Here is a 115343-nt window from a genome sequence, read left to right on the forward strand (position 1 = left end):
ATACACATCCTTGGAAGTAATGTTTTCTGCCGGAATGTCGCGCAACAAACTCGGTTCGGTACTCTTGGTCAAGAACTCACGTGCAGAACGCGCCACACCCGTAGCCGAACAATAAGTTTCCAGACAGCCGTGACGTCCGCATCCGCAGAGACGTCCGTTTTCACGACGGATAATAGTATGTCCCAACTCTCCGGCAAAACCGTCATGGCCATATACCATCTGACCGTTAATAACGATACCGCTACCTACACCGGTGCCAAGAGTTATCATGATAAAGTCTTTCATACCACGAGCCGCACCGTAAGTCATTTCACCGATACCGGCAGCATTGGCGTCGTTTGTCAAAGCGGTAGGGATACCCAAGCGCTCTTCAAACATGGCAGCCAAAGGAATTACACCCTTCCAGGGAAGGTTCGGGGCAAACTCAATAGTACCGCTGTAATAGTTTCCGTTAGGAGCACCGATACCGATACCTTTTATCTTGTCTACTCCACCGTTGGCAATAATGAGCGGCAACAGATTCTTGCAAACTTCGTCTACGTAATCATTGACGTCCTCATAAGCTCCGGTTTTGATGGAACTGCTTGCAATAATAGTTCCGCGTGCGTCTACAATACCAAAGACGGTGTTTGTTCCGCCTATGTCAATGCCCACTACATAGGGCTTTTCCATGTTTGAATTCATGATATTACTTTTGTTTAAAGGGTTAGTTAATCACATTCATGGTTACAAAAATCACAAAGAAAAACGACACTGCAAAATCTTTTTTTAAAAAAGTTTGCAACTTTTGCAACTTTTCGTAGCATTGCTGCGTCTAATAGTGAAAATTAATAAGAGTAAAGCAATAAACAGGGAAAACAGTGATACAACTAAAAGACATTAACAAGACCTACAACAACGGAGCACCGCTGCATGTGCTCAAAGGTATCAACCTCGACATTCAGAAAGGCGAATTTGTTTCCATCATGGGCTCATCGGGTTCGGGAAAGTCCACTTTACTCAATATACTGGGTATTCTGGATAGTTACGACACGGGGGAATATTATCTGAACGGTACCCTCATCAAGAACCTCAGCGAAACGAAGGCAGCCGAGTACCGCAACCGTATGATTGGTTTCATCTTCCAGTCCTTCAATCTCATTTCCTTCAAGAATGCAGTGGAGAATGTGGCGCTTCCTCTCTTTTATCAAGGAGTGAGCCGCCGCAAACGTAATGCGCTGGCACTGGAATATCTGGACCGCCTGGGGCTGAAAGAGTGGGCACACCACATGCCAAATGAGATGTCCGGTGGACAGAAACAACGTGTAGCCATCGCCCGTGCCCTCATTACCCAACCGCAGATTATCCTTGCCGATGAACCTACCGGCGCGCTCGACAGCAAGACTTCCGTAGAGGTGATGCAGATTCTAAAGGAACTGCACGATACGGGCATGACCATCGTAGTCGTGACCCACGAAAGCGGTGTTGCCAACCAGACGGACAAGATTATCCATATCAAAGACGGTATCATAGGTAGCATCGAGACGAATCTGAACCACGATGCAAGCCCGTTCGGAAAAGACGGATTCATGAAATAATAAAGGAAGAGCCCCCTCCCCCTTTAATTTTTAATTCTTAATTTTTAATTATCAATGATAGACCTTTGGCAAGAAATATACGGAACCATCAAACGCAACAAACTGCGTACATTCCTGACGGGCTTTGCCGTGGCATGGGGAATCTTCATGCTCATCGTGCTGCTCGGAGCCGGAAACGGTATCATACATGCCTTCGAACAAAATGCATCGGAGCGTGCCTTGAACTCTATCCGCATCTTCCCCGGCTGGACCACCAAGTCATACGACGGTCTGAAAGAAGGGCGCCGCGTCCAACTGGACAACCGGGACATGGATGACACGGAGAAGCAATTCACTGAAAATGTCATCAGTGCCGGTGCCACCGTGCGTCAAAGTAATGTAAACGTCAGCTTCGGACAAGAATATATCAATATCTCTCTGCTGGGCGTATATCCCAACTACACCGAAGTGGAAACCGTGAAAACAGCGGACGGACGTTTCATCAACTACAACGACCTGAAAGACCGACGTAAAGTCATCATCCTCCATAAGAAATCTGCAGATATCCTTTTCGGAAAAACGCATACTGAACCCATCGGACAATTTGTCAATGCCAGTGGAGTGGCCTATCAAGTAGTAGGCCTCTACAATGACCAGGGAGACCGCGAGGCAAACGAAGCGTATATCCCCTTCTCCACCTTGCAGACCATCTATAATAAAGGAGACAAGCTGAATAACATCATCTTTACAACCAAGAACCTGCACAGCATAGAAAGTAACGAAGCCTTTGAAAAAGAATACCGCAAGGCTATTGCCACCAATCACCGCTTTGACCCCACGGATGAGAGCGCCATATGGATATGGAATCGTTTCACCAACTATCTGCAGACACAGAATGCAATGGGTATCCTCCGGACTGCAATCTGGGTTATCGGTATCTTTACACTGTTGAGTGGGATTGTCGGCGTGTCGAACATAATGCTGATTACCGTGAAAGAACGTACCCGGGAATTTGGTATCCGTAAGGCATTGGGAGCAAAACCTTTCTCCATCCTTTGGCTGATTATTGTGGAAAGCGTGACTATCACTACGCTATTCGGTTATATCGGTATGGTGGCAGGCATCGGGGTGACGGAATGGATGAACTCTGCTTTCGGTAGCCAGACGATGGATGCCGGCATGTTCCAGCAGACCATGTTCTCCGATCCCACCGTAGACCTCAGTATTGCTATCCAAGCTACCCTGACCCTTATCATAGCGGGTACGTTGGCTGGGTTCTTCCCGGCTAAGAAAGCGGTAAGTATCAGTCCTATTGAAGCACTTAGAGCAGATTAAAGATTATGAGAATAGACATAGATACGTGTGAGGAAATCCTCATCACAATAACAAGGAACAAAACGAGAAGCCTGCTTACGGCGTTCGGCGTATTCTGGGGTATCTTTATGCTGGTGGCGCTTATCGGTGGCGGCCAGGGCATGCAGGAAGAACTAAAATCCCAGTTCGAAGGATTTGCAACCAACTCGGGCTTTATCGCTGCACAAAAGACAAGCGAGGCTTATAAAGGTTTTCGCAAAGGACGATGGTGGGATTTGGAGATGGAAGATGTGGACCGTGTACGCAATGTGGACGGTGTGGCGCTTGCCACGCCTTCCATTGCCTTATGGGGACAAGTGGCTGTCTACGGAGACAACAAGTACGACTGTAGTGTGAAAGGCTTGTATCCCGAATATGAACAGATAGAACATCAAGAGATGACCTATGGACGTTTCATCAATGATGTCGACATTAAAGAGTCGCGTAAAGTGTGTGTAATCGGCAAACGTGTTTATGAAAGCCTCTTCAAACCCGGTGAAGACCCCTGCGGCAAATATGTCCGGGTAAATGGTATCTATTACCGGGTTATCGGAATGTGTTCATCCGAAGGCAATGTCAATATACAAGGGCAGGCCTCTGAAGCCATTACATTGCCTTTTTCCACCATGCAACAGACCTACAACCTCGGAAAGAAACTGCATGTAGTATGTTTCATCATGAAACCGGGAGTAAAAGTGAAAGACGTGCAGCCCGAAGTGGAACGTCTTGTAAAAGCGGCGCACTACATTGCTCCCGATGACAAACAAGCCGTCATGCTTCTGAATGCGGAAGCTATGTTCTCCATGATGGACAACCTGATGATTGGAGTGCGCTTTCTAATCTGGATGGTAGGTTTGGGGACGCTGTTTGCCGGAGCTATCGGCGTATCGAATATCATGATGGTAACCGTCAAGGAGCGCACAACGGAAATAGGCATACGCCGTGCCATAGGTGCCCGTCCTAAAGACATTCTGCAACAAATTCTTTCGGAAAGCATGGTGCTGACCACTATAGCGGGTATGGCAGGTATTTCTTTTGCCGTATTTGTACTGCAAATACTTGAAAAGGCCGCCAATGACCCTGGAGTTATCAAAACCCACTACCAGGTTTCATTCGGACTGGCTATCGGAACCTGCATCCTCCTCATCGCATTAGGAGTGCTTGCCGGACTGGCACCTGCCTATCGCGCCATGGCAATCAAGCCAATTGAAGCCATCAGGGATGAATAAACTTATAGAGAGACCACTAACCGTAAGCCATGAAATAATGGCTATATCAATCGTAAATAATTAAATCGTAAATATAAGATGAAAACAAAGAAGTTTCTGAAAATCGCATTATTGGTAGTAATTGCTGCCTTATTCATTTGGACATTCGTTTTTCTGTACCAGAAGTCCCAACCTAAAGTAACAGTATACGAAACGATAGTTCCGGAAGTGACAGACCTTGAAAAGACTACCGTAGCCACCGGCAAAGTGGAACCGAGAGATGAAGTCCTTATCAAGCCGCAGATTTCCGGTATCATTGCCGAAGTATACAAGGAAGCAGGACAAAGTGTGAAGCAAGGGGAAGTGCTTGCCAAAGTAAAGGTGATACCCGAACTGGGACAATTGAACTCTGCCGAAAGCCGCGTACGATTGGCGGAAATCAACGCTGCCCAAGCCGAAACGGATTTCGCCCGTACCCAGAAACTGTACAACGACAAGCTTATCAGCGCTGAAGAGTACGAAAAAGGGGAAGTAAGCGTGAAGCAGGCACGCGAGGAACTGCAGACAGCAAAAGATAATCTGGAAATTGTAAAGGAAGGCATCACCAAGAACAGCGCCTCTTTCAGTAGTACCCTGATCCGTTCCACCATTACCGGTCTGATTCTGGATGTACCCATCAAAGTCGGTAACTCGGTTATCATGAGTAACACTTTCAATGACGGAACCACCATCGCTACCGTTGCCAACATGAACGATTTGATTTTCCGCGGCAACATTGACGAAACGGAAGTGGGCCGTGTGCACGAAGGCATGCCGGTGAAACTGACAATCGGCGCCCTGCAGAATCTTTCGTTCGATGCCACACTGGAATACATATCTCCGAAGGGTGTGGAAGAAAACGGTGCCAACCAGTTTGAAATCAAAGCTGCCATTGCCGCACCGGACAGCGTACAGATACGTTCCGGCTATTCTGCCAACGCAGAAATCGTATTGGACCGTGCCCAGAAAACGCTTGCCGTACCGGAAAGTACCGTTGAATTCAATGGTGACAGCACCTTTGTATACGTAATGACGGACAGCGTACCGGTACAGAAGTTCGAACGCCGCCCCATCCAGGTCGGCATGAGTGACGGCATAAAGATTGCCATCAAAAGCGGTATCAGTGCCCAGGATAAGATTCGCGGTGCAGAGAAAAAGGATTAACAAACGGAATAGCTTAAAAAGATATACGATATGAATAAAAAGATATTCTTATACCTCGCAATATTCGGCAGTATCTCAGTGCAGGCGCAGGAACGATGGTCTTTACGCCAATGCATAGACTATGCCATCGAGCATAACATCAGTATCCGCCAGACAGCCAACGCTGCCGAACAGAGTGCTGTCGAAGTAAATACAGCCAAATGGGCACGACTGCCGAACCTGAATGCCAGTGCCGGCCAGAGCTGGAACTGGGGACGTACGCAAACAGCCATCAAAAATGAGGATACGGGAGACTATTCCACTGTATACGTCAACACCAGCAGCCACGGCACTAATATGTCTGTCAATACCAGCATACCTATCTTTACCGGTCTGGAAATTCCCCACCAGTATGCATTGGCCAAACTAAACCTCAAAGCTGCCATTGCCGACCTGGACAAAGCCAAGGAAGACATTGCCATCAATATAGCTTCGGCCTACCTTCAGGTGCTGTTCAATGAAGAGCTCCACCAGGTGGCGTTGGGACAAGTGCAATTGAGCAAAGAGCAATATGTCCGCATCAGCCGGCTTGCCGACTTGGGAAAAGCCTCTCCGGCAGAACTGGCAGAAGCCAAAGCACGTGTGGCACAAGACGAGATGAATGTAGTGCAGACAAACAACAACTATAAGTTGGCCCTGCTCGACCTTAGCCAGCTTATCGAACTGGAAACACCGGAAGGGTTCAATCTGGAATCTCCGGCAGTCAATCTGGATTTAGTCCCTCTCACTCCTCCGGATGAGATATTCCAAACAGCCATGGTGAGTAAGGCTTCCATACAAGCTGCACAGTTCCGCTTGGAAGGCAGTAAACACAATATCCGTATTGCCCAGAGCAACTACTACCCGCAACTGAGCCTGAACGGTAGTCTCGGTACGAATTACTATTCTACCATCGACCGTACTTTCAGCCAGCAGATGAACGATAACTTCAACAAATATGTAGGATTCAACCTCAGCGTACCTATTTTCAACCGTCTCTCTACCCGTAACCGGGTACGCACGGCACGCCTGCAACGTGAAAACTATGCCTTGCAATTGGATAATGCCAAGAAGACACTTTATAAGGAAATCCAACAAGCATGGTACAACGCCGCTGCTGCCGAAAGCAAATATACCAGTAGCCATACAGCCACCGTTGCCAGCGAAGAGTCTTTCAAGCTGATGAGCGAAAAGTATGAGAACGGAAAAGCAAATGCCGTAGAATACAATGAAGCAAAACAGAACCTTATGAAATCCCAATCAGACGAATTGCAAGCCAAGTATGACTATCTGTTCCGTACCAAGATTCTGGATTTCTATAAGGGAGAACCGATTGAATAAAAAAAGAAGTATAATTTTAGTTGTTGTGTTTGATTCTCCCCTCTCCCTGCCTCCAGGCTGACAAGAGGGGAGTTTTTTGTTCTTCTATCTCCTTTCCGAAGAGCGGGAAGAGCTACTGCCGGTAGAACTGCGGGTAGTGCTTGAAGAGCTGCTGCGACGGCTTTCGGAACTCCGTACGCCGGAAGCATTTCTTCTTTCCTTGCTTGCCGTCTTTACCCTGCTACGGCTGGGGCTCTTATCATTATTTTTAGTTCTTGTGGTTTCTATTTTCTCTTTACTCGACTTTCTGCCACTATCCACACTACTACGTCGCGTACTGCTGTTACGTGTACCTGTGCTAATGCGATTATTACTACCGTTGCTACGTCGCGTGGTATATACATCATCCCTGCCTGCCGGACGCTTATGCGAATTAGGGCGGATGTTCACCGAACCGAAATCTGAACGGCGGCTGGTGTGGTACGACTTATCATTCCGAATACTCCACGAACCGGTATAGTGCGGATGATGGTAACGACCGCGATAATAGCTGTTGTGATAGTGCGTACGATAATGCCCACCGCAATATGTACGGTAATGATACGGCCGCGGGAAATAGAAATGATTATGGTTGGTGTAAGTGATGTAAACCCTAAAAGACCAACGACCACCACTTACATAAACCGGACGGTAAAAATAGGCGGCCTGCATGAAACGGCCGTACTGCCGGTTATTCAGCACCCATCGAAGGTCGTCATTGCGCACATCCAGATAATCGTAATAGCGATTTAATGCCCATTCCTCCCCCCGAAGAACGTCATCCATCAGATAGCGTATACCGGAAATGAAATCATAGTTTATTTCGTACACGTCATTATACTGTTCTGTACTCAGGTTCAATTCATAGGCCATCTTGTCCGTAAGAAAGCGGGTCTCTTTACGCACTTTGCTGTTGCTCATTGCCGCACTACAAACAGCTGTACTCATCATAGCGGCAAAAAATATAAATATAATCCGTTTCATAACCCCTCCTTTTTTTAGTTATTCTTCTCATGATATTGTTTGATGAAGGCATTTATCTCGTTCTTGTCCGACGAGAAGGTCAGCTTGTCTATCGCATAATAGAAATTCGGTTTATCGGCTATTTTAGGATAAATCTTCTTCATCAACTGTTTCTTTTCACTGTCGAAACGATAAAAATCCATCAGACGAATACACTGGTCAGTAGTGAACCAAGAGGTCAGCAAGGCATGGTCGAGCACTTCCTTACGGTCTGAATCGAAACTCTGTTTTTCCATCAGCCCCATAAACTGTTCGAAGGCAGATGGTGACATCACCGGTTCATGCTGCTCGCCTCCTAACGGTCTGTCACCGGGTCTGCCAGGCTTGTGATGATTAGAAGTACCCCAGTTTCCACCAGGTCTTTTGTCCTCTGGAATGAAAATATCTTCCACTTCATTGATGGAGCAATGCACACGTTCATCATATAGGAGTTTTCCTCTTCGGGAATTCTCCCCACGGGATGGCGCTTCATAAACCTCTACCCGACAACTACCACGCAGATTGGCTACAAAACAACTGAAAGTAGGCAGGCAAACCTGCTGTCCGTCGACCAGTACCACCACTCTACGGTATGGACTTTCTATACGGATTCCGTCTATGGGCGCCGCTTTTATTGCGGGAAACGCTACCAGAACTAGACAAACACTTAATATCAAATGACGTATCATGACTTTTCTTTTTTTATTGTACGACAAAAATAGGGAGAGGAAATTCCCCTCCCTAATGATTGTCTCTATTTACAAGTAGGGAAATTCCTAATGACTGGGACTAATTCCTAATCCTGATTCCATCTTCCTCCAATACAACCAGATGTTTTTTGTACAAATCTCCCACAGCCTTTTTGAAGGTTTTCTTGCTGACACCGAAAGTTGCATAGATTTCTTCTGCCGGACTCTTGTCATTCAAAGCTATCCGTCCGCCCTGTTCACGGATATAGTCCAGCAGCGTAGCTGAGAAATCTTCTACTTTAGCCTGCCCCGGTTTTTGAAGCAGCAGGTCTATCTTGCCGTCTTCACGTACCTGCTTCACATAGGCTTTCATCCTCATGCCCGTGTGCAGTGGCTGAAATATCTCGCTCTCATATAGCAAGCCGCTATATTCATCGTTGATGATCGCCTTGAATCCCAAATCCGTCTTCTGCCAAATCAGGATATCCACCTCCTGCCCCGACTCATAGGCGGCCTTCTCTTTGGAAAGATAACGGTCTACCTTGGCCGATGCCACGATACGATAGCTTTCATCATCCAAATGGGCATGAACCACATACTTCTTTCCCACCTGCATCTTCATTTTCTGTTCGCGGAAGGGGACGAAAAGATCCTTCATCAATCCCCAGTTAAGGAAAGCACCATACTGGTTTATCCACGCCACCTCCAAGCAGGCAAACTGCCCGACCTGCACTAACGGTGTCAGAGTAGTGGCTACCAGACGTTCTTCGTTATCAAGATATATAAAAACGTTCAGTTTGTCTCCCACCTTACAGTCTTGGGGGACATAACGCGACGGAAGCAGAATTTCACCTTCTTCGCCACCGTCCAGATACATGCCGAAGGCTACCTCCTTCACCACTTCCAGCGTATTGTACTTTCCTAACTCAATGCTCATAGTTTCTTACTTATCTTCATTTTCCCAACAAAGATAAGTAATTTAGGTACAATACAGCAGTTCGGAAAGAAGAAATAACTTTTTGCTCTAAAAGATAACTTTTTTCTATGAACAACTCTCTTCAAAAAGGGTTATCTTTGTATCGTGACAATCAGCAAGAAAAGATATTACTCACCTTTAAATAAAAAAGATTATGGAATTTCTGACAAATGACAAATTGACAATCGTCGGCGCAGCCGGCATGATCGGTTCAAACATGGCACAGACTGCAATCATGATGCATCTCACTCCCAACCTATGTCTGTACGACCCTTATGCTCCCGGACTGGAAGGTGTGGCCGAAGAGCTGTTCCACTGCGGATTCGAAGGAATGAACATCACATTTACCTCCGATATCAAAGAAGCGCTGACCGGTGCCAAGTATGTGGTATCATCAGGCGGTGCCGCCCGCAAGGCCGGCATGACCCGCGAAGACCTTTTGAAAGGCAATGCCGCTATTGCCGAAGAATTCGGCAAGAATGTAAAAGCCTACTGTCCGGATGTGAAGCACGTGGTTGTCATTTTTAACCCTGCCGACATCACCGGTCTGATTACCCTATTGTATTCCGGCCTGAAACCTTCACAAGTGACCACACTGGCTGCCCTCGACAGCACCCGCCTGCGCAGTGAACTTTCCAAGCACTTCGGCATCGCCCCCGACAAAATCGAAAATTGCCGTACCTACGGCGGTCATGGTGAACAGATGGCTGTATATGCCTCTACCGCCAAGGTGGACGGTAAACCGTTACTTGATATCATCGGTACCCCTGCCCTGACTAAAGAACAGTGGGTCGAAATCCAGACTAAGGTAACCAAAGGCGGTGCCAACATCATCGCCCTCCGTGGACGTTCTTCCTTCCAGAGTCCGGCATACGTCTCTATCGAAATGATAGCTGCAGCGATGGGTGGCAAACCGTTCCGCTGGCCTGCCGGTACATATGTACACAGCCACGGCTTCGACCACATCATGATGGCAATGGAAACTGAAATTACAAAAGACGGTGTACACTATAAGGAACTGAACGGCACGCCCGAAGAAGAAGCCAAACTGAAAGAAAGCTATGCCCATCTCTGCACACTTCGTGACGAGGTGATAGAAATGGGTGTACTGCCTGCCATCAAAGACTGGCACAGCATCAATCCGAATATCGACTGATGTCTTCGATAGCAAATGATTTTTAGAAGTAAGGTGCCTCGCTCCATAGAGCAAGAGGCACCTTTTTTAGATATTTTTCCTCAAAAAGCCTTGCGGTATAAAAAAAAACTCTTTATCTTTGCACCCGCAAACGAAAAAGGTGCCATAGCTCAGTTGGTAGAGCAAAGGACTGAAAATCCTTGTGTCCCCGGTTCGATTCCTGGTGGCACCACTTTTTAAGAAGGCAAAACGATGTAAATCCCTGAATTTCAAAGAAGTTTGGGGATTTTTCTTTTCCAAGAGTAAGCAAAATTAGTGGGATTGAAGCAAACTATACGTCCTTATTCAAGGGACTGTTTTCAAAAGCCCGAAATGTTCCACTGCGAGGTATTTACTTCATTCTTTTACAGCACGTTGCACTATTTTACATAACAGGGTTCTCGGTTCGATTTCCTAACTTTGTATCATTAAAAATCGAGCCGTATGGAAAGAAAAAGATTCAGCGTGTTGTTCTTCATCAAGCGTAGCAAACTGTTAAAAAACGGGGAAGCACCCGTGCGTGTGCGTGTCACTTATGACCGCCTATACGTGGAACTTCAACTAAAGCGGAGCGTAAAAGTCCCACTTTGGTCACAGGAAAAAGAGAAATCGACAGGCAAAGACCGCAATTCCGTGGAACTAAACCATTACATTGACGCCCTGCGTGTGAAATTCTATCAGATTTACCAAGACTTGGAACTGGAGGGAAAGATTATCTCCGCACGTGCCATAGTGAACCGCTATCAGGGAAAGGACGAGACTTTCAAGACATTGTATAATGTATTCAAGGAACACAACGACAACTGCCGGAAGCTAATCGGGACGGACTATGCCGACATCACCGTAAGACGTTACGACAATTGCCTTAAATACCTCATGGAACTGGTTAAACGGGATTACAAGGTAGATGATATGTTACTGCGTGAGGTAAACGGGGAACTGGTACGCAAATTCGATTTATACCTAAAGACGGAGAAGCATTGCGCACAGAATACCGTTATCCGGTACATGAAATGTTTTAAGAAAGTGATAAACCTTGCCATTGCCAACGAGTGGCTGACAAAGAACCCGTTTGCCGGAATCAAGTTTCACGAGGTGGAGGTAAACAAACAGTTCCTAAGCCAAGCCGAGATAAACCGGATATGGCAGAAAGAGTTCAGGATTGAACGGCTGGAACTGGTACGGGATGTCTTTATCTTCTGCGTATATACCGGGCTGGCATTCATAGACGTGTATAACTTGCGCCCCGAACACGTTTCAGAGGACAGCAACGACAACCTGTGGATAGTGAAACCCCGTGAAAAAACAAACAACCTCTGTAACATCCCGCTTTTGAGCATTCCCAAACAGATACTTGAAAAGTATAAGGATAACCCCTACTGCATGGATAAAGGAACTTTGTTGCCCGTTCCCTGCAATCAGAAGATGAACAGCTACCTGAAAGAGATTGCCGACCTGTGCTGTATTAAAAAGAACCTGACCACGCACACAGCCCGGCACAGTTTCGCTTCGGTTATCGCACTGGCTAACAACGTGTCACTGCCGAACGTGGCTAAAATGCTGGGGCATTCATCCACCCGAATGACGCAGCATTATGCGAAAGTATTAGACCAAACGATACTAAGGGATATGCAAGCCGTTGAGAAACAGCTATCCGTATAACCACGAAGAAGCCAGCAACACGGTTTTCAAGAAAACGTAATTGCTGGCTTTTAATCAAACAATATAGAAAACAAGACAGCTATATTTCAATACTTCAATATTTCAAGAAAGCAAGACATCAATAAAACAAGATTTCATGTTTTCAAGATTTCATTTTCTGTAATGTCTTTCCAGCAGGTCTAAAATCTCGCTTTCACGATAGATGATTTTTCCCGGAAGCTGCACGTAGCCCAGCAGCCCCGTGTCCCTGTAATCCTGCAACGTCCGTTTGCTGATGCAAAGCCGCCTGCACACCTCATCACCCGTCAGGTAGTGTTCACCGTTCAATACCGGGCGATAGTTCATTACCACGTACTCCACGTTTTCCAGCACCCTGTCGAGGGAGGAAAACAGTACCAGCGTGGTTTCGGAATCTTTCGTTATCAAATCCATACGCCTACTTTTTAGAATTGTCCCTTACTTGGTCGAGCAGAAAGGCTTCCACGTCCGAAGCCTTGTAGTAAATCTTATTGTTAATCTGCGAATAAGGCAGTTTTCCCGTATCACGGTAAGTCTGCATCGTCCGGGCTGAAACGTTCAGCAAACGGCAAGTCTCGCAGTTATCCAGCCACTTGTCACGCTTCCTGCGTAAAGGCACGCAGAGCGCATCCACACGACCCACAAAATTTTCAAACCTCTGTTTCCATAGTTCAAACGTTTTCTTTTCAATCGTCACTATTTCCATAACCGATATATTTATTCTTGTCAATACTCCGTTTTTCTTCACTGGTGCAAATATATAAGGCTGAATGACAGGTTGTTTCTTCCTGTCCGCAAATGACCTTACGTGTCCGAAAATGTCCACCGCCAACCCAACAACAACACGAAAGAAATGAACCGATAACAAAAAACCTGTTTTTTCTCCACTCCCTAAATAAGTAAGGTAATGAACACAAAGCCGTTTTCCATTTGCCGACATTAATTTGGCGCAGAGCGAAGCAAAGCGATTCCAAACGGCTGACGCTTTGTTTTTTACCGATTTTTCTTATTTTATTTGTGGTGCTAATTCAAAAAACAAGCACCTATGAACAATCCTTTCGAAGAAATTTTCAAGCGGCTGGAGAACATCGAAAAGATGATTGCCCCGGTCACGGGCGCACAGCCCGAAGAACGGCAGGACGGAAAAGAGCCTGTGTTAGTCAAAATATCCGTTGCCAGCGGCATAACCGGGTATTCGGTCAATTACCTGTATCATTTAGCCAGCAAGGGGATGATACCGTGTGTCAAGCGTGGGCGTACCCTGCGTTTCGACATGGAGGAACTCAAAAAGTGGATGCAGCAGCAGTATGTCCCGGCTTCTAACAGACTTCCCGATGAAAAAGAAAAGAAGTGATGAAACACGGCATATCGAGGGCTGGCAGTCCAAGAACGAGCGCATCGAAAGCCTGTTGAACGTCCTGTATGATTTCCGGTTCAACACCGTAAAGAGCCGGACGGAATACCGGGCTGCGGGTTCTTCGGACTTGTACCAGCCCGTTACAAAATTCGCCCTGAACACTTTCAGGCGCAGGCTGGACGCAACGGCTGACATTGCCACCTCGACCGACAACATACGCATGATACTGGAAAGCGACTTCGCAAGAAAGGCTCACCCCATACAGGAGTATTTCAATGCCCTGCCCTTACTGAATCCTGCCGAACACGGGCATATCGGCAGGCTTCTGAACACGGTACAGGTAGCCAACCCCGGCAAATGGGAGGAATATTTCACGAAATGGCTTATCGGTGTGGTAGCCAACGCGATGAACGACACAGGGTGTCAGAACCATACCTGTTTGGTGCTGACCGGGGATAGGCAGGGGCAGTTCAAATCGTGGTGGCTGGACAACCTTTGCCCGACACCGCTTAAGAACTACCTGTTCACCGGGAAGATAGACCCGCAGGGCAAAGACATCCTGACACTGATAGCCGAATACCTGTTCATCAACATTGACGACCAGCTAAAGGAACTCAACAAGCAGAACGAGAACGCATTGAAGAACCTTATCACCACCCCGGCGGTGAAGTACCGCAGACCGTATGATATTTACATAGAGGAATACCCCCACCTCGCCAGCTTCATGGCTTCGGTGAACGGCAACGAGTTCCTGACCGACCCGACAGGCAGCAGGCGTTTTTTGCCGTTCGAGGTGCTGCACATAGACAAGCCCACGGCAGAAAGTATTCACATGGATAACGTCTATTCCGAAATTATGTACCTGTACCGTCAGGGCGTGCGCTACTGGTTCAATGATGCGGAGATTGAAGAACTGCACCTGACAAATGCGGAATTTGAGGTACAGACAATCGAGTTTGAGATGCTGACACAATACTTTGAGAAGCCGACAGAGGAGGAAGAAGCCCTGTTCTTCATGACAACGGCACAGGTACTCGCATACCTGCGTAATATATCCCCCGTCCAGCTATCCGAAAAAAGGCTGGGCGAATCATTGCGGAAAATCGGTTTCAAGCGGGTACAGAAGCGCATCAACAACAACCATTATCCGGTATATGGGTACAGGATAAAGCCCGTTCCGGCTTCCCGTACAGGGGATGATTACGGGTAGAACCGGAATGTAGTAGCTTCTACATATTGTTTGATACATACATAACAATTTAATAAACAATAGTTTACCAATTATGTAGTATGAAGTAAGATAGAATCCCAAACTTTTGGAAAATCCGGGAAAAAGAAAAAACGGCAATATAATATATAGAATATATTTATTCCTTTTTTAAAGGATAAATAATTACTATGTTACTACATGTACTACAATCCGTTGAAAAAGAAAAAGATAGATGTAGTAGTGTCCCGTGCTTCTTCTTACTCGCTTCTTGCTTCATTATTACTATCGTTAAATAAAAAAATAAAGATTATGACCTACAAGGAAGCCAACAATATCAGTATCAAGGATTACCTGAACTCTTTGGGAATCCAGCCCGTCACGGAAAAAGGAAGTTACGGGATGTACCGCAGCCCCTTACGGGAGGACAACACGCCGAGTTTCAAGGTGGATTATAACGCCAATCTATGGTGTGACTACGGAACTGGCGAGGGCGGGACGCTCATCGACCTTGTGATGAAGCAGAACGGGTGCAACGCCTACGGTGCTATCTGCCGACTGGAGCAGGACGACACTACCTCTTTTTCCTTTCACGGGAAAGACCTGCCCGAAAGGGACACGAAAAGGCAGGCAGCCAGCCCGATAGAGATACGCAGAATACAGCCGTTACAGAATCCGGCACTCATGCGCTACTTGCAGGAAAGGGGGATTTCCCCCGGAACGGCAGCCCCATACGTGCAGGAAATGTATTACCGCATCGGTGGCAAGCCTTATTTTGCGCTGGCGTTCAGGAATGATTCAGGAGGTTACGAGCTTCGCAATCCCCGTTTCAAGGGCAGCACATCGAAAGACATCACCCATATAAGGCAGCAGGGAGAGCCGAGAGAGAAATGTTTGGTATTCGAGGGCTTTATGGACTATCTTTCTTTCCTCACACTCCGGATGAAGAACTGTCCGACCATGCCCGACCTTGACAGGCAGGATTATGTCATACTCAACTCTACCGCCAATGTGCCGAAAGCCATTGACGTACTGTTCCCGTATAAACGCATCCACTGCATGCTCGACAATGACGAAGCAGGATTTCGGGCAACACAGGCTATCGCTTTGGAATATTCCTACCGTGTGCGTGACTTCTCGGACAATTACAGGGGTTATTCGGACTTGAACGACTATCTGTGCGGCAGGAAACAGGAACAGAAAAACAGTACCAGCCAAGCGCAGGAAATAAAGCAGGAAACCGGGCAACGTGCCACCCCAAAACAGAAAAGGGGCAGAGGCATTTAGTCCGGCAGGATTACCAACGGTAAACGGTATGATTAGGGAGAGCAAGGTTATGTTTCGGTAGACCGAAACACCTTGCTTTGCTTGACAGCAAAGAAAATTTCTCCCGTTGGTCGCAATTTTTAAGATACCACCTAAAAGCAAAAACGTATGACAGGGACAAGGAACAAACCGGGAGGTCGCCCGGCAAAAAGCCGGATAGACAAGCAGAACCGGGTAGTCAGCACGAAACTGACCGAGTTACAGTTCTACGCAATCAGGAAGCGAGCCACCGAAGCCGGGCTGCACGTCAGCGAGTACGTCCGGCAGGCTGTCGTTTCGGCAGAGGTAACGCCTCGGCTGAACAGGCAGGATGCGGACACTATCCGCAGGCTGGCGGGCGAAGCCAACAACATCAACCAGTTGGCGCACCGGGCGAATGCCGGAGGGTTCGCACTGGTAGCCGTGGAACTGGTGAAACTCAAAAACAGGATTGTTGAAATCATAAACCAACTGTCGGATGATTGGAAAAATAAAAAAGGGAAGCGGATTTAAAGGCTGCGTGAACTATGTACTCGGCAAGGAACAGGCGGCTTTGCTTCATGCGGAGGGAGTGTTAGCCGAAAGCAACCGGGACATCATACGCAGTTTCATACTGCAAGCCGGGATGAACCCCGACCTGAAAAAGCCAGTCGGACATATTGCGCTAAGCTATTCCCCGGTGGACGCACCCAAGCTGACAGACGGGAAAATGGTACAGCTTGCGCAGGAGTACATGCGTGAAATGAAAATCACCGATACGCAGTACATCATCGTGCGCCACCAAGACCGGGAACATCCGCACGTGCATATCGTGTTCAACCGCATAGACAACAACGGCAAGACCATTTCGGACAGGAACGACATGTACCGCAACGAGCAGGTATGCAAGAAGCTGAAAGCCAAACACGGGCTTTATTTCGCTAAAGGCAAGGAGCATGTAAAGCAGCACCGTTTGAGAGAGCCGGACAAATCCAAATACGAGATTTACAATGCCGTAAAGGATGAAATCGGGAAATCAAGGAACTGGCAGCAGTTACAAACCCGGCTGGCAGAAAAGGGTATCGGGATTCATTTCAAGTACAGGGGACAGACTGGCGAAGTACAGGGCATATCCTTTTCCAAAGGCGAATACACGTTCAAGGGTTCGGAGATAGACCGCAGTTTCAGTTTCTCCAAGCTGGATAAATGTTTCGGGGATGCGGGGCTGAACACTACCGAAAGCAACCGACAGACGGTTTCCGCACCTGTTCAGGAGCTATCGCAGACACTGGGCAAAATCGACAGTCCGTTACTGGCAGACTTGGGCGGTCTGTTCTCCGCCCCGTCCTCTCCGGCTGATGAAACGCCCGACAATCCCGGTGAAAGAAAAAAGAAGAAAAAGAAACGACACTTAAAATTATAGGGACATGGAAAATAACTTAATTTTGGAGGGGCTTCTCTCCATGGTTACGGAACTGAAAGAACGGCAGGAGAAGCAGGTAACGCCAGCCAGCCGGGAGGAAACGATTAACCGACTGGACGTTATCGAACAGCGCATTTCGGAAATGCAAGGTAAATCCGGCATTACTGAAAACATGGCGCAGGAGATTCTAAACCAAATCGGCAGTATCGGAAAAGGGCAGTCCGAGAACCAAAAACAAGACCTTGAAGATATAAAGGGGCTTATCGTGACCTCGCACCGATATTTCAAGGAGCGGTTAAAGGTGTTGTTCCCGGCTGATGATACACCGACCGGAGAAACAACGCCCGTTTCATGGCATGACAAACTGATATACCGGGTAACTCCCTACCTGAAGCCCAAGTTCTTTCTTCTTTCAGCAGGTTTTATTATCTGTATCACTTCGCTAATCTTGAATATTCGTTTTACGGAACGGATGCATCGGTTACAGGACAACGATATAAAATACCGCTATATCCTGATGAAAGGAAAGGCAGACGGCAGCAGCCTTGATTTGCTGGAAACGAAGTTCAGCCGGGAACGGGACAACGCTTTCATCCGAAGCCTGACCGATTCGGTGAAAGGCTTTGAATACCGCAGCAGGAAACAGGCAGAAGCGTTGGAACGGGCAAGACTGTTGAACGAGCAAGCCGAGCAGTTAAGGGAGGAAGCCGACAAATTAGGCAAACCATAAACCAAAAGCAAAGCCGGAGCAGAACCGCCCCGGCTTTTTAATTCACTTCTTTTTCTTTGTGCAGTGTTCTTTCTCGAACTGGCGCAGCGTGGTAACGCTGAACCGCTCCTTGATGAACTCCCGGACATCGGAAGCCTTGTAGTACACTTTTCCGCTGATTGTGAAGTACGGCAGCGCACCGATAGCCCGGTAGCGTTGCAGGGTCTTGATACTCACCTTGAAGAGCAGGCACAAGTCCTGATTATCCAGCAGGTTGTCATCTTCGGGCAGCACCCTGTCGGCATTGCGCAGTACCCGTACATCCTTGCAGAGTTCTTCCAGTTTGGCGTACAGCTTCTGCATCCATACGCTGAAATCGTCATTCTCTATATACATGATTGCTTCATTTTTCTGATTATACATTATGGTCTGTCAATCGATTGATGAAGCAAAGTTCAGAAAACAGGCGCAAAGAAATTACGGGGGAACTAATGGAATCCCCTATAAATAAATCATAAGCCGTTGGTTATCTGTACCCTTTCTTTTCATGTTCCTTGCGGATAAGCTCTGCCAGTCCATTAAGAAACTCTGTGATTTTACCCGGCTTGCGTTTTATCACGTCCTCATGCTTTTGGTGGCAGTCGCTTATCTTGATGTTGAACAGCCATTCAAAGGCTTTGGACAAATCCACCAGGTAGGCGGGCTTGCCGTTCTGATATACGATTTCTTTGGAGAGGAACAGACCGCTGACCATTTCCATGATGTTGATAAGAGTAGTCTTGTCAGCGAGGAAAAGAGGGGAAAGGGCTTGTTTGTTGACGGGTTGCTGTAACTGTTCCGGGTACTTGATATGCCACTCGATAAGGCGTATTTCGGTGTTCAAAAGTCCTATCGCTTCATCAATTAGATACAGATAGGGCATTTTTTTCTTGCTCAAACCGTACACGATACGATTTAAGACGGTGCAAACCAAAGGAAAAATAATGCAGTGATACGCTATAATCCTGTTCGTTGATACTAAAATTGGCTACATGCGTAGCCAATTCCTCGATAGCTTCTGCCAACTCGGAAACAGAAACTGTACGCTGCGAGTATTCCGATAATAAACGGAAAAATCTCTGTTGTAATACACTTTCCATGTAGTGTTGAAATTATATTATTAATCGTCTTTGTTTTTCATTTTCACATATCCATTTGCATAATTCCCTATAATATTGTGATTATCATCATAAATATAGCCATTGGAATAATATCCTTTAAGTATTCTCTTTGAACTATAAATATATCCGTTAGTATAATTACCAATCGTTTCACCTTGCTTGTCAAATATATATCCATTTCGATAGGTAATCAATGACGTTTTGCATGAACCGAAACATAAAACACTCAGAATTAGTAACAATGTTCTCATATCATTTTTGAATTAGTATCTAAATCTTGATGTATCAATCTTTTTTACCTCTTTTTTCTTATATCCACCAAAGCGATAACTGAAATGTAGAGTAAATGCTCGTGAATAAAATCCGCTATTCATATTCAAGTTTTGCTCCTTAAAACGAACTCGTGTTGCAGGCATTCCCGTATCAAATATATCATTGCAACGGGCGGATAAGCTCAATTTGTCATTGGCGAAATTCCACCGTAATCCGGCAGTGAGATTAAAAATAGATTCTATATCAAATGTCCCTTGTATGACGGGCGTCTGTACATTTCCCATCAGTTCGAAAGACAAATTCTTATTTACCTTAAACGTATTATCCAGTGTGCCGCTAAATACCCATTTCTTACGATTGAAAGGAATGTCGAAAAAATTATCACAGCGTTGGTGCATTTGCATACCGACTAAGGTCAATCGGGAATCCAGCCAGTTTCCTGCCTTAAAAGGCAATATGATATTTGCGCCCCATACCTGCATATAGTTCCAATTTGTATTTTTATAGATTAGTGCCAGCCTGTCAGTCGATTGATAGGCGGCTTGAGTGAAATAATCTGAGGTGTACGTGAAAAACAAACCAAAGATGTATTTCTGCTTCCATATATAATTCCCATTCAGGTTATAGTTTGTCATCGGTTTCAACCCCGGCGTTCCCCATAATTCTGTATATCCATTAAGATAACTGACGGAAGATTGCATATCCCAATAGCTTGGATAAGTTTTGTCCGTAGATAATGAAAGTTGAAACATATGTTTCGGTGTTTTAAAGTAAATCAATGATGCTTGTGGGTAAACTGCCCATTTATGATAATTGCCAATCGTATAATATTCTCCCGTAGCAGAAACGGATAAAGACGTACCTGTTGTATAGTTTTTGCTCAATGATACATAAAAGCTGGTAGTTTGTTCTCTTAGATTGGAATATGTGTTTTGAGTTTGAATGTTACCTGTCACTTTATCATAAGTTTGGAAATCAATGTCTTTAGCAAATCGGTAGGAAACTCCATAACCCAGATTCCATCTTTTGGGTAAAGACTGTTTCCGGTCTGCATAGATAGAATAGCGATCTATCTTTTGTCCGCCAACCATAGAGAAACAACTCTGATTTCCATCTTGATAATTTGCGTATAGCCTTTGATTATTATTGGAAGTATAATGTGTATAATCACCACCTATTTCAATTCCGAACCCCAAATGATATTGCAATGTAATATTGTGCATTTGATTGTCAACATATTTATCCACATTGCTGGTTTGGTAGTTGCCTGATGTCCGGCTGTTATTATGCTGGTCGGGGGTATAACTGCCTGTGTATGCTACATTGATATTGTTTTTGTTGTTGAAGTTATATTCAAAAGCTACTCTAAGGTCGTGCTTCCAGTACTTACTACGTAACTGTTCGTTTTGTATGATATGATGTGGTTCATCTTTTAGCGTATGTTTGGAATCAAGGTCTATGTATTCTATCTTTTTTACGTTATTTGCTCCGTACATTACATCAAAAGCCATTTTGGGAGTTGATAAACGAAAGTTTCCATTCATTCCCCCGTCATTGAAGTACTGGTTCTTATAGTCAGCACTTATCTCCCCCTGAAAAGAGTAATCGTTTGCATGCTTTAAAACAAGATTAATGACTGCTCCCCGTACATGATATTCAGGAGGTGCGCTATACATCACTTCCGCTTTTTCTACACGATTCACCGGAGTATTGCGCAAAATTGTTTCAAGCTGTCCGGCATCCATTGTGGTAGGTTTCCCATTTAGAATAACAGTCAGTTTTCCTGCTCCAGCCAAAGTTAGTATTCCTCTGTCTTCTTGCACTCCCGGTATTTTTGTCAATGCTTCATACGCATTGTTTACGAGTTGATTTTGGGTAAGAACAGCAAGATTATATCCTAAAAGTCCATTCTCCACTTTTACAAAAGGACGTTCCGCCTTTATGATAACTTCATCCAAAGCATAGTCTTTAGGTTGAAGTTGAATAATTCCGGCATCATTTCCCTTACCTGTCATCTGTTTTGTTTCATACAAAAGGTGTTGTATTATCAATCGGTATTCTTCCTGTTGGCTTTTAAAAACGAATATGCCGTCAGCATTGGAAATGGATGCGCCTATATAAGTCGAATCCATTGTTTGCAAAATAATAGTCGCACCGTCTATAGGCAGTTGTTTGTCATCTATTATTTTTCCGTTAATCGTTTGCCCCCAAGCGACTGTTTGAGAGCAACCTAAAAATAGGTAGAAAAATGTCAATGTTATTATTTTATTTAATCGCATCATACGAATTCAGTTTATTGATTACAAGACTACTAAAAGGTAAAAAAAACTCCTGCACCAAAGAACCATTCCCATTTTTTTTGTATTATGTTATATTGGTAGTTCGTTTGGGATTTAATAATGGCATGTTTACCTATCTCATATGAAAATCCTGCTCCTACCTTATAAGGGATAGAAGTTGCCGGAAGTATCACACTACGTTTTTTGTCCAGTGTATAGCTTCCATATACACTAAAATGTAATTTCTTGTTTAAAGGAATAGTCATGTTTGTTTTTTGTTGAATCTTTATAAGAGGGAGATTTTTATCTATCCGACTATTTCTCATAAGGCTTTTGCATTTTAGATTTCCATTCAATAGATTATTGTTATGATTTAATTTGTAGTGAAACGTTGTGGCGCACTCAATATTTACTACATTCGGAAAATCTTCTTTAAAATCAATATCTAACCTAAAATCATCCCAGTACCTATTATCGTCTTTTGGCGAATGACCAATAATAGACTGTTCCAGTTCCCTTTTAAAAGCATCATCAATATGGATAGGCATTTCTCCTTTCAGCATTTTGGTCAATCGGACAGAATCGTTTGGAGTCCACCCGTTTTGTACTTGTGCATTGACTGAACGGGCGAGAAATAAAAAAAATAACAAAAATATTGCTGTCTTCCAAACGTTTGAAATTATCTGATTAGTCGCATCCACACTTCATTTAAGCCTTATCCGCTAATACATCTTCTTTAATTTTGGTATTGTACACAGTTCTTTGTGCTTACCAAGTGGTTTGTTCCAATGCCTCAGAGGTAAAGACAGGAATAGGAATATCGTTGTTACTACAACTTGTTAGACACGAGAGAGTACAGATAATAAATACGGAAAACATCATGTGAAAAGTAATTTTCTTCTTCATCTTATTGCTGTTTTAAGTAATTGAACATTGATTTCTTGAAATGGCAAAATACGGAAGAATAAAGAAAAAAGGTCTTGACAATTGTCAAGACCCCGCTATAATGGATGTTAAAGATTGGCTATTTCTCCAGTTTGCAACGGATGCATTTGTTCAGTTTGTGGCGGATGCGACTGATTGTTTCAGGTGTGACTTGTAAGAAAGAAGCCACTTCTTTCAACGTAATGTGCTCTTGAATGTCGGGGCATCTGTTCAATAAATCAAGATAAAGTTCTTCCGTAGTTTTACAGTACATATCCAATAATCTATGATACATCAACAAGTATGATTGTTCGACAAGCGTACACTTTATTTGCATGGTTTCGGCATTTGTCGTAAAGAATTCCTCTGCCGTTGAATACGGTAGATAGTAAATCTTTGAATCGCAAACAGCCTCAATAGTGACTAATGACGGTCGGTCGGGATTTATGAATGTACATAAACTCCCTGCAAATTCATTTGAAAAAGTATATCCTACTATATGTATATTTCCTCTTTCATCCACATGGATATATCTCAATAAGCCGTTTTCAATATAAGCCCCCCGGCGGTTCATTTTACCCTGAACAGAGAACTGTTCTCCCTTTTTGAGTTCGATATAAGTTCCATGCTCCAAGATGAAATGTTTTAATAATTCCAATCGGGAATGCTTACCGTATTGTGCATTGAAGTTCTTCATATGTTTGATATTGTTAGGAGATGATATTTTTACTAATCTCATGCTTATACAAAACTACAATAAAGTTGTAGTTTTACAAAGACATTATTGGCATTTAAAGGAATATAACTATTTTTGTAGCAGAGTATTGAAACAGTGGAAACATAAGGCAAATTAAAGAAATACGCTCGTTTCTATATCGTTACCCATTATTCTATATACTTCTTGTAAATACCTGTTATTCAATAGATAATATTCTTGTTTTCGTTTCCCGAAAAGATAATGTAATATTTGAAAATATACTAAATGCTAAAAAAACTTCTTGGATATATTGATAATTCCAAATAAATATCTACCTTTGCACGCAGAAATCGAACCTAAGACACAAAATTGTGTTGAACGGTGCAAAGTTGTGAAAACCTTATTCAAGGGACTAACATCGTAATGAAGATATAACTTATTGAGAAATAGTGCTATACAAACCGATTTTCGGTTGCTGGTGGCACCACTTTTCAAAAGCAATCGGAATGTAGCGCAGTTGGTAGCGCACTACGTTCGGGACGTAGGGGTCGGGCGTTCGAGTCGCCTCATTCCGACAGAAGGCGACAAACGAGCAAAATCGGTTGTCGCTTTTTCTTTTTCACCTTCACAAACCGCTGTAAATCTGCGGAAAATCTTAAAAACTTCATTCTCGTTTTCTGTTCGATAATCCATTATATAAACCTATAACAAAACAGTTGTCAAAAACAAAACTTTCCCGCTTTAAAAGTAAAAGAAGGTATTTCCATAGGTTTTATCTTTATAGCATGATACCCCTCATACTTTTGAAATATAAAATATGTATAAGTAGTGATTGGAAAATATAACACCACTTTGTTTATAAATGATTGCTGAATTGTATCATACCCTTGATAACAAAAAAAACTATTATTATTAAGCATTAAAGAAAATCTCATTCTCACCAAACCCTGATAATTAATGATATGTGGTAAACACTTACTTTGAAATAATACTCCCAAAGGAAAATGATACCCATTACTGTTAGAACCTTGGAAATACAAAATCTGAGATTGTGTATCATATAGGAATTCAAGTTCTTTCCCCGTATGTGTAAAACAATAAAACCCTGTATGAATAACCTCTATACCTTCAGATAGATTACATTTCGAATGGATAGCTGTATTTACTACTCTTAGCACTTCATGTCTATTTTGCGAATACAGTCCTACTATTGTAGTATATAAATCCATAATGATTACTTTTTTACCGTAAAAATAGCTTTTTATTTTAAAACAACTAAAATAAAATCTATTATTTTCTCAAAATCCACTATAAACTTGTTCGATAATTCGATAGTGCAGCCGACAGAAAAGGCTTAGCTTTTAGAAGTTAAGCCTTTTTTATTTCATCCCTCCTCTCCTCCGGTTTCCCGACCATAAGAGAGGGGGGGCAACGTAACAATCTGGGACCAACGTAAAAACCTGAGGGATTTTATTTCTATGCATATAATTTTTGTACAGTTTTTGATTGAAAGGGTGTCAGATTTGACAATTGCATATCTATTCTATATTATATCAACATTTACCAAAGACATACGGAAACAATCTCCAATAACGTAAAAGAACAAACAAGACTCCAACAAAGAGAACAAAAACAACATATACAGTACACCCGATGTATAAAAAGAATAAAAAAGCTCTCCTTTTTGCATATTCTTTCCGAAATAATCCCTAATTTTGCACTACTCTTAGAATAATTATACAGAAAATGAAGAAAAAAGCCAATCGGTTAGACGCCATCAAGATGATTATCTCAAGCAAAGACGTCAGTTCTCAGGAAGAACTGTTGCAAGCTTTGAGCAAGGAAGGCTTTGAACTGACACAAGCCACCTTGTCACGCGACTTGAAACAGCTGAAAGTAGCGAAAGCAGCGAACATGAACGGTAAATACGTATATGTGCTGCCCAACAACATCATGTATAAACGTTCGAACGACCAGAGTGCAAGTGAAATGCTGATGACAAGCGGATTCGTTTCACTTCAATTTTCGGGCAATATTGCCGTCATCCGTACCCGGCCCGGATATGCCAGCAGCATGGCCTACGACATCGACAACCGAGAGTGTCCCGCCATTCTGGGTACCATTGCCGGAGATGACACCATCATGCTGGTGGTGCACGAAGCAGCGTCACATGACGAGGTACGCAGCTTCCTATCGCAAATCATCCCGAACATTAAATGATAGATAACAACAAAAAACAAGAAATTAAATAAGAAATGGATTCGAAACAAATTGATGTGATGGTGGCTGACGCCTCACATGAAGTTTACGTAGACAAGATTTTGGATACCATCCGGGAAGCTGCCAAGGTACGCGGAACGGGCATCGCAGAACGCACACACGAATACGTAGCTACTAAAATGAAAGAAGGAAAGGCCATCATAGCCTTGTGTGGAGATGATTTTGCCGGTTTCACCTACATAGAGAGCTGGGGTAACAAGCAATATGTAGCAACCTCCGGTTTGATAGTACACCCCAAATATCGGGGACTGGGGCTGGCAAAACGTATCAAGACCGCTTCTTTCCGCCTGGCACGCCTACGCTGGCCTAATGCTAAAGTTTTCAGTCTCACCAGCGGAGCTGCCGTCATGAAAATGAATACCGAGCTGGGATATGTGCCCGTCACCTTCAACGAACTGACCGATGACGAATCGTTCTGGAAAGGTTGCGAAGGCTGTATAAACCATGATATATTGGTAGCTAAGAACCGTAAATTCTGCATTTGCACAGCAATGCTTTACGACCCGAAGCTGCACGAAGAGGATAAAATATAAAAATACTAAGGATATGGAAAAGAAGAAGAAAGTAGTAGTCGCATTCAGCGGAGGTTTGGATACCTCGTTTACGGTGATGTATCTTACCAAAGAAAAAGGGTACGAAGTATATGCAGCTTGTGCCAATACGGGCGGTTTCAGTGCTGAACAGTTGAAGACAAACGAAGAAAATGCCTACAAGCTGGGCGCCAAAGAATACGTCACCCTCGACGTGACGCAGGAATACTATGAGAAAAGCTTGAAATACATGGTATTCGGCAATGTTTTGCGTAACGGCACCTATCCTATCTCTGTAAGTTCCGAACGTATCTTCCAAGCATTGGCCATTGCACGCTATGCCAACGAAATCGGCGCGGATGCCATCGCCCACGGTTCTACAGGTGCGGGTAACGACCAGATTCGTTTCGACATGACTTTCCTCGTCATGGCTCCGGGCGTGGAAATCATCACGCTGACACGCGACATGGCACTGAGCCGTCAGGAAGAGATTGATTATCTGAACAAACACGGCTTTGCCGCCGACTTCACCAAACTAAAATATTCCTATAACGTAGGTTTGTGGGGCACTTCCATTTGTGGTGGCGAGATTCTGGATTCCGCGCAAGGGTTGCCCGAAAGCGCCTATCTGAAACACTGCACCAAAGAGGGCAGCGAGCAGTTGCGCCTCACTTTTGAAAAAGGTGAGCTGAAAGCCGTGAACGACGAGACATTCGACGACCCCATCAAAGCCATCCAGAAGGTAGAAGAGATTGGTGCGGCATACGGTATCGGACGCGACATGCACGTAGGCGACACGATTATCGGTATCAAAGGCCGCGTAGGTTTCGAAGCTGCCGCACCTATGCTGATTATCGGAGCACACAAGTTCCTCGAGAAGTACACTTTGAGCAAATGGCAGCAATACTGGAAGGACCAGGTAGCCAACTGGTATGGCATGTTCCTGCACGAAAGCCAATATCTGGAACCAGTAATGCGCGACATCGAAGCCATGCTGGAATCCTCGCAACGCAACGTAAACGGTACGGCTATCCTCGAACTTCACCCGCTCTGCTTTTCTACCGTAGGTGTAGAAAGCAAAGATGACCTTGTGAAAAACAAGTTTGGCGAATACGGTGAGATGCAGAAAGGATGGACGGCAGAAGATGCCAAGGGCTTCATCAAAGTAACCTCCACAGCACTGCGTGCTTATTATTCAAATCATAAAGACGAGAAAATCTAAATGACCGGCAGGAAGCAAAAACTGACACGTCCCCGGACTGGAAGGATGCTTTCAGGCGTATGTGCAGGACTGGCAAACTTTTTCGGACTCGATGTCTCATTGGTGCGTATCGTTTATACGTTCGCCACGATCTTTACTGCATTTGCAGGCATACCCATATACATTATAATGCTAATTGTTATACCACAAGAACCAAATAGATATTATCAAAATGATTAAAGTAGGAATCATCGGCGGAGCCGGATACACGGCAGGCGAACTGATACGTTTGCTGCTCAACCATCCGGAAGCGGAAATCGTTTTCATAAACAGCTCAAGCAACGCCGGCAACAAAATTACCGACGTACACGAAGGACTGTACGGCGAAACAGACTTGGTATTTACCGACCAGCTCCCGCTGGAAGAAATCGACGTACTCTTTTTCTGTACGGCACATGGTGACACGAAGAAGTTCCTCGAAAGCCACAACGTGCCCGAGGAACTGAGAATCATCGACCTCTCCATGGACTACCGCATAGCCTCTCCCGAACACGACTTCATCTACGGCCTGCCGGAGCTGAACCGCCGTGCCACCTGCAAAGCGAAGCACGTAGCCAATCCGGGCTGCTTTGCCACCTGCATACAGCTGGGCCTGCTGCCGCTCGCCAAACATCTGATGCTGAACGATGATATCATGGTGAACGCCATTACCGGAAGTACCGGCGCCGGTGTGAAACCGGGCGCCACGAGCCACTTCAGCTGGCGCAACAACAACATGAGCGTCTACAAAGCTTTCGAGCACCAGCATGTGCCCGAAATCAAGCAATCGCTCAAACAGCTGCAGAACAGCTTTGATGCGGACATTGACTTCATCCCCTACCGCGGCGACTTCCCGCGCGGCATCTTCACCACCATTGTGGTGAAGACCAAAGTGGCCCTGGAAGAAATCGTCCGCATGTATGAAGAATATTACGCCAAAGATTCCTTTACCCACATCGTGGAGAAGAATATCGACCTGAAGCAAGTGGTAAACACCAACAAGTGCCTCATCCATCTGGAGAAGCATGGCGACAAACTGCTTATCATTTCCTGCATTGATAACCTCCTGAAAGGCGCCAGCGGACAAGCTGTCCATAACATGAATTTAATGTTTAACCTGGAAGAGACCGTAGGATTACGGTTGAAACCTTCTGCATTCTAAAAAAAATGAATTTATTCGACGTATACCCTCTCTTTGACATCAACATCGTCAAAGGAAAAGGCTGCCATGTATGGGACGAGAACGGTACCGAATACCTCGACCTCTACGGTGGCCATGCAGTCATCTCAATCGGACATGCACATCCACATTATGTAGAGATGGTGAGTAACCAAGTTGCTACGTTAGGATTCTACTCAAACTCAGTAATTAACAAGCTGCAACAGCAAGTGGCAGAACGCTTGGGAAAAGTCTGTGGCTATGACGACTACTCATTCTTCCTCATCAACAGCGGTGCCGAAGCCAATGAAAACGCCTTGAAACTCGCCTCTTTCTACAATGGCCGTACCCGTGTGATATCCTTCTCAAAAGCATTCCACGGACGTACCTCACTGGCGGTGGAAGTAACGAACAATCCTAAAATCATCGCTCCCATCAACAACTGCGGGCACGTCACCTACCTCCCGTTGAACGACATCGAAGCCATGAAGGCCGAATTGTCCAAAGGAGATGTCTGCGCAGTGATTATCGAAGGCATACAAGGTGTAGGCGGCATCCAACTGCCGACAGACGAATTCATGCAGGCTCTCCGCCAGACTTGTACGGAACACAACACGGTCTTGATTCTCGATGAAATCCAAAGCGGCTACGGACGCAGCGGCAAGTTCTTCGCCCATCAGTACAACGGCATCAAAGCCGACATCATCACCGTGGCAAAAGGCATCGGCAATGGTTTCCCGATGGCAGGCGTACTCATCAGCCCAATGTTTACACCAGTATACGGGCAACTTGGAACCACTTTCGGCGGAAACCACCTGGCTTGCAGTGCCGCCCTTGCCGTGCTGGATGTGATAGAGCAGGAAAACCTGATAGAGAATGCAGCCCAAGTCGGCAACTTCCTGATAACGGAACTAAAGAAATTCCCTCAAATCAAGGACGTTCGCGGACGCGGACTCATGATAGGGCTGGAATTTGAAGAACCCATCAAGGAACTGCGCCTAAGACTACTGAAAGAGCAGCATGTATTCACCGGTGTAAGCGGTACGAATGTACTTCGCCTGCTGCCGCCTCTGTGCCTCGGCATGGATGAAGCAAAGGAATTCTTGGAACGCTTCAAGAAAGTACTTTAATATTTGACACAAATAATCAGCCAGCAAAAGAAACGACCGAAAAGCAGAATACCTTTCTCTCTCGGTCGTTTTTTGTAGAAAATTTATCTACCTTTGCCAGCAAAACAACTCTTTTAACAACAAAAAGATATGAAAACAGCAATTATCGGTGCAGGAAATATGGGGGGAGCCATTGCCCGAGGGCTGGCAAAAGGAACAATCATCCCTGCCGGTAACATCATTGTCTCCAACCCCACCCAGGGCAAGCTGGACAAGCTGAAGGCAGAATTCCCCGCATTGCAAGTGACCAATGACAACCAGGAAGCGGCAGCCGGTGCAGATATGATAATCTTTGCCGTGAAGCCATGGCTGATGGAGCCAGTGATAAAGGAACTGGAACTAAAAGGCACAGAGATTCTTATATCCGTTGCAGCCGGCATTCCTTTTGAAGAGCTGACACACTATGTAGCAGACAAAGAAATGACCATGTTCCGTCTTATTCCCAATACCGCCATCAGCGAGATGGAAAGCATGACACTCATCGCCAGCCGCAATGCCACCAAGGAGCAGGAGCAACTGATGCTGGACATTTTCAACCAGATGGGACTCGCCATGCTCATTCCCGAAGAAAAGATTGCGGCAACCACTGCCATGACTTCCTGCGGCATCGCCTACGTGCTTAAGTATATCCAGGCAGCCATGCAGGCCGGCGTTGAAATGGGTATCTATCCCAAAGACGGCATGCGCATGGTGGCACAATCCGTGAAAGGGGCAGCCGAGCTGATTCTGAACAACGACACGCACCCCAGTGTTGAGATTGACAAGGTGTGTACCCCCGGAGGAATTACCATCAAGGGAATCAACGAGCTGGAACATGAAGGATTCACCTCCACTGTGATTAAAGCCATCAAAGCGAGTAAATGATATTTAATGTGCTAATGTAACGATGTCCCGATATGCCTATGAGCTACGGTGTAATTAAACATTGTGCAGCCTATTGGCACATTGCCACACTTTAATAACAACCCATTAAAAAATATAATTATGGACGAACAAATCAGACAAATAGCCGAACGCCTGCGCGGACTGCGTGACGTATTGGAACTGACTGCCGACGATATCGCCCGTGACTGCGACATTTCTGCAGAAGAGTACCGCCTGGCCGAAACCGGAGAATTCGACATCTCGGTCAGCATGCTGCAGAAGATAGCACGGCACTACGGCATATCACTGGACGCACTGATGTTTGGGCAAGAGCCCAAAATGAGCTCCTACTTCCTGACACGTGCCGGAAAAGGAACCAGTATAGAACGTACCAAGGCATATAAATACCAATCGCTGGCAGCCGGTTTCATCAACCGCACGGCAGACCCGTTCATTGTGACCGTAGAACCGAAACCGGACAGCGAGCCGATACATTACAACAGCCATGCCGGTCAGGAGTTCAACCTCGTACTGGAAGGCCGTATGATGGTCAGCATCGACGGCAAAGACTTAATCTTAAACGAAGGAGACAGTCTATACTTCAACTCCAAACTGCCGCACGGCATGAAGGCGCTTGACGGAAAGACTGTAAAATTCCTGGCAGTAATCATGTAATAAAGTTATGGTAGAAAGATTTTTATCTCAAACATCCTTCACCTCACAGGAGGACTTCATCAAGAACTTGAAGATAAACGTACCGGAGAATTTCAACTTCGGCTACGACGTAGTGGATGCCTGGGCAGCCGAGCAGCCCGACAAACCCGCACTGTTGTGGACCAATGACCAGGGCGAATGCCGGCAGTTTACCTTTGCCGACATGAAACGGTACACAGACATGACGGCTTCCTATTTCCAAAGCCTCGGCATCGGGCACGGAGACATGGTGATGCTGATACTGAAACGCCGTTATGAATTCTGGTTCAGCATTGTGGCACTGCACAAACTCGGTGCAGTGGTGATTCCCGCCACCCACCTGCTGACGAAGAAAGACATCGTATACCGCTGCAACGCCGCAGACATTAAAATGATAGTCTGTGCCGGCGAAAGCGTCATCACCGACCATATCACGGCAGCTATGCCAGAGTCTCCTTCTGTGAAACGCCTCGTAAGCGTCGGGCCGGAAGCTCCCGAAGGATTCGAAGACTTCCACAAAGGTATCGAGGCCGCCGCTCCTTTCGTGAAACCGGAACATCCGAACACGAACGATGACATCTCCCTGATGTACTTCACCAGCGGTACTACCGGAGAGCCCAAAATGGTGGCCCACGACTTCACCTATCCGTTGGGACATATCGTCACCGGCAGCTTCTGGCACAACCTGAAAGAGAGCAGCCTACACCTCACCATTGCCGACACCGGTTGGGGAAAAGCCGTGTGGGGCAAGCTCTACGGACAATGGATTGCCGGTGCCAACGTATTTGTATACGACCACGAGAAGTTCACTCCCGCAGCCATACTGGAGAAGATACAGGATTATCACGTCACGTCGCTTTGTGCACCGCCCACCATCTTCCGGTTCCTCATTCACGAAGACCTTACGAAGTACGACCTATCCAGCCTGGAATACTGCACCATCGCCGGAGAAGCCTTGAACCCCGCTGTATTCGAGACCTTCAAGAAACTGACGGGCATCAAGTTGATGGAGGGTTTCGGACAGACCGAAACGACCCTCACCGTCGCCACCATGCCCTGGATGGAACCGAAACCCGGCAGCATGGGATTGCCCAATCCGCAATACGACGTAGACCTGATAGACAACGACGGCCGTTCTGTGGAAGCCGGTGAGCAGGGACAGATTGTAATCCGTACCGACAAAGGCAAACCGCTGGGATTGTTCAAGGAATACTACCGCGATGCCAACCGTACCCACGAGGCATGGAACAACGGCATTTACTACACGGGAGACGTAGCCTGGAAGGACGAAGACGGCTACCTCTGGTTCGTGGGCCGCGCCGACGACGTTATCAAAAGTAGCGGTTATCGCATCGGCCCGTTCGAAGTGGAAAGTGCATTGATGACCCACCCAGCCGTAGTGGAATGTGCCATTACCGGTGTGCCCGATGAAATCCGCGGCCAAGTGGTAAAAGCTACGATTGTGTTGGCAAAAGAGTACAAGGCACGCGCCGAAGAAGAGCTTGTCAAGGAGTTGCAGAACCATGTGAAGAAAGTGACGGCTCCCTACAAATACCCGCGTGTCATCGAATTTGTTGATGAGCTCCCCAAAACCATCAGCGGGAAAATCCGCCGTGTGGAAATCCGGGAGAACGACCGGAAATAATACTCGCCACCCAGTATCTGAATCATAAGACAACATCCGGGTGAATGAATAAGGAGGGGATAAAACCGAAGTCGGCCATTCTATTGACGATTTCCGTTTTACCCCCTCTTTTTACAAATAGTTGTCTCATTGTGAATACCAAAAGGAGAAAAGAACTATATTTGCACGAAATTAAACTTCACTTGGAACATTTATAAACAAGAAAGACCGACACGGCATATGAAAAATAGAACGCAGATATGGAAAATACTGGCTTTCTTAGGAGCGGTACTTTTCTTGTCTGATACAATATACGCCCAACAATGGACATCCGATAGTCATTCGGAATACAAACGGGATACACTCCCTTTCTCACAGCGCTTCATCCACAGATTAGGCGTAGAAGGGCGTGCTGGCTATATTTTTCAGACCAACCCTTTTCTGGAGTACTCCAACCACCAATACAAGCCCATGAAAAATGCCTATGCCGGCCATCTGAAATACTCCTTCCAGCTCCGTCCCCACACCGTTGCCGACCAGGCTTATATAGGAGCCTATCAAGGGATTGGAGTCGGCTATTTCAACTTCGGCAATCCGGAAGAGCTGGGCAACCCGCTGGCGGTCTATCTGTTTCAAGGGGGACGCATCGCCCAATTCAGCCCCCGCATATCCTTGAACTATGAATGGAACTTCGGCGCATCGTTCGGCTGGAAACCCTACGATGAATACGACAACCCGGAGAACCAGATTATCGGCTCGAAAGTGAATGCCTATCTCAATGTGAACCTCTACTTAAAGTGGGCACTCTCCCCCAAGTTCGACCTGATGATAGGAGCTACCGGAAGCCACTTTTCCAACGGAAACACCCAATATCCCAACTCCGGTCTGAACACGGTGGACTGTAAAGTGGGGCTGGTATATAACTTTAACCGCAGAGCGGATGAACTCGCCCAGTCATGGCAACACCCTATCGTTCCTCCATTCCCCCGCCACGTCAGCTACGACCTGACTTTGTTCGGCTCCTGGCGAAAGAAAGCAGTGGCCCATGAGGGCAGTAGTGGCCAGGTACCCGCACCCGGCACTTACAACGTGTTCGGTTTCAGCTTTGCACCCATGTACAACTTCGGCTATAAATTCCGCGCCGGTGTGGCGTTGGACGGCGTATACGACCACAGTGCGAACATGAAAGAATCGTACGAAGAAGAGAACGGCTTCTATACTCCGCCCGCCAAGAAGCAGATGGCATTGGGCTTATCCGCCCGCGGAGAATTTGTCATGCCTTACTTCACGGTAGGTATCGGTCTGGGAGCCAATGTTCTGCACGGCGGCGGTGACATGAAGTCTTTCTATCAGATTCTTGCCCTGAAAATAGACGTAACACGCAATTCGTATCTCCATATAGGATATAACCTCCGGGAATTTCATGAGCCCAATTATCTGATGTTGGGTATCGGCTATCGGTTCAATAACAAACGCCCCAAGCTGTTCTGAACAATAAAGAGGAGGGTATTTATATAGATTCTTTTATTTCATCTGCAAGCACATATTACCAAGTGCCACGCGCATATCATCTACTATAGTATTATAGTTAGTTTGTTAGTTCACAGAGATGAACACTTTGTTCAAGTATAGAGAAACAGTTTGTTCCAATAAGGAAAAACAGTCTGTTTTCATATGATGAAACGAAATGTTCTATTAAGGGAAACACTTTGTTCGCTATAGGGAAACGGTCTTTCATATCAAGAGCTTATAAAGAAAAAGCTCTGCAAATCAATGATTCACAGAGCTTAATCGAGTACTCGAAGCGGGACTTGAACCCGCACAGCCGCAATGGCCAAAGGATTTTAAGTCCTTCGTGTCTACCATTCCACCATTCGAGCATCCTAAAAAAGGGAAAGGAGAGCGGAAAACGAGACTCGAACTCGCGACCCTAACCTTGGCAAGGTTATGCTCTACCAACTGAGCTATTTCCGCATTTGGAGAACGGGTGCAAAGATAAACAGTTTTCCCGTTTCTGCCAAATTTTTTTTTATAAAAGTACAGTACTCGCAGCGGGACTTGAACCCGCAGAACCTTTTACCTGCCCAGCAACTCTTTCTCTGCAGCTTGCATGGTCTCAAAATTGAAACCATCTACCACTTTCTGCATCAGGGCAGAGACTTCATCGTTACAAAGGTTTCCGATACTGCCTTCATGGGTATGATGTACCTCTTTGCTGTGCGAGAAGTTTCCGGCTTCAATATCCAGTCCCACCTTCTTGTAGGCATCGCGGAAAGGCATCCCTTCACGTGCCAAGCGGTTGACTTCCTCCACACTGAAAATAAGCAGATACTTGTCATCATCAAGAATATGTTCGTTCACCTTGATTTCATTCATAATGTAAGTCGTCATCTGCAGACAGTCTTTCAGTTCCTGAAAAGCAGGCAGGAAGACCTCTTTGATAATCTGCAAGTCACGGAAATAGCCGGAAGGAAGATTGTTGGCTATCATCATAATCTGCTGGGGAAGGGATTGCAGTTTGTTGCACTTGGCACGCGTCAGTTCAAAGACGTCCGGGTTCTTCTTGTGAGGCATGATGCTGGAGCCGGTAGTGCAATCGTCCGGCAGCTTCACAAAACCGAAGTTCTGACTGTTGAACATACATGCGTCAAAAGCCAATTTCGATATGGTTCCGGCCACACTGGCAAGGGCGAAAGCTACATTACGCTCCATCTTGCCACGCCCCATCTGGGCATACACTACGTTGTAGTTGAGGGAATCAAATCCCAAAAGACGGGTAGTCATCGTACGGTTCAGCGGGAACGAGGAACCGTATCCCGCAGCAGAACCCAAAGGATTGCGGTTGCACATCTTGAAAGCTGCCTGAAGGAACATCATATCGTCCACCAGGCTCTCGGCGTATGCCCCAAACCAAAGTCCGAAAGAAGACGGCATGGCTATCTGCAAGTGTGTATAACCCGGCATCAGTACATCCTTGTAGCGTTCGCTCTGCATAACCAGCACATGGAACAATTGTTCCACAGCCTCTGCCACTTCCTTTATCTCTGCACGGGTAAAGAGCTTCAAATCGAGCAACACCTGGTCGTTGCGCGAACGTCCGCTGTGTATTTTCTTACCTATATCACCCAAGTTGCGCGTCAGCATAAGTTCCACTTGTGAGTGAACGTCTTCCACTCCCTCTTCTATCACAAATTCTCCACGCTCGGCCATCGCATAGATTTCCTTCAATTCGGCCAGTAATTGCCGCAGTTCTTCCTTCGTCAACAAGCCAATGCTTTCGAGCATCGTGATGTGCGCCATGGAACCCAGCACATCGTGCTTTGCCAAATAAAGGTCCATTTCACGGTCACGGCCTACCGTGAAGCGTTCGATATCCTTATTTACCTGAACGGATTTTTCCCAAAGTTTCTGAGCCACGTTGTTTCTAATGATTAATGGTTAGTGATTAATATTGTATCATCGCCAACATATCTGCCATCTTCTCCAGTCCTTCCTGCAAGGGTTTCTGCACCATGGTCTTCATAAACGGATTTATATCCATGCCGATGGTCAGCTTCATTTTGCATTCGGTTTCGGTGGTGGGTACAATCTGTATCCACAGATTGAAGGGCAGCGGTGAAGTGGTTGTTGCAAACTTGATACACTTGCAAGGTTCCTTCTCCACAATCTGCAACGTAATCTTTCCCACGGGGGCCACCTCTATCGTCATGCTCTCCGCGTCAAAACTCAAGTTCTTCACTTTGTCTTCAGGCAGACGGTCTTTCACCTTCTCCAGATTGCTCAGGTCGGAAAGCTTTTCATAAACAGCTTCTTGTGAAGCCGGTACAACTTTCACTCCACTCTCAAATTTCGTCATAATCAATCGTATTCAAAAAGAAAAAAGAACTATCCGGACAGAATCTATCCGAATGGCTCTTTTATCCATATTAACATTTTTACAAATAAGTTCTTATTTTCCAGATTCCCAATGTGCAGGGTCTTTACGCCATTCATTCAGAGTCTCCACATCTTCTTCCTCGATATAGCCCGTACGCAGTGCCACTTCCATCACAGCCTCGTAATTGGTCAGCGTCACCAAAGGCACTTTGGCATCCTTGAAAGCCTTTTCGGCAACCGGGAAACCATAAGTATAGGCAGCTACCATACCGATGACCTCACATCCGTCACGGCGGATAGCTTCTACAGCCTTTAAGCTGCTTCCACCCGTAGAAATCAAATCTTCCACGACTACCACCTTCATACCGGGACGAAGTTCACCTTCAATCAAATTCTCCAGTCCATGGTCTTTCGGAGTGGAGCGTACATATACAAACGGCAAGTTCAATGCATCGGCCACCAAGGCACCTTGCGGGATAGCTCCCGTTGCCACACCGGCAATGGCATCCACCTGTCCGAAACGTTCCAAAATCAGACGCGTAATTTCAATCTTTACGAAATTACGGAGAGAAGGATAAGAAAGGGTTTTGCGGTTATCACAATAAAACGGAGACTTCCATCCGGATGCCCAAGTGAACGGGTTAGCCGGTTGTAGTTTAATCGCTTTTATCTTCAGCAACTTCTCTGCAAACAATCTTTCTAAAGTTTTCATAGCAAAACTAATCTATATATGATAAATATGGCACAAAAATACGGAAACAGAATGAGAATAAAAAAGAGAAAGCCGATAATTTTCATTCGGAGTAGTCATTTTCCTCAGAAACCTCTATGCAACGACATATATCCTTCATTTCGAACCCCCTGCTCAAGGCAAAACGCACCAGTTTGCCATTCAACTCATACTCACTTTCGGCACGGACGCTTTTACGCTTTGCCGCCAGCAGTTTCTGCAAGACGGCGTGGTATTCCTCCTCATCAATCTCGTTCAAATAGGGCCAATAGACAGATGAAGATATCTTTTTCAACTGGAGCGCCTGCCCTATCTTCATCTTGCCCCATTTGGCTAAACGGTATTTGTCGTTGATGAAAGCACGGCAGAAGCGTTCTTCATCAATGTACTTCTCTTGTTCCAGACGGTTGATGATACGGTCTATGGCATCATAGGCAATGCCCCAGCGTTGCAGTTTCTCCGCAATCTCCGCCCGGCAATGCTCGGCAGTGGAGCAATATGCCGCCACTCTGTTCAAAGCTTCAGTTTCAGTTATTTCTATCATCGTTCTGCAATTACGTACCGGTCGTTGCCGGAAATATCTTTTCGGATACGGACATTCGTATAGCCTTGCTTGCGAAGCATCGAAGCGACAGCCTCTCCAAATGCCCGGTTGATTTCAAAATAGAGTCGGCCGCCGACCGTCAGCATGCTCCGTCCCAGTTCACCTATACGCCGATAGAAACGGAGCGGGTCGCTGTCTGGAACAAACAAAGCTCCCGAAGGTTCCCAGTTCAAGACATTTGGCTCCATGTCCTTCTTTTCTGTTTCCGTAACATAAGGCGGATTACTGACGATTACATCAAAGTACTCATCCTCAGTCGGTTGATACGTCAGGACATCACGCTGTACAAATTGTACGGAGGTCTGCAAAAGGCGGTTATTGTCGCCGGCTATGGCAAGAGCTTCTCCGGAAATGTCCCAAGCAGTTACTTCCGCTTCCGGCAACTCTTTAGACAAAGTGACGGCAATACACCCACTTCCAGTGCCAATGTCGAGAATACGGGAAGCCGGAGCGACTTCCTCCAGCATCCTCTCCACCAGTTCTTCCGTTTCGGGACGGGGAATAAGCACCCCCGGAGCCACCCGAAAAGTACGTCCCAGGAAACGGGCAGTACCCTGCACATACTGTATGGGCTCAAAATTGCACAGACGGGAAAGAATGCTTTCCAATTCCTTTTCATCCTTTGGAGATAAAATCATATCTTTGCCCAGGTAATAGTCAATATGACTCTGACCTAACATTTCACAGCAGACAATACGGGAAAGATTGGCTGCCTCCCGGGGAGGATAGCACTCCTGCAAAGCACTGCGGATATGTGAAACGGTTACATTCATTCGGAGTCCGGTTTTATTCGGGCTGCAAAAGTAATCATTAATTTTGATTATTCAACCAAAAGACAAGCAAGGATATGAATTCAGAAGAAGAGAAATATATGCTGCGATGCATCCAACTGGCACAAAACGGACTTTGCAATACAGCACCCAACCCGATGGTGGGAGCGGTAATAGTATGTGACGGGAAAATCATAGGCGAGGGATACCATGTGCGCTGTGGAGAAGCCCACGCCGAGGTCAACGCCATCCGTTCCGTGAAAGACACGTCCCTGCTGAAACGTTCCACCATCTATGTCAGCCTGGAACCGTGTTCGCACTATGGCAAAACTCCTCCTTGTGCAGACCTCATCATCGAGAAGCAGATTCCACGCATCGTCATCGGGTGCCGGGACCCTTTTTCTAAGGTTGCGGGCCGAGGCATACAGAAACTGAAGGATGCCGGACGTGAAGTTATTGTCGGAGTGCTGGAAACAGAATGTCGGCAGCTCATCCGCAGGTTCATCACTTTCCATACTTTGCGACGCCCCTACATCACCCTAAAATGGGCGGAATCTTCTGACAGATATATCGATTACTCCCGCACGGACGGTAAACCGGTTATCCTCTCCAGCCCGCTGACTTCGATGCTGGTACACAAGAAACGGGCAGAGCACAGTGCCATATTAGTAGGTACCCGTACGGCTGAACTGGACAATCCCGGCCTGAATGTCCGCCATTGGTATGGTCGTTCACCGGTACGTATCGTGCTGGACCGGCAACAAAAGCTATCCCCCAGCCTTCACCTATTTGACGGTAGCGTGCCGACCCTCGTTTTTACAGAAATCCCGCACGCTCCGCTACCGAATGTAGAATATCTGCCAGTCAGCGACTACCGGCAGAATATACTCCCCGAAATCATGGAAATGCTGTATACACGCGGATTACAATCCCTTTTGGTAGAGGGTGGCAGCCAAACGCTCCAATCCTTCATTGATGCCGGATTGTGGGACGAAATCTTTGTGGAAGAAGCTCCGCACCTTCTTCATTCCGGCGTCAAAGCACCCGAAATCAGTGACGGATATCCATTTGCAACAGAGTATTCTTTCGGCAGGAGTTTTCGCCATTATACGGCCTCAAGAAACAGTCAATAGCCTCATTTCAGGGCTTTTTTATCGAGAAAAAGGGGGATATTATCTATAATTTTATATAAAACTTCCCCGTAAAGCTGTTTATAGAAAAAAATGTTCCTATTTTTGCAACTTGTAAATAAACACTAACTTTCAAAATGAGAATAAAGTTTCTATCAGTAATTGTGAGTTTTCTTATTGTGTCATTTGCTCTAAGTTCATGCCTTGACTCTGACGACAATTATGAATTCAGCTCCGATGCTACTATACATGCTTTTGGTATCGATACCATACATGGCAAACATTACAAATTTACAATTGACCAGCTCAATAGACTCATCTATAACAGAGATTCATTGCCCGTAGGTTCAGATACCATCATTGACCGTATTCTGATTGATACTATGACCGTTACCGGTTGGATAACTTCAGGCTCGCCTACCGACACGGTATTCGTCATGTCGGACTCCGTGGATTTGAGACCCGCCATGAACAACGATGCCGGCATGCTGTTCAAAGCACATGCCGCCGACGGTGTTACAGTCCGCGAATATAAATTGAAAGTTAATGTACACCTGCAAGACCCGGACTCACTCGTATGGACAGACATGCAGAAAAGGGGGAATATATTCTCCAATACCATCAATTTAGGTCAGCAAAAAGCGGTTGTACTGGGAGACGAACTATTTGTCTACACTTCCAACAGTACTGCTTACAAGACATCGACTGCGCCCGATAAATACAACTGGAGTAAAGTCAATGTCAGCAACCTCCCCTCAGACGTAAAGCTGACATCTGCCGTAGAGTATAACAATGCGCTTTATATGGTTACAGAAAGCAAAAGAGTATTCAGCTCTACCAACGGCGGCGCCTGGACAGAAGTCACTACATTGGGAGACAATGTCATAGTCCTCATCAATGGTTTCTCCGACCGGCTCTCGGGTATTGTGGAAATCAACGGAAAGCAATATTTCAACATCTGTAAAGACGGAAAGAATTGGGAAGCGGAAAACACGGCTGACAACCTTACCCTTGAGGAAGTCCCGGCAGGATTCCCTACCGAAAACATATCCACCACCCAGACCAACACCGGCAATGGTGTAGAGAAGGTGGTTCTGGCAGGAATGCCGCTGGCCAACGAACAAGAGACAATACCCTGGTTCTCATTGGACGGCAAAGGCTGGGCAAGCCTGGCTAACACGGTGTACGACACATCTTGTCCCGGCATGGTCAACCCTGCCATTATGTACTATGGCGACATGTTCTATTGCTTTGGAGGAGAACTTGACGCCATCTACAACTCCATCACAGGCATTGCGTGGAGCAAGACAGAAACCAAGTTCCTGCTACCCCAGGAATTCAAAGGGAAAGGCGCGTACTCCATTATAGTGGAACCGACGAAAGACAAAACTGTGGACCCGGCAGACAAACGGGACTTCATTTGGGTGATATTCGGCGGCAACGGCACCAAGAATGAGGTATGGCGCGGACGTCTTAACAGATTGGGCTTCGAAATACAATAATAATGATGTCATATAAGGAAGAAATCGATCTAAACCGGATACCCCAGCACGTGGCGATTATCATGGACGGTAACGGACGGTGGGCCAAGCAGCGTGGACACGAACGCAGCTATGGACATCAGGCCGGCGCAGAGACTGTGCACGTCATTGCAGAGGAAGCCGCTAAATTAGGAGTCAGATACCTTACTTTATATACGTTCTCTACCGAGAACTGGAATCGTCCGTCGGACGAGGTAGCCGCCTTGATGGGATTGCTCTTCGACTCCATAGAGGAAGAGACGTTCATGAAGAACAATATCAGTTTCCGGGTAATAGGAGATATTGAAAAACTGCCAGCCAACGTACAGCAACGGCTCAACACTTGCGTGGCACACACCTCCCACAACACGGGAATGTGCCTGGTACTGGCATTGAGCTACTCTTCCCGCTGGGAAATAACGGAAGCTGCCCGGCAAATAGCCGACCTGGTACAGAAAGGTGAGCTGAAACCCGAACAAATCGACAGTGAGCTCATATCCCGTCATCTGACAACCCACTTCATGCCCGACCCCGACCTGCTGATACGTACCGGAGGAGAGCTCCGCCTTAGTAACTACATGCTCTGGCAATGCGCCTATTCGGAACTTTATTTCTGTGATACCTATTGGCCCGACTTCCGTGAAGAAGAATTACGCAAAGCCATATGTGACTATCAGAAACGCGAACGCAGGTTCGGCAAGACCAGCGAGCAAATCAATTAATCACCGGACACACAAATAGTAAATAGTAAATTGTAAAATAGTAAATAAAAAGATGCACTATCGTATTTTCTCCATACTCGTAACGTTTGTCTGCCTTTTCGGCTGCGCACTGACAACAGCAGCACAGGACGTAAACAACACCGATGAAACCGAAAAGCCGGTTATACTCTATTCGGGAACACCCAAGAAGTATGAAATAGCCGACATTAAGGTCGAAGGAGCCCAGAACTATGAGGATTATGTAATTGTCGGATTGTCCGGACTATCCAAAGGGCAGACTATCACCGTGCCGGGTGACGAGATTACACAAGCTTGTAAGCGCTACTGGCGCCACGGTCTGTTCTCTGACGTGGAAATTACAGCAGACAAGATTGAAGGCGACCAAATTTGGCTGACCATTCATCTGACCATGCGTCCGCGTGTTTCCGACATACGCTACAACGGTGTGAAGAAGTCAGAGCGTGAAGACCTGGAAAGCAGAATCGGCATGATAAAGGGCGGTCAGATTACACCTAATCTGGTGGACCGCGCCAAGACCTTGATAAAGCGCTATTTTGACGACAAGGGCTTCAAGAATGCAGATGTAATCATCACCCAACGTGATGATCCGGAAAAGAAGAATGAAGTGATTGTCAACATCGACATCGACAAGAAGGAGAAAGTGAAAGTACATCAAATCACCATTGTAGGCAACGAGGCCCTCACGACCAAGAAGCTGAAGCGTGTGATGAAGAAAACAAACGAAAAGGGCAAGTTGCTCAATCTGTTCCGCACCAAGAAATTCATTGAGGACAACTACGAAGCGGACAAACAGCTGATTATCGACAAATACAACGAACTGGGTTATCGTGACGCCATCATCGTGACAGACAGTATCAAGCCCTACGATGACCGCACGGTAGACATCTTCATGCAGATTGAGGAAGGACAGAAATACTATCTCCGCAATGTAACCTGGGTAGGTAACACACTGTATCCTTCCGAACAACTGAACTTCCTCCTCCAGATGAAGAAGGGTGATGTCTACAACCAAAAGTTACTTGAAGAGCGTACAATGACCGATGACGATGCCATCGGTAACCTTTACTACAACAACGGTTATCTGTTCTACAGCCTCGAACCGGTGGAAGTAAACATCGTGGGCGACTCCATCGACCTGGAAATGCGTATCTACGAAGGTCGCCAGGCTACCATCAATAAAGTCAGCATCAACGGTAACGACCGTTTGTATGAAAACGTAGTACGCCGTGAACTCCGTACCCGTCCGGGCGAACTCTTCAGCCGTGAAGACCTGATGCGTTCCATGCGTGAAATCCAGCAGATGGGACACTTCGACCCCGAACAAATCCAGCCCGACATCCAGCCGAGACCGGAAGACGGCACGGTAGACATCGGTTATGACCTTGTATCCAAAGCCAACGACCAGGTAGAGTTCTCCGCCGGTTGGGGACAAACGGGTATTATCGGTAAGTTAAGTCTGAAGTTCACCAACTTCTCTCTGTCCAACCTGCTGCATCCGGGTGAGAACTACCGCGGTATCCTCCCGCAAGGCGATGGTCAGACATTGACCATCAGCGGCCAGACCAATGCCAAATACTATCAGTCATACAGCGTTTCATTCTACGACCCGTGGTTTGGCGGTAAACGCCCGAATGCATTCTCCGTATCGGCTTTCTATTCCCGCCAGACCGACATCAGTAGCCGTTATTACAATTCAGCCTACATGAACAGCTATTACAACAGCTATTATAGCGGTATGTATGGCTACGGTATGTACAACTACGGCAATTACAACAACTACGAGAATTATTACGACCCGGACAAATCTATCCAGATGTATGGTCTTGCAGTGATGTTCGGTAAGCGTTTGAAGTGGCCGGATGACTACTTCCAGTTCACAGCCGAGTTGTCTTACCAACGCTATGTTCTGAGTGACTGGCAGTACTTCCCGGTTACCAACGGTAAGTGTAATAACCTCAGCCTCAACCTGACCTTGTCCCGTAGCTCTATCGACAACCCGATTTATCCGCGCCAAGGTTCCGAGTTCTCGTTGTCTGCACAAATCACACCGCCTTTCTCTCTGTTCGACGGTACCGATTACAGCAAGTACAGCACCAGCAGCCAGGAAGACATGAACAAGATGCACAAGTGGATTGAATACCACAAGTGGAAATTCAAATCCAAAGTCTACATCCCGTTGATGGACCCGATTACCGTCAAACGTACTCCGGTGCTGATGGGACGTGTAGAATTCGGTTTGCTGGGACACTACAACAAATACAAAAAGTCTCCGTTCGAAACGTTTGACGTGGGTGGTGACGGTATGACCGGCTACTCCAGCTATGCTACAGAAAGTATCGCCCTCCGTGGTTATGAGAACAGCTCATTGACTCCATACGGTTCTGAAGGTTATGCCTATACACGTCTCGGACTGGAATTAAGATATCCTTTGATGCTCGAAACAAGTACCAGTATTTATGCGTTAACGTTTGTGGAAGCCGGTAATGCATGGCATGATGTCAATAAGTTCAACCCGTTCGAATTGAAACGTTCAGCCGGTGTCGGTGTCCGCATCTTCCTCCCGATGATTGGTATGATGGGTATCGACTGGGCTTACGGTTTCGACAAAATAATGGGTTCCTCGCAATATGGCGGTAGCCAGTTCCACTTCATCCTGGGACAAGAATTCTAAGCAATGGACAATTGATAATTGACAATTAATGCAGTATCGTTATGAAGAAGAGTTTATTGATCCTTTTTACGCTGTTTGCAGTAAGTATAACAGCCGGTGCACAGAAGTTCGCCTTGATTGACATGGAATATATCCTGGAAAATATTCCTGCCTACGAACGTGCCAATGAACAACTGGAGCAAGCCTCCAGACAATGGCAGAGTGAAGTCGAAAAGATTTCCGAAGAAGCCAAGACTCTGTACAAGAACTATCAGTCCCAGATTGCTTCCCTTTCTGAAACACAGAGAGGCAAAAAGGAGGAAGAGATTGTCGCTAAAGAGAAATCAGCAGCCGAACTGCGCCGCAAATACTTCGGTCCGGAAGGCGAACTGTATAAAAAACGTGAAAGTCTGATGCAACCCATTCAAGATGAAATATACAATGCTGTAAAGGAAATTGCGACACAGAACGGATATGCGGTAGTTGTAGACCGTGCTTCCGCATCAAGTATCATTTTTGCCTCGCCGAGTATTGACGTCAGCAATGAAGTACTTGCAAAACTGGGATATTCAAATTAATTTCATACATTTGTTTCAGAATATAGACTGCATTCAAGATTAAAAATAAGCTTGCTTATTTTGTATTGCGTTCAGTTTGCGCTATATTTGCCCCCGACGAATAATCATTCAAATAAATAATAAACATTATGCTTAAAAAAATCGCACTACTCGTAGTTATGTTCGCCCTCCCACTGGGAGCTATGGCGCAAGCTAAATTCGCTCACATGAATTCTCAAGATGTAATCGCTGTTATGCCTGAATTTACCAAAGCCCAAGCTGACTTGGACGCCATGTCTAAAAAATACCAGGATGAAATGCAGCGTACCAACGAAGAATTCCAGAAGAAGTATCAGGAATTCCTGGCACAAGCCGACTCTCTTCCGAAAAACATTGCAGAAAGACGTCAGAAAGAGCTGCAGGATATGGCTCAACGCCAAGAGCAGTTCCAACAAGAAGCTTATCAAAGTATGCAGAAAGCACAGCAAGATGCTATGGCTCCCATCTATCAGAAACTGGACGAAGCCATCCAGGCTGTCGGCAAGGCTGAAGGCGTGGTCTATATCTTCGACTTGGCCCGTACCCCGATACCATTCGTAGGAGCACAGAGCGTCGATGTAACTGCCAAAGTTAAAACGCAATTGGGCATTAAATAATAGAATTATCTATGATAGAGCAAGCGCGGATAGTTTTATCCGCGCTTATTTTTTATACATTACTGAGAAATTTGCATTATCTTTGCATGGTACATAGTCTTTAGAACGCATGAAACAGACATTACCTTCTGCAGCCGGTCCCATCGGAATATTCGATTCCGGATATGGCGGACTGACCATCCTGAGCAAGATACGGGAAGCCCTTCCCCAATATGATTACATTTATCTGGGCGACAACGCGCGCGCGCCTTACGGAACCCGCTCGTTCGAGATTGTCTATGAGTTCACCTTGCAGGCAGTCACCAAACTGTTCGAGATGGGTTGTCACCTCGTCATTCTGGCATGCAATACAGCTTCGGCAAAAGCTCTGCGCAACATACAAATGAATGATTTGCCTCGCCTCGACCCTATGCGCCGTGTGTTGGGAGTAATCCGCCCAACCGTAGAATGCATAGGGAACATAACCCAAAGCCGCCATGTGGGAGTGCTTGCCACGGCAGGAACCATCAAGTCTGAATCCTATCCGCTGGAAGTGCATAAACTCTTCCCCGACATCAAAGTGAGCGGTGAAGCCTGCCCTCTATGGGTATCCCTCGTAGAAAACAATGAGGCACAAGGTGAGGGTACTGACTACTTCATACGCAAAAACATCGGCAACCTGCTGGCCAAAGACACGCAGATAGACACCGTCATTCTGGGCTGCACGCACTTCCCGTTGCTGCTGCCCAAGATACAGCAATACATGCCCGACGGCATCACGACCGTCACCCAGGGGGAACTGGTAGCAGACAGCCTGAAAGACTATCTTCACCGCCATCCGGAAATGGACAAAAAATGTACCAAAGGTGGAAGATGCGTCTACCGCACCACGGAATCGGAGGAGAAATTCACAGAATCGGCTTCTACTTTCCTGAATGAATCGATAAGAGTTGAGAGGATTGAACTATAAATTCGTCAGCATTAAACATTAAAACAAAAACATTTGTTATATTTGTAAGACAGAAACCTCTAAATTCATACCATCATGAAAGAAGAAGACAAAAGCAAACTCGTTGAGGTGTTCACCGGTTCACCGTGGGAAGCAGAACTCGTAAAGAGCCTGCTGGGAAATAGTGATATTGAAGCTGTAACAAAAGACGGAATGGTAGTAAACGTTGTACTGCCTGCCACTGCGGTAGATGTTTCCGTTCTCGTCAATGAGAAGGACTACGAAGCCGCCATGGAAGTAGTCCGTGAATACGAAAAGAGAGAAAATGGAGATTGATTTCAATAGAATTGCTGTCAAGGTAGGCAGCAATGTTTTAACACGTCGTGACGGCACTCTCGACGTCACCCGCATGTCCGCTTTGGTGGACCAGATAGCCGAGCTGCACAAGGCCGGCATAGAAATAATACTTGTTTCTTCCGGAGCCGTTGCTTCGGGACGTAGTGAAGTGCGCCCCACCAAGAAGTTGGACAGCGTAGACCAGCGCCAGCTCTTTTCCGCTGTAGGGCAGGCCAAACTCATCAACCGCTACTACGAGCTGTTCCGGGAGCATGGCATCCCCGTGGGACAAGTGCTCACAATGAAAGAGAACTTTTCCACCCGCCGCCATTACCTCAACCAGAAAAACTGTATGACCGTAATGCTGGAGAACGGCGTCATTCCTATTGTCAATGAGAACGACACCATCTCCGTGAGCGAACTGATGTTCACCGACAACGATGAGCTGTCCGGCCTGATAGCCTCCATGATGGATGCCCAGGCACTAATCATTCTCAGCAATATAGACGGTATCTACAACGGTTCACCCGCCGACCCGGAGTCTCAAGTCATCCGTGAAATAGAACAAGGCAAAGACCTCTCCTCCTACATACAAACTTCCAAGTCCAGCTTCGGACGCGGCGGCATGCTGACAAAAACCAACATTGCCCGCAAAGTGGCGGATGAGGGCATCACAGTAATCATAGCCAACGGGAAGCGGGACAACATCCTTGTGAAAATAATGAATAATGAAGAATTAAACTATACCCGTTTCATTCCGTCTCCGGAACCGGTATCGAGCATCAAGAAATGGATTGCGCACAGCGAAGGGTTTGCCAAAGGCGAACTGCACATCAATCATTGTGCCACCGAACTGCTCTTCTCGGACAAAGCAGTAAGCATCCTACCGGTAGGCATCACTGACGTTATAGGCGAGTTCGAGAAGGACGACATCGTACGGATTATCGACTTCGGCGGTAAACCCATCGGTGTGGGAAAAGCCAACTGTGACTCCAGCCAGGCACGGGAAACAATGGGAAAACATGGAAAGAAACCCGTAGTGCACTACGACTACCTATATATAGAATAGGACACAGACGGATACTATCCACGATATTCATACTTGCATATTTATCACTCTATACTCAGTAAGAAAATGAACTTAAACAAAACTTTTGTCGCCGTACAAGATGCCAGCCGTAACATGCTAGCGTTGAGCGACAAAGAAATCAACCAAATATTACTGGCTGTTGCAGACGCTGCCATAAACAAAACAGACTTCATTCTGAGTGAAAACCAGAAGGATTTGGAGCGTATGCCTTCTACCGACCCTAAATACGACCGCCTGAAACTGACAAAAAGCCGTTTGCAGGACATCGCTGCGGACATCCGCAACGTAGCCGCCCTCCCTTCTCCTTTGGGAAAAGTCCTTAAAGAGAACGTATTACCCAACGGATTGAAGATAAAAAGGGTCAGTGTACCTTTCGGTGTCATAGGCATTATCTACGAAGCCCGTCCCAACGTCAGTTTCGATGTATTCTCACTCTGCCTTAAAAGCGGCAATGCCTGTATTCTGAAAGGCGGAAGCGATGCAGACTATTCCAACCGTGCCATAATCAGCGTGATACACGAGGTACTGGAGCATTTCAACGTAGATACACATATCGTGGAACTGCTTCCTGCCGACAGAGAGGCGACTGCCGAACTACTGCATGCCAACGATTATGTAGATTTGATAATTCCGCGCGGCAGCAGCAGCCTGATAAACTTCGTACGCCAGAATGCCACAGTACCGGTTATAGAGACAGGTGCCGGCGTATGCCATACGTTCTTCGACCGCTATGGCGATATAAGCATAGGTCCATCTATCATTGCCAATGCAAAGACACGCCGGGTCAGTGTATGCAACGCTTTGGATTGCCTGATTATCGAAGCCGACAGCCTGGCTAATTTGCCCGACCTATGCCTGCCGCTGCAATCAAGCAATGTAGAGATATTTGCCGATGAACCCGCCTACCACAGTCTGCGTGACAAATATCCCGTCGAGCTGTTGAGACTTGCCACTGAAGACTGCTACGGCAGAGAGTTCCTGGACTACAAGATGGCTATTAAAACCGTGAATTCTTTCCAGGAAGCATTGGCACATATCCGGAAGTACGGTTCCAAACATAGCGAATGCATCATTACGGACGACAAGACACGTGCCGAATGGTTCTGCCGGGAAGTGGACGCCGCTTGCGTATACGTCAATGCACCGACCTCTTTCACTGACGGCGCACAATTCGGACTCGGTGCCGAGATTGGCATCAGCACCCAGAAGCTACACGCCCGCGGTCCGATGGCTCTGGAAGAAATCACCACATACAAATGGATTGTCGAAGGTTCCGGACAGACCAGACCTTGACAGCCGAATAACAAAGATATAGATACACTAAAAAGACTGTAAATATGAAGAACTTTACTTGCGTGCAGGACATCGGTAACCTGAAGTCTGCACTGGACGAAGCATTCGAGATTAAAAAAGACCGTTTTAAATATGTGGAACTGGGACGTAACAAAACGCTGATGATGATTTTCTTCAACTCCAGCCTGCGTACCCGCCTCAGTACACAGAAGGCTGCATTGAATCTGGGCATGAACGTAATTGTACTGGACATCAACCAGGGAGCCTGGAAACTGGAGACAGAGCGTGGTGTCATCATGGACGGTGACAAACCGGAACACTTACTGGAAGCCATTCCCGTGATGGGCTGCTATTGCGACGTCATCGGCGTACGTTCTTTTGCACGCTTCGAAAATAAGGAAGACGATTACAACGAAGTGATACTGGAGCAGTTCATCAAGCATTCCGGCCGGCCGGTATTCTCCATGGAGGCTGCCACACGCCATCCGCTGCAGAGTTTTGCCGACCTGATAACCATTGAGGAATATAAGAAGACGGCACGCCCCAAAGTAGTGATGACATGGGCTCCACATCCGCGTCCATTGCCCCAGGCTGTCCCCAACTCCTTTGCCGAATGGATGAATGCAACTGATTATGACTTTGTGATTACACATCCCGAAGGTTATGAACTCGACCCCAAGTTCGTAGGAAATGCCCGCGTAGAATATGACCAGATGAAAGCTTTTGAAGGGGCCGATTTTGTCTATGCCAAGAACTGGGCGGCCTATACAGGCGACAACTATGGACAAATATTGAGCAAAGACCGCACCTGGACAGTAGGCGAGCGCCAGATGGCCGTTACCAACAATGCCTACTTCATGCACTGCCTGCCGGTTCGACGTAACATGATTGTGACGGATGATGTGATAGAAAGCCCGCAGTCCATCGTAATCCCCGAAGCGGCCAACCGGGAGATTTCAGCAACAGTGGTGCTGAAGAGACTGCTTGAAAGCCTCTAACCAGAGGACAAGACTACTTTATTCTTTTTAGGCGCGGATTACGCGGAAAACGCGGATTCTTTTCTTAAATTTTTCCGTGAAATCCGCGTAATCCTCGCCTAAAAAGAAATTATAGCAAATGCATTTCAGCTACACCGCTATTACTTTTCCACTTCTTTGTCCGCTTCTTCCCAACCGATGAAACCTTTGTCAAGGTCATAGATTATATATCCTTTTTTGCTCAGTATGGCAGCGGCCTTTTTACTACGCTTACCACTACGACAATATACTGCAACCGGTTTGTCCTTCTGCAGAGTGGAGTCGGCCATCGTTTCAAACGACTCATCCAATACATTGATATTGATACTGTGGGGCACGTGTCCTTCCGAGTATTCGGCAACAGTACGCACATCCAGAAGCTGCACCTCCGGATTGGCTATCAATGTGGAAAAGTCATCTACCGAAACAGACTTGAACTGTCCCTCCTTCTGCTGGCAGGAAAAGAGGGTGGTAAAAACGAGGCAAAAACCCGCGAACAATGTCTTCATCGAATATTTCATTTTAGTCAGGGTTATAAACAAAATCGTAAGTCTTGATGTCACCGGAATAAGTGTGCACACTGAAATGAACCATAACCTTCTGTATACCCTCTGCCGCATACTGCCGCAAAGGTACGGAAGCGTAGGCACGCCTGGTATAAGACACCACCTCCTCCTTTGCGTCATGATACAGCGTCAGATATACTTCACTACACCCGGTAGCAGTATCCACAATCACTTCATCCTCAATAAAATGGAACTTATGTTCACCATTCTCCTTGACTATCAGTGTCATATTGAGATAGTCGAGTCCCATCCAGATACCCAGTACATCAGTAGGGTCTGTCTTGACGCCCTCCTCGAACTTGTCGACCGTTTGGGGAACGACAGAAAGAACACCGCTCAAGGCATACAGCACCGCACCGGCAGTTCCATCGGCAGTTACCTCCGAAGCATAATTACTGATGACACGTACCGAGGCGTTTGCCTCTATGTTCGTCTTTGTCTTGTCCTCCACTACCGGCAAGGTTTCCCCTTCATCTGTCACAACAGACTGCAGATAGCCGTCAGCCCCCGAAAAGGCAGTCAGGAACTCCAGCTTCACGGAAGGATAATGATAATCATCATCGCCACAACCAGTCAACAGACAGGCCAACAAAGGCAAAAGCCACCAATCACAGTACTTCTTCATGTATTCATTCTTTTATAGCCGCCAGATAATTCTTCAACGGGTTGGCATACATCAGCAGCATTTTTCCGCGCAGAAAGTCCACGTCCTTATTAGGAATGGAGATACGCTCCAACTGTTGTTCTATATAGGCCGTGAAGCGCTGCTTATCCTCGGCAGTGTAATGGTCGGAAAAATCCTCCTTCCCCTCGAGAAGGTCGTGTGCCACATAATTATTGGGATACATCCGGTAGCTGGCATGAATGCGTTTGTCTATCAGTGCAGACATGCGTGCAAAGAGTTCGGGCTTCGGAAGTGAACGGTCCATCTTCGCCAATTCATCATTCATGCAGGCACCCGTCTGGAAATGTACCCGCCCTTTATAGCCGAACAGTCCGGTCTGCATATTCAGCAAGTCGTCAGCCGTCGTTTTCTTATAGCCTTCAATGTCCCGTTTCAGTTGGAACTCCTGCGCTTTCAGGAAGTCGCAAGGGTCGTATTCATAGGAAATGGCAAGCGGAGCTATATTCATTTCCATTAAGCGGTCAATGACGTCGCCTTCACCGCCTATTGCCAGCATCTTCAGCACACTGTCCTGCGTGCGGTCGTTGGAATCCTTGGCACGCCCTTCACGTTGTGCAATCCAGATAGACTGTTTCTTCTCACTGATGGTATAATGCATATAGCGGGACATGCGTGCGGAAGCCTCCAGCATCTGGCGCATGGTCAACGCACGCAGCACAATGAAGGACTTGTTGACACGCACGAATTTCTTAATCCACGGATAGACAAGCAGGTTGTCGCCAATGGCTATCTCTACCGTATCCATACCCTGGTCTACCAAAAGAATGGACAAGAAACCGGAATCGAGAATAATGTCGCGATGATTGGAGATATAGGTATACGCCGCCGACTTGTCTGCCGGCAACGCGGTATGGTCCAAAGTCAATCCATCCGTAGCCTCCTTCGCCAATTTCCACAGAAGCCCATAGCAGAAGGTCTTCTGAAATTCCAGCTTGGTTTTACACGCGCGCATTTTCTGCGACCAGACTTCAAAAGGTACACCAGGCATCACAGTATCCACTGCCTGCCGGAACGCCGCATCGGCAATCAGTTCCTCATAGACTTGAGGAAGTTCCTCATCATGATAAGGACGGATTTCATCAAATTCCACGTTCGCATTCATAATGAATAATGATTAATCCTTAAACTTGTTTTCTATAATATCTGTCATTACATCCTTCATCTCCATTCCGGCAGCACGAACCTGCTGGGGAATAAAGCTGGTGGCAGTCATTCCGGGGGTGGTATTCACCTCCAGCAGATTGATTTTTTCCCCTTCGGTAATGATATAGTCCACGCGGATAATGCCATAGGCCCCGAGTATATCATAAATGGCAGAAGTCAGCGTCTGCACCCGGCGGGTCAAATCGTCCGAGATGCGGGCGGGAGTAATCTCGTCAGACGCACCATTATACTTAGCTTCATAATCGAAGTACTCGTTGTGGCTCACCACCTCCGTAATGGGGAACACTACGGACTTGTCTTTTGTTTTGTAACAGCCGCAGGTAATCTCGGTTCCGTCCATAAAGGCCTCCACCAGTACTTCCTGCGCTTCCGCAAATGCCTTGGCTATGGCAGGTTGTATCTGCTCTTTCGCCGTCACCTTGGTCACGCCGAAGCTGGAACCTCCCAAGCTGGGCTTAATGAAGCAAGGCAGACCGATTTTCTCCATCACATCTTCATCCGTCACCGACTGTCCGCCGCGCAGCAACAACGATTCGGCAATGCGCACACCGAAACCTTTCAGATACTGGTTGCAGGCAAACTTATCGTACGTGAGCGACGCTGCCAGTACTCCGCAACACGAATAAGGGATGTGGAGCATATCAAAATAGCCCTGCAGACGGCCGTCCTCACCCGGAGTTCCGTGGATGGTGATATAGGCAAAGTCGAATGTCACTTTCTCGCCATCCAGCACGAAGCTGAAGTCATTGCGGTCTACCGGAGCCTTAGCGCCGTCGGGCAGCTGTACATGCCAGTCCAGTCCGTGCATTTCTACAATATATAAGGTATACTTCTCCTTGTCGATGAAGGAGTAAATCCCCTGTGCACTACGCAGGGAGACGTGGAATTCGGAGGTATCTCCTCCGGCTACAATAGCAATCGTGCGTTTCATTCTAATTCTCTGTTACTGATATAGCCTCTCCATTTGTCTATCAGCCGGGTCATGTCATCGGGCAATTCCGAAGTGAAGTACATTTCTTCTCCGGTGACGGGATGCACAAACCCCAGCGTCATGGCATGCAATGCCTGCCGCGGACAAGTGTCGAAGCAGTTGTTTACAAATTGTTTGTATTTAGCGAAGTGGGTTCCTTTCAGGATTTCGTGTCCACCGTAACGTTCGTCGTTGAAAAGTATGTGTCCGATGTGCTTCATGTGCACACGGATTTGATGGGTGCGTCCCGTTTCAAGGATACATTCCACCAGTGTGACGTATCCCAAACGTTCGAGCACCCGGTAATGGGTGACGGCATGCTTTCCCTGGTCGTCGGGGAGGACGGTCATCTGCATGCGGTCTCTGGGATTACGACCGATATTGCCGACAACGGTCCCTTCATCCTGCTCCACATTTCCCCAGACCAGCGCCCGGTAACGGCGTTTTGTCGTCTTGTTGAAGAACTGGTTGCCGAGATTCGTCTTGGCATCCGGAGTCTTGGCTATCACCAGCAGGCCGGAGGTGTCCTTGTCGATGCGGTGCACCAGTCCCACATGCGGGTCATTGGCATCATAATCGGGATTATCCTTCATATGCCAGGCTATGGCGTTGACAAGCGTACCGTGATAGTTGCCATGACCGGGGTGCACCACCAGACCGGCAGGTTTGTTCACTACCATCAGATACTTGTCCTCATATACTATATCAAGGGGGATGTCTTCGGGGATGACTTCATTCTCATAGCGTGGACGGTCCATCATCACAGTGATTACATCCATCGGCTTCACCTTATAGCTGCTTTTCACAGCCTTGCCGTTCGCCATCACGAAGCCTGCATCGGCAGCCTTCTGGATGCGATTACGCGAGGAGTTCGTCAAGCGGTCGAACAGATACTTGTCCACCCGCACCATCTCCTGCCCCTTGTCCACCACCACACGGAAGTGTTCATAGAGTTGCGCCTCGTCACCCACCGGCTCTACGTCGTCCAGCTCATCATTATCTATATCATCCGGCAATTCTTCTATCATCACGGCATTTACAATTTGACTATTTACAATTTACGATTGGAGTCAGATGTTTATCAGAACCAGGATTCATCTGCCGCGGAGTCTTCGGACAACACGGGTTCAACGGTACCTCCCACGGCATCCACTCCCAGGGAGTCTGCCTTCAAGGCGCCTCCATCTCCCACCATCAGCGTCAGCACTGCGCCGGTGGGCACTTTCTCGCCGATGGAAAGCTGACGCCCCTTATACTTCACGCCATACACCCAGTCCTTCTCACCCGGAATATACTGTATCTCGGCCAGCTTGAAGCCCGAAGCCAGAATACGCGCTTCCGCCTGCCGCAGCGAACTGTTGTCCGCCACATCGGGCACTATGTGCAGAGGGACTTCAATCGTATTGATTGTAAGATAGATGGTACGTCCTTCCTTTACCTTTTGTCCGGCTGCCGGATTATATTCGAGGATGCAGCCGGCAGGAAGAGTCTTGACATAACTGGAATCCGAAACGATGCAGACCAAGCCGCGGTTACGGAACATTTTCTCGGCTTCCTCCACTCCCATGCCCTTCACATCGGGCACTATCACAGCCTCGCCGTGGCGGGTATATATATCCAGTCCTTTCAGCACTCCGAACAGCAATCCCACTACCACAACGGCCATCGCAAGGATGTTCGCCCAGAAGAACCGGTTCTGCCGGAAAGAGAAAAAATCTTTTATTGTCATAATCGATAATGCATTATTTGGGACAAAGATACAATTTTCACCACATAGTACACGGAGTTGGCAATAGTTTTTTCCGGAGAAGCGGGCACAATACATAAGAAAAGCTGCAAAAGACCAGAATCAGTCTTTTGCAGCTCCCTTATTTCTTTAATACGAACGAGAACGACTATTATGCCTTTACTCCGTTGTATTCGTCAGAAACAGTCAGTTTCTTTCTGCCTTTAGCACGACGTGCTGCCAATACTCTGCGGCCGTTTGCTGTAGCCATTCTCTCACGGAAACCGTGTTTGTTCTTTCTCTTTCTGTTCGAGGGTTGAAATGTTCTTTTCATTACTGTATCTTGTTTTATGTTATTATTCTCACGAATTCGGGCTGCAAAAATAGATACTTTTTTCAAATAAACCAAGAGATAACTCATTTTCTCTCAAAAGTTTTTGTGTTTTTTACCGATTTCCATTACTTTTGCACTCGCAAACCAGCACTAACGAAGTAAATACCAATATAATAATATTAAAGACTATAAGTATGATTAATGCCCAAGACATTAAAATCGGAACTTGCATCCGTATGGACGGCAAGCTGTATTTCTGTATCGACTTCCTGCATGTAAAGCCGGGAAAAGGTAATACTTTCATGCGCACCAAGCTGAAAGACGTGGTGAACGGTTACGTTCTGGAACGCCGTTTCAACATCGGTGAGAAACTGGAAGACGTACGTGTAGAACGTCGTCCCCACCAATACCTCTATCATGACGGTGACAACTACCAATTCATGAACCAGGAGACTTTTGACCAAATTCCCATCGCCCACGACCTCATCAACGGTGTTGACTTCCTGCTCGAAGGAATGATAGTAGACGTGGTATCAGACGCTTCTACAGAAACCGTACTCTATGCTGATGTGCCCATCAAGGTTCAGCAGAAGATTACCTATACGGAACCGGGACTGAAAGGCGACACAGCCACCAACACGCTGAAGCCCGCCACAGTAGAATCCGGCGCCACAGTCCGCGTCCCCTTGTTCATCAACGAAGGCGAGACTATCGAAATCGATACGCGCGACGGTTCTTACGTAAGCCGCGTAAAAGCATAAGCCCTTTTGGAAATCAGGCAAATGCCCTTTTCATATCATCCCCGGTGCTCCACTTGGCATCCGGGGATTTTTCTTTCCATTTATTCATCTGCAAAGCTTAAATGATATATCTTTGCGGAGATAACCAAAACATAGAGCCATACCCATGAGATACTCCGTCATCATCCCCGTATACAACCGCCCCGATGAGGTAGACGAACTGCTGCAAAGCCTGACGCGGCAAAGTTTCAAGGATTTTGAAGTGATTGTGGTGGAGGACGGCTCCTCCATCCCCTGCAAGCCGGTCACAGAGAAGTATCAGGAACTATTGGACGTGCATTACTATGACAAGCCCAACTCCGGCCCCGGGCAGACCCGTAACTACGGGGCGGAACGAAGCAAGGGCGAATACCTGATAATACTGGACTCGGACTGCATCCTGCCCGAAGGTTATTTCCTTGCTGTGGAAGAAGAGCTGCAGCACGAAGCCGCCGATGCCTTCGGAGGCCCCGACCGCGCGCACGAATCATTCACAGACATACAGAAAGCCATCAACTACTCCATGACCTCCTTCTTCACCACCGGCGGTATCCGTGGGGGGAAGAAGAAGATGGACAAGTTCTATCCGCGCAGCTTCAACATGGGTGTGCGGCGGGAAGTGTACCAAGCCCTGGGCGGATTCTCGCGGATGCGCTTCGGGGAGGACATCGACTTCAGCATCCGAATCTTCAAGGGAGGATATACATGCCGGCTGTTCCCCGGTGCCTGGGTATACCATAAGCGCCGGACAGACTTCCGGAAGTTCTTCAAGCAGGTACACAATTCCGGGATTGCCCGCATCAATCTGTACAAGAAGTATCCGGAATCACTGAAGCTCGTCCACCTGCTGCCGGCCGCATTTACCCTGGGAGTGGCCATATTCCTGCTGGGAACGCCCTTCTGCCCGTACAGCCTGCTGCCCATCGCTCTTTATGCGCTTCTGGTATGCATGGACTCCACTATCCGGAACCGTAGCCTCAGCATCGGGCTCTACTCCGTCGCCGCCTCCTTCATCCAGCTCATCGGATACGGGACGGGGTTCCTGCGCGCCTGGTGGAACCGCTGCATACTTGGCAAGGACGAGTTCGAGGCGTTCAAAAAGAACTTTTACAAATAAGGAGGATTAGGGGTTAAGGATTAGGGATGATATGGAGAAACTGAATATCAACCAGTGGGCTGCAGAGGACCGCCCGCGGGAAAAGATGATGCAGAAAGGGGCGGAAGCCTTGAGCGATGCCGAACTGCTAGCCATCCTCATCGGCTCCGGCAATACGGAAGAAACCGCCGTGACACTGATGCAGCGCATACTCGCCGCCTGCGGCAACGACCTCAACCGCCTGGGCAAATGGGAGGTGCGGGACTTCTCCCGATTCAAAGGCATGGGCCCCGCCAAAAGCATCACCGTCATGGCATCCCTGGAACTGGGCAAACGCCGCAAGCTGCAGGAACGCTCCGGACGTACCGCCATCCGCTCTTCCGCCGACATCTACGAGCTGTTCCATCCCCTGCTCTGCGACCTTGCCACAGAAGAATTCTGGGTACTGCTTATGAACCACGCCGCCAAAGTGATAGACAAGGTACGCATCAGCCGCGGCGGCATCGACCAGACCACCGCCGACGTACGCAGCATCCTGCGCGAAGCCCTGCTGCAACGCGCCACACAGATAGCCCTTATCCACAACCATCCCTCCGGCAACCCGCACCCCAGCAACGACGACCAGCGGCTGACGGAACTCGTGAGGAAAGCCGCCCAAACCATGAACATACACCTGACCGACCACGTCATCGTCACGGACGGAAGCCATTACAGCTTCAACGACGAAGGATTGCTATAAATAATCCAAGTTACGGACATACTATACGAAAGACAAAAGCGGTCATAACACTAACTATCAGCACATTGTATTTACCTGCTATTTACCAGCCAATGTAAAAGCCGTTACCGCGGTATGTAAAAGCCGTTACCCTATATTGTAACGCCCTTTACCCCATATTGTAAAGACCTTTACCGCCTATTGTAAAAGGAGTTTCCCCAGGGGTAAAGGGAGTTCCCCCAGCGGGTGAAGCGTGTTTCCCCACCGTCAAACCCTTTCTGAAGTAATGAAAAGGAGGGCGTTCCTTTGCATTTTCAATTAAATTCCATAGCTTTGTTCTTTGAAAACCTATATATAAAACCCTACGAATATGACCAAATTTGAAATAGAAGAGAAAATAGTCTCCATGCTCAAGACCGTATTCGACCCGGAAATACCGGTAAATGTATACGACCTGGGACTGATTTACAAAATAGACGTCTCCGACCAGGGAGAAGCCTCCATCGACATGACGCTGACTGCCCCCAACTGTCCGGCAGCCGACTTCATCATGGAAGATGTGCGCCAGAAGGTGGAATCCATCGACGGCGTAACCTCCGCCACCATCAATCTCGTTTTCGAACCCGAGTGGGACAAGGACATGATGAGCGAAGAAGCGAAACTGGAACTGGGATTCCTTTAAATCAGTTGAAAGTTCAAAGTTGAAAATGGAAAGTTGAAAATGAAGAATGTATATTTCCTCTCGGATGCTCACCTGGGCTCACGAGCCATCGAACACGGACGAACCCAAGAACGGAGGCTGGTCAACTTCTTGGACAGCATCAAGCACAAGGCATCGGCCGTATACCTGCTGGGAGACATGTTCGACTTCTGGTACGAATTCCGTACCGTAGTGCCCAAAGGATACACCCGCTTTCTGGGCAAGCTGTCCGAACTGACCGACCTGGGAGTAGAAGTCCACTTTTTCACGGGAAACCATGACCTTTGGTGCGGCGACTATCTGACCAAGGAGTGCGGCGTCATGATACACCGCGAACCGCTGACCACCGAAATCTTCGGAAAAGAGTTCTACCTTGCCCACGGTGACGGGCTAGGCGACCCGGACAAGAAGTTCAAGATGCTGCGCGCCATGTTCCGCAGCCGTACCCTACAGACGCTGTTCTCTGCCCTGCACCCCCGCTGGAGCATGGAGCTGGGACTGAACTGGGCCAAGCACAGCCGCTTGAAACGCATAGACGGGAAAGAACCCGCATACATGGGAGAAAACAACGAATACCTGGTGCTCTACACCAAGGAATACCTGAAAAGCCATCCCAACATCAACTACTTCATCTACGGTCACCGCCACATCGAACTGGACCTGATGCTGAGCAGTACCGCCCGCATCCTCATCCTCGGCGACTGGATAAACTACTTCTCGTACGCCGTCTTTGACGGCGAGAACCTCTTCCTTGAGAATTTTGTGGAGGGAGAGACGAAGCTATAACCCGCATTTCCAAACTGTTAACCATCATACCATTACCACCCATGAAACCTTTAAGACTGAAAAACATGATTGCCGGATGCCTGCTCGCAGCAGGAGCATTGCCGATATGGGGACAATCCGGCGCCCCGACACTTGTCATCCGCATTGACGATCTCGGTGCCCTGCATTCCGTCAACGAAGCCTGCATCCAGACCTACCGCTCGGGTATTGCCCGCAGCGTGGAAGTGATGCCCGTAGCAGCCTGGTATCCAGAAGCCATCAAGATGCTGAAAGAAAATCCGGGACTGGACGTCGGCCTGCACCTCGTCATCACCAGCGAGTGGGAGAACGTGAAGTGGCGTCCGCTGACCCACTGCCCCAGCCTGACGGACGAGAACGGCTATTTCTACCCGATGATGTTCCCTAACCCCGCCTATCCGGGACAGTCCATCATGGAGCAGAAATGGGACATCAAGGAGATAGAGCAGGAGTTCCGCGCGCAGATAGAGACGACGCTGAAAAGCATTCCGCAACTCAGCCATCTGTCCGGACACATGCTCTCCACCGGTTTCAGCAAAGAAGTGAACGAGCTGGTGCAACGGCTCGCCAAAGAATACAACCTGCCGTCCATCGACCGCATGGACTCCTCCAAGGACTACCGGTTTACCTACATCGGGTACGACGGCCCCAAAAGAACCGCCGAAGAAAAGGAGGCTAGCTTCATCAAAGCATTGGAGAAGTTGCAACCGGGCCAGCGCTACCTTTTCTTAGACCACCCGGCACTGGACAACGATGAAATGAAAACCGTCTTCCACATCGGATATGAGGACGTGGCGCTGGACCGCCAGGGAGTGACCGACCTGCTGACAAGCCCCCGCGTCCGGAAAGCCATTGAGGACAAAGGCATAAAGCTGATTTCCATCAACCAACTGACCAAGGGCCTGCCCCGCGCCGCCGCTACTCCGAAGCTGGACAAGGCCATGAACAGATATCTGGATGCCGTAAAGAAAGCCGGACAAGACCTGCACAGTATCATGATTGTGCAACACGGCAATGTCATTGCCGAAGAATGGATGGGCGAAGGGAAAGAGGATGAGCCTCACATCCTGAACTCCGTCAGCAAGACATTCACCGCCACCGCCGTGGGACTTGCCGCCTCCGAAGGCAGGCTGAAGCTGACGGACAAGGTCATCTCCTTCTTCCCCGACAAGCTTCCGGCAACCGTCAGCGAAAATCTGGCAGCCATGACCGTACGCGACCTGCTGACCATGAACTGCGGGCACGACACCGACCCCACCGGAACGGTACGCAAAAAGGCGGACGCCGATTGGGTGCAGGAGTTCCTTGCCTTCCCCGTGGAGCACAAGCCCGGTACCTTCTACACCTACAACAGCCTGGGAACCTACATGCTCTCAGCCATCGTACAGAAAGTGACGGGCGAGAAAGTGGTGGATTATCTCTATCCCCGTCTGTTCCGCCCGCTTGGCATCGTCAACGCCCGGTGGCAGGAAAGCCCGCAAGGCATCAATACCGGAGGCTGGGGGTTGTACCTCAAAACGGAAGACCTTGCCAAGATGGGACAACTGTTCCTGCAGAAAGGAAACTGGAACGGACAGCAGATTCTGCCCGAAGAATGGGTAAAGGAGGCATCTGCCTGCCAAGTGCCCTCACTGCCCGCCGGCATGAAACCGGAGATGCTGAAGAAAGCGAAGATGAGCGCCAAGACAAGCGACTGGCTGCAGGGCTACGGCTACCAGATGTGGCGCTGCCGCCACAACGCCTACCGTGCCGATGGTGCCAACGGACAATACATACTGGTGTTGCCGGACAAGGATGCCGTCATTGCCGTCACCGCCAACATCCCCGACATGCAGGCAGAGCTGAATCTAATATGGAAGTACCTGCTGCCCGCGCTATAAAACGTTTATTCTTATAAACGATTACGAAAAAGTGAAGGTTACCGGAACTTTTTCCCGGCATGGTTGTAATAACATCATAACATTAAAAACATTAGCGTCATGGATGATATGATTTACAGAAACGACCCGATTGCCGAAGAGAACATAGACCCGCACGGACGTCCGGCAACGGATGAATTCGAGGAATGGAGCGAAGAGGTCTCCGAACGGACAGATACCGGATACAAGGACCAGAAAATAAAATCTGCCAAGGAACGGGAGAAACGTATCCGGGAGATGGATGAAATTATAAAGAAGGACCTTAAGGAATAAATAGACAGCCACCACAGATTACACGGATTCTCACAGATTAGTCTCTTATACTTGATATCAGAGCTTCCAATCTGTGAGAATCCGTGTAATCTGTAGTGACTTTCTATTATTTGTATCCACCAGCCTTGGCTATGCGTTTCGGGATTTCCGTGTTGTCCATCTTACCCACGAACAGCTTGGAGCCTGCACCTACTGCGAATACCGGCACATATCCGGCTGTATGGCCACCGCTGGTCCAGCCTACCATGGCAATCTGGCTCATTACCTTCTTGGCGGCAACAGCCAGGGGCTCAGTCTTGGCATAAAGACTTTCCTCAAACACTACATGCTTGTTCACGAATGATTCTTCGTAAGCATCACGCAGCATCTTCTCCTGCTCCCAGCTCACCGGCAGTTCTTTCCAGAAACCCATCTTTTCTGCCAGGAATTCCTTCATTTCCGGCCAGTTGATAACCTTGCGCATCTTGCGTAAGTCCGTGATGGAACGTGAAAGGATATCCTGAGACTGCTTCTGCTTGGCAAGGGCTTTCAGTTGAAGCTCGTACTTACCGGTACCCAGACCCAGACCACCGGTTTCATGGTCGGCAGTTACCACAATCAGCGTTTCTTTGGGATGCTTCTTATAGAACTCGTAAGCCACCTTGATGGCGTTGTCCATATCCACCACTTCCTCAAAGACTGTGGCGGGGTCGTTTCCGTGGCAGGCCCAGTCAATCTTTCCACCTTCAACCATCAGGAAGAAACCCTTGTTACTGCCTTTGGTCAGGAAAGAGATGGCACTTTCGGTAATTTCGGCCAGCGTCAGGTCGCCTTCCTGGCGGTCGATGGCATAGGGCAGGCAAGAAGGCTCTGCCCCTTCTTTCTGGATAAGAATCATCTTGTCCGCCTGGGCAGACTTCGACTTATATTCGTCAAGGCCCCTTGCAACGGTATAGCCGGCTTCTTCAAAGATAGGGAAGATGCTCGGAGCCTCTTTCTTATCGGCAGTGGTAGTCGGTTTCAAGAAACCACCGCCTGCATAGAAGTCGAAACCGGCTTTCGGCAGGTCGAGGGCTATCTCGTAATACATGCCACGGTCCGGCTGATGGGCATAGAATGCGGCGGGAGTAGCATGGTCTACACTGACGCTGGTAGTTACCCCAACTTTCTTACCGGACTTTTTGGCTCTCTCGGCCACACTCTGAAGCACACTCTTGTTATCGTCCATACCAATGGCGCCGTTGTAGGTCTTTGCACCGGTAGCCAGGGCTGTTCCGGCAGCAGAAGAGTCAGTCACCGAGTTGGTGGCAGAAAAGGTAGTTGCCATGCTGGCAACCGGGAAAGAAGTGAACAGCAAAGGCTTTACACCGATGCGCCCTTCTTGTTCGGCCAGATACATCTCCGTACCGTTCACCTGGTTCACACCCATTCCATCACCGATGAAATAAAACACGTACTTCGCCTGCTGGGCATAGGCCATGCCGCTGGTCAGCAGTACAAAGAACAACACATACATTAATCGTTTCATAAGCAGTTCTTATTTAAAGTTATTCGGAAAATTGCCTTTATTGTTTTTAACCAAGTAACAAAGATAAGGATTTTAAAGGATTCGGAAAACATTTCGCCCCTACAAATACATTACATATTTGCAGGGGCGAAACCACATCCGGACTCCGGGAAGCCGGAACCGGGAAATATTACAGCGATATTACTTCTTCAGAATATCCATCGTGTCCGAAGCAATCATCAGTTCCTCGTCAGTGGGGATTACCACCACCTTCACCTGAGAATCTTCGGTAGAGATAACCATTTCTTCACCGCGTACTTTGTTCTTCTCGGCATCCAGCTTTATGCCCATGAATTCCAGGCCTTCACATGCACCCCAGCGGGCACTTGCCTGATTCTCGCCGACACCACCGGTAAATACCACGATATCCACACCACCCAAAGCAGCGGCATAGGCACCGATATATTTCTTGATGCGGTAGAAGTACATTTCTTCAGCCAGAACAGCCTTCGGATTGCCGGCAGCTACGGCATTTTCCAGGTCGCGCATGTCACTGGATTCACCGAAGATACCCAGCACACCGCTCTTCTTGTTCAGCAGGTTGGAGATGCCGTTGGCATCCAGACCCTCTTTCTCCATGATGAAGGAAACGGCACCGGCATCAATATCACCACTGCGGGTACCCATCATCAGACCTTCCAGCGGGGTCAAGCCCATGCTGGTGTCTACACACTTACCGTCCTTGATGGCAGTAATGGAACCACCGTTGCCAATGTGGCAAGTGATGATTTTCTTTCCTTCCGGCTCTACACCCAGGAACTCGCAGACGCGCTGCGATACGTAGCGGTGTGAGGTTCCGTGGAAACCATAACGGCGTACGCCGTACTTTTCATAAAGTTCGTAAGGCACGGCATACAGATAGGCATGCTTCGGCATGGTCTGATGGAAAGCCGTATCGAACACACCAATCTGCGGAACATTAGGCAGAATGGCAGATATTGCATTTACCCCCTTCAGGTTAGCAGGATTGTGGAGCGGAGCCAGGTCGTTGCAGGCAGTGAAGGCGGCAAGCACTTCCGGCGTCAGCCGTACAGACTCGCTGAACTTTTCGCCTCCATGCACCATACGGTGACCTACGGCATTGATTTCGTCCAAAGACTTGATGGCTCCATATTCAGGGCTTGTCAAAGTGTTCAGGATAAATTCCACACCTACGGTATGCTCTGGAATGTCCTTCTCAAGAACTTTCTTCTCGCCACTGGGCAAGGTGAACTTCAGGAAAGAGTCCTTCAAACCAATTTTTTCGATACCACCCTGGGCGATAACTTCTTTCCGGTCCATATCAAACAATTTGTATTTGATGGACGAGCTACCGCAGTTCAATACTAAGATTTTCATACTATATATCAGATTTAAAAGTTATTCAGCATTCTTTTTGGCAGCAATGGCCTGATTGGCAGTGATGGCAATCATGCGATACACATCCTCGATGGAGCAACCGCGTGAAAGGTCGTTCACCGGACGGGCGATACCTTGTAGGATAGGTCCTACGGCATCAGCATGTCCCAGACGTTGCACCAGTTTGTAGGAGATGTTGCCCACTTCGAGGCTGGGGACAACCAATACGTTAGCATGTCCGGCGATAGAAGAACCCGGAGCCTTGCTTGCACCTACTTCCGGCACCAAAGCTGCATCGGCCTGCAACTCACCGTCGATGGCAATATCGGGAGCCATCTCCTTGGCAATCTTCAATGCCTCAACCACTTTATCCACCACTTCGTGCTTGGCAGAGCCCTTGGTAGAGAAGCTCAGCATGGCAACTTTCGGGTCGAGACCGGCAACTGCCTGGGCTGTACGTGCCGTACATACGGCAATCTGTGCCAATTGTTCTGCATCGGGCACCGGAGTCACAGCCACGTCACCCATCACCAGGATACCGTTCTTTCCATATTCAGGAGCATGTGTCAGCAGCAGCATGGCACCCGAAACGCAAGTGATGCCCGGGGAAGTCTTGATAATCTGCAAAGCAGGGCGAAGTACATTACCCGTAGTGTTGCGTGCACCTGCCAACTGGCCGTCAGCGTCGCCGTTCTTTATAATCAGGCAGCCCAGATAAAGCGGATCGACAACCAACTTGCGAGCCTCTTCGATGGTCATGCCTTTCTTTTTGCGGAGCTCGCAAAGCAGTTGGGCATATTCTTCTTTCTTAGGATGGTCTTCCGGGTCGATAATGGTAGCTTTGTTTATATTTCCCAGCCCCCACTCTTTGGCACAAGCCTCTATCTCGGCAGGTTTTCCAAGGATAATCAAGTCGGCTACTCCGTCAGTCAGGATTTGATTGGCAGCTTTCAGTGTACGCTCTTCCGTACCCTCGGGAAGAACAATTCGTTGGCGGTTTGCTTTGGCACGCTCAACAATTTCGTTAATTAATCTTTGCATGATATTTTAATTGTCTATTAAGAATCGGCAGTATGTGTTATTCACGCCGCAAAAGTACACAATTTTGCAATATCTACATTGCAAACATCGGTCTTTTTACCGTTCAGACCATAATTATTATAATATTTAACATTAGGTATTCCCAGCATTCATGTGTACGCACACGTGCCCCTCTGCAACAAACAATTACCCGTCCGGCAGGAACAACCCGCCCGACTCTACAAACGACATAAAAAAAATCAGGATACAACGATAACAAGCAATACATAGAATACCTACCTTTGCAGCGTTTTCAACGTATAACAATAGGTATTATAATAATATGATTCGTCAATGCGCCATCCTTTTCGGATGCTTAGCTTTGGGTGAACTGATTGTTTTCTTTACGGGTATCAAGTTACCTTCCAGCATCATCGGTATGCTGTTGCTCACCCTATTCTTGAAATTGGGTTGGATTAAACTGCACTGGGTGCAGGGTATGTCCGACTTCCTGGTTGCCAACCTGGGCTTCTTCTTCGTACCGCCCGGTGTAGCTCTCATGCTTTACTTCGATGTCATCGCCTCCGAGTTCTGGCCGATAGTGACCGCTTCCATAATCAGCACCCTGCTGGTGATTGTAGTCACCGGATGGGTTCATCAACTAACACGTAAAATCAAATGAACTTTTTAGAAAACGAATTTTTCCTATTGGCTGTCACCTTCGGGATTTTCTTTCTGGCCAAACTCCTGCAGAAAAAGACCGGCATCATGTTGCTGAACCCCATCCTGCTGACAATTGCCATCCTCATTGTCTTCCTGAAGATGACACATATCAGTTATGAGACCTACAATGAAGGAGGACATCTGATAGAATTCTGGCTGAAACCCGCTGTTGTAGCCCTGGGAGTCCCCCTATACCTCCAATTGGAAACGATTAAGAAACAGCTGCTCCCCATCATGCTGTCACAACTTGCCGGCTGCATTGTGGGAGTTATCTCTGTCGTGCTGATAGCTAAATTGATGGGGGCTTCCGACGAGATTATCTACTCCCTGGCGCCCAAGTCGGTCACTACGCCGATAGCCATGGAAGTAACTAAGTCGCTGGGCGGCATTCCCTCACTTACCGCCGCCGTAGTGGTCTGTGTAGGCTTGCTGGGAGGAATACTGGGCTTCAAGACCATGAAACTGACCCACATCGGCAGTCCTATGGCACAAGGCCTTTCCTTGGGAGCCGCCGCCCACGCGGTAGGAACTTCCACAGCCATGGACATCAGCCGCAAATACGGCGCATTCGCCAGCCTCGGCCTGACCCTGAACGGTATTTTCACTGCATTGCTGACCCCAACTATTCTGCGATTATTAGGGCTACTCTAACAAAATCTTCTTATTTTTGTTATCTATAATCATAACCAACTAAAAACAACGTATGATTTCATTTAAAGATATCGAATTACAAGACAAAGAACTGATTACTTCCTATACACAGAACAGTCCGCGACGGAATTGTGACCTCTCATTCTCCAACCTATGCAGCTGGCGTTTTCTATACAATACAAAGTTTGCCATCATGGACGGCTTCCTCCTGCTGAAATTCTGGGCAAACGATGAACTGGTGTACATGATGCCGATAGGTAACGGAGATTTGACAAAAGTACTGGACGCACTGGTCGAAGACGCACACCGGGAAGGGGAACCTTTCTGCCTGCTGGGAATATGTTCGGGCATGTGCTCGGAACTGGAAGCCTTCATGCCCGGAAAATTCCAGTTCACAGCAGACCGGGACTATGCCGATTACCTCTATCTGCGTACAGACCTCGCCACGCTTGCCGGAAAGAAATTCCAGTCCAAACGGAATCATGTCAACAAATTCAAACGCACCTATAATTACGAATATACTCCCATCACTCCCGACCGCATCCAGGAATGTCTGGACCTGGAAGCCGAATGGTGTAAGGCCAACAACTGCGACCAGCATGAAGGAACGGGCAACGAACGTCGCGCACTGGTCTACGCCCTCCACAATTTTGAAGAACTGGGATTGACCGGAGGCATCCTGCATGTAGACGGCAAAATTGCCGCCTTCACTTTCGGAATGCCCATCAACCAAGATACCTTCGGAGTACATGTGGAAAAGGCCGACACCAGCATAGACGGAGCGTACGCAATGATTAACTATGAATTTGCCAACCATATCCCCGAACAATATGTCTACCTCAACCGTGAAGAGGATTTGGGTATTGAAGGATTGCGCAAGGCCAAACTTTCGTACCAGCCTGCCATTATTCTGGAAAAATACGTGGCATGCCTGAAAGATGAACCGGTGGAAGCTATCAAATGGTGAGAGTAAGGATTAGAGATTAAGGATTAAAAGGATAAGGGATTGATGATACGGGAAAAGGTAAAGAACTTATGGAAGCTCTGTTTCAATGATAGCGAGGAATTTACTGAACTGTATTTTCGGCTCCGCTACAACAATGATATCAATATTGCCATCCAAAGCGGCGAAGAAGTGATTGCCGCCCTACAGATGTTGCCTTATCCTATGACGTTCGAAGGAGAAGATATTCATACGGCCTATATATCCGGCGCCTGCACACACCCTGATTACCGTAACCGGGGCGTAATGCACGAGCTGTTATCACAAGCCTTTGCACGGATGCTACACAATAATGTCGCCTTATCCACCTTGATACCGGCAGAGCCGTGGCTGTTCGACTACTATGCCCGCAGTGGTTATGCACCCGTATTCCGCTATGCCGAAGAGACTTTTATCGCTTCCGGCACACCGGCAGCCGATACGGGCCTTACTTTGGAAATGTCTGCCGAATATACTGAAAAAAGATATGAATATCTCGACCGGAAATTGCGGGAGCGCCCTTGCTGCATTCAGCATACGGAAGAGGATTTTCAGGTTATCATTGCCGATTTACAACTGGGGCAGGGCTTCGTTTGCACATTGAGCAATGGGGAGGAAATCACGGCTTTGGCCATTACCTATCCGATAGGGAAAGCCAACTGGCGCATTGGAGAAATCGTGTCGGATACTCCCGCTACAAAAACTTTACTGCTTCAACATATCTGCCAAAGCCTGAATCTCCCGTCCATCCGGGTTCTCACTCCTCCCGCTACCGGTGAAAGCCAACTTTTGGGCATGGCACGCATCATCAATGCCAAAACCATGCTGCAACTCTATGCTACGGCCCATCCGGAACTGGAACTCAGCATTCATCTCACCGATGAGCAGGTCAGTGCCAATAACGGCTACTACTACCTGAACAATGGTAAATATATGAATAGTGCCAAGCGTCTGCCGGGCAGCCACTTGGCACTTACAATCGGTGAACTCACCGAAAAAATATTTGCAACATCAAGCCCATATATGAGCCTGATGTTGAACTAGCATTATAATCCGCTGAAGTCGACTCCCTCAAATACCAGCGAAGGAATCTGCCATGAACGGTTCGGTTGAGGGTCATTGCCCACAGCAACCAAGGAATTCCATAAAGTAACCATGTTACCCGTCACATTCATTTCGTTGACGGGCTGTGTCAGCTTGCCGTCTTCAATAAGGAAACCCTCTATACCATAAGAGAAGTCACCGGTACTGCTATTGCTGTTACCGCCATTGAAGCCCGTAACCAAGATGCCTTGTTTAATATCTGCAACCAATCCGTTCAGGTCCTTATCGCCCGGTGTCAGAATTAGACGTGAAGGTGCACTGATAGTAGGAGCTATATCCATCTTCTTACCATTGTAGGTATCGATGAAATAAGTTTTCAGCACGCCTTTGTCAAAAACAGTGCGGGGTTCGGTAGCCACACCCTCATTATCGAAATAGCGTGAACCGTTTGCACCGATAGCATGCGGCTCGTCACGCAACGTGAAGAGGTCGGAAGCCACTTTCGTATCCAGCTTATCCATCAGGAAGGAGTTCTTTTGTTGCAAAGCACTGCCATACAATGCACTTAGCATCGGACTGAGCAGGTTTCCCACATTCATAGGGTCAACCACCATTGTATATTTACCCGACTTTGCTTTCTTCTGTCCCAGCTTGCGCAATACGCGTTCCAATGCCTTGGCACCGATTCCCGTCTTCGTCAATTTATCATAGAACAGAGCCGAGTCGTACCAGTAATCCTGAGGGCGAGCTTCGCCTTCTCCCTTAATGGATACACTGGCTGAGACAGAGAACCAGGTACTCTTCGACTCGCCTTCAAATCCGTTGCTTATCAAACGATAGGAAGAACCCTCGCCATCACTATAAGAAGAATCAACCGAAATGATACGCTCATCCTTGCCCAATACCTCCTCTGCAGCAGCACGTGCAATCGCCACTTTATCATCCGGGTTGACTTCATAGAGTTTCTTGTCAAAAAGCTGCAAGTCAGGCTTGCCTCCTTTATAGTAGCGTGCAGGGTCGGCCAGCATACGCGACTCATCCACCGCCAGATAGCGGGTAGACTCTATACCATTCGTGATAAGAGTTTCCAATTCTTTCTTATCCAGCCGATTGGTGGAAAAAGAGCCGAAACGTCCGTCCACATAAAGATTCAATCCCAAACCATTCTCCGTAGACTGCTGCAAACGGTCCATTTTGCCGTCACGCAGTTCAAAAGAAGAATTAGAATTTGTATATAGCACCAGTTTGGCTGCCTGGCAACCGTTCTTCAAGGCATATTCCATTGCCCATTGTGCCAATTTCTTATTGTCGTCTGTAATCATGTCTTTAATTGATAGTTGATAATTAACTTTCTCCTCCTACAGTCAGCTTGCTGACTAGTGCCGATGGCATACCGCAGGTAACGGGACAAGACTGACCGTCTTTACCACAGGTCCAAGTACCGTTGTCAATCTTATCGTTATTTGCCACCATCGTGATGTCAGCCAATGCTTTCGGACCATTACCGATGATATTTATATCCTTGACGGGCTGCGTCAACTTGCCATCCTCAATCAAGTAACCCGACTTCACAAAGAAGGTAAAGTCTCCGGCACCGATTTGCACCTGGCCATTGGTAAACTGGTCACAATAGATACCTTTCTTCACGGTGGAGATAATGTCCGCTTCCTTCATATTGCCGGCTTCCATATAAGTGGCACGCATACGGGGGATAGGAGTATTACGGAAAGTATCGCGACGTCCGTTTCCGGTAGGAGCCACCCCGTAATGCTTGGCACTGATGCGGTCGTGCAGATAGCTGGTCAGGATACCTTCTTTCACAATATAGGTCTTCTGGCCTTCCACACCCTCATCGTCAAAGTTCACGGCTCCGCGGTTGAAGGCAATGGTACCATCATCCACCACATTGATATGCTCGTTGCACACCTTCTTGCCAAACAAGTCGCAGAAGATGGAAGTACGCTTACGGTTAAAGTCAGCCTCAAAAGCATGTCCTATGGCTTCGTGTAACAAGATGCCCGAACCACCCGCTCCCATCACGACAGGCATTTCACCGCCTTTGGGCTTCACTGCCTTGAACAAGATGGAGGTCTTATCCACAGCTTCACGCGCAAGGGTATCCACAATATCGTCCGTCATGAATTCAAACCCTTTGCGGTAAGAACGACCGGCATAACCGTTCTCCATTTTTCCATTCTCTTCCATAATACACACGGCCATGAAAGAGACCATTGGGCGGTAATCATAGTAGCTCACGCCCTCTGAGTTACAGAATAAGACATGAGAAGTACTGTCTACAAGAGACGCCTGGACCTTGCGCACCCGGTTGTCCAGAGAAAAAATCTTTTCGTTCAGTTTCTCCAGATAAGGAATCTTTGCCTTAAGGCTCACGTCTTCCCAAGGTTCGGTGACGGCATAACGGCTTTTGGCAATCGTCTTCTCCGTCAGCCCCACAGGCTTTCCGGCCTTACCCGAAGAAGCTATACGGGCAGCCGTACGGGCAGCACGCAGCATTTCTTCTACGGTCACGCCTTCTACATAGGCATAGCCAGTCTGGTCGCCTGCTAATACGCGCACGCCCATACCGAAGTCAATGTTGGCTCCACAATTGTTTACTTTACCGTCCATCAGAACCACACTATTATTAAATGTGTGTTCAAAATAAAGGTCGGCATAATCGCCGCCTTTTTCCAGAGCGGCAGCCATCACTTTCTTCAAGTCAGCCTCCGTCACACCGAAGTGAACCATTGCCGAAGCTACGGCAGACTGATTATCTGCTCCTCCTAAAGCTCCGCGTACTGACGCAGGCATAGCCAACGAGGGTACTGCCAGCGAACCTAACATCGCCAGACTTCCCGTCCGTAAGAAATTTCGTCTATCCATCCTTTTCAGTTATTAGTTATAAGATATTGTTTTTTATATCATAGTTATATGACGTAAAAATAGGAGATTTTGTCACACCTTAGCTTTCCTTTGTTAACAAACTTTCCAATTCCTCTGCATTCAGACGCAGATAGAATTGTCCTTTGTAAGCCACTGAAATACCTCCGGTCTCCTCCGATACAATGATGGCATGCGCATCAGACACCTGGGAAATTCCCATGGCAGCACGATGCCTCAGCCCCAGTTCCTTAGGAATGTCCAGATTATGGGAAACAGGCAGGATACATCCCGCCGCTTTGATACGTTTCTTACTGATAACCATCGCTCCATCGTGCAACGGACTGTTCTTAAAGAAAATATTCTCAATCAGACGCTGGTTTATATCGGCATTGATAATTTCTCCCGTACGCACCACATCATCCAAAGGCAAATTATGTTCAATGACAATCAAGGCACCAACCTTCTGCTTCCCCATGCTGATACATGCCATTACCACCGGCATGATGTCGTCATGTTCCAACTTCTCTTTCTTATTGCCGGTGAAGAAGCGTACCAGCGCACTGGCATGCTGATGCGAACCGAGTGTCAGCAAGAAGCGCCGTATCTCGTCCTGAAACAAAATGATAAGCGCCAGCACGCCCACACTGACCAGCTTGTCGAAGATGGAGCCGAGCAATTTCATCTCCAGCACCTGCGACACCACCAGCCATATCAGGATAAACACCAGGATACCCGTAAACACATTGATAGAGCCGGAGGCTTTCATCAGCTTATACGTATAGTACAGCAAGAAAGCCACTAACAGAATATCTATAAAATCTTTTATTCCAAATTCAAAAAACACGATATTGAATGATTAGGGGTTAGGGATTAGGAATTATTTCGCATGGCTTGCACAATCCGTACGGTTTCCACGGCTTCTTTCACGTCGTGTACGCGGAGGATGTCAGCACCTTTCAGCAAACAGATGGTATCGAGCACCGTAGTACCATTCAGCGCCTCCTGAGGAGTAATGTCCAACAAGCGGTATATCATCGATTTACGTGAAACGCCTACCAGCAAAGGCAACTCAAAAATACGGAACTCTTCCAGATGGGACAGCAATTCATAGTTATGCTCCATTGTCTTTCCAAAGCCGAAACCGGGGTCCAGAATGATGTCTTTTACACCTAAGTCACGTAATTGCTGCACCTTGCGCGCAAAATACAAGAAAACCTCTTTCAGAAGATTGTCGTAATGAGGATGCTGCTGCATACTTTGCGGAGTGCCTTGCATGTGCATCATAATATAAGGTACGTTCAATGCCGCAACGGTATGGAACATATTCGCATCCATCTCACCGGCCGCAATATCATTGATGATGGCAACACCATACTCCTCCACACACATTCTTGCCACATCCGCCCTAAAAGTGTCTACTGACACCACAGCATCCGGCTGTATCTCAAAAAGTATTTTCAGGCCCATACGCAACCGTTCCATCTCCTCCCTGGCAGAGACATTGTCGGCATTAGGACGGGAAGAGTAAGCGCCTATGTCAATAATGGCCGCTCCCTCCGAAACTATCTGTTTCACCCGGCGTACTATTTCCGCCTCTGTCTGTGTACGGCTACCGGCATAAAAGGAATCGGGAGTAACGTTCAGTATGCCCATGACACGGGGTTGAGAGAGGTCGAGCAGCGAACCGTTGACATTTATATATCGGGCAGTTGTAATTTCCATAGGCAGTCTGTTCTATATAGTACCTGCAAATGTAAACAAAAAAGTGGTTTCAAAATACATAAACTCATAAAACTGATAAGTTTTTTGCTTGTACCCGGGAAGGGAGAGGATTAAAACTATATCTTTGCACGATGGTTTACCACAGATTACACAGATTCACACAGATTGATTTAATTATAAAGTCATGGATATAACAGCTATACATCAGATATTCCTAACATGCACCAGTGTCACTACTGACAGCCGTAACTGCCCCCAAGGCTCTTTATTCATTGCGCTGAAAGGCGAGTCGTTCAACGGAAATGCCTTTGCCGCCCGGGCGCTGGAAAGCGGAAGTGCTTATGCCATAGTGGACGAAGAAGCCTATGCCCCTGAAGGCGATACACGATACATCGTGGTGGAAAACAGCTTGAAAACCTTGCAACAACTTGCCAATTACCACCGTCGGCAGATGCGTACACCCATCATCGGCATTACGGGTACAAACGGAAAGACTACTACCAAGGAACTGATGTCCACCGTACTTTCGCAAACTCACAACGTGCTCTATACCTTGGGAAATTTGAACAATCACATCGGTGTTCCCCTCACCTTGCTTCGCCTGCGCCCTGAACACGACCTTGCCGTGGTGGAAATGGGTGCCAGCCACCCGGGAGACATCAAGGAGCTGGTAGAGATAGCCGAACCTGACTACGGGATCATTACCAACGTAGGAAAAGCCCATCTGGAGGGATTCGGCTCTTTTGAAGGAATCATCAAGACCAAAGGAGAGATGTACGACTATCTGCGGACGCGGAAAGAAGCTACCATCTTTATCCATAACGACAACCCCTACTTGAAAAAGATAGCCTACGGACTCCACCAGATTGCCTACGGCAGTGAGGACGGGCTGTACATCAACGGACACGTCACCGGCAATTCTCCTTACCTCACCTTCGAGTGGAAAACGGACAACGAAAGCAAATATCACGAAGTACAAACCCGGCTTATCGGTGAATATAACTTCCCCAATGCTCTGGCAGCTGTCACCATCGGACATTTTTTTGGTGTGGAACCGGAGAAAATAGACAAGGCACTGGCCGGATATACCCCGCAAAACAACCGTTCACAACTGAAAAAAACAGCGGACAACACTCTGATTATCGATGCCTATAATGCCAATCCCACAAGCATGATGGCTTCCATTAGTAACTTTCGGAACATGCAGGCCGAAAACAAAATGTTGATATTGGGAGATATGCGGGAGTTGGGTAAAGACAGTGCCGACGAGCACCAGAAGATTGCAGACTATCTGGAAGAATGCGGATTCAAGGATGTAGTTCTTGTAGGGGAATTGTTTGCCGCCACACGCCACCCTTATCAGAGTTATCCCGATGTGACCGCACTCATCGCAGAGCTGCAAAGGGAGAAACCTTGTGGGAAAACTATTCTGATAAAAGGGTCGAACGGCATCAAGCTAAGTTCCACAGTTGAATACTTATAATCCTATTTCATCCTTGGCCTTAAAATAAAATAGCCGACCATTGATGCAAGCACCGCTCCCGTGGTATTGGCCGCAAAATCCAGCCAGTCTCCGCCACGGTATGTCGTGCAGTATTCTTGCAGCAACTCCACCATTCCGCTGAACAAAACGGGACAGACAAACGCCCCTGCCCATGCATGCCATAAAGGGGCGTTGTCTCTCCGGTGAGCGCGAAGAAACTCCAGCCACAGCATTCCTGACATGCCGAAATACATACAGATATGCACCACCTTGTCTATATTGGGAATCTTGCTTATTTCTGTAGAAGGCGGTTTAAAGAATGAAAGATAAATCACCGTCAGAATAATAAAAAGCGACACCGGATATTTCTTAATATAATATAGCATATACCAAATTATCAACGAACTGTGCGCAAAAGTACAGAACATTTTCTATATTTGCATGTTTTAGCTGGTATTAATAACGAATTGAAAGAAAAATCTACGTTTTATGACAAAAAGTGACAGAGCCAACTTCGGAAGCAAATTAGGCGTCATACTTGCCTCGGCAGGCTCCGCAGTCGGTTTAGGCAATATCTGGCGTTTCCCGTTTGAGACCGGGAATCACGGAGGTGCGGCATTTATCCTTGTATACTTGGTTTGCGTGCTCATTCTCGGCATCCCCATCATGATTGCAGAATTCCTCATCGGCAGGCGCTCGCGTGCCAATACGGCAAGGGCTTATCAGAAATTGGCACCCGGCACGCATTGGCGCTGGGTAGGACGTATGGGCGTACTGGCCGGATTCCTTATTCTGGGATATTACTCCGTTGTGGCAGGATGGACGCTTGAGTTTATCGGCGAAGCGGCTACCAACAGTTTTGCCGGGAAGTCGGCAGCCGATTTCATCGCATCCTTCAACAGCTTTGTCAGCAACCCCTGGCGTCCGGTCATCTGGCTGGTGCTGTTCCTGCTGGCCACCCATCTCATCATTGTCAAAGGAGTGGAAAAAGGTATTGAAAAATCAGCCAAAATCATGATGCCAATGCTATTTGTCCTATTGATAATCCTTGCCATCTGCTCCATATCCCTGCCCGGAGCAGGAGCAGGCATTGAATTCCTGTTGAAACCGGACTTCAGCAAAGTGGACGGCAATGTGTTCCTTGGAGCCATGGGCCAGGCATTTTTCTCCTTGAGCTTGGGGATGGGATGTCTCTGTACATACGCTTCTTACTTCCGCAATGATACGAACCTGCCCAAAACGGCACTCAACGTGGCGGCTATCGACACCATGGTAGCCATTTTGGCAGGATTCATCATCTTCCCTGCCGCCTTCTCTGTAGGCATCAAACCGGATGCGGGTCCTAGTCTGCTATTCATCACCTTACCTAATGTCTTTCAGCAAGCGTTCGGCAATATTCCCTGGCTGGCGATACTGCTGTCTCTGATGTTCTATATCCTACTGGCATTGGCAGCACTTACTTCCACCATTTCCCTGCACGAAGTGGTAACTGCCTATCTACATGAAGAGTTCAAGTTCTCACGCAGCAAGGCAGCCAGATACGTGACAGCGGGCTGTATTTTCTTAGGAGTATTCTGCTCACTGTCTCTCGGTATCGGCAAAAGCTATACCGTATTCGGGCTAAACCTATTCGATTTGTTCGACTTTGTAACGGCCAAGCTAATGCTACCGTTAGGCGGTTTCTTCATTTCCATCTTCATAGGCTGGTATCTGGACAAGAAAATCGTATGGGAAGAAGTCAGCAACAATGGCACTCTGAAAGTATCCGTCTACAAGCTATTGATATTCATCCTGAAATATATTGCTCCGATAGGAATTGCACTGATTTTTATCAATGAACTGGGTTTTCTGAAATAGGCCATCATGCAGAACCCCTTTAAAGAATTCCTTTATTTCTCCCGGGGAGAAAGGCGCGGAATACTGGTTTTGATTACCGGCATTATTCTCGTCTTTCTCTCCGGGTATATTTATATATACCAAAGAGAGAACCGCCCCCTCTCCGATGAAGTAATCCGGCGGCAGGCCACTGCCATGGCAGAATACGAATCGTTCATCGCATCCATACAAGAAAAGGAACAAAAATGGGACAACAGACTTAAACCTTCCTCCCAAAAACAACCGACAACCGTCTCCTTGGCCCGTTTCAATCCCAATATCGCCGACTCCGTCATTTTTTGCCGACTGGGACTGCCCGGATGGATGGCGCGGAACATACTCCGCTACCGTAGTAAAGGAGGGAAGTTCCATAAGGCAGAAGATTTCCGGAAAATATATGGAATGACAGAAAAACAATATCAGACACTCCTACCCTATATCCACATCACTCCGGAAGACACAGAAACAAGAACCGTCCAGTTATACAGCTCTCCTGCAAGCAATGACAGCGCCGTTACTTTCCGAATTGCACCGGAAAAATATCCGTCTGGGACCCTTGTCGACCTGAACCGCGCCGACACCACAGAACTGAAGAAAATACCAGGCATCGGTAGTGGCATTGCCCGTCTAATCATCGGTTATCGGCAACGCTTGGGAGGATTCTACAACATCACGCAATTACAAGAAATCCATTTGGACACCACCCAATTGCAGTCCTGGTTTTCCATCGACACCCGGGCCATCCACCTCATCAACCTGAACCGTAGTAGCATAGAGAGGCTGCGCCACCATCCTTACATCAACTTCTACCAGGCAAAGGCCTTTGTAGAATACCGGAAGAAGAAAGGCGACCTTCATAGTCTGAAACCTTTTGCACTTTACGAGGAATTCTCCGATACCGATTTGGAGAAAATCAGTCACTACGTTTGCTTTGAATAACAGCATCATGCAACATTTTTCAATGTCTGATGCAACCTTTTCACCAGTCATTTCGTCTAACAAGCAGAAACACCCTAAAAACAGGAAGGCCTACTGCAATAAGGATTAGAACCATCGTATCAATATGAAAAAATTAATGATTATAACCATGCTGCTGGGCAGTATGGCACAGAATGCTTTTGCTCAAAAAATAGAAATAAAAGGAACCGTCCGCGATGCTTCCGACAAGAGTATAGAGTATGTCAATGTGGTATTACAGACCATCGACTCTACTTTTGTCGCCGGTGTGACCACAAGTCCAGAAGGAGAATTCATCTTCAAGAACACGGCTACCGGAGATTACAGACTTGTTCTTTCCAGCATCGGGTATAATACCGGATACATCACCCTCAATGGAGTAAAGCGCCATACCGACCTTGGACCAATCGTATTAGACAGTGCTTCTATCGCACTGGAAGGAGTGACTATCACCGGCTCCAGCCAAATCAGCCGTGCAGACCGCAAACTGGTTTTCCCATCCGAAAGACAAATGAAAACTTCCACAAACGGAGTGAATCTGTTGCAGGAACTGATGCTGCCACGTATTCTGGTCAACCCCATGAACAATGAGATTGGATTGTCCGGCGGTGGAGAACTGCAATTACGCATCAATGGAGTCAAAGCCGAAATAGACGAGATAAAAGCCATTCGCCCTGCCGACATTATACGTATAGAGTACCATGACAATCCGGGACTGCGCTACGGTAATGCCGAAGTCGTTTTGGACTACATAGTGCGCCGACCTAAAACGGGCGGAAACTTCGGTGCCGACATTTCCCAAGGGTTGAACACGATGTGGGGAAACTATAATCTGTACGGCAAAGTAAACCACAAAAAATCAGAATTCGGCTTCTCCTATTACATGGGACCGCGGGATTTTAACGGCATGTACCGCGACAATGAAGAAGAATTCCACCTGGCAGACGGCACTACACTCAGACGCCTGGAGAAAGGAGAGCCCAGCAAGGCAACCATGTGCCAGCACAACCTAAACGTAAATTATAGTTTGCAGGCTTCTGAGAATTCCCTTTTCAGCGCCACCTTCCGCCTTCGAGGAAACAATCAGCCACACTGGGATTATAAAGGAACTCTCTATAATGCCAATGATGAAACGGACGTGGTAGACATGACCGACCGTACCGACCAGAGCTGGACACGTCCCTCACTGGATTTGTACTACCAACAGAATCTGAAAAACAAGCAAACCCTGGTATTCAATGTAGTAGGCACCTACAATCGGGAAAAATCGCAGCGGCTCTACCAAGAAAGCACCCCGGGGAACATATTGACCGATATTGACAACAATATCCGAGGCAACAAATACTCCCTGATTGCCGAGGCCATTTATGAGAAGCAATATTCCAAGGGGAACGCATTGAGCTTCGGTCTGAGCCATACACAGTCCTACTCTAACAATGAATACAGAAACGGGCATTATTATGAAACCAATATGCACCAAGGAAACACATACATATTCGGAGAATACCGTGGAAAGATAGACAAACTAAACTACCGGCTGGGAGTGGCCATGACTCGTTTCTACTATAATCAGAGCGGCAAGGACAAATCTACCGAGAACTACAGTTTCAACCCGAGTATCGTTCTGCACTATGCCATGTCAGACAACTCCTACCTCCGCTGGAAGGGAAACATCTATAACGCTTCTCCTTCATTGGGCGACCTCAGCGATGTGGAGCAAGCAGTGGACTCATTCCAGATACGTCGTGGCAACCCGCATCTGAAATCATATATGTGCTATCATACGGAACTGACTTACGAATGGAAAAAAGGCATCTTTTATACCAATCTATGGGGAGCCTATGACTATCGTCCCAATGCCATTATGGACGAAAAGATTCAAGAAGGCAACAAAATAGTGCAGACTTGGGACAATCAGAAGGATTGGCAGAAACTCTCCGGACGTGCCATGCTCCGCGTAGGACCCATCCGCGACATTCTGCAATTTTCTTTTACGGGCGGTGTCAACCATTACATGAGCCATGGCAATCACTACTCACATACCTACACCAACTGGTTTTGTGAGGCAGAAGCCTCATTAAACTACAAACAGTTCTCTCTGTTCTGGCAGATAAACACCAATTGGAACAATTTCTGGGGAGAAACCCTCTCGGGAGGAGAAAACATCCAGATGTTAGCTGTATATTACAAGCATAAGAATCTTCGGGTAGGAGTCGGTGCATTCAATCCTTTCACCGACAACTATAAAGTACAAAGCGAAAACTGGAATAAATTCGCATCCTACAAGACAAATAATTATATAAAAGAAAGCTCCCGCATGTTCCTGGTGAACTTTTCCTACAACTTCTCGTTCGGCCGCAGTTTCAAGACAGCACAGCGGAAGGTAAACAACAGTGACAATGACTCGGGAGTAATGGGCACGGGGAAATAGGCTCAGACCATTTTATTGATTTCCCCGTCAATCAGATGTATCGTCCGGTCGGTGAGCTGCGCCAGTCCTTCATCATGGGTTACGATAACAAACGTTTGTCCGAAACGGTTACGTAAATCAAAAAAGAGCTGGTGCAGTTCTTCCTTATTATGGGTATCCAAGCTGCCGGAAGGTTCATCTGCCAGCACCACTGCTGGATGATTGATGAGAGCACGGGCCACCGCCACACGCTGCTTCTCACCTCCCGACAACTCATTCGGCTTGTGGGAGGCCCGTTCGGCAAGCCCCATGAATTCAAGAATTTCCGTAGCCGCCTCCTTGGCTTCCTGCTGTCCTCTTCCGGCAATGAAGGCTGGTATCATTACATTCTCCAAAGCCGTAAACTCCGGCAGCAGTTGATGGAACTGGAACACAAAGCCGATATGGCGGTTGCGGAATGCGGAAAGTTCCTTCTCCCTCATACGGTTGACTTGTGTACCGTCAATAACCACCGAACCGCCATCCGGCATATCCAACGTACCCATGATTTGCAGCAAGGTAGTTTTACCCGCTCCACTGGGGCCTACAATGCTGACAATCTCCCCTTTCTCTATCTCCAGGTCAATACCCCGCAACACTTGCAGGTTACCGAAACTCTTCGTTATATTCTCTAAATGAATCACTAGGCTATTTACAATTTGACAATTTACTATTTACTATTTGATAGTTTTCTTTCAAGTGCTATTACTATAGTCTTTTAATTACATATTCGGCCAAATAGCAGCCAAAAACTGCGGGCATGTAGCTCACTGTTCCACAGGTGGACTTCTTGTTCATCTCGTCGTCCGTCAGCAAAACGGCATTCGGATCAGCCTGTTCGGTGCTGAAAACAACTGGAAGTTTCCGCTTTATGCCCATTTTTTGCAGACGCTTACGCACAGCCTTGCTCAACCCGCAATGATAGGTATCCCAGATATCGGCAAAGCGCACTTGCGAAATGTCACTCTTTGCTCCTGCCCCCATGCTGGACACTATCTTGATATGCCGCTTCATGCTTTCCGCTATCAAGTGGCATTTTGGAGCAAGCGTATCGATGGCATCCACCACAAAGTCATAAGCCGCATCATCCAGCAGTTCCGGTATGTTCTCATCTTTCAAGAATACGGGCAACACTCTCAGTTCCAGAGCCGGATTAATGTCCCTGAAACGTGATGCCAATATCTCCGCCTTCTTTTGCCCCAGGGTAGAATGCAGAGCCGGCAACTGACGGTTTATATTCGTAGGCTGCACGGTATCGGCATCGACAATCGTCATCCGCCCCACTCCGGCACGGCATATCATCTCGGCCGCATAAGCACCTACACCACCCAGTCCTACGACAAGTACATGTGCCCGGCGCAGGCGTTCCATTTTTTCATCTCCTAATAAAAGTTGCGTTCGTTGTTGCCAATCTTCCATTTTCACCACAGATTACACGGATTTACACAGATTTTTGTCAATTATCAATTGTCAATCGTCAATTCTTCTTGAACCATTTATAGAACCATTTGCCTACCTTCTCGTAGTGCTGCGACTCGTTGTTGCCACGCGGGTTGGAGAAGGATACCGCATCCTGCGGCTCGCCCAGTTGGTCGGGATAGAGTACTATCAGGCTGTTATTTGCAAAGTACTTGCTGATTTGTGCCGGTAGCTTCTCGAAGGAGCTGTCATAGGAGATGGAGCCGCGGCGGGCGCTGATGATGACCAGCAGATGGTCGAAATTCACTTGTCCGGTCAGTATCAGCAGGTCTCCCCAGTCGTCCAGGCGGGAAAAGTCTGTCAATGTCTGTCCATATTTGGCTTTCACCAGCCCTTGAAGATGGGCGGTAGTCTCTTCATTGGCATAAAAATGCACCCGACAGCCCAAAGTACTCCCCAACCGGCAGAAATGTTCCACCCACTTCAGGAATCCCGCCTCATACTCGGCTTTCGGAGGTACCGCCACAATCACCCGCCTAATTGTGTTAATGGGCATCAGGAACTTGGAAACCATCACCTCGCGATGCAAGCCCTTCAGCAGATTCTCCGTCAGCATACCGAAGAATGAATCCACAATATTGACTTTACGGTGCAGACCTATAATGACATCCGTTGCCGCATATTCTTTTGCTGTATGGATAATGCCCGAAGCGATATTCAAGTCGTAACGCGTGATTTGCCTCAACGGCACATCTGCCGAGGCCGTTATCATGGCAGCCTTTTCCAGATAGCGTTTCCCGCGTAGTTCGGCACTTTCAGAGCTACTATCATCGTTGATGACATTCAGTGCCAACAGATTATCCCGTTGCTTCGGGTCGCGTATCACCAAAGAAAGATTTATCAAGTCTTCAATCGTATCGGGGTTGGCTATCGGAATCAATATCTTCTCCGCTTCCACGGAGCGGTTTTCTTCCAGATGCGCCTCCTCCATGGCAATCTTCCGTGCGGCACGCTCCGTAATGAACGAGCTCACAATGCAAGTTACAAGAATCAGCAGGACAGTACCATTCAAAACATCATCGTTCAGCAAGCGTTCCTCATTGGGCAGAATGATGTTGTATCCCACCAACACAGCCGCCAGCGTTGCCGCTGCTTGTGCATTGCTCAATCCGTACATCAGCTCCCGTTCAATCCCTCCCATCTTATATATTTTCTGCGTCAGCCAGCAGGCAATCCATTTACCTGCCAATGCCACCACAATCATTACAGCCGCTACTTTCAGAGCATCGCCATGACCGAAAATCACGTGCACATCAATCAGCATACCCACACCTATCAGGAAATAGGGAATAAACAAGGCGTTGCCCACAAACTCCAGATGGTTCATCAACGGAGAGACATGCGGAATCAGCCGGTTCAAAACCAAACCTGCAAGGAAAGCACCCAGGATACCTTCCATCCCCACAAACTCCATCAATCCGGCTCCGAGGAAAACCATGGCAAGCACAAATATGAACTGCATCACGTTGTCATCGTACCTCCGGAAGAACCAACGGCCTATGCGTGGAAACAGATATACAATCAAAATACCCAGGAAGATAACCTTTATGACAAGCCATACCCAGAAGAAGCCGTCCGACTCCCCCTTGAACATACCACCCACAACGGCCAGGACCAGCAAAGTGAGTGTATCCGTAACCGCCGTCCCCCCCACTGCAATACTCACACTGCGATGCCGCGACACACCGTAACGAATCACGATGGGATAGGCCACCAGTGTATGCGATGCATACATACTTGCCAGTAGGACAGAGGTCAGTACCCCGTACTTCAACAAAGCTATATTCGTTACCAAGCCTATGCCTATGGGCACAATAAAAGCCAAGAGCCCCAGAACAAGCGCTTTGCCCCGGTTCTGTTTGAAGTCTCCCATATTCATTTCCAGACCGGCAAGGAACATAATGTAATACAAGCCTACTTTGCCGAAAAGCTCAAAACTGCTATCACGCACCAAGATATTGAAACCATGCTCCCCAATGACAAGCCCCGCCAGTATCATTCCGATAATGTGCGGAATACGAAGCTTATTCAACAATATGGGAGCAAACAATATAATGAGGAGTACAAGGAGGAATATCCATGTAGGGTCGGTGATGGGAAGTTTCAAGCTGAAGTCAAACCAATCCATAGGCTATAAGTTTTAGGTTTTGAATGCAAAATAACGAAAAACTTTTCACTTTATGCGGTGTTATACAGCATTTTGTTATAAATTTGCGACCAATTCTATCTTTTTAGAGATAGTATTTCACTTTTTTATAAACTTAATTTAAAACAAAAGAAAAATGAAAGTAGCTATTGTTGGAGCAAGCGGAGCCGTGGGACAAGAGTTCCTGCGAGTGCTCGATGAAAGAAATTTCCCGTTGGACGAGTTAGTATTGTTCGGTTCTAAACGCAGTGCCGGAACCAAATATACCTTCCGCGGTAAACAGATCGAGGTGAAACTCTTGCAACACAATGATGACTTTAAAGGGGTTGATATCGCTTTCACTTCCGCAGGCGCAGGCACCTCCAAAGAATTTGCCGAAACCATTACCAAGTACGGAGCAGTGATGATTGACAATTCCAGCGCTTACCGTATGAACGACAATGTACCTTTGGTAGTGCCCGAAGTGAATGCCGCCGACGCCAAAGAACGTCCTCTCGGTATCATTGCCAACCCTAACTGTACGACTATCCAAATGGTAGTGGCACTGAAAGCCATCGAACAGCTTTCCCATATAAAGACCGTACACGTTTCTACCTATCAGGCTGCCAGTGGTGCGGGCGCCGCTGCCATGGATGAGTTGTACGAGCAGTACCGCCAGGTATTGGCAGGCGAACCCGTAACCGTTGAGAAATTCGCTTACCAGCTGGCATTCAACCTCATTCCGCAAATCGACATATTCACCGACAACGGTTATACCAAAGAGGAGATGAAGATGTTCAACGAGACCCGCAAGATTATGCACTCTGATGTAAAAGTCAGCGCTACCTGCGTACGTGTTCCCGCTCTCCGCTCCCACTCCGAAAGTATCTGGGTAGAGACCGAGCGTCCTATCTCCATCGAAGAAGCCCGTGAAGCATTTGCCAAAGGCGACGGACTAGTGTTGATGGACAACCCGGCAGAAAAGGAATACCCCATGCCGTTGTTCCTCGCGGGCAAAGACCCGGTTTACGTAGGTCGTATCCGTAAGGACCTCAGCAACGAAAACGGATTGACGTTCTGGATTGTGGGCGACCAGATTAAGAAAGGCGCTGCACTGAATGCCGTGCAGATTGCAGAATACCTGATTAAGGAAAAGGCACTGTAAGTTCGAGGATTACCACATAAAATTATTTGAGGGTACTGAAAGTATAAATTATTCATATTTTCAGTACCCTCAAAAATTTCTCACTACTTGAGCAATCTCCGTCTATAATTTCACAAGGCTCATCATGGGAGCGGATTCATTATGTAAACGGTCAAGAGCTGTCACTACATAACGATATTCCGTTTCCCCATCTTTATAAGGCAATCTATAAAAGTTGTCGCATACGATGGATACAATATTTAAAGGATCATCAAGATCTATTTTTTCATTGGAAGTAAAACGATAAACCACATATTGCACAGCGCGATCCATTTCACTCTTATACTTCGGCTCATGCCACTGAAGCATATATTCACCGTTCACCCACAAAGCTGTGAGTTTGCGCACTTTTCCCGGTGCTTGGTTATCTATAAAAGTAAACACGGGTGGCAATGCAGGATACTTATGATACTCCCGTTTCAAACGTTCACGATACCCAGCTGTATCTGCCAGTAAAGTAAAAGCCGACCATTGACAACTACCTCCTATCTCGGGAAAAGAACGCTGTAACATCATCTTACACCCCAGCTGACTAAAGGCCGGATTATTGGGGTCAACATTTCGTACTGAATTTTCCACCGATTGCCCTATGAACAAAGGACGCTCTTCTGCATGTCTCGCCCACCATTCTACGAGTTCTTTATAATCTGCCCGCGGATGCCCTATTTCCCAGTAAAGCTGAGGAATATTATAATCCACCCAACCCTCACGAAGCCATAAAAGCACATCAGCATACAAATCATCATAGTTTTGAAGACTACCCGTCCTACTACCGAGTGGATCAGTAGTAGCATTCCGATAAATGGCAAACGGAGAGATACCAAACTTCACCCACGGTTTAATCTCCCGTATAGTTTTATGTACTTTTTCAATCAGCAAATTTACATTATTACGCCTCCAATCTCCTTTATCGGTAAAATTCTCACCATAACGAATAAAGCTCTCATTATCTGGGAAATCTTGTCCCTTAATCGGATAAGGATAAAAATAATCATCCATGTGGATAGCATCTATATCATAACGCCTCACAATATCACCCACAACCCTACATATATGCTCGCGACTTTCAGGCAACGCTGGATCAAAAAAAAGTTGGTCACCGTAAACAACAAACCACTCTGGATGCCGATTATAGATGTGTGTAGATGCCAATTCATCATCCAACTTATTCTTTACCCGATAAGGATTAATCCAGGCATGAAACTCCATAGCCCTCCGATGACATTCCTCGATCATAAAGCGCATAGGATCCCATTCCGGTTCCGGCTTTTTCCCTTGCTCCCCAGTGAGGAAACGGCTCCATGGCTCTAACTCCGAAGAATAAAATGTATCCGCTTCCGGGCGAACCTGAAAAATAACAGCATTCATGCCAACCTGCCGCAGAGAATCCAACATAACAAGCAAAGTATCCTGCAACTGCCTCGTAGGCATATCACGAAAATGCCCATGTACTGTTTGTATCCATGCTGCCCTAAATTCACGCTTAGGATGTAAAGATGAGGAAAGTGACTGCGCTTGTATGGATAAAACGAAAAGACAAACGCCCCCAAATAAAAGGATCCTTTTTAATCGCATTTCTGACTATTTTTTTATAATTAGAACAAAAGGGTGTACCTCAAATGAAGACACACCCTCGTTTATTCAACAATTAAAATAACTTTGTCACCAACCTGGATTCTGAGTCAATACCTGACCTTTATTCTCATAAATAGTCAACTGTGCAGCCGGTATGGCACGCAAATAGTAGCGTTCCGAATTCAATTCACCAGCCTTGAATATACGAAGTTCCTTTTCACGAAGATAATAAATATACCCTTTTTCAGTATCCTCATTACCCGGATTCTCCGGGTCGAACAGATAGAGCACTCTCTTGCCGGAATCATCTTTTGAAGATATTTCCGGATAATCGGCCATATTGACATAAGCACCCAGGAAAGACATGGCAGGATAACCATTTGCATCTTCTGAGTTTAAGTATTCAAACTTGGCCCAACGACGGAGGTCTTCACCACGACGGCCTTCCATAATCAACTCAATACGACGCTCACGACGGATTTCCCACAAAACCGGATTGACATCAGGGTCACGGGCAGGGTCATTGATAACAACTCCATTCACACTCAAGTTGCCGCCATTCAGTTGAACTTTCGGCATTGTCTTGGCTTCAGTATCTCCCCACTTCGTCAGCTGACGGTCACGGAGTTCATTGATAGACTTGTCAAGGTCACTCTGAGTGAAAGCGTTACCACCCACTTGGGCAATCTCATAACGCGCCTCTACATAGTTCAGCAATACTTCCGCATAGCGGATGCACGGCGCATCAGCCGGACTTAATCTACCGGTACAATAATCCAGACCAGCCACCCACCACTCGTCGTTCAAGAACTTTTTGGTAGGATATCCCGTTGGTGATGTACCTTCGGTATAATTTGTCCCCATGGCGCTCATGATACGAAGACTGTCGGCAACTGTTTGATACAAACGCGGGTCACGGTCTTGAAATGACTTCTGAATACTCGGGTCTTCCTTACCTTGATACAGCGGAGACTGACCTATCGGCAAACCGTCACTACAAAGATAAGTGTTGATTACATCTTGCGTCACACCACCCTGAGTCTGATCTTCCGGACCATTGTAGGACATCAAAGCATTACACTGCAAACCGCTTGTATATTCACGATACCAGATGACTTCCGGATTGTTAGCCAAATCGTCCGTAGTAAACAAAGCATTATAGGTATTGCCTATTGAATAGATACCAGAGTTCATCACTACCTCTGCACCATTAATGGCTCCTTGCAGCAAGTTCTTAATATCACCATCCGCCACCTTCTCTGAAGTAGGACCTACAGTAGTACCGTGATACTTCAGCCATGTGGCATGATACAGCATTTCGCGTGACATATACGCACCAACCACATATTTGTTGACTTGGCGCTTCGTATCATCCGTACGTACATTATCCAATGCATATTGAAAATCCTCTTGTATCTTCTGCGCTACATACAAATAAGAATCACGGTCTTTATAAAGAGCCGGGTCTGCCGGGTCTGTCACCTTATCGTAGTAAGGAACACCGCCATAATACTTTGCCAGCGTACTATAGGCCATTGCACGGAAATAGCGTGCAATACCTTCCCAGTGTCTCTTGGCTTCGTCCGAAATATTCATTCCGGGAATCTTCTCAAGCATGACATTGGCTTTATAAATAACACTATAATTGCCCGACCAAGTTCCTGTCTGGCTATTCCAGTCCGTAGTGGCAGAAGTGGAGAAATAAATATATCCTGAACCGTTTGTATTTGCATTATTCAGATTGATAAAATCATCCGTATAGTCATCTCCAGAGAAATAACCGGCAAAAACAGTATAGTCGGTACCATATCCTGTAAAGTAGGAAGAATAGAAGTCTTGCGCATAAGTACGCAAAGAAGTTTCAGTCTGCCAATAAGTGTCATTGGTCTGCTTGTCCTGCGGGTCTTTATTCAAAAAATCGTCGCAACCGCAGAGCGAGCCCATTGCCAACGCACAAACGATGTATAATAAATTTTTCTTTTTCATAACTGCAATTACTATTAGATTATAAACTAAGCTGAATACCGAACGACACTGTCTTCTGGTATGGATAGCTACGGCCAAAGTTACGCTGGTCACTCTTACCACTGGCCGTACGTATTCCTATTTCCGGATCGATAGCAGGTTTCACACCGTCGATGGTGAAAAGGTTTTCACCAGTGAAATAAACACGCAAACCTTGCACTTTGAATTTACTCAACCAAACCTTAGGAAGAGAATATCCTACAGTAAACGTCTTCAGACGCAGATAAGCCATATTCAGCAAATAGCGGTCATTCACGCTATAGTTACCCGAAGCAGACTGCTTGTAATCCATCGGACGGGGATAGAAAGCATCTGTGTTTTCGGGAGTCCAATAATCCTCAGCACCTTTGTAGAAGGGTTCACCGGTAGTAAAGCCTGGTAATACCTGGTTACCTGCCGCCCAAAGTTTTCTTTTGGCTACCCCCTGGAAGAACATGCTTATATCAAAGCCTTTCCAAGCAGCATCCAGATTCAAACCAAACTGTAAACGCGGCAGGGCGTTACCTATAACACTAAGGTCACCCTTGTCATTTGTATTGGTCTGTTTTACGATTTCACCGTTGTTGTCGAGGTCTTTATAAAGCACATCACCGGGAGCAAATTGATAACCGGCAGGGAATACTTTAGTCTGGTCGGGCAAACCGGCTTTCAAAGAACCGTCAGCATTAAAGTCATCTTCCGTCAAGAAACGGTCGAACTGCAAGCCCCAGATATCTCCCAAAACCATACCTTCTTTATAAGCACTCTTATCCCACCAGCCGGTAGCTCCATAAGAAGGAATCTTTGTATTATACGTCCACTTGGTTACTTCAGTCTTGTCATCGGCAACAGAAGCCGTCACGCCAAAGTGCAGACCATTCTTGAAGGTATGGCGATAGTCAATGGCAAGTTCCCATCCTTTGGTCTGGATAGTACCCATATTTTCATATGGAGCGTCAGCACCCAATGTGGCAGGTAGGTTGGCAGTAGTCAAAATATCACTGGTAGTACGGTTATACCAATCAAACGTTACTCCCAAAGCGTCATTGAAGAAACGGGCATCCAAGCCAAGGTCAAGTGTAGTAACCTTCTCCCAAGTAAGGGTTGAAGACACAATAGTCGGTTTTTGTGTTGACTGTACTTTCTTTCCATCGATAATCCAACTGTCTACAGAAGTGGACAGAGTGGAGATATAACGGTCGGTACCTACATCCTGGTTACCAATCATACCCCAAGAGCCGCGAATCTTCAACGTACTCAGATAAGGCTTCAGTGACTGCATGAACGGTTCTTCAGAAATACGGTAACCGGCAGACATGGATGGGAAGAAACCGAAACGATTCCCAGAGGGGAAACGGGAGGAACCGTCATAACGGCCGTTCAGTTCCAACATATATCGGTCTTTATAAGAATAATTAAGACGTCCGAAGAAGCCTGCTACAGACCACCAAGTATGCGAGGAGCTTGTAGTCTGGTCACCTGTAGCCAGATTCAATTCCGGTTTTGCGGGGTCGAGCAGACCTTTGCGTTGCGCCCAGTAATATTCATATTCGCTCTTTTCAAGGCTGGAACCTGCCATTGCCTTAAAATCATGATCTCCCCAGCGTTTGGCATAAGTTGCCACGAAATTGGCTGTCAGATTCTCCGTGCGTCCGGTTTCCTGATATACATAATCATAAGTAGCAGCAGATAGATAACTGCCATAAGAATCACGTAATGCCTCAACAGACGGACGGGCAGTGAAGATTTCATAACCACTGGTCAAGCTCGGTGTACCATACTTCTTATAGCGATTTTCCACGCTGCTATAAGCAACATCTATATCCAGTGTTAAATCTTTGATAGGCTTGATAGTTGCACCACCTGTCAAACGCAGATACTCACGTTCTTTTGTGGTAATAGGAGCACTTTTCTGTTCGGTCAAGGCGTTACGGAACTCCTTGCCTTCAAAAGTACCGTAAGGCATCATCGGCTGCCAACGATACAGATAGTACATCGGGTCGTAAAGATCAGTATTATAGTTGAATGGCTTGTCGTAGTCAGAACGGGTGAACATGACACCTGTACGGATAGACACATATTTGTTTAATTCAGAGTTCAAAGAGATATTGGCATTGTAACGCTTATAGTTGTCCGAATTGACTTTCATCATACCATCCTGGCTCAGATATCCCAAAGCGATATTGTAATTAGTCTTTCCGTTGCCACCGTTGATAGAAAGGCTATGGTTCTGCTGCGGAGCCCAGTCCTTGATGTATTCATCATACCAGTCCCAAGTACGGATAAAGAACATACCGCCATCGCGGAACTCAAAGTCACGACCCAATTCCATCTCACGACCAAACTGGTCACCATAGCCATATTTGTCCCAGTAATCCTTCATTTTCTGCACATGTGTAGCATCCACACGCATATTACCCACTACGTTATAAAATGCGGTAGACCCCTTAGTCTGATTGATTACACCTTGCAAGTTAATATCAGCCTGCTGCCATCCCGGAAGTTGTTCGGGTGTCTTGGTCGGCGTACGCCATGCAAAGTTATTGGTATATTTTACAGAGAGACGTTCATGTTTACTTCTTGATTTTGTGGTAATCAGCAATACGCCAAATGCACCACGGGCACCGTAAATAGAAGCAGAAGCGGCGTCTTTCAATACAGAAATACTTTCAATATCGTCCGGATTCACCATAGAAATATCCGTTACTTCCACATTATCTACCAGAATCAACGGTTTGGAGTCACCATTCGGAGAACCGATACTACCACGAATCTTGATAGTAGGCGCACCACCTATCTCACCGGAGTTAGTAGTAATGGTCAATCCCGGTACCGCCCCCTGCAAGGCACGGCCTATATCCGTGATAGGACGGCTATCAATTGTTTTGTTCACATCCACGGAAGCCACCGCACCGGTCAGGTTCACCTTTTTCTGTGCACCATAACCTACTACGACAACTTCATCCAACAATTCCGTATCATCTTTCAAAACAACCTTCATTACCGAAGTTGCCTTGACTTCTTGAGTAGTATATCCCACAAATGATACTTGCAGAATAGCACCGGGCTTTACATTTAATTTGGAAACTCCATCCAAATCCGTAATACCACCATTGGTCGTACCTTTCTCAATGACATTGGCGCCAATAATAGGTTCACCTTTTGTATCTACAACTGTGACAGTCACAGAGATAGATTGCATCTGTTCTTGTACTCCTTGTGAGTCGTTGGATGCTGTTTGGGCAGCCATCACGTTGCCACTGCCTAAAAACAGAGCACAGATTGCCACCGCCGTAAAGAACTTACCATTGGCAAGTCCTCGTTTTTTGCGATCTTCATTCATAAGTGATTGATGATTTTGTTAATTAAACCAGTTTTTCAAAATTAGGGTAAGGGAATCATATAGTTCGGATTAGTCAGACTATTTCCGAAGGCTTCTTTAATTTCTCATAGGCGTTTTCTTTATTTAAAGGTTCACATTTTTATATTATCTCTCTTTTTTCTATTTATTTACCAAGTCCAGATGGAACTTAGTTATATATTATACAAGGTTAAAATCTTGTTAATTACTTAACTCTATTGGTTGTTTTAAGAGATAAAAAACTCGTTATTAACAAAGGTGAGAAATGATTCATTCATTTCGTCCTAACAAAGATACATTATTATTTAATATCAAGAACATTCCTTTGCATTTATTTAACTTTATATTTATACATTTGCAAAAAGGAAGTTATACACCTTATTATATAAAGAATTTAAGGTTCTTCTATATTTAAAGAATGGAATTCAATCAAGCCATTCATTGGTGTTTCTTCAATGATTTCCAGTTCGATGCCAAATTCACGGGCAACTTCCCGCAAAATGGCCGCGTAGCTGTAAGCCAATGAACCCACAAAACGAATAGGATAATTTTTGTAGTCATATTGGCAGACATTACGAGTAAAGAAATTTCTCAGATTACCGGTAATCAGCTCAAATACATAGTCATCATTGGTATAATCAGCCAAAAAATAAGATATAGTAGACAAAAAGCGATTGGGGAACGGGCGGTTATACACAGATTCCATAACCTCATTCGGACTTATACGGAACTTCTCAAAGAAATCCGCCGTTACATCTTTAGGAGCCAAACCTTTCAGTACATCAGACAAAAACATTTTGCCCAATACAGCACCACTACCCTCATCCCCCAGAATGTAACCTCCTGCCCGGACATTCTTTACAACGATTTTCCCATCATAAAAACATGAGTTTGAGCCGGTTCCCAAAATACAAGCAATGCCGGCCTCGCATTTGAACAAGCCACGTGCAGCTGCCAGCAAATCACTCTCTACCTGAATTGGAGTTTTGAATTGTGCTACCAATGAAGCTCCCAATACATTTTTCTTTTCATAAGAAGTACATCCGGCACCATAATAATAGACTTGTTCCAATTTCCTTTTGAAAAAATGCTCGGGTAATCCTAACCGCACACTTCGGCTAATCTCTCTTCTCGTTTGAAAGAAAGGATTTAAGCCCTCTGTGAAGGCTCGCTGTATCAGACGATTATCTTCAACCAGCGCCCATTCTGTTCTCGTAGAACCACTTTCTGCAATTAGTTTCATAGGTAGTTAGTTTTAGAATTGAATACAAATATATAGCTTTTTTTAATCTTTCCAAGGCTATTTCAAGAAAAAATCATTTTACTGGCCATACATCTCCCTTTTGCTCATATCCTCAATCATCCAACAAAGTATTCCCACTTTTCCAACGCAACCGCGTTTTAGTCAAAACAAGACGATAACAGACTAACAATAAGATACTATCTGACTGAATTCCAAGTTCCATCTGAACTTAGCAAACAAATAGGAAAACAAGAGATAATATAAAGTTATGAACCTTTAAAAAGAGAAAATGCCTATGGAAAAAGAAACAATCCTGCAAGTTGAATAGTCTCACTATTCGGCCCTTATTACCCTTACCCTAAATTTAAGAAGTATTTAATTAACAACAAATCATCAATCATTTATGAATGAAGATCACAAAAAACGAGGACTAACACATAGCAAACTCCTCACAGCAGTGGCAATCAGCTCACTGTTATTAAGTAGCGGCAACGTGATGGCTGCCCAAACAGCATCCAACGACTCACAAGGAGTACAAGAACAGATGCAATCTATCTCTGTGACTGTCACAGTTGTAGATACAAAAGGTGAACCTATTATTGGCGCCAATGTCATTGAGAAAGGGACTACCAACGGCGGAATTACCGACCTAAACGGTAAGTTTACATTGACCGTAACACCGGGAGCAACACTAAAAATATCATTTGTGGGCTATCAGACACAAGAAGTGAAGGCAGCCAAAACGATGAGAATAACTCTGAAAGAAGATACCGAGATGCTGGATGAAGTAGTAGTAGTAGGCTACGGTGTACAAAAGAAGGCTAACTTGACAGGAGCAGTTTCTACAGTGGACTTAAACAAGACAATGGCAGGTCGTCCACAACAAGATGTAGCCAAAGCATTGCAAGGGGCTGTTCCGGGACTAAGCATTCTCACCACAAGTGGTGCCATCGACGAGACAGCCTCCATGCGTATACGTGGTTTGGGGACATTGAGTAATGGAGAAGTCAGCAATCCACTCATTGTAGTGGACGGCGTTCCGATGGATGACATTTCTTTCCTCGATACGCAAGACATCGAAAATATTTCCGTACTGAAGGACGCTTCCGCTTCCTCCATTTATGGAACGCGCGCCGCTTTCGGTGTGATTCTAATCAATACCAAGAGCGCAAAGCCTAGCGAAAAGGTTACCATCAATTACAGCAACAATTTTGCATGGGATCAAGCTACTTACCTGCCGGACTATCCCGATGTACCCACACAATTAAAGATGGGTATCGAAGCCAGTATGAACGGTGGTGCCGGTATGCCTGAATTGTTCGGTATGTATTTCGACAAATTGTTACCTTACGCCGAAAAGTGGCAGCAACAGAACGGCGGCAAGACCGGCTACCGTCCTATGAACCTCTACCAAAGCGATAGTAACGTGGGTGACTATATCGTATTGGACGGCACTCCTTTTTATTATGCTGACTGGGATGTACAGGACATCTACTTCAACAAAGCTGCTCCTTCCATGAGCCACAATGTTTCTATACAAGGAACATCTGGTAAGACCAATTACTACCTATCTTTCGGCTACAACGAAAAGCAAGGACAGATGAAGATTCACCCGGACGAACTAAAAAAGTACAATGCCTCAGTCAATGTCACCACTAATGTTTACGACTGGCTACAGGTGGGTGCACGCATCAACTATAGTCGTAAGAACTATAAACGCCCGGACACATGGGCCAACACCTACCAATATTTGTGGCGTTGGGGTTCTTATTTCATTCCTTCGGGCACAATCGACGGCTATGACACACGCGTCATGGCCATGCAGAAGCAAGCTGCCGATCGTGAAGTGACAACAGACCTGACCCGTATGAACACCTTCTTGAAAGCTGAAATCGTTAAAGGACTGACCCTTAATGCAGACTTTACATATGCCATTCAGAATATGAACAGCGGTTCGCAGGACAACTCCGTTTACGGCATCAATTGGAGCGGGAAACCGGTACCCTCTTACATCGTCACTAAAGGCAATAGCGGTATCTGGAGAGACTTTTCCAAACAGAACACATGGACGGCCAACGCATACGTAAACTATACCAAAACATTTGCCAAAAAACACAACCTGAATGTAATGGCAGGTGTCAACGCAGAAGAAGAGGAATACAAATATCTGTATGGTACCCGCAATGTGATGTACGATCAAGAGGGATACCCCGAACTGAATATGGCTGGCAAGGATGGACAAGATTTGAGTTGGAATCATACATCCCGCGCTTCTGCCGGTTATTTCGGCCGTATCAATTATGACTACAAAGGCATTTATTTATTGGAACTGAACGGACGTTACGACGGTTCTTCCCGTTTCCCCCATACCGACCAGTGGGCCTTCTTCCCTTCTGCATCCATCGGCTACCGCTTCTCCGAAGAAGCCTACTTCGCCCCACTGAAACATATTGTCAGCAATGGTAAGTTGCGTGCTTCTTTTGGCGAAATCGGCAACGAGGCTGTGGGCGACTACATGTTCGAACAATTAATAAGCCAACGGTTGAACAATAAAAGTACCGGCTATATCTATTGGATTGAAAACAATAATGCCAACGCTAATCTCCTGACCATGTATAACATGCCGGATTTGGTATCAAGTACTTTGACCTGGGAGCGTATCCGCACCCTCAATATAGGTCTTGACCTGGGTCTCTTGAATGACGAACTGACTATAGGTTTCGACTGGTTCCAACGTGAGAATCGTGACATGCTGGCACCGGCACAAGTATTGCCGAACACTCTGGGTGCTTCTGCTCCTTATGAAAATGCCGGTACCTTACGTACACGTGGATGGGAGTTGAACTTGAACTGGCGCCATACCTTCGGCGACTTCGACGTATATGCCAACTTCAACATCGGTGACTCCAAGACTAAAGTAACAAAGTGGGACAATGATTCCAAACTGCTCAGCACCTATTACACCGGTAAAACCTACGGTGACATTTTCGGTTTTGAAACCGACCGTTACTTCGAGGAAAAAGACTTCACCAGCCAAAATGCAGACGGCTCATGGAATTATGCAAACGGCATTGCAAGCCAGGCAGGACTGGAATCCGGTAATTTCCATTACGGCCCGGGAGACGTCAAGTTCAAGGATTTGGACGGCAATGGCAAGATTGACGGTGGAAAAGGCACAGCAGACGACCACGGCGATTTGAAAGTCATCGGAAACTCTATGCCACGCTACGAATACAGCTTCCATTTAGGCGGAGCGTGGAAAGGTATCGACCTTGACCTCTACTTCCAAGGTGTAGGCAAACGTGAGGACTGGACGACTTCTTCCCTAAACCTTCCCGCCATGGTACATGCCGACGTAGCCATCTATTCCCACCAAACAAGCTATAACAAAGTGCTTTGGAATTCAGACTATACCGCCATTACCGGTTATGAGGTAAATCAAGGCAACCGTTATCCACGTCTTTATCGTGGTACAAATAATAGTGGAGGTACCGTATCCGGTATAGCTAACGGCTGCAACAACTACTATCCCCAATCCCGCTATTTGACAGACATGTCCTATCTTCGTCTGAAGAACGTAACTGTGGGATATACCCTTCCGAAAGAGTGGACACGCAAAGCCTACATTGAGAAAGCACGTATCTACTTCAGTGGCAGCAACCTCTTTCTGCTCCACAAAGGGAATGACCTTCCAGTCGACCCCGAAATCAGTACAGGCAATGGACTTACAGCCGGTGGATGGGGACGTATAGCTCCTATTACACGCACATTCTCATTTGGAGTCCAGGTAACATTATAACAACCTCAAAAACTTAAGAACAATGAAGAAATTATTTATATATGGGGTCACAGCGCTGGCGATGTTAACCGGTTGCAACGATTTGCTGGACAAATCCCCCTTGGATACCTTCACGAATACTCCGGCATACTGGAGCAACACCGATAATTTGGATAATCAGTGCAATACTTTTTATAACAACTTTACCGGCTTTGGCAACGGAGCCAGTGGAGGATGGTTCTACTTCAAAACAATAAGCGATGACCAGGTAGATGCAGAAAGCCATAACTGGACTTACACTAACGTGGTCGCATCTTCCACAAACTGGTCAGCCCCTTTCACAGAAATCCGACGCGCCAACTATATCATTGCCGGTGTACAGTCTTCCTCTCTTGATGAAGCAACAAAGGCCCACTATGAAGGTCTTGCACGCATGAACCGTGCGTGGGAATACTATCAGTTGGTCCGTATGTACGGCGATGTGCAATGGATAGACAAAGTTATCGACCCAGCCGACAGCGAAGCCCTCTACGGACCACGCACCGACCGGGATGAAGTGATGGACCATGTGCTGGCAGACATCAATTATGCGTGCGAACACATTACCGCAAACAGCAATCGGCAACGTTTCAGCACCGACATGGCATATGCCATGAAAGCAGACATCACCTTATATGAAGGTACATACTGCAAATATCGCACTCAAGCCGAGAATGGCAAAGCCGCTGATGAGAGCCGCGCCAACAAATACTTGCAAGAATGTGTATCAGCCTGCGAATATCTTATGGCCAAAAACTACTCTCTAAGTAACAGTTACAAAGCCAACTATAATTCTGTCAGCCTGGCAAGCAATCCGGAAATGATTTTCTACAAGCCTTATGCACAAAGTTCGCTAAGGCACTCCACCATTGACTACACAATCAACACAAGTGGTACGCACGGCATTTCAAAGGACGCATTCGACAGTTTCCTTTTCCTTGATGGAAAACCGTTGGCAACAACCTCGAAAAACAAGGACGATGCAGCCGTATTGGATGCAGACAAAAATTACTCTATAAGAGAGGTTTTGGCCGTACGCGACAAGCGCCTGTCCGAAATTCTTGACCCGGTACTTTCTTTCAGAGGCCACGCCTACAGCCGTGCCGGTGTAGCAGCCTTCACCACATCGACCGGTTATGGCATCGCCAAGTATGATAACCCCGAAGAATTGAGTGTAAGCGACCGAAACAACATCGGCTACCAATACACCGACTGCCCGCTCTATTGGATTTCAGTTATTTATCTGAACTTTGCAGAAGCCAAAGCCGAAATGGGTTCTCTCACACAAGACGATCTCAACAACTCCATAAACAAGCTTCAAGCTCGTGCCGGCCTGCCGGCTATGACAACTACTCCAGATGCCGATCCTGCCAATAATATGGGAGTAAGCAATCTGATTTGGGAGATACGCCGCTGTCGCCGTTGCGAACTGATTATGGATAACTGGTACCGATATTGGGATTTAATCCGTTGGCACCAGCTCGACAAATTGGATTCAACCAAGTACCCGAACACCATGTTGGGCGCCAACGTAAGCAATGTGCCTGACTGTGAAGAAGCGACCAAGAACGGATATATAGATGCCTCCGATGCACAAATCCGTACTTATGAAGCCAAACATTATTTCTACCCGATTCCAACTACACAGTTGACCCTAAATAAAAACATGAAGCAGAATCCGGGTTGGTAATCAACTAAAAACAGCATATCGCGCTGTACCTCGTTTGGATTTAATTAAAGCGTTCATACATTCCATGTATCTAAATACAAATGTATGGACGCTTTTGTTATTCCCTTTAAAAGGTGTATAGAAACACGAATAGCACCTTCTAAAAGGAACCATAAATCAATATCATATACTTTCCCTTCGTTCATAACATACTAACAAGAAACATATCATGAAAAAGAAGAACATATTTTTCGTACTACTAATCTGCTTCATCAATAGTAGTTGCAACAAAGAAGAACAAACAGACGAGTTACAAGATAAGGATTTCTATTCTGATGTCACAACACGTGCTTCCTACATAAGCGGTACTATTACGGGCGAAATGAACCCCTATGTTAGTGATGGTTACTACACTTATGATTTAAGTATTCCTATACAAAAACAATCTGTAGGTATAAGAATTTCAGCAGTCGGTGGAGAAGCACGATTCAAAACAAACTACCAAGAACGATTCGAGAGTACATGGGTAACCCAAATTCCAGCAGGAAAAAACCATTTTCCAATAAATGTATTATGGACTAAAGCAGGTAGTAATTCTACCCTGATGGTACGTCCTGAAAAAAGTACAATCGAACTTACCGCAGATCTAAGAAACATCAATGTCAAAATGAAACCTATGCCAATCAATGCCCCTTCAACATTTGAATTGGGAGATACGATAACACTTTGGTGCAATTATTCCATAAACAAAGATACGGGCATAAAGTGGACTTACGATAAAAATCTATTCGCTGAAGTCTCTCAAAGTGCATCTGTCACACAAAGTAGATTCCAAATAAATTTGAAATCAAAGCAAGCCTTCAAGAACAGCGATGTCGGAGTAGAAGTCCATGATTTCTACATAAATTCTATCGGAGCAAAAGAGTATTTCATGGCTCGGAAAAGCAATATCAGTTTTCCCAATATGGGTCCTCAAATAGATGGCTACAGAAATATTGAACAATATAAAGAATACATATATTCCATCAATGACAGCAAGGCACATACATTTTATTGGACCGGGAAGAATATTAAGATAGTAAGTGGTCAGAACAGCTCTACGGTAACAATCGTACCGACACAACCCGGTAACGCAAGTGTCAAAGTGAGCTACAAATATAAAAATCAAACCGATAATTTTACCAATGAGCTACCTTTGAGTGTATCTAAGACATCAATGCAACTGATTGGTCCTGACGTAATCTGTGACAACGGGACATTCAGTATCAAGAATTTTCCCACAAAAGCAACAGTGGATTGGATTGTTGGCAACGATTTATATTCGCAATTAAATCAGGCATCACCTGCTATCACCCTGAATAATTTAGGGACACCCGGAGGCAGTTCCATTTATACGACCTTAACCGCAATAGTACACACAAAGGAATACACTGTTCAGTTTTCCAAACCAATTACTTTCAATGTATCAGGAATACAAGAAAATGACCATGACATTATATATGGCTATCTGTCACAAAGCGGAGGTGAATGCGGATTGAATCCTATTCCTGAAGGTGCGCATGATTTTCATTGGAGTGTTGACTGCGATTGGGAGGTAGACATGCAAGGATATTATTTCACTACTTTCAGCAGTCGGAACAGTCATGAAATTGAACGAGTTTGCGTAACGGTTGATTTCATAAATGCATGTGGAACCAGAACATACATATATAACTATTTCGACATCGGCTCAACAAATTCAGGAACTTATTCCACACCTAAAAACAGCCTTTCTCCAAAATAGCCCCAGACAGCTTTCACGAAAAAGCCCCCATCCATTTGCTCGTTACACAAAAGAAGCTTATATTTGCTTACTTAAAAACAGACAGCTATCATGGTACAGCAAGACATACGATGGATACAGCGTTTTGAATATACCCACGAACTGGCCTGGAAAGTGATGAAGGACTATGCAGAATATCAGGGGTATACCGACATCCGCAGCTCCCGTGATGCCATACGCAAAGCCCTTGAAATGGGATTGATTGATGACAAGCAATGGACGGAGACTATAGAAGCCCGAAATCTGACATCGCACAATCATGACAACGATGTAGTCTCTGAAGAGAAAATGCAATCCTTGAATACACCATCCTTATTCGATTGAGCTATGTACGGATTGACCGACAATGAACTGGAAAAGCTATGCAATCTCTTCCGGAAACATGAAGAAATAGAGCAGGCTGTTTTGTACGGCTCACGAGCCAAAGGAAATTTCAAGCCTTTTTCCGACATAGACATCACGCTGATGGGAGACAGACTTACGTATAATACTTTAAGCAGCCTTTCCGATGAAATAGACGACCTGCTTTTGCCTTACAGCGTAGACCTTTCCATCTATGGCAAATTAAAGAATGCCGACCTTTTGGAACATATACACCGTATGGGAATACCCATATTCAGCCGCCCATCAAACTAAACTAAATTTCACACATCCACCCTCACCACCCTCACCTTTCGCACGCATCGCCCTATTCATCGGCATTCAAGAGGTGGGTGAGAGCAAATTTAAAAAGTGAGGGCAAAATTTGCCCTCACCACAAGATTTCTTCGTTCAAAGTTATAAGTCACTCATTCTTACCGTAATATCCTGAAACGGGTACATAAATCGGTTGCAGCATTGTTCCCTCATTCTTCAACTTTCCTTCGGTGCGCAGCCGACGGATATGCCGCATGGCAGTAGTACGCATCATGCCGCAAACGCTTTGAAAGTCATTCCGTGTCATAAAAGGGCGAGTGGCGAAATAGTTGGTCAGCCGACGGTCTATCTCTTTATCCGTCAGTTTAGCCGAATGCTCGTTTGCCTTCAAAGCCTTTGCCTTGATGGTACCAATTTCATTTTTCAGTTTCTGGTCGGCACGAAATTTCACACCCGCCATCTTCACCTTCGTCAACTTACGCTTGGTAGCAGCCACTACCGGTTCGATCGTGGTGAGCGACACGCGAAAGTAGCCGATGCCGTCGAGATGCACCTGCCTTCCTTCGGCAAGTTCCCTGCCCATGACGTGCGACACAGCATCAAGCACAGCCGTCACATCGGTTTCTGTCAATGAGCAACGTGCCTGGATGTCCCGCCGCAATTCATCGGTAGACCTGCTCCCATTTAGGCGGAGACGGGGATGAAGGATTTTATCTTCCGGAGATTTGTCGTACGAGTCCGGATTCTCGTACCAATCAAACAAAATAGCCATAGTTCAAACTGCGTTAAAGGGTTACATTATACGATAAAGCACTGCACGGAACACGTGCGAAGTACGTACGCAGTCTGTTGAAGTACAAAGGTTATATCACAGCCCAGCCCGTGAGCAGAACCGTTCACTGTAGTGAGCTGCTCCGTTCACTAATATGAACAAGAAAGACCACTTTAGTGGACTGTTCATAAACTCTGGTGTAAAAATAGACAAAACTATGGGGATAAGCAAAGAAACAAACACCTTTTATAAAAGAAACATATAGACATTCCACCCCAAAAAAGAAGCCAATCGGAAAATAATCCTTGAAAAGCTTGTATCCCCCCCTTTCCCGGCGTATCTTTACAAGAATATTACATACACGATAAAGAATGAAAATCACACTGATCAGAGAGGAACGCGAAAGCGGAAAAGAGGCCGTCAGCACACAAGAAACGGACATGTTGATGGAAAAGCTGAAAACAGAGAACAAGACCGGATACATTACGGAGCTGCGTAGCATCATCCCGCATTTGAAAGGGACCAACGCCCGATATGAGCATATCGACAGACTGCCGCGTCTCTATCCCGCCGTAGAAATGACCCGCACCAAAGCAGGAGAACACCGGATAAAGACCTACAACGGGCTGGTACTACTGGAAGTAAACAATCTGGCCGGGGTGGCCGAAGCCGAACTGGTGAAACAACAAGCCGCCCTGCTGCCGCAAACCTTTGCCGCCTTCTGTGGCTCCAGCGGACGAAGCGCCAAAATATGGGTACGCTTCACCCTGCCCGACGGAGGGCTTCCAAAGAATGAAGACGATATCGCCTTATTCCACGCCCACGCCTACCGCCTGGCAGTGAAGTGCTACCAACCCCTTCTCCCTTTCCCCATCACCCTCCAGGCTCCTTCACTCCTACAAAGCTGCCGGATGACCGTGGACGAACAGCCCTATTATAGCCCCACCGCCGTGGCCTTCTGCCTGGAACAGCCCTGCGCCCTGCCCTCGGAAGACAACTACCGCCAACGGAAACAGCAGGAAAGCAATCCGTTGCTGAGAATGACTCCCGGCTACGAAGTGGCGGACACATGCAACCTGCTCTTCGAGGCCGCCCTCGACCGCGCCTTCCGCGATTTGGACAACTGGCGACGGGGCGACGACCTGCGCCCGCTGCTGTCCCGCCTTGCCGAACATTGCTTCAAAGCCGGCATTCCTGAAGAAGAAGTGGTGCGCCAGACACTGATGCACTACTACCGGGAGGCAGACGAACCCCTTGTACGCCTGACGCTGCATAACCTTTACGGGGAATTGAAAGGCTTCGGCACCCGCAGCAGCCTGAACAAAGACCAGGAAACTGCTTTCCGGCTGGAGGAGTTCATGAAACGCCGCTACGAATTCCGCTACAACACCGTGCTTGGCGACTTGGAATACCGGCAGCGCGACTCCATCCACTTCTACTTCCAGCCTGCCGACCAGCGCGTACGCAGCAGCATCGCCATGAAGGCACTGAAAGAGGGAGTACGTGTGTGGGACCGCGACATCACCCGCTTCCTGTCTTCGGACTACGTGCCGCTATACAACCCCATCGAAGAATATCTCTATAACACTGGACGCTGGGACGGCAAAGACCGCATCCGCGCATTGGCCGACCTCGTGCCCTGCCACAATCCCCACTGGAGGGAACTGTTCTACCGGTGGTTTCTTGGCATGGTGGCACATTGGCGGGGAATCGACAAACAGCACGGCAACAATACCTCGCCCCTGCTCGTAGGTTCGCAAGGTTACCGCAAAAGTACTTTCTGCCGTATCCTATTGCCACCGGAGCTACGTTTCGGCTACACCGACAGTATCGACTTCAAGAGCAAGCAGGAAGCGGAGCGCAGCCTTGGCCGCTTTTTTCTGATTAACATCGACGAATTCGACCAGATAAACGCCAATCAGCAAGGCTTCTTGAAGCACCTCCTGCAAAAACCGGTTGCCAACCTGCGAAAGCCCTACGGTAGCACTATTCAGGAAATGCGCCGCTATGCCTCCTTCATCGGGACCAGCAATCTGAAAGACCTGCTGACCGACCCGTCGGGAAGCCGCCGTTTCATTTGCATCGAAGTGACCGGCCCTATCCAGACAAACGTCACTATCAATTATCGCCAGCTCTATGCCCAAGCCATGCACGACATCATGAAGGGTGAACGCTACTGGCTGGACGACACTGACGAAGCAATCGTAAAGGAGTACAACCGGGAATTCGAGCGGGTAGACCCATTGGAAGAACTTTTCCTTTGCCATTTCCGTGGCGCGGAGGAGAGCGAAGAAGGCGAATGGCTCACAGCCATGCAGATTTTCAACGACCTGCAACAGAAAACGAGGGATAAGTTGGCCATCAACCGGATAGCAGCTTTCGGGCGCACGCTCCGCAAGCTGGACATCCTCAACAAGAAATCGAACCGGGGAACACTTTATCATCTGGTAAGAATAGAAGAATGAGCCGGCACTCCCACCGATTGTACCAAAGTGAGGGCAAACTTGGCCCTCACTCTTTTTATAAAAAGTATTTCCGTACGCAGTTGATGCAGTTCAACCATTATTAATAAGGTGAACAGTTGACTATTTGCAAATTATGATTGATAATACTAAAAATACCCAAATAAGTGTTTTTGATATTAAAATAAAACGTATCTTTGTTGCAAACAACGTCCTCCTTAATAATACTATTATGAAGAAACTGCTGCTTTTAGCCTTTGTGCTATGTAGTTCTTTACTGTGCCGGGCACAAGAAGAACGAGTTATTTTAGGTGATGAACAGACTTCCGAGTATTTTCCAATCCTAAAAGATAAACGAATTGCCATATTCTCCAATCATACTGGAATGATAGGAGACAAGCATCTGCTGGACATTCTGCTGGAAAACAAGTTCAATGTAGTAGCCATTTTCTCCCCTGAACACGGTTTCAGAGGAGATGCCGACGCAGGCGAACACGTGTCCAGCTCGGTAGACAAGAAGACCGGAGTACCTATCCTCTCGCTGTACGACGGGAAATCCGGAAAACCAAGCGAAGCATCCATGCGCAAGTTTGATATCCTTGTGGTAGACATCCAGGATGTAGGCCTAAGATTCTATACTTATTATGCCTCTATGTGCCGGCTGATGGACGCTTGTGCAGAATACAACCGCAAGGTGCTGATACTGGACCGCCCCAATCCGAACGGACACTACGTGGACGGCCCGATACTGGACATGAAATATAAATCCGGTGTAGGTTGGCTGCCGATTCCCGTGGTGCACGGCATGACGCTGGGCGAACTGGGCCTGATGGTAAACGGCGAACGCTGGTTGCCGGCGTCACGCACTTGCGACCTGACCGTCATTCCCTGCAAGAACTATACGCACCGGACCCTATACAAGCTGCCGATTCCCCCGTCCCCCAATCTGCCGAACATGAAGTCCATCTATCTGTACCCCTCGACCTGCTATTTCGAGGCCACTCCGGTCAGTCTGGGAAGAGGAACCGACCTCCCCTTCCAGGTCTACGGGCATCCCAACATGACGGGCTACAGCTACAGCTTCACCCCGCGCAGTGTTCCCGGAGCCAAGAATCCGCCCCAGTTGGGCAAGCTTTGCCACGGCGTGAACCTAAGCAACATGAGCGACGAGGAAATCTGGAAACGCGGTATTGACTTGAGTTACGTGATAGACGCTTACCGGAATCTGAACATGGACGACCACTTCTTCCGTTCCTTCTTCGAACTGTTGATAGGCACCGACTACGTGCGCAAAATGATAAAGGAAGGGAAGAGCGCCGAAGAAATCAAGGCAAGATGGAAAGACGACGTAGAGAAATTCAAGGTACAGCGCAAGCCCTATCTGCTCTACGAAGAATAAAGACATGTACAATTCACTATTTACAATGTACAATTTCAGAGAAGGTACAATTCAAAAGTAAATGGGAAGGTACAACAGTTTATACTAAAGAAACGCCGCATGGCAAATTGTAAATTGTAAATGAACAAATTGTAAATAAACATTATGACTCCACTATCCGTAATCATCACCATAGCCGCCTACTTCGCGATACTGTTCACGGTATCCTATATTGCAGGAAGGAAGGCAGACAACGCCGGCTTCTTTGTGGGTAACCGCAAGTCATCCTGGTATGTCGTGGCGTTCGCCATGGTCGGTTCCGCCATTTCAGGTGTGACCTATGTATCTGTACCCGGCATGGTTGCCGCCAGCAGCTTCGGCTATCTGCAAATGGTGTTGGGCTTCATTGCCGGACAGCTCATCATAGCCTATCTGCTGGTACCGCTATTCTACAAAATGAACCTGGTATCCATCTACGAATATCTGGAGAACCGTTTCGGCATGTCTTCCTACCGCACGGGTGCCTGGTTCTTCTTCATCTCCAAAATGCTCGGTGCCGCTGTCCGTCTGTTCCTCGTATGCCTGACGCTGCAACTGCTGGTATTCGAACCTTTCGGACTGCCTTTCCTGCTGAACGTGGCCATCACGGTGGCACTGGTCTGGTTGTACACTTTCCAGGGTGGCGTAAAGTCTCTTATCTGGACAGACTCTCTGAAGACATTCTGCTTGGTGGTGTCGGTCGTACTCTGCATCTGGTATATCGCTTCCGACCTCAATCTGTCATTTACCGGTATGGTAAGCACCATTGCCGACAGTGACATGTCCCGCATCTTCTTCTTCGACGATGTGAACAGCAAGCAGTACTTCTTCAAGCAGTTCCTCGCCGGTGCCTTCACCATGATTGCCATGACCGGGCTGGATCAAGACATGATGCAGCGCAACCTGAGCTGCAAGAACTTCAAGGACTCACAGAAGAACATGATTACCAGTGTCATTTCGCAGTTCTTCGTCATCCTGCTTTTCCTGATGCTGGGCGTGCTGCTCTACATCTTTGCCGCCAACCAGCAGATTGCGGTGGAGAAGAGTGACGAACTGTTCCCGCTGATTGCCACCGGCAACTATTTCCCTGCCATTGTGGGCATACTGTTCATCATCGGCCTGATTTCTTCTGCCTATTCAGCCGCAGGCTCGGCACTCACCGCGCTGACCACTTCCTTCACCGTAGACATTCTGGGAACGAAAGGCAAGTCGGAAGAGACGGTTGTGAAGATGCGCAAGAAAGTGCACATCGGCATGGCGGTTGTTATGGGAATCACCATTTTCGTATTCAATCTTCTGAACAACACCAGTGTCATCGATGCTGTATATATCCTGGCAAGCTATACCTACGGTCCTATCTTGGGTCTGTTTGCTTTCGGCATTTTCATGAAACAACAAGTGCGTGACAAGTACATCCCGCTGGTTGCCATCGCCTCCCCGGTTCTCTGCTTCATTCTGCAGAAAAATTCCGAAGCCTGGTTCGGAGGTTATCAATTCAGCTACGAGTTGCTGATTTTCAATGCACTGTTCACTTTCATCGGTCTCTGTCTGTTGATTAGGAAAGATAAAAAGAACAATTAACTTAATACATCATCTATGAACGTAAGACGTCAGTTTTTACTAAGTTTGCTTGCCGCCTCCCTCTTCCCCCAATGGGGAGGTGCGCAAGAACTTCCGACGGATGTCCGTCAGGAAATCGGGAAATTCCTGGATACCACCGCACGGAAAGAAGTTTCCGTAGGACGTATCAGCATCGACTCAGTGGCCGTGGAAGGAAATACGCTGCAACTGTTTGCCAACATGAACTGTGCCTATATTCCTTTCCGCGAGGACAATGTAGCCGAAATATACCAGGGCGTAAGTGCCCTGCTACCGGCGGAGTTTACCAAATACAAGCTGCAAATCCGTACCAACAAGCGCAGCATCGAAGAACTGGTTCCCCAAGTCCTGCGTAGTAAAAAAGACAAAAAGACGAAGACATTCAATCCCGTCGCTTCCAAGCCTTTAGTTACCGACATTTCCGCCCCCTACACCCCTACCAACGGCTTGCAGAACCGGCACATCGCCCTATGGCAAAGCCACGGCTGGTACTACGAGCCGAAACTCGACCGTTGGGAATGGCAGCGTGCACGTATCTTCCAGACCGTGGAAGACCTCTACACCCAAAGCTACGTATTGCCTTTCCTCGTGCCGATGCTGGAAAATGCCGGTGCCAACGTGCTGCTTCCCCGCGAACGCGATTGCCAGACGGCAGAAGTCATCGTAGACAATGACGGTTGCCTGACCGGCCGTTCCGTCTATACAGAAAATTCCGGTGACAAGCTCTGGAGCCAGGGAGCAGGACAAGGCTTCGCCCACCTGCGCCCCCAATACATAGACTTTGAGAATCCTTTCAAGGAAGGCACTTACCGCGCCATAGAAACCATCAAGAAAGGAAACGCAAGCACCGCCGAATGGATTCCCGAAATCCCTTCGACCGGACAATACGCCGTATACGTCTCTTACCAAACCTTGCCAAACAGCGCGGACGATGCCCTTTACACCGTCTATCACAAAGGCGGCACCACGCAGTTCAAGGTAAACCAGCAAATGGGAGGCGGCACCTGGATTTACCTCGGCACCTTCGGCTTCAATGCCGGTCGGAACAATGAATGCAAAGTCGTTCTGAGCAACCTTTCCTCCAAAGTAGGAAGAATCATCACCGCCGACGCCGTGAAGATTGGCGGCGGTATGGGGAACATCGCCCGCCGCATCTCCAACGAGGGCGCTACGGAAAACCTGAAAAGCTCCGACACCCGCAACCTGCAAAACACCCATACAGGCAACATCCAAGACCGTGTAACCTATTCTCCATTGTCCACTATCAATTATCAACTATCTAACTATCCCCGCTTCTGCGAAGCCGCCCGCTACTGGCTGCAATGGGCAGGCATACCGGACAGCGTATATTCAGAAAGCAACGGAAAGAACGACTATACGGATGACTATAAATGCCGTGGTATCTGGGTGAACTACCTTTCCGGAGGCTCTGCCGTGAATCCGACGGAGAGAGGGCTGAACATCCCCGTCAACATGGCCTTCGCCTTCCACTCCGATGCAGGAACTACACTGAACGATTCCATCATCGGGACACTCGGCATCTACCATACCAACGCCTACAATGAGAAGTTCGCCAACGGAGCATCACGCTATCTGAGCCACGACCTGACAGACTTGATTCAGTCCAACATCGTGCGCGACGTGCGTACCCTCTACGAACCTCAATGGACACGCCGTGGCAAATGGAACCAATCTTACTATGAGGCCCGTGTACCCCGCGTACCTACCATGCTGCTCGAACTGCTTTCCCATCAAAACTTTGCAGACATGCGCTACGGACTGGACCCACGTTTCCGTTTCACCGTAAGCCGCGCCATCTATAAAGGTATGTTGCAGTTCCTCTGCTCACAATACCACATGGATTATGTAGTGCAACCGTTACCGGTAGACCACATGGCCTTGCGCATGACCAGCGAGAACGAAGTGGAACTGACCTGGCAACCCGTAGCGGATGCGTTGGAACCGACTGCCGTAGCAGAGAAATACATTGTTTATACCCGTATCGGCGACGGGGATTTCGACAACGGAGTATTGGTGGACGGCAACAGTTACCGAACCACGCTCCCCGCCGGCATGGTATGCAGCTACAAGGTTACCGCTGTCAACAAGGGCGGTGAAAGTTTCCCTTCCGAAATTCTTTCTGCCGGACGAGCATTCAATTCCAAAGGTACCGTATTGGTGATAAACGGATTCGACCGTATCAGTGCCCCTGCCGACTTTACGGCACCCACCCCCGCCGACACCCTCCTTGCCGGATTTCTGGATGAGCAGGACCACGGGGTCCCCTATATCCGGGACATCAGCTACATTGGCAAGATGAAGGAATACCGCCGTTCCATTCCCTGGATGGACGACGACGCCTCCGGTTTCGGCGACAGTTATGGAAATTACGAGACCCAAGTCATCGCAGGAAATACGTTCGATTATCCTGCCATACATGGTGCCGCTATCCTGAAAGCGGGATATTCGTTTGTATCGTGTAGCAACGAAAGCCTCTCCCCCAACCCCTCCCCCGTAGGAAGGGGAGATAAAAATACTTCGGTAGATATGAAAGAGTATAGGTATGTGGACTTGATACTTGGGAAACAGTGCCAGACCAAGATGGGACGGGGAGGCGTAAAACCGTTGGAGTTCAAGACTTTCAGCAAACCGATGCAGGAGGCTATTGTGGCTTATTGTAAGCAAGGTGGAAATATCTTTGTTTCGGGCGCTTTTGTAGGAACGGATTTATGGGACAACCGCCTTGCAACTGCCGACGAAGCCGACAAGAAATTTGCGATGGAAGTACTGAAATATAAGTGGCGTGTGGGACAAGCGGCTACAATGGGTAAGGTGAAAAGCGTAGCTTCTCCGTTCCCCGCCCTTTCAGGAAACTATACCTATCACAATGAGCTGAATGCCGATTCGTATGTGGTGGAATCACCGGACGCCATTGAACCGGCAACCAAAGATGCACACACCGTGATGCGGTATTCTGAAAACAACCTGAGTGCCGGTGTGGCCTACCAAGGCGACTACAAGACTTTTGTATTGGGATTCCCTTTTGAATCCATACGTACTGATTCTGAAAGAGAGGCACTCATGAATGCTGTGCTGACATTCTTCAACGACAACAAATAATATCAACCAATCATCATCTATGAACAGAAGACTGTTAATAATTGTCCTGATGGCTTGCCTGCTCCCCCTGGGGATGCAGGCACAGCAAGGGACATTCCGTTTTGCCCAACTGACAGACATTCATCTGACCCCGAACAATCCGAATCCCACTGAGGACTTGCTGCGTTCCATAGCACAGATTAATGCCACCGACAGTATCGACTTTGTCCTGGTGACGGGCGACCTGACCGAAGAAGGCGACCGTGCCACCATGGAAAAAGTGAAATCGTGCCTTGACTTGCTGAAAGTACCCTACCACGTAGCCCTTGGCAACCATGAAACGAAATGGAGCGACTCCGGCTGCACCGCTTTCGGAGAAATCTTTGGCGGCGAACGCTTCGAGTTCGAGCATAAGGGATTCCTTTTCCTCGGCTTCAACTCCGGTCCGCTGATGCGTATGGCCTACGGGCATGTAGTGCCGCAAGATATCCGTTGGATGACGGAGGAAATGGAGAAAAATGGCAAAGACAAACCGGTGATACTTGTCACCCACTACCCGCTAATGGACGGGGATGTGGACAACTGGTATGAGGTGACGGATGCCGTCCGCCCTTACAACGTGCGCCTGTTTATCGGCGGGCATTATCACAGCAACCGGGATTTACGTTATGACGGCATTCCGGGCGTACTGATGCGCAGCAACCTGCGCGACAAAGAAGGAAAACCGGGTTATGGCATTTACGAAGTAACCAAAGACTCCATCCGTGTATACACGCAACGTATCGGCGAGCCTAAGAAGCAATGGGCTGCCTTCTCGCTGGCCGGGCAATATTACGACCGCAATGGAAAAGCGGAGAAATATCCCGACTTCTCGGTCAACAAGGAATATCTGAAAGTAAAGGAACAATGGATGGTACAGACGGGTGCAGGCATTTACTGCTCGCCCGCCGTAGAAAAAGATAAAGTGTTCGTAGGAGACGATATGGGACGGCTGACAGCCTACGCCCTGAAAAACGGCAAAAAGCTATGGAGCTTTGAATCCGGCAAACGTATTGTCGGTACTCCGGCCGTAAGCGAAGGTATCGTTGTATTCGGGTCTGCCGACCGCCACATCTACGGATTGAATGCCAAAGACGGCAACCTGCTCTGGACGGTAAGAGCTGCCGAACCGGTACTCGGAGCCGTGACCATCGCAGACGGTACCGCCTACATCGGTGCCAGTGATGCCACTTTCCGCGCCACAGACATCCATACAGGAAAAGTAATCTGGACCTACACCGGCGTGAAGGGCTACATCGAAACCAAGCCGTTGGTGACGGAAGACAAGGTCATCTTCGGCGCATGGGACAATACACTGTATGCCTTGAACAAGACTGACGGACGTGAGTTGTGGAAATGGACGGGCGGACTGACCCGCATGCACTTCTCTCCTGCCGCCGTATGGCCGGTAGCTGCCGACGGTAAAGTATTCATTACCGACCCGCAACGCGCCATGACCGCTATAGACATCCATACGGGCAATACCGTGTGGCGCACCTTCCAGTCCATGGTGCGCGAGACCATCGGACTTTCCGAAGACGGTGAACGTATCTATAGCAAAACGATGAACGACAGCATTGTTTGCTATGCAGCTCAAGGAGATACTCCGCGGGAGTTGTGGGCAACCAATGTAGGTTTCGGTTATGAGCATGCCCCCTCCATGCAAGTGGAAAAAGAGGGGGTAATGTTTGGCAGTACCAAAGAAGGACTTATCTTCGCACTGGAAGGAAAAACAGGCAAAGTACTGTGGAAACATAAAATAGGAAATTCACTCATCAGTACCGTAGTTCCGTTGAACGGCCACGAAGTTCTATTCACGGCAACCAGCGGGGAAGTGGGACTTCTGAGAATTAAAAATTGAGAATTAAAAATTAAAAGATATATCATGAATAAAATCAGTTGCTTTCTTCCCTACGCAGGAAAAGAACAAGTAGAAAAAACAGTGAATAGCCTACAGGCGACAGGACTTATAGAAGAAATCCGGTTAATCACGACCGATGCCACTCTGGAATCGCTCCCGGACTGCGAAATATTGTTTGTTGACATGCCCTACAGCAGTGCAACTCTCAAAGCTATTGCTAATGCAGCCAAGGGAGAATACACATTGCTTTATACCAAAGAGACTACGCTCGAAATGGGTATGTTTGCACTGGAACGTATGATACACATCCTTGAAGATTCAAGCGCCGGTATGGTATATGCCGACCACTACCAAATAGCAGACGGCAAGCAGAGCAACGCTCCGGTAATCGACTACCAATTCGGTTCCTTGAGGGATGACTTCAACTTTGGCTCCCTGCTCCTTTTCAACACCGAAAAACTAAAGGAAGCCGCCGGACACATGAAGTCTGACTACAACTTCGCCGGACTTTACGACCTGCGCTTGAAATTGAGCCAACATTCAGACTTGGTACATATCAACGAATACTTATACAGCGAGGTGGAAAACGATACCCGCAAGAGCGGCGAAAAGATTTTCGACTATGTAGACCCCAAAAACCGTGACCGCCAGATTGAGATGGAGCAGGCATGTACCGAACATCTGAAAGAAATCGGGGGATATCTGGCACCGGAGTTCAAGAAGATTGAGTTCTCTGCCGGTAACTTCGAATATGAGGCCTCCGTCATCATTCCGGTGCGCAACCGTATCCGTACCATCCGCGATGCCATCAAGTCGGTACTGATGCAGAAGACAGACTTCAAATATAATCTTATCATCATCGACAACCACTCCACAGACGGCACAACGGAGGCCATCGACGAATTCAAGGACGACGAACGCCTCATCCATATCGTCCCCGAACGCAACGACCTCGGTATCGGCGGTTGCTGGAATGTAGGTGTACACCACCCCAAGTGTGGCAAGTTTGCCGTGCAGCTGGACAGCGATGACGTATACAAAGACGAAAACACACTCGCCATCATGGTACGCGCCTTCTACGAACAGAACTGCGCCATGGTGGTAGGCACCTATATGATGACGGACTTCAACATGAACATGATTGCTCCGGGCATCATCGACCACAAGGAATGGACTCCGGCAAACGGACGCAACAACGCCCTCCGCATCAACGGTCTGGGTGCCCCGCGCGCCTTCTATACCCCGGTACTGCGCGAAGTGAAAGTACCCAATACCAGCTATGGCGAAGACTATGCACTGGGACTGAACTTCTCCCGCCAGTACCAGATAGGACGCGTGTACGACGTGGTCTACCTCTGCCGCCGCTGGGACGACAACTCCGATGCCTCACTGGACATCGTGAAAATGAACGGACACAACCTCTACAAAGACCGCATCCGTACCTGGGAACTTCAGGCACGCATAGCGATGAACAAAAACAAGTGATATGAATCAAACGATACACCATCTTCTGACTGGACAATTGGCATCCTGGGAGACGGCACGCAACAACTATGCCGCCCTCTCCGGTGTGCGGGTGAAAGAGCTGAATGTAAACGGGATACTTTATAAGGTACAGTTCAACCCCGCACGCATCGTTTCCTCCGGTGCCAAAGTGGATGCCAAGTCCATCCTGGAACGGAAATGCTTTCTGTGCCCGGCCAATTTGCCGCCGGTACAGAAAGGTATCCCGTTCGGAGGACACTACAATATTCTGGTGAATC

Annotated in this window: 103 protein-coding genes and 4 tRNA genes (2 of these 107 cut by a window edge); 64 read left to right on the forward strand and 43 right to left on the reverse strand. The window is 47.2% G+C overall.

What is annotated here, in order from left to right:
- Positions 1–684, reverse strand: the 5' portion of a protein-coding gene (locus tag DWX62_RS00390) for an ROK family protein (RefSeq protein WP_005825067.1). It extends 297 nt beyond the left edge of the window; the window shows 684 of its 981 coding nt (coding positions 1–684); its start codon is at positions 682–684; its stop codon lies off the left edge, out of view.
- Positions 685–860: 176 nt separating this feature from the next.
- Between DWX62_RS00390 and DWX62_RS00395 the strand changes: the two genes are divergently transcribed.
- The 5 genes from DWX62_RS00395 to DWX62_RS00415 all read left to right on the forward strand — a co-directional run bounded on the left by DWX62_RS00395 (position 861) and on the right by DWX62_RS00415 (position 6679).
- Positions 861–1577, forward strand: coding sequence for an ABC transporter ATP-binding protein (locus DWX62_RS00395; RefSeq protein WP_005825069.1), 717 nt, complete (start codon positions 861–863; stop codon positions 1575–1577).
- Positions 1578–1631: 54 nt separating this feature from the next.
- Positions 1632–2891: an ABC transporter permease gene (locus DWX62_RS00400; protein ID WP_005825072.1), complete on the forward strand. Its 1260-nt coding sequence runs from the start codon at positions 1632–1634 to the stop codon at positions 2889–2891.
- 5 nt (positions 2892–2896) lie between these two features.
- Positions 2897–4138, forward strand: a complete 1242-nt coding sequence (locus tag DWX62_RS00405) for an ABC transporter permease (protein WP_005825074.1) — start codon at positions 2897–2899, stop codon at positions 4136–4138.
- Between the two features lie 78 nt (positions 4139–4216).
- Positions 4217–5320 (forward strand): efflux RND transporter periplasmic adaptor subunit, encoded by a 1104-nt coding sequence (locus DWX62_RS00410; protein ID WP_025833228.1) that lies wholly within the window; start codon positions 4217–4219, stop codon positions 5318–5320.
- A gap of 30 nt (positions 5321–5350) precedes the next feature.
- A complete protein-coding gene (locus DWX62_RS00415) occupies positions 5351–6679 on the forward strand; it encodes a TolC family protein (RefSeq protein ID WP_005825078.1) in 1329 nt (442 codons plus the stop codon).
- Positions 6680–6763: 84 nt separating this feature from the next.
- Here DWX62_RS00415 and DWX62_RS00420 read toward each other — a convergent pair whose 3' ends face one another.
- The 3 genes from DWX62_RS00420 to DWX62_RS00430 form a co-directional block, all read right to left on the reverse strand.
- Entirely contained in the window at positions 6764–7681 is a 918-nt protein-coding gene (locus DWX62_RS00420) for a hypothetical protein (RefSeq protein ID WP_009037786.1), read from the reverse strand.
- Positions 7682–7695: 14 nt separating this feature from the next.
- Entirely contained in the window at positions 7696–8388 is a 693-nt protein-coding gene (locus tag DWX62_RS00425; RefSeq protein ID WP_005825088.1) for a DUF4476 domain-containing protein, read from the reverse strand.
- 100 nt (positions 8389–8488) lie between these two features.
- Positions 8489–9325 carry a S1-like domain-containing RNA-binding protein gene (locus tag DWX62_RS00430; protein ID WP_005834783.1) on the reverse strand — a complete coding sequence of 279 codons (837 nt, stop codon included), beginning with the start codon at positions 9323–9325 and terminating at the stop codon, positions 8489–8491.
- Between the two features lie 193 nt (positions 9326–9518).
- On the opposite strand from DWX62_RS00430, the gene DWX62_RS00435 reads away from it, so the two are divergent.
- From DWX62_RS00435 to DWX62_RS00445, 3 genes are all read left to right on the forward strand, one after another.
- Positions 9519–10520, forward strand: coding sequence for a hypothetical protein (locus DWX62_RS00435; protein ID WP_005825092.1), 1002 nt, complete (start codon positions 9519–9521; stop codon positions 10518–10520).
- A 138-nt stretch (positions 10521–10658) separates the two neighbouring features.
- Positions 10659–10731, forward strand: a tRNA-Phe gene (locus DWX62_RS00440).
- Between the two features lie 251 nt (positions 10732–10982).
- Positions 10983–12200 (forward strand): site-specific integrase, encoded by a 1218-nt coding sequence (locus DWX62_RS00445; RefSeq protein ID WP_117963071.1) that lies wholly within the window; start codon positions 10983–10985, stop codon positions 12198–12200.
- Between the two features lie 150 nt (positions 12201–12350).
- Here DWX62_RS00445 and DWX62_RS00450 read toward each other — a convergent pair whose 3' ends face one another.
- On the reverse strand, positions 12351–12632 hold the full coding sequence (locus DWX62_RS00450; RefSeq protein ID WP_024988805.1) for a helix-turn-helix domain-containing protein: 282 nt from the start codon (positions 12630–12632) through the stop codon (positions 12351–12353).
- A gap of 4 nt (positions 12633–12636) precedes the next feature.
- Positions 12637–12924 carry a helix-turn-helix domain-containing protein gene (locus DWX62_RS00455; RefSeq protein WP_025815054.1) on the reverse strand — a complete coding sequence of 96 codons (288 nt, stop codon included), beginning with the start codon at positions 12922–12924 and terminating at the stop codon, positions 12637–12639.
- A gap of 339 nt (positions 12925–13263) precedes the next feature.
- Here DWX62_RS00455 and DWX62_RS00460 point away from each other — a divergent pair, with 339 nt between their 5' ends.
- The 6 genes from DWX62_RS00460 to DWX62_RS00485 all read left to right on the forward strand — a co-directional run bounded on the left by DWX62_RS00460 (position 13264) and on the right by DWX62_RS00485 (position 18219).
- The gene (locus DWX62_RS00460; protein ID WP_024988792.1) at positions 13264–13572 is read left to right on the forward strand and encodes a helix-turn-helix domain-containing protein; all 309 of its coding nucleotides are present in this window, start codon (positions 13264–13266) and stop codon (positions 13570–13572) included.
- On the forward strand, positions 13553–14785 hold the full coding sequence (locus DWX62_RS00465) for a VapE domain-containing protein (protein ID WP_117952102.1): 1233 nt from the start codon (positions 13553–13555) through the stop codon (positions 14783–14785). The genes DWX62_RS00460 and DWX62_RS00465 overlap by 20 nt, the downstream gene beginning before the upstream one ends.
- A gap of 309 nt (positions 14786–15094) precedes the next feature.
- Positions 15095–16069 carry a toprim domain-containing protein gene (locus DWX62_RS00470; RefSeq protein WP_025815052.1) on the forward strand — a complete coding sequence of 325 codons (975 nt, stop codon included), beginning with the start codon at positions 15095–15097 and terminating at the stop codon, positions 16067–16069.
- A 147-nt stretch (positions 16070–16216) separates the two neighbouring features.
- Positions 16217–16600, forward strand: coding sequence for a MobC family plasmid mobilization relaxosome protein (locus DWX62_RS00475; RefSeq protein WP_025815051.1), 384 nt, complete (start codon positions 16217–16219; stop codon positions 16598–16600).
- Positions 16566–17489 (forward strand): relaxase/mobilization nuclease domain-containing protein, encoded by a 924-nt coding sequence (locus DWX62_RS00480; RefSeq protein WP_120172522.1) that lies wholly within the window; start codon positions 16566–16568, stop codon positions 17487–17489. Before DWX62_RS00475 ends, DWX62_RS00480 begins: the two co-directional genes overlap by 35 nt.
- A gap of 4 nt (positions 17490–17493) precedes the next feature.
- Positions 17494–18219 (forward strand): hypothetical protein, encoded by a 726-nt coding sequence (locus DWX62_RS00485; RefSeq protein ID WP_025815049.1) that lies wholly within the window; start codon positions 17494–17496, stop codon positions 18217–18219.
- Positions 18220–18261: 42 nt separating this feature from the next.
- Here DWX62_RS00485 and DWX62_RS00490 read toward each other — a convergent pair whose 3' ends face one another.
- The 6 genes from DWX62_RS00490 to DWX62_RS00520 form a co-directional block, all read right to left on the reverse strand.
- The gene (locus DWX62_RS00490) at positions 18262–18594 is read right to left on the reverse strand and encodes a helix-turn-helix domain-containing protein (protein WP_005646002.1); all 333 of its coding nucleotides are present in this window, start codon (positions 18592–18594) and stop codon (positions 18262–18264) included.
- Positions 18595–18724: 130 nt separating this feature from the next.
- Complete coding sequence (locus DWX62_RS00495; protein WP_025815048.1) at positions 18725–19144, reverse strand: RteC domain-containing protein; 420 nt, start codon at positions 19142–19144, stop codon at positions 18725–18727.
- Positions 19098–19337, reverse strand: coding sequence for a hypothetical protein (locus DWX62_RS22195; protein ID WP_120172523.1), 240 nt, complete (start codon positions 19335–19337; stop codon positions 19098–19100). The genes DWX62_RS00495 and DWX62_RS22195 overlap by 47 nt, the downstream gene beginning before the upstream one ends.
- Positions 19338–19621: 284 nt before the next feature.
- Positions 19622–21913: an outer membrane beta-barrel family protein gene (locus DWX62_RS00510; RefSeq protein ID WP_117887904.1), complete on the reverse strand. Its 2292-nt coding sequence runs from the start codon at positions 21911–21913 to the stop codon at positions 19622–19624.
- 29 nt (positions 21914–21942) lie between these two features.
- Positions 21943–22611, reverse strand: a complete 669-nt coding sequence (locus tag DWX62_RS00515) for a hypothetical protein (protein ID WP_025815045.1) — start codon at positions 22609–22611, stop codon at positions 21943–21945.
- Between the two features lie 323 nt (positions 22612–22934).
- Positions 22935–23531: a Crp/Fnr family transcriptional regulator gene (locus DWX62_RS00520; protein WP_025815044.1), complete on the reverse strand. Its 597-nt coding sequence runs from the start codon at positions 23529–23531 to the stop codon at positions 22935–22937.
- Between the two features lie 502 nt (positions 23532–24033).
- Here DWX62_RS00520 and DWX62_RS00525 point away from each other — a divergent pair.
- A tRNA-Pro gene (locus DWX62_RS00525) sits at positions 24034–24106 on the forward strand.
- A 144-nt stretch (positions 24107–24250) separates the two neighbouring features.
- Here DWX62_RS00525 and DWX62_RS00535 read toward each other — a convergent pair.
- On the reverse strand, positions 24251–24760 hold the full coding sequence (locus DWX62_RS00535; protein ID WP_098031853.1) for a hypothetical protein: 510 nt from the start codon (positions 24758–24760) through the stop codon (positions 24251–24253).
- 517 nt (positions 24761–25277) lie between these two features.
- On the opposite strand from DWX62_RS00535, the gene argR reads away from it, so the two are divergent.
- From argR to DWX62_RS00585, 10 genes are all read left to right on the forward strand, one after another.
- Positions 25278–25751, forward strand: a complete 474-nt coding sequence (gene argR / locus DWX62_RS00540; protein ID WP_005825113.1) for an arginine repressor — start codon at positions 25278–25280, stop codon at positions 25749–25751.
- Between the two features lie 35 nt (positions 25752–25786).
- The gene (locus DWX62_RS00545) at positions 25787–26344 is read left to right on the forward strand and encodes a GNAT family N-acetyltransferase (protein ID WP_005825115.1); all 558 of its coding nucleotides are present in this window, start codon (positions 25787–25789) and stop codon (positions 26342–26344) included.
- A 13-nt stretch (positions 26345–26357) separates the two neighbouring features.
- The gene (locus DWX62_RS00550; protein ID WP_005825117.1) at positions 26358–27563 is read left to right on the forward strand and encodes an argininosuccinate synthase domain-containing protein; all 1206 of its coding nucleotides are present in this window, start codon (positions 26358–26360) and stop codon (positions 27561–27563) included.
- A complete protein-coding gene (locus DWX62_RS00555) occupies positions 27564–27782 on the forward strand; it encodes a PspC domain-containing protein (protein ID WP_117589163.1) in 219 nt (72 codons plus the stop codon). It abuts the gene before it with no gap.
- Positions 27775–28743: an N-acetyl-gamma-glutamyl-phosphate reductase gene (gene argC / locus DWX62_RS00560; RefSeq protein WP_005825122.1), complete on the forward strand. Its 969-nt coding sequence runs from the start codon at positions 27775–27777 to the stop codon at positions 28741–28743. The genes DWX62_RS00555 and argC overlap by 8 nt, the downstream gene beginning before the upstream one ends.
- A 5-nt stretch (positions 28744–28748) precedes the next feature.
- On the forward strand, positions 28749–29870 hold the full coding sequence (locus tag DWX62_RS00565) for an aspartate aminotransferase family protein (RefSeq protein WP_005825124.1): 1122 nt from the start codon (positions 28749–28751) through the stop codon (positions 29868–29870).
- A gap of 129 nt (positions 29871–29999) precedes the next feature.
- Positions 30000–30773 (forward strand): pyrroline-5-carboxylate reductase, encoded by a 774-nt coding sequence (gene proC / locus DWX62_RS00570; RefSeq protein WP_005834777.1) that lies wholly within the window; start codon positions 30000–30002, stop codon positions 30771–30773.
- A gap of 120 nt (positions 30774–30893) precedes the next feature.
- Positions 30894–31448, forward strand: a complete 555-nt coding sequence (locus DWX62_RS00575; RefSeq protein ID WP_016272528.1) for a cupin domain-containing protein — start codon at positions 30894–30896, stop codon at positions 31446–31448.
- 7 nt (positions 31449–31455) lie between these two features.
- Complete coding sequence (locus DWX62_RS00580; protein ID WP_005825134.1) at positions 31456–33111, forward strand: AMP-binding protein; 1656 nt, start codon at positions 31456–31458, stop codon at positions 33109–33111.
- 219 nt (positions 33112–33330) lie between these two features.
- The gene (locus DWX62_RS00585) at positions 33331–34581 is read left to right on the forward strand and encodes an acyloxyacyl hydrolase (RefSeq protein ID WP_098031852.1); all 1251 of its coding nucleotides are present in this window, start codon (positions 33331–33333) and stop codon (positions 34579–34581) included.
- Between the two features lie 305 nt (positions 34582–34886).
- Here the strand turns inward: DWX62_RS00585 and DWX62_RS00590 are convergent.
- The 7 genes from DWX62_RS00590 to prmC all read right to left on the reverse strand — a co-directional run bounded on the left by DWX62_RS00590 (position 34887) and on the right by prmC (position 39073).
- Positions 34887–34970, reverse strand: a tRNA-Leu gene (locus DWX62_RS00590).
- A 21-nt stretch (positions 34971–34991) separates the two neighbouring features.
- Positions 34992–35064: transfer RNA gene (locus tag DWX62_RS00595), tRNA-Gly, on the reverse strand.
- 102 nt (positions 35065–35166) lie between these two features.
- Positions 35167–36507, reverse strand: coding sequence for an argininosuccinate lyase (gene argH / locus DWX62_RS00600; protein WP_009037779.1), 1341 nt, complete (start codon positions 36505–36507; stop codon positions 35167–35169).
- A gap of 28 nt (positions 36508–36535) precedes the next feature.
- Positions 36536–36946: an SRPBCC family protein gene (locus DWX62_RS00605; protein ID WP_009037778.1), complete on the reverse strand. Its 411-nt coding sequence runs from the start codon at positions 36944–36946 to the stop codon at positions 36536–36538.
- Positions 36947–37039: 93 nt separating this feature from the next.
- On the reverse strand, positions 37040–37678 hold the full coding sequence (gene pyrE, locus DWX62_RS00610; protein ID WP_005825142.1) for an orotate phosphoribosyltransferase: 639 nt from the start codon (positions 37676–37678) through the stop codon (positions 37040–37042).
- An 82-nt stretch (positions 37679–37760) separates the two neighbouring features.
- Positions 37761–38240 carry a regulatory protein RecX gene (locus DWX62_RS00615; protein WP_009037777.1) on the reverse strand — a complete coding sequence of 160 codons (480 nt, stop codon included), beginning with the start codon at positions 38238–38240 and terminating at the stop codon, positions 37761–37763.
- A complete protein-coding gene (gene prmC, locus DWX62_RS00620) occupies positions 38237–39073 on the reverse strand; it encodes a peptide chain release factor N(5)-glutamine methyltransferase (protein ID WP_009037776.1) in 837 nt (278 codons plus the stop codon). Before prmC ends, DWX62_RS00615 begins: the two co-directional genes overlap by 4 nt.
- 74 nt (positions 39074–39147) lie before the next feature.
- Between prmC and ribD the strand changes: the two genes are divergently transcribed.
- From ribD to DWX62_RS00675, 11 genes are all read left to right on the forward strand, one after another.
- Complete coding sequence (ribD, locus tag DWX62_RS00625; RefSeq protein WP_005834757.1) at positions 39148–40203, forward strand: bifunctional diaminohydroxyphosphoribosylaminopyrimidine deaminase/5-amino-6-(5-phosphoribosylamino)uracil reductase RibD; 1056 nt, start codon at positions 39148–39150, stop codon at positions 40201–40203.
- A gap of 134 nt (positions 40204–40337) precedes the next feature.
- A complete protein-coding gene (locus tag DWX62_RS00630; protein WP_035449854.1) occupies positions 40338–41702 on the forward strand; it encodes a DUF6242 domain-containing protein in 1365 nt (454 codons plus the stop codon).
- Between the two features lie 5 nt (positions 41703–41707).
- The gene (locus tag DWX62_RS00635; RefSeq protein ID WP_005834753.1) at positions 41708–42442 is read left to right on the forward strand and encodes an isoprenyl transferase; all 735 of its coding nucleotides are present in this window, start codon (positions 41708–41710) and stop codon (positions 42440–42442) included.
- Between the two features lie 52 nt (positions 42443–42494).
- Complete coding sequence (bamA, locus tag DWX62_RS00640; RefSeq protein WP_005825149.1) at positions 42495–45134, forward strand: outer membrane protein assembly factor BamA; 2640 nt, start codon at positions 42495–42497, stop codon at positions 45132–45134.
- 41 nt (positions 45135–45175) lie between these two features.
- Positions 45176–45691: an OmpH family outer membrane protein gene (locus DWX62_RS00645; protein ID WP_005825150.1), complete on the forward strand. Its 516-nt coding sequence runs from the start codon at positions 45176–45178 to the stop codon at positions 45689–45691.
- Between the two features lie 128 nt (positions 45692–45819).
- Complete coding sequence (locus DWX62_RS00650; RefSeq protein ID WP_005825151.1) at positions 45820–46326, forward strand: OmpH family outer membrane protein; 507 nt, start codon at positions 45820–45822, stop codon at positions 46324–46326.
- A 109-nt stretch (positions 46327–46435) separates the two neighbouring features.
- Entirely contained in the window at positions 46436–47275 is an 840-nt protein-coding gene (gene murI / locus DWX62_RS00655; RefSeq protein WP_005825152.1) for a glutamate racemase, read from the forward strand.
- A gap of 75 nt (positions 47276–47350) precedes the next feature.
- A complete protein-coding gene (locus DWX62_RS00660; protein WP_005825154.1) occupies positions 47351–47590 on the forward strand; it encodes a DUF2007-related protein in 240 nt (79 codons plus the stop codon).
- Positions 47580–48659, forward strand: coding sequence for a glutamate 5-kinase (proB, locus tag DWX62_RS00665; protein ID WP_035449862.1), 1080 nt, complete (start codon positions 47580–47582; stop codon positions 48657–48659). The genes DWX62_RS00660 and proB overlap by 11 nt, the downstream gene beginning before the upstream one ends.
- 66 nt (positions 48660–48725) lie before the next feature.
- Entirely contained in the window at positions 48726–49973 is a 1248-nt protein-coding gene (locus tag DWX62_RS00670) for a glutamate-5-semialdehyde dehydrogenase (RefSeq protein WP_005825156.1), read from the forward strand.
- Between the two features lie 44 nt (positions 49974–50017).
- Positions 50018–50971 (forward strand): acetylornithine carbamoyltransferase, encoded by a 954-nt coding sequence (locus tag DWX62_RS00675; protein WP_005825157.1) that lies wholly within the window; start codon positions 50018–50020, stop codon positions 50969–50971.
- A 140-nt stretch (positions 50972–51111) separates the two neighbouring features.
- On the opposite strand, the gene DWX62_RS00680 is transcribed toward DWX62_RS00675, so the two are convergent.
- From DWX62_RS00680 to rpmH, 7 genes are all read right to left on the reverse strand, one after another.
- Entirely contained in the window at positions 51112–51498 is a 387-nt protein-coding gene (locus DWX62_RS00680; RefSeq protein WP_035449865.1) for a rhodanese-like domain-containing protein, read from the reverse strand.
- A gap of 13 nt (positions 51499–51511) precedes the next feature.
- Complete coding sequence (locus tag DWX62_RS00685) at positions 51512–52180, reverse strand: NigD-like C-terminal domain-containing protein (protein ID WP_117589164.1); 669 nt, start codon at positions 52178–52180, stop codon at positions 51512–51514.
- A 4-nt stretch (positions 52181–52184) separates the two neighbouring features.
- Positions 52185–53342 carry a hypothetical protein gene (locus DWX62_RS00690; RefSeq protein WP_005825164.1) on the reverse strand — a complete coding sequence of 386 codons (1158 nt, stop codon included), beginning with the start codon at positions 53340–53342 and terminating at the stop codon, positions 52185–52187.
- A gap of 12 nt (positions 53343–53354) precedes the next feature.
- Positions 53355–54335 carry a D-alanine--D-alanine ligase gene (locus DWX62_RS00695; RefSeq protein ID WP_057281366.1) on the reverse strand — a complete coding sequence of 327 codons (981 nt, stop codon included), beginning with the start codon at positions 54333–54335 and terminating at the stop codon, positions 53355–53357.
- Positions 54332–55402, reverse strand: a complete 1071-nt coding sequence (locus tag DWX62_RS00700; protein WP_005825168.1) for an RluA family pseudouridine synthase — start codon at positions 55400–55402, stop codon at positions 54332–54334. Before DWX62_RS00700 ends, DWX62_RS00695 begins: the two co-directional genes overlap by 4 nt.
- A 53-nt stretch (positions 55403–55455) precedes the next feature.
- Positions 55456–56103, reverse strand: coding sequence for a PASTA domain-containing protein (locus DWX62_RS00705; protein WP_005825170.1), 648 nt, complete (start codon positions 56101–56103; stop codon positions 55456–55458).
- 169 nt (positions 56104–56272) lie between these two features.
- Positions 56273–56434, reverse strand: a complete 162-nt coding sequence (gene rpmH / locus DWX62_RS00710; protein WP_004292199.1) for a 50S ribosomal protein L34 — start codon at positions 56432–56434, stop codon at positions 56273–56275.
- Positions 56435–56628: 194 nt separating this feature from the next.
- Between rpmH and efp the strand changes: the two genes are divergently transcribed.
- From efp to DWX62_RS00745, 7 genes are all read left to right on the forward strand, one after another.
- Positions 56629–57195, forward strand: a complete 567-nt coding sequence (efp, locus tag DWX62_RS00715; RefSeq protein ID WP_005825176.1) for an elongation factor P — start codon at positions 56629–56631, stop codon at positions 57193–57195.
- A gap of 145 nt (positions 57196–57340) precedes the next feature.
- On the forward strand, positions 57341–58330 hold the full coding sequence (locus DWX62_RS00720) for a glycosyltransferase (RefSeq protein ID WP_009037770.1): 990 nt from the start codon (positions 57341–57343) through the stop codon (positions 58328–58330).
- Between the two features lie 31 nt (positions 58331–58361).
- Complete coding sequence (radC, locus tag DWX62_RS00725; protein WP_005825180.1) at positions 58362–59048, forward strand: DNA repair protein RadC; 687 nt, start codon at positions 58362–58364, stop codon at positions 59046–59048.
- Between the two features lie 349 nt (positions 59049–59397).
- Positions 59398–59709 carry an iron-sulfur cluster assembly protein gene (locus DWX62_RS00730; RefSeq protein WP_005824875.1) on the forward strand — a complete coding sequence of 104 codons (312 nt, stop codon included), beginning with the start codon at positions 59398–59400 and terminating at the stop codon, positions 59707–59709.
- A 39-nt stretch (positions 59710–59748) separates the two neighbouring features.
- A complete protein-coding gene (locus tag DWX62_RS00735) occupies positions 59749–60513 on the forward strand; it encodes a UDP-2,3-diacylglucosamine diphosphatase (RefSeq protein ID WP_005824878.1) in 765 nt (254 codons plus the stop codon).
- 41 nt (positions 60514–60554) lie between these two features.
- Positions 60555–62411, forward strand: coding sequence for a serine hydrolase (locus DWX62_RS00740; RefSeq protein ID WP_035449873.1), 1857 nt, complete (start codon positions 60555–60557; stop codon positions 62409–62411).
- A 99-nt stretch (positions 62412–62510) separates the two neighbouring features.
- Complete coding sequence (locus DWX62_RS00745; protein ID WP_008662841.1) at positions 62511–62723, forward strand: hypothetical protein; 213 nt, start codon at positions 62511–62513, stop codon at positions 62721–62723.
- 106 nt (positions 62724–62829) lie between these two features.
- On the opposite strand, the gene DWX62_RS00750 is transcribed toward DWX62_RS00745, so the two are convergent.
- The 3 genes from DWX62_RS00750 to pta all read right to left on the reverse strand — a co-directional run bounded on the left by DWX62_RS00750 (position 62830) and on the right by pta (position 66648).
- The gene (locus tag DWX62_RS00750) at positions 62830–64230 is read right to left on the reverse strand and encodes an alkaline phosphatase (protein ID WP_005824885.1); all 1401 of its coding nucleotides are present in this window, start codon (positions 64228–64230) and stop codon (positions 62830–62832) included.
- A 180-nt stretch (positions 64231–64410) separates the two neighbouring features.
- Entirely contained in the window at positions 64411–65607 is a 1197-nt protein-coding gene (locus tag DWX62_RS00755; protein WP_005834728.1) for an acetate kinase, read from the reverse strand.
- Between the two features lie 21 nt (positions 65608–65628).
- A complete protein-coding gene (pta, locus tag DWX62_RS00760) occupies positions 65629–66648 on the reverse strand; it encodes a phosphate acetyltransferase (protein WP_005824889.1) in 1020 nt (339 codons plus the stop codon).
- Positions 66649–66970: 322 nt separating this feature from the next.
- Between pta and DWX62_RS00770 the strand changes: the two genes are divergently transcribed.
- Genes DWX62_RS00770 through DWX62_RS00785 form a run of 4 tightly spaced genes read left to right on the forward strand, consistent with a single transcriptional unit; the run spans position 66971 to position 70027 of the window.
- Positions 66971–67309 (forward strand): CidA/LrgA family protein, encoded by a 339-nt coding sequence (locus DWX62_RS00770; RefSeq protein WP_005824896.1) that lies wholly within the window; start codon positions 66971–66973, stop codon positions 67307–67309.
- Positions 67306–68001 (forward strand): LrgB family protein, encoded by a 696-nt coding sequence (locus DWX62_RS00775; RefSeq protein ID WP_005824898.1) that lies wholly within the window; start codon positions 67306–67308, stop codon positions 67999–68001. Before DWX62_RS00770 ends, DWX62_RS00775 begins: the two co-directional genes overlap by 4 nt.
- Before the next feature lie 52 nt (positions 68002–68053).
- Positions 68054–68968 carry a DUF2156 domain-containing protein gene (locus DWX62_RS00780; protein ID WP_005824900.1) on the forward strand — a complete coding sequence of 305 codons (915 nt, stop codon included), beginning with the start codon at positions 68054–68056 and terminating at the stop codon, positions 68966–68968.
- A 42-nt stretch (positions 68969–69010) separates the two neighbouring features.
- The gene (locus tag DWX62_RS00785; protein ID WP_098031843.1) at positions 69011–70027 is read left to right on the forward strand and encodes a GNAT family N-acetyltransferase; all 1017 of its coding nucleotides are present in this window, start codon (positions 69011–69013) and stop codon (positions 70025–70027) included.
- Between the two features lie 2 nt (positions 70028–70029).
- Here DWX62_RS00785 and DWX62_RS00790 read toward each other — a convergent pair whose 3' ends face one another.
- The 4 genes from DWX62_RS00790 to folP form a co-directional block, all read right to left on the reverse strand.
- On the reverse strand, positions 70030–71349 hold the full coding sequence (locus tag DWX62_RS00790) for a TldD/PmbA family protein (RefSeq protein WP_005834721.1): 1320 nt from the start codon (positions 71347–71349) through the stop codon (positions 70030–70032).
- A gap of 22 nt (positions 71350–71371) precedes the next feature.
- On the reverse strand, positions 71372–72910 hold the full coding sequence (locus DWX62_RS00795; RefSeq protein WP_120172524.1) for a TldD/PmbA family protein: 1539 nt from the start codon (positions 72908–72910) through the stop codon (positions 71372–71374).
- A gap of 79 nt (positions 72911–72989) precedes the next feature.
- On the reverse strand, positions 72990–73754 hold the full coding sequence (gene cdaA, locus DWX62_RS00800; RefSeq protein ID WP_005824908.1) for a diadenylate cyclase CdaA: 765 nt from the start codon (positions 73752–73754) through the stop codon (positions 72990–72992).
- Between the two features lie 26 nt (positions 73755–73780).
- On the reverse strand, positions 73781–74632 hold the full coding sequence (folP, locus tag DWX62_RS00805) for a dihydropteroate synthase (protein ID WP_005834717.1): 852 nt from the start codon (positions 74630–74632) through the stop codon (positions 73781–73783).
- A 184-nt stretch (positions 74633–74816) separates the two neighbouring features.
- On the opposite strand from folP, the gene murF reads away from it, so the two are divergent.
- Positions 74817–76115, forward strand: a complete 1299-nt coding sequence (gene murF, locus DWX62_RS00810) for a UDP-N-acetylmuramoyl-tripeptide--D-alanyl-D-alanine ligase (protein ID WP_117588710.1) — start codon at positions 74817–74819, stop codon at positions 76113–76115.
- A gap of 2 nt (positions 76116–76117) precedes the next feature.
- Here the strand turns inward: murF and DWX62_RS00815 are convergent, their stop codons facing one another.
- Positions 76118–76501, reverse strand: coding sequence for a VanZ family protein (locus DWX62_RS00815; protein WP_005824913.1), 384 nt, complete (start codon positions 76499–76501; stop codon positions 76118–76120).
- 103 nt (positions 76502–76604) lie between these two features.
- On the opposite strand from DWX62_RS00815, the gene DWX62_RS00820 reads away from it, so the two are divergent.
- From DWX62_RS00820 to DWX62_RS00830, 3 genes are all read left to right on the forward strand, one after another.
- Positions 76605–77972, forward strand: coding sequence for a sodium-dependent transporter (locus DWX62_RS00820; RefSeq protein ID WP_005834711.1), 1368 nt, complete (start codon positions 76605–76607; stop codon positions 77970–77972).
- Between the two features lie 6 nt (positions 77973–77978).
- The gene (locus DWX62_RS00825; RefSeq protein WP_008662822.1) at positions 77979–78929 is read left to right on the forward strand and encodes a helix-hairpin-helix domain-containing protein; all 951 of its coding nucleotides are present in this window, start codon (positions 77979–77981) and stop codon (positions 78927–78929) included.
- A gap of 124 nt (positions 78930–79053) precedes the next feature.
- Entirely contained in the window at positions 79054–81378 is a 2325-nt protein-coding gene (locus DWX62_RS00830; RefSeq protein WP_117588711.1) for a TonB-dependent receptor, read from the forward strand.
- Positions 81379–81380: 2 nt separating this feature from the next.
- Here DWX62_RS00830 and DWX62_RS00835 read toward each other — a convergent pair whose 3' ends face one another.
- The 3 genes from DWX62_RS00835 to DWX62_RS00845 form a co-directional block, all read right to left on the reverse strand.
- Positions 81381–82040, reverse strand: a complete 660-nt coding sequence (locus DWX62_RS00835; RefSeq protein ID WP_008662818.1) for an ABC transporter ATP-binding protein — start codon at positions 82038–82040, stop codon at positions 81381–81383.
- 64 nt (positions 82041–82104) lie between these two features.
- Complete coding sequence (locus DWX62_RS00840; RefSeq protein ID WP_005834703.1) at positions 82105–82815, reverse strand: tRNA threonylcarbamoyladenosine dehydratase; 711 nt, start codon at positions 82813–82815, stop codon at positions 82105–82107.
- Between the two features lie 58 nt (positions 82816–82873).
- The gene (locus DWX62_RS00845; RefSeq protein WP_117588712.1) at positions 82874–85003 is read right to left on the reverse strand and encodes a cation:proton antiporter; all 2130 of its coding nucleotides are present in this window, start codon (positions 85001–85003) and stop codon (positions 82874–82876) included.
- A gap of 154 nt (positions 85004–85157) precedes the next feature.
- Between DWX62_RS00845 and DWX62_RS00850 the strand changes: the two genes are divergently transcribed.
- A complete protein-coding gene (locus tag DWX62_RS00850; protein WP_117588722.1) occupies positions 85158–86165 on the forward strand; it encodes an aspartate-semialdehyde dehydrogenase in 1008 nt (335 codons plus the stop codon).
- A 102-nt stretch (positions 86166–86267) separates the two neighbouring features.
- Here the strand turns inward: DWX62_RS00850 and DWX62_RS00855 are convergent, their stop codons facing one another.
- The 4 genes from DWX62_RS00855 to DWX62_RS00870 form a co-directional block, all read right to left on the reverse strand.
- Positions 86268–87779, reverse strand: coding sequence for a family 10 glycosylhydrolase (locus DWX62_RS00855; protein ID WP_057097740.1), 1512 nt, complete (start codon positions 87777–87779; stop codon positions 86268–86270).
- Between the two features lie 87 nt (positions 87780–87866).
- Positions 87867–89765: a RagB/SusD family nutrient uptake outer membrane protein gene (locus tag DWX62_RS00860; protein ID WP_005834695.1), complete on the reverse strand. Its 1899-nt coding sequence runs from the start codon at positions 89763–89765 to the stop codon at positions 87867–87869.
- A gap of 19 nt (positions 89766–89784) precedes the next feature.
- Complete coding sequence (locus DWX62_RS00865) at positions 89785–93126, reverse strand: TonB-dependent receptor (protein WP_008662812.1); 3342 nt, start codon at positions 93124–93126, stop codon at positions 89785–89787.
- 412 nt (positions 93127–93538) lie between these two features.
- Positions 93539–94387: a hypothetical protein gene (locus DWX62_RS00870; protein ID WP_008662810.1), complete on the reverse strand. Its 849-nt coding sequence runs from the start codon at positions 94385–94387 to the stop codon at positions 93539–93541.
- A 403-nt stretch (positions 94388–94790) separates the two neighbouring features.
- Between DWX62_RS00870 and DWX62_RS00875 the strand changes: the two genes are divergently transcribed.
- The 5 genes from DWX62_RS00875 (at position 94791) to DWX62_RS00895 (ending at position 102331) form a co-directional block, all read left to right on the forward strand.
- On the forward strand, positions 94791–98186 hold the full coding sequence (locus DWX62_RS00875; RefSeq protein ID WP_008662808.1) for a TonB-dependent receptor: 3396 nt from the start codon (positions 94791–94793) through the stop codon (positions 98184–98186).
- Between the two features lie 22 nt (positions 98187–98208).
- Positions 98209–99894, forward strand: coding sequence for a RagB/SusD family nutrient uptake outer membrane protein (locus tag DWX62_RS00880; protein ID WP_008662805.1), 1686 nt, complete (start codon positions 98209–98211; stop codon positions 99892–99894).
- A gap of 208 nt (positions 99895–100102) precedes the next feature.
- Positions 100103–101656 carry a hypothetical protein gene (locus DWX62_RS00885; RefSeq protein ID WP_005824945.1) on the forward strand — a complete coding sequence of 518 codons (1554 nt, stop codon included), beginning with the start codon at positions 100103–100105 and terminating at the stop codon, positions 101654–101656.
- Between the two features lie 90 nt (positions 101657–101746).
- The gene (locus tag DWX62_RS00890; protein WP_005824947.1) at positions 101747–102019 is read left to right on the forward strand and encodes an HI0074 family nucleotidyltransferase substrate-binding subunit; all 273 of its coding nucleotides are present in this window, start codon (positions 101747–101749) and stop codon (positions 102017–102019) included.
- Positions 102020–102022: 3 nt separating this feature from the next.
- The gene (locus tag DWX62_RS00895) at positions 102023–102331 is read left to right on the forward strand and encodes a nucleotidyltransferase domain-containing protein (RefSeq protein ID WP_005824948.1); all 309 of its coding nucleotides are present in this window, start codon (positions 102023–102025) and stop codon (positions 102329–102331) included.
- A 148-nt stretch (positions 102332–102479) separates the two neighbouring features.
- Here the strand turns inward: DWX62_RS00895 and DWX62_RS00900 are convergent, their stop codons facing one another.
- On the reverse strand, positions 102480–103103 hold the full coding sequence (locus DWX62_RS00900; RefSeq protein WP_005824951.1) for an HU family DNA-binding protein: 624 nt from the start codon (positions 103101–103103) through the stop codon (positions 102480–102482).
- A 371-nt stretch (positions 103104–103474) separates the two neighbouring features.
- Here DWX62_RS00900 and DWX62_RS00905 point away from each other — a divergent pair, with 371 nt between their 5' ends.
- From DWX62_RS00905 to DWX62_RS00940, 7 genes are all read left to right on the forward strand, one after another.
- Positions 103475–105568: a BT4734/BF3469 family protein gene (locus DWX62_RS00905; protein ID WP_120172525.1), complete on the forward strand. Its 2094-nt coding sequence runs from the start codon at positions 103475–103477 to the stop codon at positions 105566–105568.
- Between the two features lie 229 nt (positions 105569–105797).
- Complete coding sequence (locus tag DWX62_RS00915) at positions 105798–106964, forward strand: DUF1343 domain-containing protein (protein WP_034523026.1); 1167 nt, start codon at positions 105798–105800, stop codon at positions 106962–106964.
- 144 nt (positions 106965–107108) lie between these two features.
- On the forward strand, positions 107109–108563 hold the full coding sequence (locus DWX62_RS00920; protein ID WP_008662791.1) for a sodium:solute symporter: 1455 nt from the start codon (positions 107109–107111) through the stop codon (positions 108561–108563).
- A 15-nt stretch (positions 108564–108578) separates the two neighbouring features.
- Positions 108579–111701, forward strand: a complete 3123-nt coding sequence (locus tag DWX62_RS00925; RefSeq protein ID WP_035446994.1) for a xanthan lyase — start codon at positions 108579–108581, stop codon at positions 111699–111701.
- Between the two features lie 19 nt (positions 111702–111720).
- Positions 111721–113580, forward strand: a complete 1860-nt coding sequence (locus tag DWX62_RS00930) for a PQQ-binding-like beta-propeller repeat protein (RefSeq protein WP_008662787.1) — start codon at positions 111721–111723, stop codon at positions 113578–113580.
- A gap of 24 nt (positions 113581–113604) precedes the next feature.
- The gene (locus DWX62_RS00935) at positions 113605–115065 is read left to right on the forward strand and encodes a glycosyltransferase family 2 protein (protein WP_009037755.1); all 1461 of its coding nucleotides are present in this window, start codon (positions 113605–113607) and stop codon (positions 115063–115065) included.
- 1 nt (position 115066) lies between these two features.
- A protein-coding gene (locus DWX62_RS00940) for a DUF4922 domain-containing protein (RefSeq protein ID WP_005824968.1) crosses the window boundary here: on the forward strand, positions 115067–115343 show its 5' portion. The gene runs 656 nt beyond the window's last position; only the first 277 of its 933 coding nucleotides appear in the window; its start codon is at positions 115067–115069; its stop codon lies beyond the right edge, outside the window.

It is taken from the genome of Bacteroides sp. AF20-13LB (assembly GCF_003603065.1).
GTDB classification, from domain to species: domain Bacteria; phylum Bacteroidota; class Bacteroidia; order Bacteroidales; family Bacteroidaceae; genus Bacteroides; species Bacteroides uniformis.

Bases quoted from the DNA above. Each gene is read 5' to 3' on its own strand.
- DWX62_RS00400 (WP_005825072.1), top strand. From the start codon at position 1,632: ATGATAGACCTTTGGCAAGAAATATACGGAACCATCAAACGCAACAAA.
- DWX62_RS00405 (WP_005825074.1), top strand. From the start codon at position 2,897: ATGAGAATAGACATAGATACGTGTGAGGAAATCCTCATCACAATAACA.
- DWX62_RS00410 (WP_025833228.1), top strand. From the start codon at position 4,217: ATGAAAACAAAGAAGTTTCTGAAAATCGCATTATTGGTAGTAATTGCT.
- DWX62_RS00415 (WP_005825078.1), top strand. From the start codon at position 5,351: ATGAATAAAAAGATATTCTTATACCTCGCAATATTCGGCAGTATCTCA.
- DWX62_RS00420 (WP_009037786.1), bottom strand. From the start codon at position 7,681: ATGAAACGGATTATATTTATATTTTTTGCCGCTATGATGAGTACAGCT.
- DWX62_RS00425 (WP_005825088.1), bottom strand. From the start codon at position 8,388: ATGATACGTCATTTGATATTAAGTGTTTGTCTAGTTCTGGTAGCGTTT.
- DWX62_RS00430 (WP_005834783.1), bottom strand. From the start codon at position 9,325: ATGAGCATTGAGTTAGGAAAGTACAATACGCTGGAAGTGGTGAAGGAG.
- DWX62_RS00435 (WP_005825092.1), top strand. From the start codon at position 9,519: ATGGAATTTCTGACAAATGACAAATTGACAATCGTCGGCGCAGCCGGC.
- DWX62_RS00445 (WP_117963071.1), top strand. From the start codon at position 10,983: ATGGAAAGAAAAAGATTCAGCGTGTTGTTCTTCATCAAGCGTAGCAAA.
- DWX62_RS00450 (WP_024988805.1), bottom strand. From the start codon at position 12,632: ATGGATTTGATAACGAAAGATTCCGAAACCACGCTGGTACTGTTTTCC.
- DWX62_RS00455 (WP_025815054.1), bottom strand. From the start codon at position 12,924: ATGGAAATAGTGACGATTGAAAAGAAAACGTTTGAACTATGGAAACAG.
- DWX62_RS00460 (WP_024988792.1), top strand. From the start codon at position 13,264: ATGAACAATCCTTTCGAAGAAATTTTCAAGCGGCTGGAGAACATCGAA.
- DWX62_RS00465 (WP_117952102.1), top strand. From the start codon at position 13,553: ATGAAAAAGAAAAGAAGTGATGAAACACGGCATATCGAGGGCTGGCAG.
- DWX62_RS00470 (WP_025815052.1), top strand. From the start codon at position 15,095: ATGACCTACAAGGAAGCCAACAATATCAGTATCAAGGATTACCTGAAC.
- DWX62_RS00475 (WP_025815051.1), top strand. From the start codon at position 16,217: ATGACAGGGACAAGGAACAAACCGGGAGGTCGCCCGGCAAAAAGCCGG.
- DWX62_RS00480 (WP_120172522.1), top strand. From the start codon at position 16,566: ATGATTGGAAAAATAAAAAAGGGAAGCGGATTTAAAGGCTGCGTGAAC.
- DWX62_RS00485 (WP_025815049.1), top strand. From the start codon at position 17,494: ATGGAAAATAACTTAATTTTGGAGGGGCTTCTCTCCATGGTTACGGAA.
- DWX62_RS00490 (WP_005646002.1), bottom strand. From the start codon at position 18,594: ATGTATATAGAGAATGACGATTTCAGCGTATGGATGCAGAAGCTGTAC.
- DWX62_RS22195 (WP_120172523.1), bottom strand. From the start codon at position 19,337: ATGGAAAGTGTATTACAACAGAGATTTTTCCGTTTATTATCGGAATAC.
- DWX62_RS00510 (WP_117887904.1), bottom strand. From the start codon at position 21,913: ATGATGCGATTAAATAAAATAATAACATTGACATTTTTCTACCTATTT.
- DWX62_RS00520 (WP_025815044.1), bottom strand. From the start codon at position 23,531: ATGAAGAACTTCAATGCACAATACGGTAAGCATTCCCGATTGGAATTA.
- DWX62_RS00535 (WP_098031853.1), bottom strand. From the start codon at position 24,760: ATGGATTTATATACTACAATAGTAGGACTGTATTCGCAAAATAGACAT.
- argR (WP_005825113.1), top strand. From the start codon at position 25,278: ATGAAGAAAAAAGCCAATCGGTTAGACGCCATCAAGATGATTATCTCA.
- DWX62_RS00545 (WP_005825115.1), top strand. From the start codon at position 25,787: ATGGATTCGAAACAAATTGATGTGATGGTGGCTGACGCCTCACATGAA.
- DWX62_RS00550 (WP_005825117.1), top strand. From the start codon at position 26,358: ATGGAAAAGAAGAAGAAAGTAGTAGTCGCATTCAGCGGAGGTTTGGAT.
- DWX62_RS00555 (WP_117589163.1), top strand. From the start codon at position 27,564: ATGACCGGCAGGAAGCAAAAACTGACACGTCCCCGGACTGGAAGGATG.
- argC (WP_005825122.1), top strand. From the start codon at position 27,775: ATGATTAAAGTAGGAATCATCGGCGGAGCCGGATACACGGCAGGCGAA.
- DWX62_RS00565 (WP_005825124.1), top strand. From the start codon at position 28,749: ATGAATTTATTCGACGTATACCCTCTCTTTGACATCAACATCGTCAAA.
- proC (WP_005834777.1), top strand. From the start codon at position 30,000: ATGAAAACAGCAATTATCGGTGCAGGAAATATGGGGGGAGCCATTGCC.
- DWX62_RS00575 (WP_016272528.1), top strand. From the start codon at position 30,894: ATGGACGAACAAATCAGACAAATAGCCGAACGCCTGCGCGGACTGCGT.
- DWX62_RS00580 (WP_005825134.1), top strand. From the start codon at position 31,456: ATGGTAGAAAGATTTTTATCTCAAACATCCTTCACCTCACAGGAGGAC.
- DWX62_RS00585 (WP_098031852.1), top strand. From the start codon at position 33,331: ATGAAAAATAGAACGCAGATATGGAAAATACTGGCTTTCTTAGGAGCG.
- DWX62_RS00605 (WP_009037778.1), bottom strand. From the start codon at position 36,946: ATGACGAAATTTGAGAGTGGAGTGAAAGTTGTACCGGCTTCACAAGAA.
- pyrE (WP_005825142.1), bottom strand. From the start codon at position 37,678: ATGAAAACTTTAGAAAGATTGTTTGCAGAGAAGTTGCTGAAGATAAAA.
- DWX62_RS00615 (WP_009037777.1), bottom strand. From the start codon at position 38,240: ATGATAGAAATAACTGAAACTGAAGCTTTGAACAGAGTGGCGGCATAT.
- prmC (WP_009037776.1), bottom strand. From the start codon at position 39,073: ATGAATGTAACCGTTTCACATATCCGCAGTGCTTTGCAGGAGTGCTAT.
- ribD (WP_005834757.1), top strand. From the start codon at position 39,148: ATGAATTCAGAAGAAGAGAAATATATGCTGCGATGCATCCAACTGGCA.
- DWX62_RS00630 (WP_035449854.1), top strand. From the start codon at position 40,338: ATGAGAATAAAGTTTCTATCAGTAATTGTGAGTTTTCTTATTGTGTCA.
- DWX62_RS00635 (WP_005834753.1), top strand. From the start codon at position 41,708: ATGTCATATAAGGAAGAAATCGATCTAAACCGGATACCCCAGCACGTG.
- bamA (WP_005825149.1), top strand. From the start codon at position 42,495: ATGCACTATCGTATTTTCTCCATACTCGTAACGTTTGTCTGCCTTTTC.
- DWX62_RS00645 (WP_005825150.1), top strand. From the start codon at position 45,176: ATGAAGAAGAGTTTATTGATCCTTTTTACGCTGTTTGCAGTAAGTATA.
- DWX62_RS00650 (WP_005825151.1), top strand. From the start codon at position 45,820: ATGCTTAAAAAAATCGCACTACTCGTAGTTATGTTCGCCCTCCCACTG.
- murI (WP_005825152.1), top strand. From the start codon at position 46,436: ATGAAACAGACATTACCTTCTGCAGCCGGTCCCATCGGAATATTCGAT.
- DWX62_RS00660 (WP_005825154.1), top strand. From the start codon at position 47,351: ATGAAAGAAGAAGACAAAAGCAAACTCGTTGAGGTGTTCACCGGTTCA.
- proB (WP_035449862.1), top strand. From the start codon at position 47,580: ATGGAGATTGATTTCAATAGAATTGCTGTCAAGGTAGGCAGCAATGTT.
- DWX62_RS00670 (WP_005825156.1), top strand. From the start codon at position 48,726: ATGAACTTAAACAAAACTTTTGTCGCCGTACAAGATGCCAGCCGTAAC.
- DWX62_RS00675 (WP_005825157.1), top strand. From the start codon at position 50,018: ATGAAGAACTTTACTTGCGTGCAGGACATCGGTAACCTGAAGTCTGCA.
- DWX62_RS00680 (WP_035449865.1), bottom strand. From the start codon at position 51,498: ATGAAGACATTGTTCGCGGGTTTTTGCCTCGTTTTTACCACCCTCTTT.
- DWX62_RS00685 (WP_117589164.1), bottom strand. From the start codon at position 52,180: ATGAAGAAGTACTGTGATTGGTGGCTTTTGCCTTTGTTGGCCTGTCTG.
- DWX62_RS00690 (WP_005825164.1), bottom strand. From the start codon at position 53,342: ATGAATGCGAACGTGGAATTTGATGAAATCCGTCCTTATCATGATGAG.
- DWX62_RS00695 (WP_057281366.1), bottom strand. From the start codon at position 54,335: ATGAAACGCACGATTGCTATTGTAGCCGGAGGAGATACCTCCGAATTC.
- DWX62_RS00700 (WP_005825168.1), bottom strand. From the start codon at position 55,402: ATGATAGAAGAATTGCCGGATGATATAGATAATGATGAGCTGGACGAC.
- DWX62_RS00705 (WP_005825170.1), bottom strand. From the start codon at position 56,103: ATGACAATAAAAGATTTTTTCTCTTTCCGGCAGAACCGGTTCTTCTGG.
- rpmH (WP_004292199.1), bottom strand. From the start codon at position 56,434: ATGAAAAGAACATTTCAACCCTCGAACAGAAAGAGAAAGAACAAACAC.
- efp (WP_005825176.1), top strand. From the start codon at position 56,629: ATGATTAATGCCCAAGACATTAAAATCGGAACTTGCATCCGTATGGAC.
- DWX62_RS00720 (WP_009037770.1), top strand. From the start codon at position 57,341: ATGAGATACTCCGTCATCATCCCCGTATACAACCGCCCCGATGAGGTA.
- radC (WP_005825180.1), top strand. From the start codon at position 58,362: ATGGAGAAACTGAATATCAACCAGTGGGCTGCAGAGGACCGCCCGCGG.
- DWX62_RS00730 (WP_005824875.1), top strand. From the start codon at position 59,398: ATGACCAAATTTGAAATAGAAGAGAAAATAGTCTCCATGCTCAAGACC.
- DWX62_RS00735 (WP_005824878.1), top strand. From the start codon at position 59,749: ATGAAGAATGTATATTTCCTCTCGGATGCTCACCTGGGCTCACGAGCC.
- DWX62_RS00740 (WP_035449873.1), top strand. From the start codon at position 60,555: ATGAAACCTTTAAGACTGAAAAACATGATTGCCGGATGCCTGCTCGCA.
- DWX62_RS00745 (WP_008662841.1), top strand. From the start codon at position 62,511: ATGGATGATATGATTTACAGAAACGACCCGATTGCCGAAGAGAACATA.
- DWX62_RS00750 (WP_005824885.1), bottom strand. From the start codon at position 64,230: ATGAAACGATTAATGTATGTGTTGTTCTTTGTACTGCTGACCAGCGGC.
- DWX62_RS00755 (WP_005834728.1), bottom strand. From the start codon at position 65,607: ATGAAAATCTTAGTATTGAACTGCGGTAGCTCGTCCATCAAATACAAA.
- pta (WP_005824889.1), bottom strand. From the start codon at position 66,648: ATGCAAAGATTAATTAACGAAATTGTTGAGCGTGCCAAAGCAAACCGC.
- DWX62_RS00770 (WP_005824896.1), top strand. From the start codon at position 66,971: ATGATTCGTCAATGCGCCATCCTTTTCGGATGCTTAGCTTTGGGTGAA.
- DWX62_RS00775 (WP_005824898.1), top strand. From the start codon at position 67,306: ATGAACTTTTTAGAAAACGAATTTTTCCTATTGGCTGTCACCTTCGGG.
- DWX62_RS00780 (WP_005824900.1), top strand. From the start codon at position 68,054: ATGATTTCATTTAAAGATATCGAATTACAAGACAAAGAACTGATTACT.
- DWX62_RS00785 (WP_098031843.1), top strand. From the start codon at position 69,011: ATGATACGGGAAAAGGTAAAGAACTTATGGAAGCTCTGTTTCAATGAT.
- DWX62_RS00790 (WP_005834721.1), bottom strand. From the start codon at position 71,349: ATGATTACAGACGACAATAAGAAATTGGCACAATGGGCAATGGAATAT.
- DWX62_RS00795 (WP_120172524.1), bottom strand. From the start codon at position 72,910: ATGGATAGACGAAATTTCTTACGGACGGGAAGTCTGGCGATGTTAGGT.
- folP (WP_005834717.1), bottom strand. From the start codon at position 74,632: ATGGAAATTACAACTGCCCGATATATAAATGTCAACGGTTCGCTGCTC.
- murF (WP_117588710.1), top strand. From the start codon at position 74,817: ATGGATATAACAGCTATACATCAGATATTCCTAACATGCACCAGTGTC.
- DWX62_RS00815 (WP_005824913.1), bottom strand. From the start codon at position 76,501: ATGCTATATTATATTAAGAAATATCCGGTGTCGCTTTTTATTATTCTG.
- DWX62_RS00820 (WP_005834711.1), top strand. From the start codon at position 76,605: ATGACAAAAAGTGACAGAGCCAACTTCGGAAGCAAATTAGGCGTCATA.
- DWX62_RS00825 (WP_008662822.1), top strand. From the start codon at position 77,979: ATGCAGAACCCCTTTAAAGAATTCCTTTATTTCTCCCGGGGAGAAAGG.
- DWX62_RS00830 (WP_117588711.1), top strand. From the start codon at position 79,054: ATGAAAAAATTAATGATTATAACCATGCTGCTGGGCAGTATGGCACAG.
- DWX62_RS00840 (WP_005834703.1), bottom strand. From the start codon at position 82,815: ATGGAAGATTGGCAACAACGAACGCAACTTTTATTAGGAGATGAAAAA.
- DWX62_RS00845 (WP_117588712.1), bottom strand. From the start codon at position 85,003: ATGGATTGGTTTGACTTCAGCTTGAAACTTCCCATCACCGACCCTACA.
- DWX62_RS00850 (WP_117588722.1), top strand. From the start codon at position 85,158: ATGAAAGTAGCTATTGTTGGAGCAAGCGGAGCCGTGGGACAAGAGTTC.
- DWX62_RS00855 (WP_057097740.1), bottom strand. From the start codon at position 87,779: ATGCGATTAAAAAGGATCCTTTTATTTGGGGGCGTTTGTCTTTTCGTT.
- DWX62_RS00860 (WP_005834695.1), bottom strand. From the start codon at position 89,765: ATGAAAAAGAAAAATTTATTATACATCGTTTGTGCGTTGGCAATGGGC.
- DWX62_RS00865 (WP_008662812.1), bottom strand. From the start codon at position 93,126: ATGAATGAAGATCGCAAAAAACGAGGACTTGCCAATGGTAAGTTCTTT.
- DWX62_RS00870 (WP_008662810.1), bottom strand. From the start codon at position 94,387: ATGAAACTAATTGCAGAAAGTGGTTCTACGAGAACAGAATGGGCGCTG.
- DWX62_RS00875 (WP_008662808.1), top strand. From the start codon at position 94,791: ATGAATGAAGATCACAAAAAACGAGGACTAACACATAGCAAACTCCTC.
- DWX62_RS00880 (WP_008662805.1), top strand. From the start codon at position 98,209: ATGAAGAAATTATTTATATATGGGGTCACAGCGCTGGCGATGTTAACC.
- DWX62_RS00885 (WP_005824945.1), top strand. From the start codon at position 100,103: ATGAAAAAGAAGAACATATTTTTCGTACTACTAATCTGCTTCATCAAT.
- DWX62_RS00890 (WP_005824947.1), top strand. From the start codon at position 101,747: ATGGTACAGCAAGACATACGATGGATACAGCGTTTTGAATATACCCAC.
- DWX62_RS00895 (WP_005824948.1), top strand. From the start codon at position 102,023: ATGTACGGATTGACCGACAATGAACTGGAAAAGCTATGCAATCTCTTC.
- DWX62_RS00900 (WP_005824951.1), bottom strand. From the start codon at position 103,103: ATGGCTATTTTGTTTGATTGGTACGAGAATCCGGACTCGTACGACAAA.
- DWX62_RS00905 (WP_120172525.1), top strand. From the start codon at position 103,475: ATGAAAATCACACTGATCAGAGAGGAACGCGAAAGCGGAAAAGAGGCC.
- DWX62_RS00915 (WP_034523026.1), top strand. From the start codon at position 105,798: ATGAAGAAACTGCTGCTTTTAGCCTTTGTGCTATGTAGTTCTTTACTG.
- DWX62_RS00920 (WP_008662791.1), top strand. From the start codon at position 107,109: ATGACTCCACTATCCGTAATCATCACCATAGCCGCCTACTTCGCGATA.
- DWX62_RS00925 (WP_035446994.1), top strand. From the start codon at position 108,579: ATGAACGTAAGACGTCAGTTTTTACTAAGTTTGCTTGCCGCCTCCCTC.
- DWX62_RS00930 (WP_008662787.1), top strand. From the start codon at position 111,721: ATGAACAGAAGACTGTTAATAATTGTCCTGATGGCTTGCCTGCTCCCC.
- DWX62_RS00935 (WP_009037755.1), top strand. From the start codon at position 113,605: ATGAATAAAATCAGTTGCTTTCTTCCCTACGCAGGAAAAGAACAAGTA.